Genomic DNA, 115343 nt, shown 5'->3' on the forward strand with positions numbered 1-115343 from the left:
TGCGACAGTCGGAGCGCCGCGACAACAGCCACATCTCGGGCCGCAGTGTCAGCGTGTACGAGCGCACGCCGCGGGTGACCATCGGCCCCTCGTCGAGATCGGTGACCAGCGCGTTGAACGGCCGGCGCAGCTTGGAATCCTCGCCGCCGCCACCGCCGAAGCCGCCGCCCTCCTCGCCGGCGCCCTGCTGGATCTCCACCAGCACGTCGATCCGCCGCCCGATCAGTTCGGCCGGCTCCACCGCCTCGCGCTTGGCCCTGACCACCAGCTCGATGGAGAACAGCTCGTTGACGCCTTCGACGATCGTCGCGCGCTCCGGCAGAAGCACGTCCTCGCCCAACGGCGAGATCACCTTCAGAACACGCCCCGCCTGGATGAAGTCGGCAGCCGATCCGCTCTCGATCCCGTCCGTCAGATCGTCCATCGCGCTCTCCAATTCCATGTCTGGTCGGCCGGCCGAGCCGGCCGATCAGCCGACCAAGGCCTCTTTGTTACCGAAGCGGCGCAGAAAATCCGGCAGCAGGCGCGCCCTCCTGGGGCTCTCGATCACCTCGAAGCGGCGCGAGTGCGTGTTGTAGTAGGCGGCGGCGATCGGCGGCAGCTCGCCGCGCTGGACGAACGGCACCATGGGGTTGCCGTAGAGCACCTTCTCGGGCGCCGGATCGTCGCCGATCAGGTCGATGAAAGGCGTGGCGATGTCGACGAGCTTCTTTTGCATGGCAATAGCCACGACGACATTCTTCTTGCCCGTGTAGGCGTGCAGCACCGAATAGTTGCCGTTCGGGCGACTGGTAATCTGCTCGCCGGGCTTCAGCCATTCGGTGACGAATTCGCGAATGCCCGGCATGTGGTCGAGCCGGCGGCCTTCGAAATAGACGTCCTCGGCTTCGACCAGCGTGTAGACGTAGCGCATGATCTGCAGATGCTGCGTCTTGGCGACGGTGATGCCGCGGGTTTTGACGCTGGGCCCGACCATGTTGGCCAGGCTTTCTGTCGAGGTGTATTCGACGATGAGGTGCTGCGCGGTCGCCGACACCTTCTGGATATCATCAAGCGCCATGGCGAATGGCCTCCCTGCGAAGAACGGGACAGTGTCCGCGGGCGCTCCGCCCGCGGGCAGACGGCGCCGGCCACCGGGCGCATGCCGGCGGCCGGCCGATGGGTCTCGGCTGGCGCTAGGCCGCCTTCGTCGTTGCGAGGTCGTAGGACGCGATCATCGGCGACAGCGGCGTCTGATTCTCGTCGTACGGCGTGTACTTCACTTCCATCTTGGTGAAGTTCAGCTTCAGGGTCTCCACCGGACGGTCGCCGGACGAATCGATCGAATAGCTGGCGAGGAGCGTGTTGGTCAGCGTGTATTCGATGTAGGTGTTGCCGGGATTGCCGGTGGTCACCATGTGGATCGTCGCCCGCTTGCCGGTGGAGCCCGAGCAGGCCTCCTGGAACAGCTTGGTGGCGGACGAGTCGCTCACCTTGGTCAGAACGACTTCCGATACCGTCGGCTCGGAGGCCTCACGGTTCGCAGCGGAACCGGCGGCCGTATTCATGTTGCGCGACACGTTCCAGTGAATGGCTTCGATGTCCATCCACTTGCGGTGCTGCTCATGGGTGGCATCGCCCTGGATACCGTCGATCTGGAGATAGATGGGCATGACGTCGTACTCTCCTGTTGTCCTCGTTGGCACGATGAAACCTGTCAGGGCGCGGAGGCCTGACGGCGTTTCGCGGCGTCCGGTCCGCCCAAAGCGGCGTCGGTCATCACGCGATCCGTCGGTTCGTCCTTCGAACCGACGAATTCCTCCTCTGGCTCGGCATACGTCGCCTCGACGCCGAATCCTGAATTCTCTTCGTATCCGACGGTCACGCGGCGAACCCGGCGACCTTCGAGCATCGATTGCAGAAAGAGGCTCGAAATCCGGGGCAGCAGATCCCGGCCGATCATCGCCTCGATCACGCGCGCTCCCATTTCGCTGGCGCGCGCGGCCGAAACCAGCCGATCGCGAGCCGCATCGCTCAGCACGAGTTCGGCTCCATAGCGCCCGTCCACGCGTTCGCGGATCCTGTCGAGCTGCAGCGCCACGATCTTGGAAAGCGCCGCCTGATCCAGCGGCCTGTAAGGCAAAATGGTGGTGCGCCCGAGAAACGCCGGCTTGAAGTGCTTCTTCAATTCCTCGGTGATGAGGGTTTCGAGCGCGTCGCCGCTCGGCATCGTGTCCGGATCCTCGGCGAGTTGCGCCAAGAGCTCGGCGCCGCTGTTGGCCGTCATCAGGATGGTGGTGTGCTTGAAATCGACGTCGCGGCCTTCGCCGTCGCGCAGCATGCCCTTGTCGAAGACCTGGAAGAAGATGTCCTGAACCCCGGGGTGGGCCTTGTCGATCTCATCCAGCAGGAGGACCCCGTAGGGACGCCGGCGCACGGCCTCCGTCAGCACGCCGCCTTCGCCGTAGCCAACATAGCCGGGCGGCGAGCCGAGCAGCATCGAGACCTTATGCTCCTCCTTGAACTCCGACATGTTGATCGTCGTCATGTGCTGCGGACCGCCGTAAAGGAGATCGGCCAGCGCCAGCGCCGTCTCGGTCTTGCCGGTGCCCGACAGGCCGACCAGGAGAAAGACTGCGGGCGGCCGCCGCGGATCGGACAATCCGGCACGCGCGGAGCGCATCGAGGCCGCGATGCGCTCCAGCGCGTCGTTCTGGCCGATGATGCGCTCCTTCAGGCGCTCGTCCAGGGAACGGACCGTGGCGATCTCGTCGACCAACAGCTTGCCGACCGGAATACCGGTCCAGCGGGCTACGACCGCGGCGACGGTATCGCCATCGACGACGCGCGGGACCAGCGGATCGGAACCGGCCTCCTCCTTGAGCCGCCGCTCGGCATCGGCAAGCGCGGCCTGAAGCGCGCCGCGATCCTGTTCGCCGTGTGACGCCGCATCCGCATCGCCGTTCATCAAGGCGTCGGAAGGCCGATGTCCGTCCAGGCGCGGGCCCGCCGTGTTTTGCTCGGGCTGAGCCAGAAGCGCTTCCAAACGATCGGCGTCGTCGGCCAGTTGACGCTGAGCCTCATAGCGCCGATCGATCTCGGCGATCGTCTCCTCGAGCTCGCCCTGCCGGGCAAGGATGGCCGCGAGCCGTTCGCTCGCTTCGATGCTGGCGGGTTCGCGCGACAGCCACCGATGTTCGGCATCGAGGCGCTCTTTCTCCGCCTGCGCGGCGCGGATCGGATCCGGCAGGCCGTGCCGGCTGAGCGCAACGCTCGCTGCCGCCGTGTCGACAAGGCTGATCGCCTTGTCCGGCAATTGGCGGTCGGGAATGTAGCGCGCCGACAGCGAGACGGCTGCCGCCAGCGCGCTGTGGCGGATGACTACCCCGTGATGATCCTCGAACCGGTCGGCGATCCCGCGCAGCATCGCAACGGCACGCGCCTCGTCGGGTTCGTCCACCTTCACCGCCTGGAAGCGGCGGGTAAGGGCGGCATCCTTTTCGATGTAGCGCTTATATTCGGAGAAGGTGGTCGCCGCGAGCGTGCGCAGCTCGCCGCGCGCCAATGCCGGCTTCAGGAGGTTGGCCGCATCACCCTGGCCCGGCTGAGCGCCGGCTCCCATCAGCATATGCGCTTCGTCGATGAACAGGATGATCGGCTCGGCGCTGGCCTTCACGGCGTCGATCACGCCACGTAGACGCCGCTCGAACTCGCCCTTGATGCCTGCGCCGGCCTGCAGCAGACCGAGGTCGAGAGACAGGAGACGTACGTCGGCCAGGCGCTCCGGCAGGGCGCCGGCGACGATCTCCAGCGCCAGAGCCTCGGCGATGGCCGTCTTGCCGACGCCCGCCTCGCCGACCAGGATCGGATTGTTCTGGCGCCGCCGCATGAGGACGTCGACCACTTGCCGCAGTTCGCGCTCGCGTCCGATCACCGGGTCGATCTGTCCTGCGCGAGCTGCCGCCGTCAGATCCTGGGTGTAGAGGGCGAGAAAATCGTCGCCACTCTTGCCGGCCCCGACGACGGGCGACGGTAGCGCGCTCGGCCCGTCGCCCTCCTCTCGCGCCTGCGAAAGCTCGGCCTCCAACGCCTCGCTCGACAGCGATCTGAGGGACGGCGCCGCTCCCCGCAGGATCGCGCGCAATGTCGGCTCGTCCAAAAGAGCCGCAAACAGATCGCCCGGCGATATGCGAGACCGGCCATGTTGCAAATTGGCCAGCGTGAACGCTTCCCGCGCCCACAGGATGAGATTGGGAGAGAGCGTCAGCGACCCGCCTTCGCCGCGCGGCAGATCGTCCAGAGCAGCGGCCAGCTCCCGGCGGGCCGATTCAACTGACACGCGACAGCGCTCCAAAAGCTCAGTAACTTCCTTATTTTCAAGGAGCGCGGCGAGCCAATGGGCAATATCTACCGTTACGTTAGATGAACGCGCAGCAATGGCAGCAGCGCTTTCCAGACTTGTTCGGGAAACCGAGTCTAGTTTCTCTATAAGTTTATCGATACTGATCCGCGACATGGAAAAAATCGCTCGCCTGCCAGTCGGGGCACCACTTTTGGCGCCCGCCTATTTCAAGAATGTGGCAAGATCGAAAATTTCCAAGATATTTTTTTTGGCGAACTTATCTTTACCCCAGCGATCTCAGCGATAAAACAAGCGGACCGGGGTTTTTGACGATACAAAATTTTGTCGAAAAAAGCCCGCCCGTCGGGAAAGATCGCCCTTTCACGACGTCTTGATCGACCGATGCCGTAATCCGAGGTTGCACTTTGCATTTGGATGTCCCCACCGTCACAGCCGCATTCGGGCACGAGTTGCCCTGCGGTGGGAATCCGCGCAGCGCGCCAGAGACGCGGGAGCTCTACTACCGGATCAAGGACAGCCGGAATGCCGCTCGCAGCGAGGAGCGTTCGATCGCGCCCGGCGAGCCGATCCGCCTCTCGGCGAAATGGCGCGAGGTCTACGATCTCGCGACCGACATTCTGCTGCACCACGCCAAGGACCTTGAAATCCTCGCCTGGCTCGCAGAAGCCCAGTTGCGGCTGGAAGGCTTTGCCGGGTTGCGCGACGTTTTCGCGGCGATGGAAGCGCTCACCGCCGGCCATTGGGACGACCTGCACTCGGTCGGTGACGGCGAACTGGAGGACAAAGTGGCGCCGCTGGCCGGCCTGAATGGCATCGGTGGCGAAGGCACCCTCATTCAGCCCGTCCGCCTCACCCCGCTGGTTCCGGGCGCGCGCTACGGCGAACACAGCCTGTGGGACTATCAGCTGGCGCAGCGGGGCGACAATTCGGATCGGAAAGAGGCGCTGGACGAAGCGGTGATCGAAGCCGGAACCGACGCGATGGCTGGCCGGCATCAGGAGGCGATGGAATGCCTGGCGGCGTTCGATCGTCTGGTGGCGGTGATCGACGAGCGATGCGGCGCCGATGCGCCACCGAGTTCCAACACCCGCACGGTCCTGGCTGAGTCGGCCGCCGCCATTCGCGTGCTCGCCCATCTCGAGGAAGGGGGGGCCGCGCCGGCCGACACCGCCAAGTTGGCCGCAGCGCCCCAACCGGTGGAAGGAACGCCGTCGCCGAAGCCGGGCAACGGCGCAGACCACACCGGGGGCGCGGTCGAGATGTCGTCGCCCAAGATCGGATCACTCGTCATCGGCTCGCGCGACGATGCCTTCGAAGCGCTTCTGTTGATCGCGCGGTATTTTCGCCGGAGCGAGCCGCATTCGCCGATCGCGGCTTCGATCGAAACGCTGGTGCGCCGCGGTCGGATGGATTTCGCCGATTTGCTCGGCGAACTGCTGCCCGATCCGGCGACCCGCAAGCAGGTGCTGACGGCCGCCGGCATCCAGCCGCCGAAAGGCGAGGCCGAAAGCAGCGAGGCGGCATCGTGACCATGGCGGACAGAACGGCGTGGCCGTCCGTCGAACCCGGCCGGAAGCGCCGGCTTCGATCAATCGTTTGAAGGAGCGAACCAATGGAAAGCGTTCACCAGAAGCTGGAGAGGGTCCGCAAGCCGAGGGTCCACATCAAGTACGAGGTGGAGACCGAAGGCGCGATGGTGGTCAAGGAACTGCCCTTCGTGGTGGGCGTGCTCGGGGACTTCTCCGGCGACCCGACCGAGCCTTTGAAACCGTTCGGCGAACGCAAGTTCGTGCAGATCGACCGCGACAATTTCGACGAGGTGATGCGCCGCATGACGCCCGGCCTCAACCTGGCCGTCGAGAATACGCTGGCAGACGACGGCACCGACATGCAGGTGTCGCTGCGCTTCGACAGCCTCAGCGATTTCGAGCCCGGTGCGGTGGTCAATCAAGTGCCCGCGCTGAAGGCGCTGCTCGATGCCCGCAACGAATTGCGCGACCTGATGAGCAAGGCCGATCGCTCCGAAGACCTGGAACGGCTTCTGGAGGACGTTCTGCAGAACAAGGGTGACCTCGACAAGCTTGTCGGCGAGCTTTCGGCCCGCCGCCAGGCCGAGGCGGCCAGCAAGCCGGAATAGCGGCGAAGGAGACCTGACATGAGCCAGGAAACGCAACTGGAGCCGAAGGCCGAGGTCGTTGTCGAGGATGAAAATCTTCTCGCCAAGGTCGTCTCCGCCACCCGGCAGACAACGCCCGACCGCGCCGAGAACCTCTTGCGCACCCTGACGGATCAGGCGCTCAAGGGAACGGTCGTCTACGACCGCAATCTCACGGTCACACTGAACAAGGCGATCGCCGAGATCGACCGCGTCATTTCGCGCCAGCTCGCGGCCATCATGCATACGCCGGAGTTCACCAAACTCGAAGGCACCTGGCGTGGCCTGCACTATCTGGTGAAGAATTCGGAGACGAGCGCCAATCTCAAGATCCGGGTTCTCAACGCGACCAAGCGGGATCTGACGCGCGATCTCGACAAGGCGGTGGAATTCGACCAGTCGCTCCTGTTCAAGTCGATCTACGAGGACGAGTTCGGTACCCCCGGCGGCGAGCCGATGGGCGCTCTCGTCGGCGACTACGAATTCGACAATTCCTTCGAGGACGTGCAGCTCCTGCAGGGCATTTCGGCGATCTCGGCGGCCTCTTTCGCGCCGTTCATCGCGGGTGCCAGCCCGCAGATGATGGGCTTCAACGACTTTCGCGACCTGGCTCGGCCGCGCGACCTCGAAAAGATCTTCGAGACCGTCGAATACACCAAATGGCGCTCGTTCCGCGAAAGCGACGATTCCCGCTTCGTGGCGCTCGCCATGCCGCGGGTCCTCGCGCGCATGCCCTATAGCCCGGAGACGGTGCGCATCGACGAATTCGCCTTCGACGAGACCGATGGTTCGAAGGGCGCCGAACTGCCGCACGAGCACTATTGCTGGATGAACGCGTCTTACGTCATGGGCACGAAGCTGACCGACGCCTTTGCCAGAAGCGGCTGGTGCACGGCGATCCGCGGCGCCGAAAACGGCGGCAAGGTGGAAAACCTGCCGACCCACGTCTTCGCCAGCGACGACGGCGACATGGACCTGAAATGCCCGACCGAAGTCGGGATTACCGACCGTCGCGAGGCGGAACTCGGCAAGCTCGGTTTCCTGCCGCTCTCGCACTACAAGAACACCGATTACGCGGTCTTCTTCGGAGCCCAGACGGCCCACAAGCCGAAGATCTACGACCTGCCCAGCGCCACGGCCAACGCGGCGATCTCGGCACGGCTTCCCTACATGATGGCGACGTCACGTTTTGCCCATTATCTGAAGGTGATGGGGCGCGACAAGATCGGCTCCTTCATGGAAGCCGACGACGTCGAGAACTGGCTCAATCGGTGGATCTCCAACTACGTCAACGCCAACGAGGACGCCGGCGAGGAGTCTCGCGCGAGCTATCCGTTGCGCGAAGCGCGCGTGGAGGTTCGCGAGGTGCCGGGGCGGCCGGGCTCTTACAACGCCATCGCCCATCTTCGACCGTGGCTGCAGCTCGAAGAGCTGACGACGTCGCTGCGCATGGTCGCGCGCATTCCCTCGAAGAGCTAGGGGTTTCGCTCGGCGCCGAGCGCCCCAGGGCGGCACGGCCCAGCGCAGGGAGAGCGGCATGGACAGGACCTGCGTCTCTGAATGGCGAAGCGAGGTCGCCCGGCTGATCGCGCGCATCGATGCTGCGCTCGAACGCCAGGTGAACGCCATTCTCCATCACCCGCGGGTGATGGAGATGGAAGCGCGCTGGCGCGGCCTGGCGCTGGTCGTGCGCACGGCGGCGCGCAGCGAGGAGGTCAAGGTCCGCATCATCTCGGCCAGCCGCCGCGAGTTGGAACGCAGTCTGGAACGAGCGGGCGAGTTCGATCAGAGCCACCTGTTCGAACTCGTCTACAGCCGGGAATTCGGTACGCCGGGCGGCGAGCCGTTCGGCCTTCTGGTCGCGGACTACATGGTCTCTCCGGATGGCGAAAACGGCGAAGGCGACACGGTGGGGATGCTGACCGCCGTTGCCACCGTCGCCGCCGCCGCATTCTGCCCGGTCGTGGCCGGAGCCTCGGCGCGAACCGCGGGCCTCGGCAGCTTTCGCGACCTCAACCGCGTGCAGAATCTGGCGCAGGCGCAGGGCGATCCTTCGATGATCCGGTGGACCGCGTTGCGATCCCACGACGACGCGCGCTTTCTGGGGCTGGTGGCGCCGCGCGTCCTTCTGCGTCCGCCGCATCGCGCCTACGACCGGCGCCGCGACGACGGGTTTCCGTTTCGCGAGACGATCGCCGCCGACGCCTCGACGCTTCTCTGGGGCAATGGCGCCTTCGCTTTTGCGGTGGTCGTGATCCGAACCTTCATCGAGACCGGCTGGTTCGCCGACCTGCGCGGTGTCAGCCAGGACCGGGTCGACGGCGGGATGCTCGGAGCGAACGACCTTTCGCCCTACGACTTCGGAACGGAAAGCGGGGGCCTGTCCGCCCAGCCGCCGGTCGAGGCCCGCCTGACCATCCGGCAGGCGCAGCAATTGTCCGATCTCGGCATCGTGCCGATCGAGACGACCTACCTGTCGTCCGGCGTCGTGTTCAATTCCAACCAGTCGCTGCACGCGCCGCCGCACCATTCCAGCGAGAGCGCCAGGCAGAACGCACGGCTGGCCGCGATGCTGCAATACGTGCTCTGCGCGTCGCGCTTCTCGCATTATCTCAAGGTGATCCTGCGCGACGAGATCGGACGCCTTTCCGACGCCGCGACCATCCAGCGCCGGCTGGCGGACTGGCTGGCGGGCTATACGCTCGGCAACGACGACGCCAGTAGCGAACTGCGCACGCGCTTTCCTCTGCGTTCGGCCGGCATCGAGGTCGGCGACATCCCCGGAAAGCCGGGCAGCTACATGTGTACCGTGCGCCTGCAACCGCATTTCCAGCTCGATGACGTCACGACGAGCTTCCACCTCGTCGCGGAGACCGAGGCCGGTCGGCCTCAACCCAGCGAGGCGGCTTCCCAGGAAAGGATCTTCGCATGACGATTGCCGGCGCGATCGCGGACTATCTTGACGAAAATGCTCTCGCGGCAGCGATCGAGCATGCCGGCGCCGCAGTGCGCGAAGCCCCGCAGGACCGCACGGCGCGCGGCCTCTTCATCGATCTTCTCGTGCTCGCCGGTGCTTATGAGCGCGCCGACAAGCAATGTGCCGTGGCGACGTCGCTCGATCCCGAGGAGGCGGTCGGTCTGGCCCGCCTCAGGGCCGAGCTGCGCGCCATGGCGGCGCGCGACGCCTTTTTCGAAACCGGCGCCGTGCCGGATTTTCCGGGCGGCCCGAGCGAGCGTGATCAGCTCGCGCTGAAGCTATCGATCGCCCATCGCGACGCGAACGCGAAGGCCGCATTCGCCGCGCTGGAGGCTCTGGAGGCGGCGCGCGGCGTCCGGCCGATGACGGTGAACGGCGCCTTGGTCGAGGACTTTCGCGACTGCGACGACCGCATTCCTCACGCTCTGGAAGCGCTCAGTTCCGGTGGCGCCTATCTGTGGATCGACTTCGAGCGCATCCAGACGCTCACCATCGCGCCGATGACTCGGCCGCGCGATCTCGCCTTCCGGCCGGCCGAACTCGGCCTCACGGACGGCAGCGTCGGACCGGTTCTCCTGCCGATGATCTATCATGGCACCGGCGACGAGCCCGCGCTGCGGCTCGGGCGCGAGACGGTATGGGACGAATGCCCGAGCGGGATCACCGCCGGACGCGGTCAGCGCTGCTTCCTTTCGGGCGACGCCCTGATGGCTGCGCACGAACTCGAAACCCTCGCCTCGGCCACGGTCGGCAACAGCGCGGCGGAGGCACGCCGTGGCTGATCCTCTCGACCGTTTCATGCCCGGTCGCAGCAGCGTCTCGCAGCCTCTGCTCGACCGTCTGCTCGATGCCGAACCCGACCGCGTCGAGGACCCGCCGCTACGCCCGGTGGACGAGTTGCGCCGCCTGCGCGAAGCGATCCGCCGCGACCTGGAAGCGCTGCTCAACACGCGTCAGCCGCCGGTCTCGCCACCGTCCGACCGGCCGCATCTCGACAGTGCGCTCACCGCCTTCGGCATCGAAGGGTTCGTCGGCGCCAGCCTGGGCTCGCCGGCCGCCAAGACGCGTTTCGCGCGGGCGATCGAACGGCGCATCGAACTGTTCGAGACCCGGCTCACCAGCGTCCAGGTGACCGTCCTCAAGAGCCGCAACGACAGCGATCGCGCCTTGCGTATGCGCATTCAGGCAAGCTTCCGGGTGAACGAGGCGATGCCGCCGATCCGGCTCGAATCGATGGTCGACCCTTCCACCAACCGCATCGAGCTCGAGGCGCCCGGTGACTGACGGTTTCTTCGCACGCTACAACGAGGAACTGGACGCGCTTCGCCAGCGGGCCTCCCGCTTTGCCGCCGCCTTTCCGAAGGTGGCCGGACGTCTGCGATTGACAGGCGAGGTGGCTGACGATCCCCATGTGGAGCGGCTGGTGCAGAGCTTCGCCTATTCGGCGGCCCGCGTGCGCCAGAAGCTCGACGACGAGTTTCCCGAACTCACCGACGGTCTGCTCGAAACGCTTTACCCGCACTATCTGGCGCCGATTCCGTCCATGTCCGTGGTGCATTTCGAGCCGGACGCCAATCTTGCGAATGTGCGCCTGATCCCGCGCCATTCCGAGATCCGTGCCGAGCCGGTGGGCGGGGAGAGCTGCCGATTCCGCACCACGCAGGACGTTCCTGTGGCTCCGATCACGCTGACGGCCGCGACGCTCGCGGGCCAGCCGCTGGATGCACCGGCAAGCCCGCACCGCGGCGCCGCCTCCTGTCTTCGCCTGTCGCTGCGCGCCCGCAGTGGCCAAGGCGGCATCGCCGGTCTCGGCCTCGACCGGCTCCGGCTGTTCCTGGCCGCGCCCTGGCGCCAGGCGAGCGCGCTTGCCGAGCTGTTGATGAACCATACGCTGGGCATCGCCCTGGCGCGGCACTCGGGCGACACCGAGCCGGTGCTTCTGCCGGCGTCGAAGCTCAGACCGATCGGCTTTGCCGAGGACGAAGCGATGCTGCCCTATCCCGCTTCGAGTTTCATCGGATACCGGCTTCTCACCGAGTTTTTCGCGCTGCCGCAGAAGTTTCTGTTCCTCGACGTTCTCGGCCTCGACGCGTGGAGCGGAGAAGCCGTCGAGGTCTTCATCTATCTCGACCAGGCCGACAGTGCGCTGGAACAGTCCGTCTCGGCCCGTGACTTCGTTCTCAACGCCTGTCCCGTCGTCAATCTGTTTCGCCAGAACTGCGAGCCGATTACCGTGGACGGAACCCGCACCGAGTATCGCCTGCTACCGGACTCGCGCCGTCAGAAGACGCGCGAGATCCATTCCATCGACAGCGTGACGATCAACGAGCGGAGCGGCGCCAGCCATCGATGCCAGCCCTTCTTCGGGCGTATGCGCGCCTCCGGTCCGCCCGTCTTCTGGCAGATCGCCCGCCGGTTCGACGAGGAGGACCGCACCAGCGACGTCGATATCGCCTTCGTCGACGAAGCGCGGCGGACGACCGGTCCTCTCGACGCGGTGGCGAGTGTCGAGACGCTCTGCCTCAACCGCGACCTGCCCGAGCACCTGCCGTTCGGTGGCGGCCATCCGCGGCTCGAGATGGTGGACAGCACCGACGGGATCGGCGCGGTGGAGGCGCTGTTGCCGCCGACACCGTCCGTTCGCCTCGCCGATACCAACGGCCGCAACTGGCGGCTCGCATCGCATCTGCTTCTGAATCATCTGTCTCTGGCCGATCGCGGCGGCGGCGCGTTGAAGGACGTCCTGAAGCTCTATGCCTTCCGCGACACGCCGGAGACCCGCCAGATCGTGGACGCGATCTCCGGGATCGAGGTGAGGAGCGCGACGGCGCGGATTGCCGGCGGCGGCATGGTTCCGGGCACCGAGATCGAGCTGACCTTCGATCCCGCGATCATCGACCGGCCGTCGGCCTATCTGTTCGGCGCGGTGCTCGATCGTTTCTTCGGTCTCTATACGGCGATCAACAGCTATAGCCGGCTTACCGTTCACCTGCGCGGCCAGTCGCGCCCGGTCGCCCGGTTCCCGGCTCGCGCCGCCGAAAGGCCGCTCCTGTGAGTGCGCTGCGCGACGATAGCATCGTAATGCCGGCCCGAACGGAGCCGGTGGACGATCTGTCGCGCCTGCGCCGGCGCCTGATCGAGGAGCCGGGCCTTTTCGAACCCTCGACGGCCTTCCGCCTGGCGGTCGAAGACGAGGGCGTTCGCGTCACCTCGCCCTTCGGCGTGGCTCCGGCCCCGGTTGCCGTAGCGCTGGAAGAAGGCCGCAGTGGCACGATTGTCGCGACCACGCCGGTTTCTGGTCTGGTCGGGCCGCTCGGCGTCTTGCCGCCATCCTACGATGAAGCGGTGATGCGCGAAGAGCGCAACCGCTCGCATGCGCTGCTGGCCTTCTTCGATGTCTTCGGCGCCCGGCTGGCGGAGCTGTTCTTTGCGTCGGCGGAGAAGTACCGGCTCGCGCGGCGGCTGCGCTGGAGCGGGCGTGACGCGGGCAACGCCTTTCTGACGGCCCTGTTCTCGCTGACCGGCTTCGGCACGCGCCGGCTCAAGGAAACCAGCGGTGTCGAGACCGACGTGATCCTTCGATTCGCCGGCTTCTTCGCGCAGCGCACCCGCAATGCCTCGAATCTGAGGGCGATGCTCGCCGAGTTCACCGGAGTGCCGGTCAAGGTCGAGCAGTTTCGTCCGCGTTGGCTGACGGTCGCCGAGCATGACCGTACCAGCCTCGGTCCGAATGCCCGGCTCGGCGTCAACACGATGGCCGGCGCGGCGGTGAAGGACCGGTCCAGCGGCTTTCGGATCGTCCTCGGGCCGCTGGACTATCGCGACTACTGCGCCTTTGCCCCCGGCGGAGCGCCCGCGGCCGAACTGGTCGCGCTGACGCGGCTGTTCGTCGGGATCGGTCTGAGTTTCGACGTCCAGGTGATCCTCAAGAAGGAGCAGGTTCCGTTCTGCCAATTGGGCGGTGCGGGCACCGCCCAGCCGCGGCTCGGCTGGAACAGCTGGGCGCGCGTGGCTCCGGCGGAGCGCGACAGCGACGAGGCTTTCTACACGGCGGAAGCCGGTCAGAAAGGAGCCTCCCATGCGGCTTGAGCTACGGCAGACGGCGGGACTGGCCGCCCGGGCACCGCGCCGGCCCTGGACGTTCGATCGCGGGCGCCGGAGCCTCGGCGGCAGTCCGGACTGCGATTGGGTGATCGAGGACCAGGACGGAACCCTTTCCGATTTTCACTGCATCATCAGCCGTGAGCGCGAGTCCTTCGTCGTCGAGGATCGCAGCGCCCACGGCATCCGCGTCGACGACACGCTGCTGCGCCAGGGCGAGACGACGCGCCTGGGCTCGGGCTCCGTCATCGCGTTCGGTGCGCTCGCCTTCGAGGTCGTGCTCTACGGAGAAGCCGAGCCCGATCTCGACGATCCCGATGCCGATCTGCGTCTCAGCGACGAAGCGCCGACCATCTCCTCGATCCTGGCCGACGTGGCGCCGGGACGCCAGCGAGGCAGCGGACTTGGGGGCACGGCGTCCTGGGACGAGGACAGATTGCCGACCCACGAACGCCAAGGTTCGTCCACGCGGCGGGACGACTTCGCCGCGCCGTCCTCCCGCGAGGTCGAGATCGGCTGGAGCGGACCGCCGGAGACGGGCTCCATGCAACCGCTCTTGCCCAACGACTGGAATGTCGATACGGGCGGCGACTACGCCAGCAATATCGAGCATCGGCCCGCTCTGAGCACGGCGGTGCCCCGCATGGGGGCGCGCCGCCGCGCACGCGCCCCCGACCCCATCCCCGATATTCCCGACGATGCTTTCGACGCGCTGGCGCCCTCCCAGCCCGAGGCTGATGCGAATTTCGTGTCGAAGCTTGCCGAACCGAGAGACACGCCTGCTTCGAGTCCTGAGGAGAGCCGGTCGCCATCGATACCGGACCAAGACATCGACCCGCGCGCACTATCGAACGAAGACGAGCCCGCCGCGACCGAACCCGACCGCGAGCCGAGTGGATCGCCTTTGGTCGTGGACGAAAGCCCCGCTCCCGGCGACACCACGGAACAGGCCATTGCCGATATTCTGGGGCCGCCGCGTAGAACCGGATCAGCCCAGGCCGAACGACCCGATCGCCCCGTGCGGCCGCGAGACGAGCGGCGACCCGCCGAACCGTCCCGTCCTTCAGGAGACTTTGGCGGCGGCGGCGCCGGTCCGCATCTGTCCGCCCTGCTGCGCGACTGCGAGGATTCGCTCGACGAGGTCTGCCGCCTGTTCGGCATGGAGGATATGGACGCCGGGATCGGATCGTTTCCGCCGCAGGCCGACATCGGTGCCCGCCTCGCGGCGCTGACACGGCGCCAGACTGCGTTGCGCGAGACGCTGGATCGTCTCCTGCGCGAGCTCGGACCGAGGCTCGAACCCCGCGCGCTCGAAGCCCGCGTGGATGCCGGCACGGGCACGGTCCTGCCGTGGCCGCGCCGCGACTATTGGCGAGCCTATCGCGCGCAGTTCCGGCACGACGGCCGCGATCTTTCGGTTCAGGAATTTCTGCAGTCTCTCGTCGCGGTCGACGAGGGCATCGATGCAGCGAGTGGCGTTGAAGGTGGGTTGAAGCGAAGACGATGAAGGACGAAAACCGCGTCGCGTGGAGCGAGGGCATGTTCCTTCGCGTGCAACACTTCCAGCAGGCGGACCGCTGGACGGAGCGCCTCGTGCGCACCTCGGTCCAGGAGACCGTGGCCTATCCCTGGGGCGTCTCCGAGATCGCGATCGACCACGGCGCGCTTGCCGTCGGCCAATTCTCCCTGTCCGGCATCCGGGGAATCCTGCCCGACGGTACGCCTTTCGAGGCACCAGGCGATACCGATCTGCCTCCACCGATCGCGCTCGAGGAGACGGCGAAGAACGAAATCGTCTATCTGGCGCTGCCTGGCCGGCGCCCCGGCCGCGCCTATTCCGTCATGGAAGCCGGCGAGGCGCAGTCCGGCGCCAGGCTCGCCGCTTCCAACTTCGAGGCATCCGACGCCAATCTCGACACGGACTTCATCGCGCCGATCGATGTCTCCCGGCTGAATCTGCGTTTCCTGAAAACCGGTGACGAGCTGGCCGGCTACGATCTCATCGGACTAGCGCGGGTCGTCGAGGTTCGCTCCGACCGGGCCGTCATCCTCGATCCCGACTATCTGGCGCCGAGCCTCAACTGCGGGGCCGAGCCGCGTCTCGGCGAGCTGATCCGCGAGCTTCTCGGCATCGTGCGCCACCGCGCCGAGGCGATTGCCGACCGCATCGGCGACCCGACGATCCGCGGCACGGCCGAAGTCGGCGACTTCTTCCTCCTGCAGATTCTCAACCGCGCCGATCCGATGCTGGCCCACATCGCGGCGAACGCGACGCGGCTGCATCCGCTCGCCTTCTATGAATTCTGCATCGGGTTGGCCGGCGAACTCGCCACCTTCACCACCGAGGACAAGCGCGCCGCCGAGTTCCCGCCCTATCGGCACGACGACCTGAAGACGACCTTCGCCGCCGTCTTCGACGATCTGCGCACGTCCCTTTCGGCCGTCCTCGAGCAGACCGCCGTCGCCATCGATCTGGTCGAACGTCGCCATGGCGTCCGCGTGGGAACGATCCCGGATCGCTCGCTTCTGGCCAGTGCAGGCTTCGTCCTGGTGGTCGGCGCCGACATGCCGGGCGAGGAGATCCGCCGCAAGCTGCCGGCGCAGATCAAGGTCGGGCCGGTCGAGCGCATCGTCGAGCTCGTCAACGTGGCCCTGCCGGGCATCCCCGTGCGTCCGCTGCCGGTACTGCCCCGACAGCTCCCCTACCGCTCCGGCCGCGTCTATTTCGAGCTCGACACCGGATCGCCACTCTGGCGCCAGCTCGACACCTCGGCCGCCATCGCGCTGCATCTGGCGGGCGACTTCCCCAACCTTGAAATGGAACTGTGGGCGCTGCGAGAATGAGCGACCTTCCCTCCCCGCGCGATCCGAATGCTTCGAACGCCGGCGGTGAGCCGAACGGCGCCGCTGCACCGAACGATATGGGTTTCGACGACGTTTTGGCGCCTGGCCAAGAGGCGGGGGCACAGTCCGAGCCGCGTCTGGCGGCGACGGGCTGGTCGGCCGCCGCCATCATGCGCGATTTCCGTTTCGGCGGCGAAGAGGTGCCCGTCCTCGTCGCGTCCGCCGCGCCGCTCCTCAATCTGGCCCACGAGCTGCGCCAGCGCACGAACGCGCCCAATATGGAGGAGATGCGTCCGGCCGTCGTCGATGCCGTGCGGCGCTACGAGCGCGATCTGGCCAGCGCCCGCATCAGCCCGGAGAGAACACGCGCGGCCCACTACGTCGTCTGCGCCACGATCGACGACGTGATCCTGTCCAAGCCCTGGAGCGAACGGATGGGCTGGGCCCGGTCCGGCCTCGTTTCCACCTTTCACATGGACGTCACCGGCGGCGACCGGGTCTTCGACCTGCTCGACTATTTCCATCAGAGCCCGGGCGCCAACAAGGATCTGCTTCTCCTCATCTATCTCTGCCTGTCGCTCGCCTTCGAAGGGCGCACGCGGGTGTCGCCGCGCGGCACGCTGGAGCTGGAGCGTATCCGCGAAAGCCTCTACCGCACCCTGCTCGGCCAGTACGGCGTCTTCGAGCGCGAGCTCTCGCCGCATTGGCGGGGCGTCGTGGCGCGCCACAAGCCGCTGCGCACCGCCACGGTTCTGTGGACGCTGCTGGCCTGTCTCGTGCTGGCGCTGGGGCTCGGCTATCTCCTGTTCACGCTCTGGCTGAACCAGGACTCCGATGCGACGGCGCGCCGGCTGGCGGATCTGCCGCCGAACGAAGCGCCGAGCCTCGCTGCCGTTGCCTATCCGGCCGAACCCGAGGAGCCGCAGGAGGAAGCAGCGGCAGGCGAAGAGCCCGAGGCTCCTCCCGCCGTGGTCGAACAGCCCGAGGCCCCGAAAGAGCCCAGCCATCTCGACAATCTGCTGGCCTTTCTCCAGCCGGAGGTCGATGCCGGCCTCGTGACGCTCTCGGACGCCAACGGCCGCCTGCGGGTTCGCATCGCCAATTCCGGCCTGTTCGAGACCGGCAGCGCCGAAGTGAACCCGGACTTCCGCGGCCTTCTTCAACGCATCGGCGGCGCGCTGTCGTCCGAGGGCTTCAAGGCGGTCGTCGTCGGCTACACCGACAACGTGCCGATCCGGACGGTCCAGTTTCCGTCGAACTGGGATTTGTCGGAGGCCCGCGCGAAAGCCGTCGGCGACATTCTGACCCTCTATACGGGACCGGACGCGATCACCACGGAAGGGCGGGCCGACAGCGATCCGCTCGCCAGCAACGATACGCCCGAGGGTCGGGAAATGAACCGACGCACCGAGATTCTCGTCCTCACCGATGCCGCAGCCCGGCTCAACCAGACGGCGTCGGGCACGCCCGCGCCGGATCAAGAACCGCAAGCCGCTCCCCTCGATCAACCGGACGCGTCAGCTCCGCCCGCCCTTGAAGGCGGAGGCGAGACCCAATGAACCCGCTCAGCTACTTCTATACGATCCGATCGTACGTCGACGCCTATTCCGGCTTCATCGGCCGCCGGTTCCTGTCGCTCATCTGGGTGGTGGCGATCGGTTTCGTCATCTGGTTCTACGGCTATCTCCTCAAGTTCGGCGATTTCCAGCCGCTGGCGAGCGTCCGCAACCGCCTCATCGCGATCGGCGTCGTCGTTGCCCTCTGGCTGATCTACCTGATCGTTTCCTTCTTCCGGTCGCGCAAGCGCGACAAGGACCTGGTCGAAGGCATCGAACAGGATGCCGAGGCGCTGGCCGAGGGCGAGCGGTCGGCCGAGGTCGAGGAAATCCGCAGCCAATTGCGGCAGGCTCTGGCCCTGTTGCGCCGGGTGACGCGCAAGCGCCTGGGCTATATCTACGAACTGCCCTGGTATGTGCTCTTCGGCGCGCCGGGGTCCGGCAAGACGACCGCCATCACCCATTCCGGCCTGACCTTCCCGCTCGGCATGGCGGAAGGCGAAGGGGCCCGCGGCATGGCGGGTACGCGAAGCTGCAATTGGTGGTTCTGCGAGGAGGCGATCCTGGTCGACACCGCCGGGCGCTACACCACCCAGGACGATCTTTCCGGCGCGGCCAAGGCCGGTTGGGACGGCTTCCTCAATCTCCTGCGGAAATATCGCCGCTCGCAGCCGGTCAACGGGGTATTGATCACCCTGTCGATCGCCGATCTCGTCGGCCGCAACCCCGATGCGCGGCTGGAGGAGGTGCGTGCCATCCGCAAGCGCCTCAACGAGATGGACGAGGTGCTGAAGGCCCGCATTCCGGCCTATCTGGTTCTGACCAAGGCCGACCTGCTGACCGGCTTCATCGAGTTCTTCGACGGGTTCAACCGGTCCGACCGCGAGCAGGTCTGGGGCATGACCTTCGACCTGGCCGACTGCGACAAGGCCAAGGACCTGCCCGAGCGCTTTCTCGAGGAATTCTCTCTCCTACAGGAGCGCATCGGCTCGATGCTCATCGAGCGCCTGCAGCAGGAGCCGGACGTCGCGGTGCGCGGCCGCATCTTCCGTTTTCCCGCCGAGCTGTCCGCACTCAAGGATACGGTGCACGAGATCCTGGTCGAGCTCTGCTCGGGCTCGAAGCTGGTGGAGGCGCCGCTGGTGCGCGGCGTCTATCTCGCGTCCGGAACCCAGATGACGGAGAGCGAGCGCGCCCTGTCCGCCCAGCCGATCCCGCGAATGCGCCGCAGCTACTTTCTCACCCGATTGTTCAAGGACGTCGTCTTCGGCGAGGCGGCGCTCGTCAATCGCGATCGGCGGCTGTCGTCGCGCCAGCGCATGGTGCGCCGGATCGCCTATGGCGCGGCCGCCGTCCTCCTGGCGTTCGTGCTCACGAGCTGGACCCTCACCTATTTTCGCAACACCGCGGCACTGGCCCAGGCCGAGGAGCGGATCGACGCCTATCAGGACGCGGTCAAGGGCATCCCGATCCAGGATGTCGACGATGCCGACTTCCTGCGCGTTCTGCCCGCCCTCAACAGCCTGTCCGCCGTCGACGACGGCTTCGAGGAGGCCCGCGTGTGGCCGGCCAGCTTCGGGCTCGACCAGCGGCCGAAGATCGAAAGCCGTCAACGCGCCGCCTACCAGCGCGCGCTCAACGCGCTCCTGTTGCCGCGGCTGCTGGTGCAGCTCCAGACCACGATGCGCGACAGCGAGGATCCCAACGCCCTGTTCGATGCGTTGAAGCTCTACGGGATGCTGGGCGGCCTCGGCGACCTCGATCCCGACTATGTCGCCTCGCAGTCGGAACGGCTGTTTGCCGAGCTCTATCCCGAGGAGGGGCGCGCCGCCGTACGCGATGCGCTGGTCGCCCATACGCGGGCCATGGTGGCGGGAACTCTGCCGCCGCTCACCCTGGATACCCAGTTGATCGCCGAGGTGCGCGCCAAGATCGCCGATCGCAGCTATGCCCAGCGCGCCTTCGACATTCTCGCGGCCGATCCCGTGGCGCGATCGCTCAGTCCCTTCGTGCCGGCCGATGCCTTGGGCCCCGTCGGCGAACGCGCCTTCGAACGGGCGTCCGACGCGGGTCTGCGCGAGGGTATCGACGGGCTCTATACCGGCGACGGCTACCGCATGGCCGTCCTGCCGCTCATCGGCGATGCCGCCAGCGAGGCCCTGAAGGAAACCTGGGTCCGCGGCTCCTCTTCCGCGGTGCAGCCGACGACCATCGATGCGGTCTCGAGTGCGGCGCTCGACATCTACTTCGACACGTTTCGGCAGCGCTGGTCGGGACTTCTCAGCGACATGAGAGTGCGTCCCGGACAGACCTTGGCGGAAGAGACCGAGACGGCGCGGCTTTTGGCGAGCGATCCGAGCCCGGTCGAGTCCCTCGCCCAAGCCGTTGCCAAGGCCACCGACCTTCGGCCCGTCGCGGCAGATGGCGATGCCGTCGAGGTTGCCGATGCGGCCGGAGCGGTCGCAGCCGCGGGTGCCACCTCGCCGCTGGCCCTCGCCAATGCGCCCGATCCCTATGGTCCGTTGCGCGAGGCGTTGGCGGGGCCGGACCAGACCGGGCAGGAGGGTGACGCGGCTTTGCCCGATGCCGACGGCGCCGGTCCGTCGCAGATCGCTGCGCTCCAGCCGCTCCTCGATACGATCTATCAGCAGCTCTCCCGCGCCTCGACCTCCACGGCGGCCGTGGCCGAGGTCTTCAACGCGGACGGCGAACTCACCAAGGCGAACCAGGACCTGCTGCAGACCGCTCGCCGCCTGCCCGAGCCGGTCGCCACGTGGATGGCGGGGCTCTCCGCCGATGTCAGCGCGCTGGCGGTGAAGACCGCCCGCACGAGCGCGCGCGAGGCGTGGGCGAGCGGCGGAGCGGATCTGTGCTCTGCCGCCGTCACCAACCGCTATCCGTTCACGCGCGATTCGCCGGACGATGTCTCGCTCGCCGACTTCACTCGCCTGTTCGGGCCACAAGGGCTTTTCGCGACGTTCTTCGAGGAGCGGCTCGCTCCCTTCGTCGATACCACCGCGAGCCCTTGGACATGGCGCGGGACCTTCGGCACCGACGGCCTCGAAGCGCAGGCGATCGCCGAATTCGAACGCGCCGACGAGATCCGCCGCGCCTTCTTTCCGCCGAACAGCGACGAACCGTCGGTGGCGATCAACGTCGAGCCGGTGTCGTTGTCGGAAAATGCCAATGCGGTCCTCTTGGAGATCGAGGACGAGCGGGTCGTCTATTATCACGGCCCAAAGGTCGGCAAGACGATCCGCTGGCCGTCGAGCGAGACCGACAACCAGTCGCGCATCGCCTTCCAGCCGGGCGATATCAGCCAGGCGATGACACGCAACGGCGACTGGTCACCCTTCCGCATCTTCGACGAAGCGACGATCGTTTCGCGTCGCGACGACTTGATGCGCGCGCGTTTCGACGATGGCGGACGCCAGGCCGTTTTCGACGTGCAGTTCGGCTCCGTCCTCAATCCTTTCGAGCTGCCGGCTCTGAGCGAGTTCCAATGTCCGTCGCAGTTCTAGAGGATCGGGTACATACGCGCTGCTGGTTCGCCGGCCACTCGCCGGCGGGAGGCGGAGGATGATCGGCCGTCGCGCCCGCAAGGCGGAAGACCAGGTGGAAGCCGGTCATCCGGGATTCTTCGGCAAGGTGCCGACGCATGGCGACTTCGTTTCCGCCGACCTCGACCCGCGTTTTCTCGGCGCGTTCGACGACTGGCTGCGGCAAGGCATGGCAGCCAGCCGCCAAGCGCTCGGCGAGGCCTGGCGGGACAGCTTTCTCGCCGCGCCGCCCTGGCGCTTCACGTTGGCCGCCGGGCTTTGCGGGCCGCATGGCATGGCCGGTGTGCTGCTGCCGAGCCAAGATCGTATCGGCCGCTGCTTTCCGCTCGTCGCCGCGGCCCGGCTCGACGCCGCCATCGATCCTCAGCGTGTCGCCGACGACGGCACGTGGTTCACCGCCTTGGAGGCAATGGCCGAAACGGCGTTGTGGCCGGATTTCGATCTCATCGTCTTCCGCGACAAGCTGCGCCGCCTGCGCCCGCCGCGCGCCGCCGGCCGTGGGTCACGTCCGTCCGCCGCGGTATCGGCATGGTGGACCGAACGCGGTCCGCGTGGCTGGCCGACCGGCTTCACCACCCAGGGACTGCCGGCACCAGGCGCGTTCCTCGACCTTCTGTCCTCCGGCCACACGCCAAACCGGTCTACACCGGAACGGCATCGGCCATTGCAGAACGGCGCGCCAGCACCCTCCGGCAACGGCGCCTCGACCAGCACAGGCCAACCGGACGAGGGCTTCGGGCAGCCGACAACGGGCGGTTCAGGATCCGCGCCGACATACCCTGCCGCGACCGAGGCGACCGGTCCTCCGCTTCGATTGGTGTCGGCGCTCGGTGAGCATCCGGGACTGCGCTCGTCTCTTCATGCCGATGTCGCCGTGCAGCGCGGCCGCCCGACGATCATGGCCGTGGTCGACGGCATTGGCGGCGATCGCGCCGCGCTACGGGCCGCGCAGGCGGTCGCGGCCGCCGTGGACGAGATCGCGCCGCATGAAGTGCTCGAACAACTCGTCGCGGACATCAAAGGCAAGTTCGGGCGGGTGCACACGCTGATCCGGGCGGCGCAATCGCGCGACGGCATCGCGGCAGCGCCCGACGCCCCGTCCGGCGGCGCGAGCGTGGTCCTGCTCGCCCAGACCGCGAACCAGTTCACGGTTCTCTGGGCCGGCGATGCGCGCTGCTATCTCTTGAGGGACGGCATGATGCGCGGCCTGACGCGCGATCATGTGGCGGTCGGCATGCGGCGGCGCCTGTCGCGTTCGGTCGGCGGCCCGGAAACTTCGGTTCTCCTGGATGCGTTCGGCGACGATCTGCGCCCGCACGACCGCTTTCTGCTCTGTTCCGCTCCTCTGGTGCGGGCGTTGCCGGAACGGTCCATCGCCGAGATCCTGATCAACCAGGATCGTGAGCGCGCGGTGGAACTCCTGGTGCAGGACGCTCTCATCGCCCAGGTGCCGGACAACGTAACGGCGCTGGTGGTCGACGCCGAGCCGGCCTAAGGGCGAACGCCGCCGTCGGCTGTTTGACTCTCGGCGCCGCCGCTGGTCAGTGCCTGCAGCCTTCAGGAAGAACCGCCCGGCGCGGGTGCGGCCGGTAACTGGGGCGGCTGCTTGAGGACATTCAGATATTTCGCCCAGTCCACCGATTTGGCATTGGTGGCATAGAGGATGTCGCCGTCGAGCATCTTGAAGCTCTGCATCTGGATGAAACTCGCCGGATCCTTCATGTTCACCCTGACGATGATCGGCTGCAGCGCGACCGGCACCGGTTCTCCCGGGCTCTTGCCGGCACTCGCCGCCGTGGCGACGGCGGGCACCTTCTGGGTGCGGAAGAGATAGACGTTAAGAGGATCGGCCTGGTCGTCGCGCAGTCCGCCGGCGCGGCCGATCGCCTTGTCGAGTGTCAACTCGCCGGGCTCGAAAGAGAACTCTCCGGCGCTCTTGAACGCGCCGTAGGTGGTATAGGACGCCTTCTCCCCGGCTTCCTCCTCGCCCGGTGCGCCGAGGAAGATACGATCTCCGGGCGCGAGCGAAATGTTCTGCGAGGTCGACGCGAGCACCTGGTCCAGCGCTGCCGACGCGCGGCGTCCGGCCCGTTCGACCGTGACCGTGGTTTCCTCCGGCTTGGATTGCGCACCGCCGGCCAGAGCGATGGCGTCGAGCACGGCTACGCCCCCCGAAATGGGAAAGCGACCCGGTGAGCGCACCGCGCCATCGACCGTGACGACCGCTCCGGGCTTGTCGACGACGTTGACCACGGCTTGAGGATTGACCGCCGATCCACGCAGGCCGTTGACGATCTGGTCCTGCAAAGCGGCGGGCGAGGAATCGACCACCCGCTGGCGACCGACGAAGGGCAGCGTCACGAATCCGGAGGGGTCGACGGTGAAGCGGCCAAGGGCCAGCGATCGGCTCGCCGTCGAGGCAAACAGGCCTTCTTCGCCGGTGTCGAAGATGGTCACTTCGATGACGTCGCCCGGGCGCAGGCGCGTCGCGTTGTAGCCGGCCCGGCCAAGTCGCGAGAGGTCGCCCCGCGGCGCGTGCCGGCGTTCCTCAGCGCTCGCGTCCATCTCGGGCGGCAGCGGCACCATGTAGTAGGAGGCGACGGAAAGATCGACCACCGGAACCGGATGGCCGGACGGCGCAAGCGTCGTGTTGCGAATTGCCCCGGCCTTCGGTCCGCCGGATGGGACATAAGAAGATGCGCATCCCGCCAGCGACAGCAAGACAATCAAAGCGACGGCACTGCGGTTCATTCGATCGCCCCCTCAGCAACCCTAAGAGAGGCATAGCGATGGCTCCTGGTGAAGACAACGCTATTCTCCGCATCGAACGGTCGCAGAAGCGCGAAACGGCAATTAAAAGCTCACTGAAAATCGTACAAATTATTGAATTATATCACCTTTTTTCTCTATTTCAGCTCATCTATCAGAACTATGACAGCGGGCAAGTGTTGCATGATCATCACGGCCTTTGCGGCGGCGCAACCACCGGCAAGGCCCTCCCGTGACGATAGAATCACGAGAATCGGCTTCCATCCGAGGCTGTGTGTCGAATCGAGACCGTCCGCCCTTTTCGGCATTATCGGAAAGCTCCCGCCGAGTGCATAGCCGTCACGCAAGGCGCCTCCGCTAGTCGAAGAAGCCGGCGTCCTCGTCGCCCAGATAGCGCTTCGCCGCCTCGGGAATGAGATCGACGCCCATGCCCGGCCGCTCCAGCACCGAAACGAAGCCGTTTTCGACGATCGGCGAGGGCAATCCCTCGACGATTTCGGCCCACCAGGGCGGCGTGGCGATCGGGTATTCGAAGGCGACGAAATTCTCCGGCAAGGTGGCGCAGACCTGGACCAGCGCCGCCAATCCCAGCAGACCGTTCGCCGTGCCGTGCGGTGCCATCAGGATGCCGTGCAGATCGGCATATTCGGCGATCCATTTGAGCTCGGCGATACCGCCGACATCGCAGGGATCGGGCCCGACCACATCGACCGCCCGCATCCCGATCAACGGCTTGAAGTTCTGGCGCAGGTAGATCTGCTCGCCGGTGTGGATCGGCGCGGACGTCGCCGTCGTCAGGTCGCGATACATCTCGGCATGGACGTAGGGCGAATAATCGCCGGTCAGCAGGTCTTCCAGCCAGAGCAGATCGTGCGGCTCCATCGCGCGGGCGAATTTCAGCGCGTCCTTGAAGGTCCAGCCCGGACCGCAGTCGAGCGCCAGACCGATCGCGTCGCCGGCCGCCTCCTTCATCGCCTCGACGCAGGCGACGATGTGGCGGAAGCCGCGCTCGGTGATCAGGCCGCGCTCCAGCATGCCGTGCGAGCCCTCGCGTTGCGCTTCCCCGTAATGGAAGCCCGGCACGCGGGACTTCATGGCGCTGTGAAAGCCGATCGGTTGCTTGATCATGGTGAAGCCCTCGGGCGAGGCCTTCATGCGCCGGATGTCCTCGGCATAGTCTTCCGGGTCGTAGCCCCGGAATGGGAAGCGCACCCCGCCATTGTAGACGCGGACGCGGTCGCGCACCTTGCCGCCCAACAGCTTGTAGACCGGCACGCCCGCCGCCTTGCCGGCAATGTCCCAGAGCGCGGTCTCGATCACGCTGACTGCGCTGCCGAACGGCTTGAAGGCGCCGCGCTGGCGGATGCGCAGCATCACCCGCTCGACGTCGGTGGGGTCCTCGCCGAGGATGAACTCGCGCAGGCCGAGGATCTGCGGCTTCAGGAACGGCTTCCAGAATTCGGCCTGGCCGAAGCCGTCGATACCTTCGTCCGTCGCGATCCGCACCACCGGATGTTCGCCGATGACGGCGCATTTCAAATCGGTGATCTTCACCTTTTTCTCCGCCTGCGGTGATCCCGGCGCGACACGGCAGCGAGGGGCTCAGCCGACGCGCCGGCCGCTTTCGACATCGAACAGATGAGCCCGCGAGAGATCGGGACGGACCGAAATCGTCTCTCCCGGACGTGCCGTGATACGCTCGCGGAACGAGCCTGTGAACAGGTCACCGCCGGCACGCATGAGGAGATGGAACTCCGCCCCGGTCGGCTCCACCACCTCGACCGTGAAGGGGATGCCGGCCGGATCGATGATCAGGTGTTCGGGGCGGATGCCATAGATCAGCGGGCGATCGGCCTCCATGCCGGCCCCTTCGGGCAGCGGCAGTTCGCCGCCGGCGTCGGTTTCGAACATGCCGGGGCGTTGCGCGCTCACCCGGCCGCGCAGCATGTTCATTCCCGGCGAGCCGATGAAGCCTGCGACGAAGAGGTTGCTCGGCCGATCGTAGAGATCGAGCGGAGCGCCGATCTGCTCGATCTTGCCGGCGTTCATCACCACGATCCGATCGGCCATGGTCATCGCCTCGATCTGGTCGTGGGTGACGTAGATCGTGGTCGTCGTCAGGCGTTGGTGCAACTGGCGGATTTCGGTGCGCATCTGGACGCGCAGCTTGGCATCGAGGTTCGACAGCGGCTCGTCGAAGAGAAACACCGCCGGCTTGCGCACGATCGCGCGGCCCATGGCGACGCGCTGGCGCTGGCCGCCCGACAGCTGCCGGGGATAGCGGTCGAGATACGGCGTCAGGCCGAGGATCTCGGCAGCCTGCCGCACGCGCTCGTCGATCACGCCGGCCTGCTCCTTCCGGAGCCGCAGCGAAAAGCCCATGTTCTGGGCGACGCTCATGTGCGGATAAAGCGCGTAGTTCTGAAACACCATCGAGACGTCGCGCTCCTTCGGGGCGATCTCGTTGACCACCCGATCGCCGATGGTGAGCTCGCCGCCGGTGATCGTTTCCAGCCCCGCGATCATGCGCAGCAGGGTCGACTTGCCGCAGCCGGACGGGCCGACGAGGACGACGAACTCGCCATCGGCGATGGCGATCGAGACGCCGTGCAGAACCTCGACGCTTCCATACGACTTGCGCAGGTTGTTGATGATGACCTTTGCCACTTTCGTCTCCCCCGGCCCCGACGGGCCCGTGCCGTGTCGTCCAGATCGCCTTCGCTATTCGTCCCAGAGTGGCGCCTTGTCCGGATCGACGATGCGCGATCCCCGGTCGAGCCGGTCGATGTCGGCCATTTCCGCATCGGACAGCCTGACCGTCCGCGCCATGAGGTTGGAAGCCAGATGCGTCTCGCGGCTCGTTGCCGGAATTGCCGCGAACCCGTTCTGCAGAAGCCATGCCAGCGCGATCGTTCCCGGCTCCACCTCGTGCCGTTCCGCCATCGAACGGAGCACCGGATCGTCGGCCGCGCGACCCTGGGCGAGCGGCATGTAGGCGGTCAGCAGCAGACCCTTGGTGCGGGCATAGGCGGCGAGCGTCCGGTTCTGCAGATAGGGATGCAGTTCGACCTGATTGGTCGCGAGCGCGCCCCGCCCCACGATCGTTTCGCTGCGCTCCAACAGTGCGATGGTGAAGTTCGAGACCCCGATATGGCGCGTCCAGCCCTTGGCCTGCGTCTCGGCCAGCGCCTCCATGTAGGAGGCGAGCGGCACCTCCTCCTCGCGCCGCGGCCAATGGATCAGCAACAGGTCGATCCACTCGGTGCCGAGCGCGCGCAGGCTGGCTTCCACGCTCGGCAGGAAGTCCGCCGGCGCGAGGTTGACGTCGGCCACCTTGGTGGTGACGAACACCGCCTCGCGCGCCAGTCCCGAGCGCCGGATCGCCTCGCGCACGCTCGCCTCCGTGCCGTAGGACTGGGCGGTGTCGATATGGCGGTAGCCCAGCTCCAGCGCGCGCTGGATCGCGGCAATTCCCACTTCGCCCGTCCGCCCGAAGGTTCCGAGGCCGAGGCGCGGAATGTCGGTGACGACATGGTTCATCGGCAGCACCTCAGCCCTTGGTCGCGCCAGCCATCAGGCCGCCCACGAAGAGGCGCTGCATGGCGAGGAACAGGACGGCGATGGGAAGCGTCATCACCACGGACGCGGCCATCACCGCCCCCCAGTCGGTGGTGAATTCGGTGGTGAACTCCGACAGGCCGATGGGCAGCGTCTTGACGTTCTTGTCGAGCGCGAAGCTCAAGGCGAAGATGAACTCGTTCCACGTCGTCACGAACGAGTAGACCACCACGGCGACGATGCCCGGCAAGGCCAGCGGCAGCGTGATCTTGAACAGGATCTCGACACGCGAGGCGCCGTCGATGATCGCCGCCTCTTCCAGCTCCACCGGGATCGAGCGGAAATAGCCGACGAGCATCCACACCGAGAGCGGCAGCGTCACGATCATGTAGACGAGGATCAGGCCGAGATAGGTGTTGATGAGCCCGAACGAGCGCAGAATGATGAACAGCGGCACGATGATCGCCGCCGTCGGCAGCAGCTGTGCACCCAGCACGGCCGCCTGCAGCGCCGCGCGGCCGCGGAAGCGGAACCGCGAGAAGCCGTTGGCCGCGAAGACCGCCAGAGCGAGCGACAACACCGTCGATCCGAAGGATATGACGACGGAATTGAGGAAGTATCGCGGGATGTTGGAGTCGAACAGCACCTTGCGATAGTTGTCGAAGGTCGGCGCCTCCGGGATCCAGTGCGGCGGGATGGTATAGAGTTCGGTCAGTTGCTTGACGGACGACGACAGCATCCACAGGAACGGCACGATCGAGATCGCCATCAGCAACAGCACGAAGGCATAGATGCCGATCATCAGCAGAGGGCTGTGTCGTCTCATCAATCGAGCTCCCCACGCTGCGTCAGATAGATGTAGAGACCGGCCAGCATCGAAACGAAGATGAAGAACGCCACGGAGAGCGCCGCCGCATCGTTCAGACGGAAGGTCTCGAACGCCGTCTGATAGATCTGGATCGGGGTGATCAGCGAACGGTTGGCCGGCCCGCCCTGGGTGATGGAATAGATGATGGTGATGCCATTGAGCCCCCAGATCACCAGGAGAAGCGTAACGGCGGCCAGCACCGGCCGGAGCTGCGGGATCATGATGAAGCGCACTTCGTCGGCAAAGCTCGCGCCGTCGACGCGGGCCGCCTCGTAGAGCGACTTGTCGACCGACTGCAGGCCGGCCAGCACCATGATCGCCACGAAGGGAAACATCTTCCAGACGTTGATGGCGATCAGCGCGGGCAGCACCGTGTCGATGTTGCTCAGCCAGTTGACCGGCTGGTCGATGATGCCGAATTCAACCAGCATGTAGTTGATGATCCCGAACTCGCTGTGGAACATCCAGGCCCAGGTCGTGGCTGCGACGATGCCGGGAATGACCCAGGGAATGAGCAGGACCGAGCGCGCGGTTGCGCGGCCGGCGAACCTCTGGTCGAGCAGGATGCCGGCGGCGGTGCCGATGCCGACCTGGAAGACGATCGACCAGAACACGTAGACGAACGTGTTCTTCAGCGCGATCAGCGTGACCCGCGCGGGCAGGATGCGTTCGTAGTTCGCCAGCCCCGCCCAGCCGCCGGTGCGGGTCTGAAAACTCATGATGATGGTGTAGATCAGCGGGTAGACGATCAGCAGCGCCAGCACGACGAGTGCGGGAAGCGCGAAGGCCACGCCCGGATTGAGCCTGAGCTTCTTCATCGAACCTGTCTCGGCTTCGGGATGGCGGCCCGCCCCTAAGAGCGGGGCGGGCTCTGAGGACTGCAAGGCGCGCTTATTGGCCTTCGGTCAGCGGCTCGATTTCCTCGGCCGCCGCGTCCATCGCCTCCTGCGGTTCCATCGAACCGACCAGCACCTCCTGGACATAGGTGAAGTAGGTCTGCGTCATCTGAGTCCAGTTCGGAACCGGCCACGGGGCGCGGGCATAGGGCAGCATGTCGCGGAAGGCCTTCAGCTCCGGGTCCTGGAAGCGAGGCTGCGACATCGCGCTGTCGCGGGCCGGGAAGGTATCGGTATAGACGCCCATCACCTCGGGCCGCGCCAGATAGGCGAGCAGCGTCGCCGCATCCTCCTTGTTCGGCGCGTCCGCCGGCACGATCCAGTTCCAGCCGCCGAGCAGCGCCGTGGTGTCCTTGCCCTCGGGATGCGGCAGCATGATCGAGCCCGTCTCGATGTCCGGGTTCTCCTTGTGGATCGTCGCCAGATCGTATTGGCCCGACTGGTACATGGCCACGGCGCCGGCGGAAAACAGCTGGCGGTTGGCGATGCCGTCGTTCTCCAGCGTCGAGGGCGGCGACGTCTTCAGGTCGGTGTAGAAGTCGGTGTAGAACTTCAGCCCCGCCACGGATTCCGACGTGTTCACGACAACCTTGCCGTCGGCGTCGAGAATGCCGCCGCCGTTCATGCGCAGGAACGGCACCGAGCGATAGACGGTGTTGCCGAACTCGCCGCCGCCGGTGATGGCGAAGCCGTATTGTTCGGTCCCGTCTTCCCGCGTCTTGGTCAGCGCCTTCGCCGCTTCGGCGAACTCGTCCCAGGTCTGGGGCGGATTGTCGGGATCGAGCCCAGCATCGCGGAACATGCCGCGATTGATGATCACCGCATGCGATTCGATCCGGTAGGGCAGCCCGTAGACCGCGCCGTCGTATTTCGTGGTGGCCAGACCCGAGTCGAGGAAGTCGCTCCAGTCCAGGTCCTTGTCGGCCATCAGCTCGTCGATCGGGGAAAGAAGCCCCTGCGCCGCGAACGGAATGTTCCAGCCGTTCTGCGAGTCGATGACGTCGGGCGGACTGCCCGACTGCAGAGCCACCAGGATCTTGTTCTGCAGGCCTTCGGCCACCGTGGTTTCGAGATTGACCTTGATGTCGGGATATTCGGCCTGGAAATCCTCGATGATCTGATTGACGCGCGGCTGCTCCCAGTTCGGTGCCCACCACGTCACCTCCCCGGCGGTCGCGGCAACCGGCAGGCAGAACCCGCCCATCGCCAGCGCCGCAGTGGCGGAGAGCCTGCGATGCATCCTGTTCATGTCTTCCTCCTCTTCAGCGGCAGCATGCCGCGGATCAACCGACGCTCCCGACGTCGGCCGATCGGTTCGTGGTGGCCGTGGATCCTCCCGGCACCGCGGATGGCTTTTATCCTTTCAGATCATTAAGTTCATATTTGAACTTTTTCGTTTCATAATTGATCGTAACGCATGATCATAGGCGCGTCAAATGGCCCACTTCGGCGCAAGCGAGTGGGCTCTGGATGCCTCTCAGCCAGCCGTCGCGTGGTCGCGGCCTGCCGTGGCATCGCGCGGCCACCCCAACGCCGGGGCGGCGATCACATCATGAAGAATGGAAGCGGACGAGACGACCGGGGCCACGGCCGCTTGCGGTCCGATGTCAGGTGGGCGGGCGGCCGCTAGGCCGCCTACCGCCAGCTGGCCCGTCGAGACACCCGAAACCCGCTCATCGTAAGCGTATCCGTGGCGCAATCCGCTCGACTTGGCGGCAAGATGCCGATCAGGGCAGTTCGGATTCCAGTTCACGGGCCGTCCGAAGCAAGGCGGCGATGATCTGATCCTCGTCGCTTCGCCTGTTCTGGGCGAGAAACGGCACGCTCAAGGCCCCGATGGCGCTGCCGCCCGAATCCAGGATCGGCACGGCGAAGGCCTTGATGCCAGCCATGCCTTCGCCGGAATCCGTGGCGTAGCCGCGCGACCGGATGCGCCGCAGGTCGATGCGCAGCTGCTCGGGATCGCAAATGGTCGCCTCGGTCACCCGTTGCAGCGGCCGGCTCAGGATCTTGTCCTGCACATCAGCGGGATAGTAGCTGAGCAGAAGCTTGCCGGACGCGCCGGCATGCAGCGGCAGTCGCTGGCCGACCGAAACGCCGAGCGCATAGTCGCGCCGCCCGCGGGCCGTCGCGACCACCAGCACCTTGTCGTCGTCGGCGACAGAGAGCTTGACGCTTTCGCCGAGCTCCGCCGTCAGCCGATCCATGTACTTCTGGGCGGCGTTGACCAGATCGCGGCCACCCGCGTCGCGCGCCACATGGGAGGCCAAGGACAGCAGGCGATCGCCCAGTTGGTAGCGGCCCTGGCCGTCGCGCCGAACCATATCGTACGTCGCCAGCGTGTTGAGAATCCGGTAGACCGTCGTTTGCGGAACATCCAGCATGGCGACCAAATCGAGGATCGTCGCGCCATTCTCCATCGACTCCAGCGCCGCCAGGATTCCCATCATCCTCTCGATGACCGGAATGCGATGCTTTGCCTGCGCCTCGGCGGAAGGGGTCCGGGCCATCTTCGTCCTCATTGACAACTCGCGTCCCTTGTCCCTAACATCGATAAACTGAATTTGTATAGTTCAAATATGAATTCATATATGCAACGCTTCGTCTGGGAGGAACCATCGATGACGCGTTCATCCGGCGAGATCGCCGACTGCTCATCCCGCCTGAAAAAGCTCTATACGGCGGCCGTCTACGACATTCTGGACGAGATGGGCCTGCCCAACCAGTGCATGGATCTCGGCATCCGGCCGCTCGACCGCGCCATGAAGATCGCCGGGCCGGCCTTTACCGTGGCCACCACCAACGATCCGCGAACCGATGCCGAATACGACTATGACGAGGTCGCCAAGCTGACCTTCTTCCGCCGAATGTACCAAGGCTGCGTCGTGCTCGTCGCCACGGCCGGTGATCGCAAGACCGGCCATTGGGGCGAGTTGATGAGCGCGTCGGCCAAGGCCAAGGGCGCCGCCGGCGTGGTTATCGACGGCGGCATCCGCGATGGCGGCCAACTTCTGGAGATGGCCGACTGGAGCGTGTTTTCGCGCTATCTCTCGCCGATCGAGTCGCGACTGCGCACCCGCATCTCTCGGATCGAGGGACCGGTCGTCGTGTCCGGCACCCTGTCTGCCTACATCCGCGTCGAACCGGGCGACTGGATCTTCGGAGACATGGACGGCGTCCTGGTGATCCCCGACGGCCTTCTCGACGAGGTCCTGAGCAAGGCCGAAGAGGTCGAGCGGCTCGAAACCCGCACACGCCAGGAGGTCATGGAGGGCGCCGACGTCGCCGACGTCTTTGCGAAATACGGCCGCCTCTAGGCGACCCTGCGAACGGCTCGCTTCGAGCATCGAACCTGAGAACAGGACTGGGAAATGGTTACCATCGAATCCGTCGGGCATGTGGCGATCCGCGTCAAGGATCTCGACGCCTCCCTCGCCTTCTACGCGGACAAGCTCGGCCTGCCCGAGATGTTCCGCCTCAATCGCGACGACCGCGTCTGGCTGGTCTATCTGCGCATCACCGACGACCAGTATCTCGAGGTCTTTCCGGAGGGCGAAGGCGACGAGGCACCCGGCCCGATGACCGTCGGACAGAATCATTTCTGCCTGACCGTCGCCGATATCGACAAGGCCGAAGCCGAAGTCGTCGCGCTCGGCATTCCGTTTTCCTCACCCAAGAAGCAGGCCGCCGACGGCAATTGGCAATTCTGGATCAAGGATCCGGACGGCAACCGGATCGAATTCATGCAGATGGACCCGGCGTGCAAACAGCTTCAGGCCATTCGCGCCATGGCGGGCGCAGGCTGAGGGGCATGCCCGCCGGATCGTTGCAGCCGTTCGTTGTGTTGAGCGTACCGGCTGCGACGATCTCCCATGGTGGCGTTTGTCCCATGCCCCCGGCGAATATGCCACCAGCGCGCCTTTTTACCGACGTAAGGCGCCGTGAGCCCTGCAGCTGGACTTCACGCGGAGCATGCGAAGCCTCGCGGCGTGGGCCGAAATGCGCAGAATTCAGATTGGCGACCCTTCCGCCGCCACCCCTTCACCGCCAAGCTGTCGCCGACACGACGGGAGGCCCTGAACCATGAAAATCGTCGATCAAAAGCTGTTCGTCGCCAACGTGGCGCGCACCAACCTCGTCTTCGTCAAGCTCTATACCGACGACGGCATCGAGGGGGTCGGCGAAGCGACGCTGGAATGGAAGACCGAAACCGTCGTCGGCGCGTTGGCCGAATTGAAGCGCTATTTGATCGGCAAGGATCCCTTCCAGGTCGACCTGCACATCGAGACCATGCATCGCGACAGCTACTGGCGCGACGGCGCCGTATTCCGCAGCGCGCTGGGAGCCGTCGAAGCGGCGATGCTCGACATCAAGGGCAAGGCCCTGGGCGTGCCGGTCTACGAACTGCTGGGCGGCCGCCAGCGCGATGCCGTGGCCTGCTACGGCAACCACTGGTTCTTCGGCGCGGTCACACCCGAGGATCACGCGCGGCTGGCCCGTGTGGCGGTCGATCAGGGGCTGAAGGCGCTGAAATGGGATCCGCTCGGCAGCGCCAGCCTCGATCTGAGCCGGGCCCAGCGCATGACGGCGGTGGAGATCGTCGAGGCGGTGCGCGCCGAGGTTGGCGAGGACATCGACCTGATGCTCGACTTCCACGGCCGCCTCAACGTGCCGAGTTCGATCGCTATCGCGCGCGACCTGGAGCGCTTCAATCTGCGCTGGATCGAGGAGCCGACACCGCCCGACAGCATCGACGCGCTGGCCGACGTGCGCCGCAACAGCCGGGTGCCGATCGCCGCCGGCGAGCGCTATTACGTGCCGGACCGCTTCATGGAGGCGATCGCCAAGAACGCCGTCGACGTGCTTCAGCCCGACGTCTGCCATTGTGGCGGCATGGCTGCCGCCAAGTGGGTCGCGGGCCTGGCCCACAACCGGATGATCCCGGTGGCGCCGCACAATCCCACCGGACCGGTGATGAACGCCATGACGCTGCACCTGTCGCTGGCGATCCCGAATTTCACGATCTTCGAGATGGTGATGATCGATGCGCCGTGGCGCCGGGAGATCGTGCGGGAATCGATCATTTTCCGGGACGGCACGATCCTGGCGCCGACCGCGCCCGGTCTCGGCGTCGAGATCGATGAGGACGCCTGCGGGCGCTTTCCCTATCAGCCAACGGACGTGCCGCTGTTCGACGGATCGATGAACGTCCGCGGCATCGCCAGCGGCAACGCCGTGCTCGGCGGGGCGTAAAACGGCATGGCCTGCGACGGCCCAGTTGGCGAGCACCGATCCAATGGGCGGACTCGAGTCGGCAGGGACCCAAGGGAGGACCATCGATGATCACGATCGGCATTCTGGGGGCCGCCGGCATCGCGCCGCGCTCCATCATCCAGCCGGCGCGCAGAAATCCTGAGACGCGCGTTCATGCCGTCGCTTCCCTCCGGGCCGAGGCTGGGCGCGCCTATGCGCGAGAGCACGACATTCCCTTGGTCTACGCCAGCTATGACGAACTGATCGCCGATCCGGCGATCGACATCATCTACAACTGCCTGCCGCCCGTCGCCCATGCCGAATGGACAATCAAGGCGCTCGAGGCGGGCAAGCACGTGCTGTGCGAAAAGCCGATCGCGATGACTGCAGAAGAGGCAACCCGCATGGTCGCCGCCGCCGACAGGGCGGGTCGCGTGCTGATGGAAGCTTTTCACGACCGCTATCATCCGGCCTTCCTCCATCTCCTCGACCTCAAGACGAGCGGCCGGCTGGGTGCGATCCGGAGCGCCAGGGCGGAATTCCTGGTCGACGTGCCCTACGATCCCGAGAACATCCGCTACGATCCAGCCCAGGGTGGCGGCGCGATGATGGATCTCGGCTGCTATCCCCTGCATTGGCTGCGCAGCTTTCTCGGCAGCGAACCGACCGTCCTGAGCGCGACGGCGGACCGGACAGAACTGGGTATCGACCGATGCATCGCCGCGGATCTCGGCTTCGCAGGCGGGGTGAACGCGTCATTCCTCGCCGATCTGGCGCGCCCGCCCTATCGCGGCCTCCTGCGCATCGAGGCGGAAAACGGCGTCGTCGAACTGGACAATCCCTGCCTGCCGCACAAAGGACACTCGATCCGCGAATGGCTCGACGGCTCGTTCCGGGAGCACACGGTCGCCGGCGGCACGACCTACGACTACCAGTTGGCGGCGCTGGTCGACGCCGTCGGCAACGGCACGGTTCTGCCGACCGGCGGCGCCGACGCCATCGGCAACATGCGCGCCATCGATGCGATCTACGCGGCAGCCGGATTTTCGCGATAGAGGCTGGCGATCAGGCTCGGCGGTCGGCCCCGATGCCTCCCGCTCAGGAGCCGGGCACGGCCACGGCCTGTCGCTCCGCTTCCGGCACACGGCGCGCATGACCCGTGCTGTCGCGGATCACCAGTTCGGGCTCGACCAGCGTCACGCGCGGTTCGGGCAGGACTCCACGCGCCTTGATGAGCCGCAGCAACCGCTCGATCGCCATGCGCACGAGCACGTCGGTCTCGTAGTTGACGCTGGAGAGAGGTGTTCCCAGAAACTCGCCGATCTCGAGATTGTCGAAACCGATCAGCGCCACGTCTTCGGGGATGCGCAGGCCCCGCTTCTGACACCAGCGGACGGCACCGACGGCGATATAGTCGTTGGCGACGAACACCGCGCTCGGGCGCGCCGTGCTCATCAGCGTATCCATCGCCCAATAGCCGGCCGCGGGCGTGAACCCCGCCGGCTCCACCTGCCAGTCCGGCTCGAACGGAATGTCGGCCTGGCGCAGCGCCTCCAGATAGCCGTCGAACTTCTGCCGGTTGCCTCCGGGATTGCTGCCGTCCAGCGTCCCGATCCGCCGATGCCCCAGGTCGATCAGATGCCGGACCGCCTTGTAGGCGCCGAGGCGCTCGTCGACGCTGACCATATCGACGCCGATGGCCTCGCCGGGAATGAGCATCACCACCGGAAAGTTGGCTTGGCGGAGATCGATCAGATGCCGATAGTCGCGATGACCGCGCGCCGGGTAGACGAGCAGCCCGTCGACCTGCCGCGAGCGGAACATCTCCACCGCGGCGATCTCTTCGCGCAGGGTGTTGTTGGAGGTGGCGAACAGCGTTCCGTAGCCGAGCTTGGCCAGCGCCTTTTCGATGGCCTTCGACGTCTCGGTCAGAATGGGATTGGTGATGTCGGCGAGAATCAGTCCGACGGTCTTGGTCTCGCGGCTCGCCAGCGACTTGGCGATATGGTTCGGCAGGTAGTTGAGCTCGTGCGCCGCCTGGCGGATCAAAAGACGCGTCGCCTCGGGGATGCGCGGACTTTCCCGCAAGGCCAGCGACACGGTGTTCTTGGAATAGCCGGTCCGTTCTGCGATGTCGGCGAGCCGCGCGCCGGGCTTGTTCATCGACGAATACCTCTCGACCTCGGAAGCCGATCCGGAACCGGCCACCGCTTATACGGGACGCGCCGACGCCGGCAAGCTCGTGGCGCACTGCGGCCGGCTCGGTCCGCGGAGCCACTCGCGGCCTCTGAACGTCGGACGCCATCGGCCGGCGACGGACCTGGGACCATTGCAAGAGTGTGAGGCGTCAACGACCTTCGGCATGCAGGCGCTTGATGCCCTCGAACTGCAGGCAGCCCGGTGCCATCTCCATCAGCTCGATGCGATTGCCGTCGGGGTCTTCGAGCCAAGCCTGGCGGTTGCCGTCGAGGCCATCCTTGATCGGCGACAGGAGCGTGATCCCGGTGGCTTCGATGCGCGCGACCGTGGCGTCCAGATCGTCGATGGTGAAGCAGATGTGATTGACGCCATTGGCGTTCCATCCCGGAGCGCGATCGTTTTCGGCACCCGGAAAGATCTCCAGATACTGGTCGTCGGTAATCCTCAGATAGACCAGCCAGGGCGTCCCATCCTCATTGAATAGGCGCAACATCTCGGGAAAGCCGAGACGTTTCTCGTAGTAGTCGAGCGAACGGTCCAGATCGGTGACCTTGATGGCGACATGCCCGACGCCGACAACACCTTGCATCATATCCTCCCCTTTTGCCGGTGGTTCCGGCCTTATCCCGGCTCGCCGGCGCAAGTGTCGCCGACTGATTTTTGTTGTACCGGTAATACGATTGCTTGTGGACCCTCCGAGGGCGGCTTGTCAATCGGCTTCATCAGTCCCAATCCGGCGCCCAGTCGAAATCGATATAGCGCTCGCCGCGATCGAATGTCCTCAGCGATTGCATCTCGTCGTCGCTCAGCGCGATTGCCTGTGCGGCGAAGTTCGTCCGCAGGCGATCGGGATTTCCGGAAGCCGGAATGACGCAGAGGCCGCGCGCCAGGGAATAGGCCAAGGCAAGCTGCTCGATGCTGCATCCCCGGGCATCGGCAAGCGCCTTCAGGCCCTGGTCGCCCGAAAGCCGCCCATGCGCGATCGGCAGATAGCAGGTGACCGAGACACCCCGATCGAGGCAATGGCGCACGAGCCGTTCGTTCTGCAGATAGGGATGCACCTCGAACTGGTTGTTGACGATCGCGGTCTCCCCGAGAAGCGCCTGGGCCTCATCCAGCAGAGCGCGCGTGAAGTTGGACACTCCGATCATGCGGGTCAGCCCGAGGTCCTGAGCTTCCTTGATCTGGTCCACATAGACGGCGAGCGGCACTGTTCCGCGCGGCGACGGCCAGTGCAACAGCGTGAGGTCGACCCGATCGAGGCCCAGCCGGTCGAGGCTTTCGCGCAAGGACGGAACCAGCTTGCCGGCGCCGAAATTCTCCGTCGAGATCTTGGTGGTGAAGAACACCTCGTCCCGGTGCAGGCCGGACCGACGGAACGCCTCGCCGCACTCGCTCTCGTTGCGATAGGTTTGGGCCGTATCGAGATGACGGTAACCGATCTCCAGCGCCGCAAGAATGGCCTCCATGCCTTCCGAACCGGTCCGGCCATAGGTGCCGAGCCCCATCATCGGCATGCCACATCGGTTGGTCTTCATGACGTTCTCCTCCCGCCGTCCGTCCAGAGCGAAGCCTCTCCCGGCGCAAGCACGCGGCCTTGCGCTCGATCTCCAACCGGCCCCCATCCGGTCGTTTGCGCCGCAACATGTTTTCCCTGTTGACGGCGCGCTCAACATAGCCATAGTTTACCGGTAATACAACGCCGGACAACGGCGGACGAGAGGGCCGTTCCGACAGGCGAGGAGCTGCGGGCGGCGGGGAGAGAGATCCATGAACATCCGGTGGAGCCGGTGGTCGCCGCAACTCGCGCTGGCGCCGGCGGTGGTCATCACCTTCGTCGCCTTTATCGGGTCGATGGCCTGGACCATCTATCTCAGCTTCACGCGCAGCCGGCGCTTTCCCGACTATGCGATCGACTGGACCGATTGGGCCCGGCAATACAGCCGGCTGTTCGGCGATCACGGCTGGCTGATCGCACTCAAGAACCTCCTGATCCTCGGCGTCGGCAGCACGCTGGCGATCGTCTTCGGCTTTATCCTCGCCTGTCTGATCGAGCGCGAAAAGCGCGGCGAAGGCCTGTTCCGCACGATCTTTCTCTATCCCCTCGCCGTCTCGCTGATCGTTACGGGCGTGGCCTGGCGCTGGCTGTTCGATCCCAATCTCGGCCTGCAGAACTTCTTTCACTCGATCGGCCTGACCTTCGTGCGCTTCGACTGGCTGTCCTCCGGCGACACGGCGATCTACGGCATCATCCTCGCCTCGGTCTGGCAGGGTTCCGGCTTCTACATGGCGCTGATGCTGGCTGGTCTCAAAGGCATCAATTCGGAGATCTGGAGCGCGGCGCGTCTCGACGGCGTCGGCACGATCCGCTTCTATGTCGAGATCGTCGTGCCGATGATGCGCTTCACCTTTCTCACCTGCGCCATCCTGCTCTCGCTCGGCGTGGTCAAGGCCTACGACATCGTGGTGGCGATGACCAACGGCGGTCCCGGCCAGTCCACCTGGGTGCCGGCCTATTTCACCATCACCGCCTACTGGCAGAAGTCCAATCTCGGCTACGCCTCGGCCGCCGCGGTGATCATGCTCCTGATCACGCTCGCGGTCTTTCTGCCGCTGGTCATGCTGACCGCCTGGCAGCAGCGCCGCAGCGGGGAGAGCGCGGCATGAGCCAGCTGTCGGTCACCCAGGAGGCCGTCGGCGCGGGGGCCAGCGCGGCGCCCCGTGCCGTCTACTTTCCGCGGCCCAAGAAGCGCATCCAGCCGCGCTCGATCGCCATTCTGGCGTTCCTCGGCATGTGCGCGCTGTTCTTTTCCATCCCGCTCTACGTGATCGTGGTCACCTCTTTGAAGACGATGGATCAGATCCGCCAGGGCGATATCTTCTCGCTGCCGCAGATCTGGACGATCGAGCCTTGGATCACCGCCTGGAACTCCGCCTGCTCCGGCATCAATTGCGACGGCTTGAAGGTCGGCTTCGTCAATTCGCTGGCGATCCTGTTTCCCTCGCTGATCCTGTCGATCACGCTGTCCTCGATCACCGGCTATGCGCTCGCCCTGTGGAACGTGCGCTGGGCGGGAACCTTCATGTTCCTGCTGTTCATGTGCGCCTTCGTGCCGTTCCAGATCATCATGATCCCGCTGATCGTCCTGTCGGGCATGCTGAAGGTCTACGGCACCGTCTGGGCCATCGCCATCGTCCACGCCGTGCTGTCGATGCCCCTGCTCACGCTGATCTTCCGCAACTACTACAAGGACATCCCGCCGGAGATCATGCGCGCCGCGATGATGGATTCCGGCTCCTTCTGGCGCACCTTCTTCGAGATCATCGTGCCGATGTCGGGCAACATCCTGATCGTCGTCCTCATCCTGCAGATCACCTCGATCTGGAACGACTTCCTCGTCGGCCTGACCTTCGGCGGGCTTGGCACCCAGCCGATGACGGTGATCCTGGCCAACGTGGTCATCACCACCACCGGCGAGGTGCGCTACAACGAGAACATGGCGGCGGCGCTGCTCACCGCCATTCCGCCTCTCGTCATCTACTTCCTCCTCGGCAAGTTCTTCGTGCAAGGCATCACGGCCGGCGCGATCAAGGGGTGAGCCATGCCAAGCCTGAGCTTCGAACATATCGTCAAGGCCTACGGCGCGATCACCGTGCTCGATGACCTGAACCTTTCGATCGAGGACGGAGACTTCCTCGTCCTGCTCGGGCCGTCCGGCTGCGGCAAGACCACGCTCCTAAACCTGCTGGCGGGGCTTCTCGACGTCACCGACGGGCGCATTTCGATCGGCGAGCGGGACGTCACCGAGCTCGACCCCAAGGATCGGGGTCTGGCCATGGTGTTCCAGTCCTATGCGCTTTATCCGACCAAGACGGTGCGCGGAAACCTGAAGTTCGGTCTCGCCGCCTTCAAGCTGGACAAGGCCGAGGTCGAACGCCGCATCGCCTGGGCCGCCAGGCTCCTGCAGATCGAGCCGCTGCTCGACCGCAAGCCGTCGCAATTGTCGGGCGGTCAGCGCCAGCGCGTCGCCATCGGCCGGGCGCTGGTCAAGCAGGTGGGCGTGTTCCTGTTCGACGAGCCGCTGTCCAATCTCGATGCCAAGCTGCGCACCGAGATGCGGCTCGAGATCAAGAAGCTGCATCAGGAACTGGGATCGACCATCGTCTACGTCACCCACGACCAGATCGAGGCGATGACCATGGCCACCAAGATCGCGGTCATGGATGCTGGCGTCATCCAGCAGTTCGGCACGCCGGACGAGATCTACGAGCGCCCCGCCAATCTCTTCGTCGCCGGCTTCATCGGCTCGATCGCGATGAACATGCTGCCGGCCACATTGTGCGTCGAGGCGGGCCGTGTCCGGGCGGATGTCGCCGGCGCCGCCGCGTCGTTCGATCTCTCCGACTATCCCTTCGCCGAGCCGCCGCGCAACGGGAGCGACGTCGTTCTCGGCCTCAGGCCCGAGCATTTCGGGCCGCTCGGACAGCCTTTGCCGGGCGCGGCCGCCACCTTCGAGTTGCCCGTGCAGTACGGCGAGCGCACCGGATCGGATGCCACCGCCTATTTCGCCAACGGCGCCAAGCTGATGGCGGTGCGCATCGACCCTTCGCAGTTGCCGCTGGCGGTGCCGGGACGTTCCGTTCCCGTCAGCTTCCTGAAGGGAACAGCCAATGTCTTCGACGCCCGCTCGGGGTGCCGGATGTAGGCACGTCATCGCAAAGGGAGGAATGACAATGCTTATCAGGAACAGGCTCATCGGCCTTACGGCGGCGCTGCTCGTGGGCACGGCGTCCATCGCATCGGCCGAAGAGCTCATCGTCTATCACGGCTGGTCGACACCGGCCGAGGTCAGCGCGCTGCAGGTCCTGCGCGACGCTCTCGCCGAAAAGGGCATCAGCTGGAAGGATCTGGCGATCCCGCACAATTCCGGCGTCAACGTCAGCCTGGTGAACATGGTGACCGGCGGCAACCCGCCCAACGCCTTCGTGGAATCCAATCCCGGCGTCTATCGCGACCTCGCCGAGCGCGACCTGTCGCTGGATCTCACCGACCTCTACAAATCGGAAGGCATCGCCGACAACCTCGCTCCGATCGTGCGCGAGCTGTCGATGGTGGACGGCAAGTTCGTCAAGGTGCCGGTGGCGCTCCACATCGACGGCATGGTCTACTACAGCAAGGAGGTCGCCGAGAAGTCGGGCGTCGACCCTGCATCCTGGACCTCCGTCGACGAGATGCTGGCCGATTTCGACAAGGTCCGCGAGGCCGGCTTCGAGCCCGCGGCGGTCGGCAGCCAGGCCTTCCAGGTCGGTTATCTGACGCATGCCATGGTCGCCGCGATCGCCGGGCCCGACATCTACAATCGCATCTACGGGCCGAAGCCCGACATCACGGCTCTCGACACGCCGGAATTCAAGCACGTCGTGGATGTCGTTCGCACTCTGTCCAAGGAAGCCGGGCCCGAAACCCAGAACAGGCCGTGGAACGAAACCACCAACCAGGTGATCACCGGTCACGCGCTGATGCACATCATGGGCGACTGGATGAAGGGTGAGTGGAAGGCCGCGGGCAAGGAGCCCGGCAAGGACTTCGGCTGTATCCCGATCCCCGGCGCCAAGGCCGTCCCGGTGACATCCGACGCCTTCGGTCTGCTGGGCGGGCAGTCCGAGGAGATCACCCAGGCCGAATACACCTTCGCCGAAACGGCGCTCGATCCCGTCGTCTCGGGAAGGTTCGCCCAGAAGAAGGGATCGTCTCCCGCGCGCCTGGATGCTCCGGCGGACTTGCTCGACCAGTGCAACCAGGTCGTCCTCAAGCTGCTGCAGGTGCCGGATGGCACGGTCCAGAATCCGTTCAACATCTCTGACGCCGATTGGCACCACGCCATCTGGGACGTGATGTACGCGTTCTGGAGCGACGACAGCCAGACGGCCGACGACGTCATCGAAGACCTGAAGGACGAGTACGGCGCCATCTTCGGATAGCGCTATCGCCGAACCACAGAAAAGGGCCAGACAATGGACAAACGCCTGCTCGACGAAGATGTCGTGATGCAGCTCTGCTTCGTCACCGACGATCTGGAGAGATCGGTGGCCTGGTTTGCCGATCTTACGGGCAAGGAGCCGGCTCACAGGGGCAAATCCGCCGCCCCGGAGGTCGCCCAGGCGACCTATCAGGGCAAGCCGGCCACCATCACCTTCCGTCTGGCCCTCTTCCGCTTCGCCAACATCGATCTGGAATTCCTGGAGCCCGGACCGGAGCCCAGCACGTGGCGCGACCAGCTGAACGAGAAGGGGCCGGGCTTTCATCACTTCGCCTTCAGGACCCGCGACATGGGCCAGCGGCGCGACTATCTGACGGCCAAGGGCGTGCCGATGATCCAGCACGGGGAATTCGAAGGGCAGGACGGCCGCTACGAATATTTCGACTCCACCCCGCAGATGGGCGCGATCATCGAACTGCTCGAATGGGACAAGGACAAGGAGACCCACGCCTAGAGGTCAGACCTTTCTTGCGGCAGGCGCATCTTGCAAAGGTCCTTATCGCATGTCCACCGGACGGAGATAGCATCATGATCAGGCTCGGCGGACATGGTCTGCCTGTCGGCTCCGACGATCCGGCGGCCTTTGCGGCGGCCCATCGCGAATTCGGCTATCGCGCCGCCTATTGCCCGTCCTGCGCCATCGGCGATACAGACCGGCAAAGGGCGATCTCCACGGCCTTTGCCGAAGCCGACGTGACACTCGCCGAGATCGGCATCTGGCGCAACCTGATCACGCCGGACGAGCGGACGCGCGCGGAGAACGTCGCTTATGCATGCGAGACGCTCGCCCTCGCCGACGCCATCGGCGTCGGCTGCGCGGTCAGCTATATCGGCTCGTTCGCGGCCGGGACCAACTACGCCCCGCATCCGAAAAACCTCGGCGACGAGGCCTTCGATGCCACCGTGGAGACGGCGCGTTACATCATCGACGCGGTCGAGCCGCAACGGACGCGGTTTGCCCTCGAAATGATGCAATATGCCCTGCCCGATAGCGTCGATTGCACTCTCGCCCTGATCAAGGCCGTCGATCGGCCGGCCTTCGCGGCCCATGTCGATCCGGTCAATCTCGTGATGACGCCGCGCACCTATTTCGATACCGCCTCCCTGATCCGCGAGTGCTTCCAGAAGCTCGGCCCCCATATCGTGAGCTGCCACGCCAAGGATATCGTCCTCCATGACCGCGCGGCCCTGCATTTCGACGAAGTCATCATCGGCGACGGCATTCTCGACTATCCGGTGTTTCTGGCGGAGCTCGAGAAGCTCGATGTCGACGTGCCGCTGATGCTCGAGCATCTGGAGGGCAGCGAGTACGCACGGGCGCGCGACCGGCTCGTCGCAATCGCCGCACCGTTCGGCATTCGGTTCAGCTAGGGACCGGGGGCACCCGAGACGCCGATGGTCCAGGTGGGATGGCAGACGGAAGAGGAGATGATCGTGGCCATCCTGGCGCTTTATCCGGACCTCGACCCTTCCGGTTTTTGCTTTCACCGGCAGGGCTGGGACAGTGTGGCCATCGAGGCCGGCGGTCGGTCGATCTTCAAGTTTCCGAAGACCGCTGCGGCTCAGGCGGCGCTCCAGCGCGAAGCCGCGTTGCTGCGGCTGATCCGCCCTCGCGTGTCCCTGCCAGTGCCGGCGATGCGGTTGCACGGCGAGGACGCGGTCTTTTCGGAGCACGCGCTTATTCCGGGCGATCATCTTCTGACGGCCGGGTACGATGCGCTGGGGCCGGCGGACCGTGACACGCTCGCCGCGACGCTCGCGCGGTTCTATCGGGATTTGCATCGGATCGCTCCCGCCGATGCAAAGGCGGCAGGGGTCCAGGCGCTCCCGCCCTGGATGGACGCGGACGGGATCGCCCGTCGCGCCCTCCCCCTGCTCGCCCCCGGCATCCGGGCCAGGGCGACCGTCGCTCTCGACCTCTACCGCGCGCTCGGCCCCGATCCTCTCGGCTCATGTCTCGGCTATTTCGACGGGCATGGCTGGAACATGGCGTTCGACCACAAGAAACGTCGGCTCAACGGGATCTACGATTTCGCGGATGCCGGTATTGGTCCGGTGCATCAGGAGTTCATCTATGCGAGCTTCATCTCTTTCGAGCTGAGCGAGCGGCTGATGGCCGCCTATGAGGCGCTGACGCGGAGTTCGCTCGACCGTCGCAGAATTTGGGTCCTCACCGGGGTGCACCGCCTTTGGGAACTCGCCGAGATGGCCGACGACCCGGACCATGGTCCGACGATGCAGGCGGGCGTCGAAGCCTGGGCGGCAAGCGTCACCGGCGCGCCATAGCTCTGCAGCTCAAGTGCATCGCTCCCGCGCCGCCGAGGCAGCGCCATTCACTGATCACAAATCGCTGCCATCGTCGCCGGGAGCCATCGGCCACGAGGGTCGTCTGGCCGCTATCGAGGGAATCCGAGTTTCGGGGCTGCCCATGTCATGTCGCGTCGCCGCGCTTTGTGTCGTGTTGTCGATCACGATCTATCCCGTGGAAGGTGTTATGGCCGAGCCGACCTTTGTCGCCATCGAAGTCGAAGGCGCGCCGGCGGACGATGCCGGGCTGCGCGAACGCGTTGCACGTATGCGCGGCTATCTCGACGATGAAGACGCCCGATTCGACGCGATCGCGGCCGTTTCGGAACTGACCGAGCTTCGCGCCTATGCCGGCGACCGGTCCGGACTTTTGGCGGAACGGCGCGAAATCCTGTCGATGATCGGCAGCGTCGTGTCCCGCTCGGCGACAATTCCCTTCGAAGACGGGCTGGAGCCCCTGGCCGAAATCATGACGCTGGAGGCGGGAGACGATCGCCCGGTCAAGCGCCGGATGTTCGACCATTATGCCTATGCCGAGTTGGCGAGCGACTACGCCACGCTTCCAGGACACGGTGCGAGCCACGATCTCGCGGCCGAACAATACGGCAAGGCCGCCGCGCTAGCCGACCAACTGGACGGGTTTGACGACAACCAGCGGGCCGGAATGCGTCAGAAGCAGGCCTATGAGTTGCATGAAGCGGGGCGGTACGACGAAGCGCTTTCGCTCAACCAAGGCGTCCTGGAAACCGGCGAGCGGCTTTTCGGGCCGAACGATCCGCAGCTGATCACCGTCCTGACCAACATCGCGCAAAATCTCCATGCGCTCGGCCGCAAGCCGGCCGCCGAGCCGTATCTCGTCCGGGTGCAGACGATCGCAGAGGCAGAGGGCGATCTCGAGACCGTCCAGGACATGCTCTTTCAGCGGGGCGTCCTTTCGTACGAACTGGGCAGGTTCGACGAAGCGCGCAGCTTCATGCGGGATCGGATCGACCGTCTGCGGACGGCGGACGAGACGGAGCTTCTGGCGACCGCCATGGAGGACTACGAGGAATTGGAACGGCGCATCGGTGGCCAGTAGCCCGTCCCGTTGAAGTCGGCGTGTCAGCCCGTGAATGCTGCGTGCCCGGCGTCAGCCGTTTTTCGCGCCGGCTGACGATGGCGACGATCCGATCCCGCTACCGAAGCGGGACCGAACAGGAAAGATCGCCCTCCTGACAGTGGAGATACGTCTCCAGTGCCTCGGCGCGCTGCAGCGTGAGCCGGCGGCGACAGTCCGCGTCGATCATGGGATGCGCGGAACCGCCGACGGTCCCGCTCGTGGCGAAGACGCATTCGGCGTCGCGAAATGCGATCCACGCCCGCTGTGCCTTCCGCAGGCTCTCCAACCTCGGCGCGTCGCCGTCGAGACGTCCGACGATCGACCGATACGTCCGGTTCAGCCGGTCGTCGGCTTCGGCAAACGCCTCGTTGGCGCAGGCCGTGAGCTCCAACTGGTTCGCCTGCGCGCCGCATTCCTGGGCGGCCGCGGTCGCCGGCGCCGTCCATCCGCCACCAGTCAAGACGCAGGCCAGCGTGACGACCCCAAGCGCCCCATGACCAAAGCTTCGCAGCATTTTCGATGGCTCCGCAATGAGCGCGGACGGGCCGCCGCGCCGACGGCGGCCCATTCGTCGCGGGTAGACGTCAGGCGCCTTCGGCCAGCCGCCTGACCGTCTGGCGCGCGCCAACGCGAAGAAGGTCGTCAAGGCTTGCGCGGACGCTGTCGATGAACAGCGGATTGCCGGCCACATCCGACGGGAACACACCGGACTGGCGCACCACGCGCTCGACCTTCTCGTCCACCGTTCCCTCGGCGGCGAGCGCCTTCAGCTTGTCGGCGAGAGGATCGCGCACGTCGATGGCCTCGCCCTTCTCGTCGGTGCCGCCGACATAGCGGATCCAGGCGGCGACGAGCAGCGCCAGGCGCGGGAACGGCGTGCCGTGCTTCAGATGGTGGGCGATGGATTCCAGGGCTCGCTGCGGCAGCTTCTGACTGCCGTCCATGGCGATCTGCCAGGTGCGATGGCGGATCGCCGGGTTGCAGTAGCGCTCGATCAAGGCATCGGCATAGGCGGGCAGATCGACCCCTTCGGGTGCGACGAGGGTCGGTGCCTGCTCCTTCACCATCAGATCGTGGGCCGCCTTCTTGTAGGCGGCGTCGCCCATGGTTTCGGCGATGGTCTCGAAGCCGCCGAGATAGCCGAGATAGGCGAGGAACGAGTGCGAGCCGTTGAGCATGCGCAGCTTCATGTTCTCGTAAGGCGCCACGTCGCGGGTGAAGGTTGCGCCGGCGACGTTCCAGTCGGGCCGGCCGCTGACGAAGTCGTCCTCGATCACCCATTGGCGGAAGGGCTCGCAGATGATGCCGGCCGGATCCTCGGTGCCGAGGCGCGCCGCCAGGTCGCGGTAGCTCTCTTCGGTCATGGCGGGGACGATACGGTCCACCATGGTCGAGGGGAAGCGGGCCTCGGCCTCGATCCACGCCGCCAGCTCGACGTCGCGAGCCTTGGCATAGTCCAGCACGGCGCGTCGCGTCATGACGCCGTTCGACGGGAGATTGTCGCAGGACAGGATGGTGAAGGGCTTCTTGCCCGCCTTGCGGCGCTGATCGAGCGCGGCGACGAGAGTGCCGACGACGGTCGAGGGCTCGTCCGGATTCCCCAGATCGGCGACGATGGCGGGATGGTCGAAGGCGAGGCCGCCTTCCGGCGCCAGCGTATAACCCTTTTCGGTAACGGTGATGGAGACGAGCTCGATGCCGTCCTCGGCGATCGCCGAAACCACGCCTTTCGCACCGTGTTCCGCCCGATGGCGATGGTCGACGACCGAACCCACCAGCCGCGCCTTCCGGCTGTCGGCGGCATTTTCGACGACGCTGTAGAGATAGCCGCGCGAGGCAAGACCGGCCAGCATGTCCGGCGAGCCGAGCAGCTCGATCTCGCGGTAGCCCCAATCGCCGGCTCCGGCGGCCAGCACTTCGTCGGTGTAGACGGCCTGATGGGCCCGGTGAAATGCGCCGAAGCCGATATGGCACATGCGAGGCCGCACCGCGCTGCGATCGTAGGCGGGGCGGCTCACATCGGCCGCCGCGGTGTCGAGAAGAGTTCGTTCGGTCATGACTGCGCTTTCGCGAAGATTGGACAGGGATGGTGGGTTGATCATAGCAAAGGCAGGCCGAAAAGGGCCCGCCTTAAACACTGTCGTCTTGTCGGATCCTGGGCGGGCTCAGGCGAAGGACAGCTGCACCTTGACGGCCTGGCTGCGGTCGCCGGCGAGCCGGAACGCATCCTGCATCCCGTCCAGCCGGCTAGTGTGGGTGATGACCGGCTTGACGTCGATGCCGCCGCCGTCGATCAGCCGCACCGCTTCGGCAAACTCCTCGTGGAAGCGGTGCGTGCCGAGAAGCATGATCTCCTTGCCGACGAGCTGGTTGATGGGCACCGCCAGATTGCCGGTGACGCCGACCTGGATGATCCGGCCCTTGGGCCGCACCGTGGCGATCGCGCTGGCCAGCGCCGGAGCCGCCGCCGAACACTCGAAGGCGACGTCGAAGCTGCCCTTGTCGGCGGCATAGGCGTCCATGGCCGCGCCGTCGGTGGCGACATTGATGGTTCGCGTCGCGCCCATTCGGGCGGCGACTTCGAGCGGCTTGGCTTGAAGATCGGTGACGACGACCTCCCGGGCGCCGCGATGGCGGGCGACGGCGGCGCAGAGCGCGCCGATCGGCCCGGCGCCCGTCACCAGCACGCGGCGGCCAGACAGATCCCCCGCCTGGTTACCCGCATGCAGGCAGACCGCCAGCGGTTCGGCGCAGGCGCCTTCGGCCACGCTGGCGCGCGTCAGCGCCAGGCAGTCCTCGGCCTTCACCACCACCCGGTCGCGGAACAGGCCCTGCTCATGCGGCATCCGCAATGCCGAGCCGAAGAAGCGCATGTTGAGGCAATGGCTGTAGAGCCCCTCGGCGCAGTACTTGCAGTGGCCGCAGGGATGGCTCGGATTGAGCGCCACCTTGGTGCCGACGGACAACCCTGAAACGCCCTCGCCCAGTGCCTCGACGGTTCCGGCCGCCTCGTGGCCGAGAATGATCGGCTCCTGCACCCGTATCGGCCCGAAGCCGCCATCCTGAAAGTAGTGAAGATCCGAGCCGCAGATGCCGCCGGCACCGATGCGGACCAGAACCTCGCCCCTGTCGGGCTCGCCGATGGCCTGCGTTTCAAGCCTGAGATCGCCCGCGCCGTAGAGCCGGCAAACGCGCGTTTCCATGGTTCACCTCTTAGTCGAAAAGCGCCGACGGCAACCACGTCGAGAGCGCCGGCACATAGGAGACGAGCAGCAGAATGATGATGTTCGTCAGCAAGAACGGAACGATCGCCCGCACCACGGGGCCAAGCGGCAGCCGTGCGATATTGGCGCAGACGAACAGGCAGACCCCGACCGGCGGCGTCGTCAGGCCGATCATGAGGTTCAGGACCGCGAAAGTAGCGAAGTGGAGAGGATCCACGCCCACGCCCTGCGCGAGGGTCAGAAGCGGCACGAAGAGCACGATCAACGCGGCGATCGTCTCCATGAACATGCCGATGAACAGGAGGAAAAGGTTGATCAGCAAGATCACGACGAACTTGTTGTCGGTGAGCGACAGGACGCCCTGCGCGATCATCTGCGGGATGCGTTCGGAGACGAGGATCCAGCCGAAGACGTTGGCGAATCCCACCAGGACCAGAATGGCGGCGGCGGAGACCGCCGAATTGATGATGATGGTCGGCACCAGCCGAAGCGGCAGTTCACGATAGACGAAGGCGCCGACGATGAAGGCGTAGAGGCTGGCGACAACAGCCGTCTCGGTCGGCGTCATGGCGCCCGACAGCAGGCCGCCGACGATCAGGCCGGTCATGAAGAGGGCCCAGAACGCCCCCAGGAAAGAGCGCCCCAGCTCGCCGATGCCCTGCCAAGGCTGGCGCGGATATTTCTTGCGCACGGCGATGACGTAAGTGGTGACCATCATCGCGAGGCCGAGCAGGAGACCGGGCACGGCGCCTGCCATGAACATCCGTCCGACCGAAATCCCCGAAAGCGAGCCGACGATGATCATCGGCACCGAAGGCGGAATGATCGGCCCGACCGTGGACGAGGCGGCGGTCACGGCGGCGGAGAAATCGCTCGGATAGCCGGCTTTCTTCATGCCGGGGATCATCACGCCGCCGATCGAGGCCGCGTCGGCGACCGCGGTGCCGGAGATACCGCCGAAGAGCATGGAGGCGGCGACGTTGGACAGGCCGAGGCCGCCGCGCAGCCAGCCGACGAGGGCGTTGGCGAAGCGCACGATCCGCTCGGTGATGCCGCCGTGGTTCATCAGGTTCCCGGCCAGGATGAAGCCGGGGATGGACAACAGCACGAACACGTCCATGCCGGCATACATCTTCTGCGGAATGACGGCGAGCGGCAGGCCGGCGGCGAGAAGATAGGCAAACGAGGCAAGGCCGAGCGTTATGGCCACCGGCAAGCCGATGACGAGGCCGCAGAGAAAGACCCCCAGAAGAATCGCGAGATTCATGACGGATCGGCCTCCATGTGGCCGGCGAGCCCGTCGCCGCGCCCCGAAAGCATGGAGAGCGCCCGCATGAGGGCGAACACCAACAGCAGCGCCAGCAGCGCCAGGATGCTGGCGTGGATGAAATCCATCCGCCAGCCGAGCACGGGCGAGGTCTGACGCACGCCGATCGAGGTGAAGAACCAAGCCGGATAGAGCAAGGCGCCGCAGAGCCCGGCCGTCACCAGAGCCGACGCCAGGCGGAGCAGCCAGGGCATGCGTCCGGGCAGCGCTTCACAGACGATGTCGACATTGACGAGGTCGCCGCTGCGCAGCGACAGGCCAGCGCCGAAGGCAATCATCCAGAGCATCGAATACCGGGTCAGTTCCTCCGTCCAGGGCGGAGAGCTGTGAACGATCGATCGCCCGACAACCTGAACCAGAACGGCGACAATCAGCACTGCGAAGCCCAGCCCGGTTCCGATCCGACACAGCCTGACGATGCCGTTGTGAAGGCGATGCCAATCCATTGTCCCCCCCCCCCATGGAAATTCAGCCAGCCCCGATCGGGCGTCCGATGTGGGCGGCCGATCGGACCCGCGCGGGCCGACCGGCCGACGAAAAGCGACTAGTTCTCGAAAAGCTTCTCCACGGTATCGCGAATCTCGGGGCTGACATTCGCCAGGACCGCGTCGCGGGCCTTCGCCGCGAAGGCGTCCTCGTCGACGTCGACGAATTCCATACCCTTGTCCTTCAACGTCTGCTCGAGAGCCTGTTCGTCGGCCAGAAACAGCTCACGCTCATAGGCCTGCGCGGTCTTGGCGGCTTCCATCACGGCCTGCTGATCCTCTTCCGACATCTGGTTCCAGGTCAGTTCGGAGATCGTCAGATAGATCCAGCTGCGCACATGTTCGGTGAGATTGACGTAGTCCTGCACCTCGGCGAAGTTTGCCGAGTCGATCAGCGCAAGCGGGTTTTCCTGGGCGTCGATCGTGCCGTTCTGAAGCGAGGTGAACACCTCGGAGAAGGCCATTGGCGTCGGGTTCGCGCCGAGCGCGCTCCAGACATCCACGAACAGCGGCACGTTGGGAACGCGCAGCTTCAGACCTTTGAGGTCGTCGGGCGTCTTGATCGGCCGGTTGGACGTCAGATTGCGCGGACCGCGCGCGAAATAGGCGATCGGGCGAATTTGCGCGGTTTCGATGATCTGCTGTTCGATCTCGTCGCCGATCGGGCCGCTGGCGACTTCGTCCATTTCCTCGAGCGAGCCATAGGCATAGGGGATGGCCAGCAGCGCTGCCTTCGGGGCCCAGTTCTGCAGGCTCTCACCGGTGATCGTCATGTCGGCGGTGCCGAGCTGCATGCCGTTGATGAGGTCCATCTCGACGCCCAGCGAGTCGTTGGGATAGACCTCGACCTTGATGCGGCCGTCGGTGAGCTTCTCCAGTTCCTCACCGAATTTCAACGATGCCTTATGCCAAGAGTTCTGCTCATTGGCCAGATGACCGAGCTTCAGGGTCATGTCCTGGGCCAGCGACGTGCCGACCAAGAGGGCCATCGCGGCGCCCGCGATGAGTGTCGTCTGCAGCAGTTTCGTCAGCATTGATACCTCCCTGGTGTTTGCTTGACGGATTGACTAGGCGCGCTCGAAATAGCCGGGATGCGCGGCGGCGATGGCCGGCAGGTCGTCGAGCACCTTTCGCAGATGGTTGCGCATGGCCGCCTCGGCGGCGTCGGCGTCGCCGCTGGCGATCGCCGCGACGATCGCCTCGTGCTGCTCGACGAGCAGGACGCTCGGAAACTCGGCCATGCTGAGATAGCGAACGCGGTCCATCTGCGCCTTGATGTCCTCGAGCAGGCTCCAGACCCGGACCTTGCCGGCGGCCTCGGCGAGCGTGCGGTGGAACGACTCGTCCAGCCGCAGAAAGACGGCTGGTTCCTCGTCGACCGCCGCGCGCTGCCGGGCGATCTGGCGCCGCAGCTCGCCGATCTCGTCCCGGCCGATGTGCTCGGCCAGCAGGCGGACGATGTCGGCTTCGATGGCTTCGCGCACGAAGCGCGAATCCATCACCTCGGCCACCGAAATCTTGCGCACGAAGCTGCCGCGCTGCGGGCGGATCTCCAACAGTCCCTCCTCGGCGAGCTTGATGAAGGCTTCGCGGATCGGCTGCCGGGACAGCCGGTAATGGGCAGCCAGTTCCTGCTCGGTCAGGCGCGTGCCCGGAGCGAGCTCGGCGCGGATGATGCGCTCGCGCAAATCGCGCACGACCTGCGGCCCGACGGGGCTGGCCACATCGATCCCCGTCAGTGCGGCGACGTCCGCAAATGTGTCGGAAACGGCTATCATGTCGCATTCTTCTTACATACAAACATACTAGTCAACAATTAAGTTGTCTGATATTGGATTCTATATTGTCTGATAATTTTGCCGGACAGGCCGCATGACGGCCATTCGGTGAGCTGGGGAGAAAAGCATGCGGCAGACATGGCGCTGGTTCGGTCCGATGGACCGCGTATCGATCGACGATATGAGGCAAGCAGGGGTCGAGGGCGTCGTCTCGGCGCTGCATCACGTCCCGACGGGCGCCGTATGGACGACGGAGGAGATTGAGCGTCGCCAGACGCTCGTCGCCATGGGTAACGGTGGCGAACCTTCAGGCTTGAGCTGGGAAGTGGTGGAGAGCCTGCCTGTCAGCGAGGACATCAAGAAGCAGGCGGGTGACTGGAAGGAGCATATCGCCAACTACAAGGTCAGTCTGAAGAACCTGGCCGAAGCCGGCATCGACGTCGTCTGCTACAACTTCATGCCGGTTCTCGACTGGACGCGGACGAACCTGGCGTTTCGACGGCCGCATGGCGGCACCTGCATGCGCTTCGAGCTTTTCGACTTCGCCGCCTTCGACATCCACATCCTGGCGCGAAAGGGCGCGGCCGAAAGCTTCGATGCCGACGTCCGCGACGAGGCGGAACGACGTTACAAGTCGATGGACGAGGCGGCCCGGACGGCGCTCGCTGAAAATGTCGTCTTCGGCCTGCCCGGCGCAGCCGAGCATTTTACGCTCGAGGACGTGCGCTCCCATCTGGCCGAATATTCCGACATCGGCGAGGAGCGGTTGCGCGGCCATTTCATCGACTTTCTGGAAGAGGTCGCACCCGTCGCCGAAGAGCTCGGCGTGCGGCTCTGCTGCCATCCCGACGATCCGCCGTTTCCGCTGCTCGGCCTGCCACGCATCATGTCGACCGAAGCGCACTACAAGACCATCATGGATGCCGTCGATCTTGCGGCCAACGGCATCACGCTATGCTCGGGTTCGCTCGGCGCCCGCGGCGACAACGACATTCCCGGCATGATGGAGCGCCTCGGCGACCGGGTTCATTTCCTCCACATGCGCAATGTCCGGCGCGAAGCCGAAGCGATCCCCGCCTCCTTCTACGAAGACGAGCATCTGGCGGGCTGCACCGACATGGTGGCGTTCATCGCAGCGGTGTTGCGGGAGGAGGCGCGACGCAAGGCCGCCGGCAGGACAGACTGTTCGATTCCCTTCCGCCCCGACCATGGCCAGGACATCCTCGACGATCTGGGTCGCAAGGCCCAGCCCGGCTATCCGGCAATCGGCCGCCTCAAGGGCCTGGCGGAACTGCGCGGCGTCATGACCGCGCTCGATCACCAAACATTCGGACTGTCCGGCGCCAGCGCATCGCATTGATCGATGGGGAGGCCGGCCCGGCCGATGACCGGATCGGCTTCCGGCCCGGGACGGCATTTCGAAAGGGCACCGTCCGTGCTGCCTGATCGGCGCAGCCGAGGGCGGACCGTTACGCCTCGGCCAAGACCGGACGCGACCTAATCGGCGCTGTCGAGTGTTGCCAGCGGCTTGGCCGGCCCGGGCGCGTCGCTGCGCCCGTAGCGCCCGTCGATGCGCGAGCGGACGCCGGCGATCATCTGCACGCTGATGCGCTTGGCCGTGGCCGGCTTTCTCAATCGGATGGAATCGTAGAGCTGGCGATGCTGGGAGATCGTGATCTCCTTGGTCTCGGCATCGGGAAAATAGGTCACGTCGAAGACTGCCGTCTGAAGCGCCTCGATCGCCTCGCCCAGTTGCTCGACGACGAAGTTCTGCGCCGAGGCGATCAGCGCCTGGTGGAAGCGAATATCGGCGGCGTTGAACGCCTGCTTGTCCTGATAGCAGCGATCCATCTCGTCGACGGCCGCTTCCATCTTGGCGAGATCGCTGGCATCGGCGCGCATGGCCGCCCACTCGGCAATCGCCGGCTCGATGACCGCGCGGGTCTCCAGCAGGGTCTGAATCAGATCGTAGGGATCCTCCGCCGACAGCGCCCAATGGAGCACGTCGGTGTCCAGGTAGTTCCAGCGGCGGCGTGGCTCGATGAACAGCCCGCGATGCTTCTGGATGTCGATCAGCCGCTTGGTGCCGAGAACCTTGATCACCTCGCGCAGCGTGGCGCGCGATACCTCATAGAGGCCGCAGAGTTCCGCCTCGGATGGCAAGGCGCCCTGTCGTCCGTAGCGACCGGACACGATATCGAATCCGAAGCGCGCGATGGTCCGCTCCAGCTTGGTCAAGCCGGCGTCATCGCTGCAGGGAAGTGCTGCTGACATGGTGTCTCCGCGCCGCCGGGAAATCCTCTGCGCCAAGGTGGCTCTGGTGGGCTTGAGGCCGTTGGAGCCTTCCGGCATCCGATATCTCGCGCCGGAGAGGTCCCTTTAAAGCATCATGCCGAAAAGTTGGAGACTTTTCGGCATTCCTTGCCGGCGCATAAACGGCAAGGGGGGGGCCGACGGCGGGGCAAGGCGCAACCGCCGTCGACGGTAGCGGCTATTCGCCCTGACGCAGCGCGTCGATCGCTTCCAGCTCTTTGGCGCCGCCGTATTCGGCGACGAAGGTGTCGCGCACCCCCTTGGTGGCCTCGGCGAACGGCTCCTGATCGATGCTCTCGACCACATCGAGCCCCTCCGCCTTCATGTCTTCGACCTGCTTGGCGATCGCCTCGTTGTTGAGCTGGCGTTGATAGCGGCCGGCTTCGCGCGCCGCGGCAATCAGGGCGTCCTGCTCGTCGGGCGATAGAGCGTCAAACTTCTCCTTGTTCATGGCGACGATCAGCGCGCTGTAGGCGTGATGGGACAGGCTGAGATAGTGCTGCACCTCATAGAGCTTCGCCGACACGAAGACGCCGAGCGGGTGCTCCTGCGCGTCGACCGTGCCCATTTCGAGCGCGGTGTAGAGCTCGCCGAGCGGCATGGGCACAGGATTGGCACCGAGCAGCTCGAACGCCTGGATGTGGACGGGCGCGCCGGTGGTGCGGATCTTCAGGCCCTTGACGTCGTCGGGCGTACGGACGGGATGCTTCGAATTGGTGATCTGCCGCCAGCCGTTGTCCCAGAACGCAAGTCCCTTCAGGCCTACCGTTTCCAGTTGATCGAGCAGCAACTGGCCGACATCGCCGTCCAGCGCGCGATAGGCGTGGTCGGTGTCGGCAAACAGAAACGGAATGTCGAGCATTCCGATCTGCGGCACGAGTCCGATGAAATTGGACGAACCCGAAACCAGAAGATCGATGGTGCTGCCCCGGGTCCCCGAAATGGCAGCCTGGGCGTTGCCGAGCGTGCTGTCGGGGAAGATCTTCAGCTCCAGTGCGCCGTCCGTCTTTTCCTTCAGCAGTTCGTTCATCCGCTGCGCGGCGAGAAACTGGGTGTCGGTGCGCGGCGATTCGGACGCGAACCGCAAGGACGCGGCTTCTGCTCCCCCGATCGTGGCGACCGCCAAGCCCAACCCCATCAGCGATCCGGCGAGGATCTTTGCGAAAGTCATATTGCTTCTCCCTTGGGCTGCCGATCATGGTCGAGGGTGGCGGCCCGCAGCCGAAGGGCCGCCGCCTGGATGTCCCGAAGCCCTCGCAGCATCCAGCGCAGAGGCGCCAGGATCAGGGATGGGAAGACGATGAAGAGGGTGAGCAGGAGCAGCATCACCAGCAGATAGGGAATCACCCCGCGCATGCAGCGCTCGAACGGCAGTTGCGAGACGCTGGCGATGACGTTGAGGACGTTGCCGACCGGAGGCGTGATCAGCCCGATCGACGAGTTGATGATGAACATCACGCCGAAATAGACCGGGTTGATGTGAGCCTCCTGGATCAGCGGCATCAGCACCGGTACGAGGATCAGGACGGTCGGGGTGAGGTCCATCACCATGCCGACGACCATGATGAAGATCATCATCATCGCCATCAGCAGCGTCGGCGAATCGACCAGCGGCTGCATCATGTCGGCGACCATCTGCGGCAGTTCCGCGATGGTGATCAGCCAGGCCGAGACGGCGGAAGCGGCCACCAGCAGCATCACGACCGCCGTGGTCTCCGCCGCCGCGAACATGACGTTGTAGAGGTCCTTCAAGCGAAGTTCGCGGTAGACGAAGAGCGCGATGAAGAGGGCATAGACGGCGGCAACCACGCCGGCCTCGGTCGACGTGAAGATGCCGCTGCGAAAGCCGCCGACGATGATCACCGGCAGGAGCAGCGCCCAGATGCCTTCCCGCACCGAGCGGCCGACTTCGTGGCGGGACGCCTTTTCGAGCAGCGAGATGTCGGCGGTGCGCGATTGCCACCACCAGACGGCGGCCAGCGCCACGCCCATCATCACCCCTGGCGCGATGCCGGCCAGGAACAGCTGGGAGATGGAGACGCCGCTGGCAACGCCGAAGATGATGAAAGGGATCGAAGGCGGGATGATCGGGGCGATGATGCCGCCCGCCGCGATCAATCCGACCGACCGCCCCTCCTCGTAACGGGCGTTCTTCATCATCGGCAGGAGCACCATGGCCAGCGCCGCGGTGTCTGCCGCCGCCGACCCCGACAGAGAGGCCATCAGGACAGCCGCGATGATGGCCACGAAGCCAAGCCCGCCCCTTTTGTGGCCGACGAGCTTCATCGGCAGATCGACGATGCGGCGCGAGATGCCGCCGGCGTTCATCAGTTCGCCGGCCAGAATGAAGAACGGGATCGCCAGAAGGGAAAAGCTGTCGGCGCCGTTGATGAGGTTCTGCGCCATGATCTGGCTGTCGAACAGATCCAGATCGAGCATCAGGGCCATGCCGCACAGGAGTAGCGAAAAGGCGACCGGAACGCCCATGAGAATGCAGCCGATCAGGCTGACGAGGAACACCGCGACGGTCATGACGGGTCTCCGGCAGCCAGATGCCGAACGCCGTTCCACAGCCGCGCCAGCAGCATCACGCCGACACCGAGCGCGAACGGAATGCCGGCGAGATAGAGTGCGCCGACGGGGATGCCGCTCACCGGCAGACAGTTGTAGCGGTTGAGCTCGGCGAACTCCCAGCACCCTTTGAGCACCATGGCGCAGCAGGCCAGCATGGCCAGTTCGCCCAGCATGGTAACCAGGCGCGTCCAGCGCGGCGGCAGCGCCTCGACCACCATCGTGACCTGGACGTGCCGGCGCCGCGCGAAGGCGGTGATCGATCCGAGAAAGGTGAGCCAGACGAAGAGGTAGCGGGCGACCTCTTCCGTCAGGAGGATGTTGGAATTGAAGCCGTAACGCAGGACGACGTTCAGAAAGACGAGGCCGCACATCAGGGTCAGAGACGCCACCATCAGCGCCTTGAGGATGTGCAGCGAGATCGTGCGGAAAAGCACCGTAACCTCCCGTGTGCTGTGCCTGCGGGCGGCTCCGCGCCGCCCGGCGTTATCTCGGTGTCAGGGGGAAAGCCGGCTGACCGGCACCTTGGCGACGACCTTGCGCACCGAGGCGGCGCGGTTCCCCGTCCGGCAGAGCGGAATGTGGATGTCCCAGGGAAAGAACACGGCGAATTCGCCCGCGGCCAGTTCGATGCATGATCGTCCCTCCGGGTCGAGGTCGAAGAAGACGTTGTCGGCTTCGCTCGACCTTTGCATCGCCTGCGTCTCGGTCGTCAGAGGGATCTGGACGATCCCCTCATGGCCCGAAACCACAAAGTGGACGTCGATGTTGGCGACATGCGCCTCCGGCGCATGGTCCAGCGCGTCACCCGTTTGCGCCGTGAACAGCGTTGCCGTCACGCCATCGACGTCCAAGGCCAGGGGGCCATCCGAAAGCGCTGCGAAATCCAGGGCCGACAAGACTTCGAGGACGTCGAGCAGCGGCGCCGGCATCTCGCCTTGCGCCCGTTGCAGGCTCTCGCGGTGCCCGGTGATCATCTCAGCGCTCGCCCCCGGCCAGTGCCACGACCTCGGTCCAGACGCCGTCATCGACCACGATGCCGTTTTCGAGATGATCCTTGCGCACCCGAACCTCGATCTCGCCGGGATAGAGCACCTCCCGGCCGCCTTCGGCGGGCGTCGAGGAGTTGACGTAGTCAACGACACCGTCGGCCACCCGATCGGTGAAGGCCTCGCCGCCGAGCTGGGCCGGATCGATGGCGATGAAGATTTGGGAACAGCCGGTGCAGCTGCCCTTGTCGACCGTGTCGATCTCATGGGTGGCGAGCCCCTCCGACAGAACTGCCGCCAGCGTGTCGAGCAGAATGGCGAAGCCGGAGCCCTTCCAGTAGCCCATCGGCAGTATACGCATCGACTGCTCGATCGGCCCCGGTTCGCTGGTGAGATTGCCGTCCTTGTCGAAGCCGCCCGGAAACGGCAGCTTCTCGCCCTTCAGACGGGTGACCTGAAGCTTGCCATAGGCATATTGCGACATCGCCATGTCGAGGACGATGTGCCCCTTGCTTCGCGGCACCGCCATGACGAAAGGGTTGTTGCCGAGGCGCGGCACCTTCGCGCCCCAGGCCGGCATGCAGGATTCGGTGTTGGTCCAGCTGATCGCGACATGGCCTTTATCGGCGGCATGCCAGCCATAGGCCCCACCGCGCATCCAGTGGGTCGTGTTGCGCAGGGCGACGATGCCGACGCCGTGCTGCCGCGAGATCTCCATGGCGCGGTCGGAGGCGAACAACGCGTTGAGAATGCCCGGACCGCGATGGCCATCGAAGATCTCGATCGCAGAGAGCGCCTTGACGCGTTCCGGCCTGCCTTTGAGGTCAACCCAGCCCTTTCCCACGTAGTCGACGAAACGGGCGACACGGTTGAGACCGTGCGAATAGACCCCGTCACAGCTCGACCGGGTGTGGATGCGCGCGCAGGTCTGCGCATCCTCCGGATTCATGCCGGCCGCAATAAACGCGCGGCCGATCACCTCCTGCATCTGCTCGAACGGAACTCGGGCCACTCTTCATACTCCTTGGCATTGATCAGGGGAGGCAGGTCGGCTCGATGCCGAACGGGCCTCGATGTCTCGTTCGACGGGAAGAGAGGCGAAGCGACAATCCTGCTTCGGCGCCTTGCCCACACGGGCACGACGGACTGTATTGCCCTTCATGAACCCTCCCCACATCGCTCTATTGTCAGTCGATATATTTATTATCGTCTGACAATTAGCAATGGACAAAGCGGTGGGCTGTAAAGGGCCTCGATGGAAATCGGGCGAGGCAATTCGACGCGGCTGCCGACTTGCAGATGCTGCCGCGACGTTTGGACAGGGAGTTTCGAAGAGGCACCCCAACGACGGCCCGGACGCACCGCCTCAGTGTCGCTGTTGGTATCGCGTCGATCAGTTCGCGACGAGCACGGACACCCCTGCCCGCGTCGACCGCCGGGCCGTTTTGTGAATGCGGTGGTTGGAGACGCAGTTTGGGCGCAGGCCCATAGGACTCGGCGCACGGCAGCAGATCGCGCTCCGGCCGATCCGTGGCCGCAAGGAAACCGCTTTCAGCCGGTTTCCGCAGAAACACGCTGCCGCGCCATGCGATCGGCAGCGGGGCCAGTCGACGTTCGCTCGCCGGCGCCGACGGCCGCAACCCGCGCCGACCGAAGCGCTACCCTCTCATTGGAGAGAGCCGGGCGCCGTCACAATCGCCGACCGGTTTCCCGGTCGAAGACATGAACGCGGTCGCGCGTGACCGAGGTCTCCAGCCGATCGCCGACATTCACCTCGAGCATGCTGTCGACGACGGCGACGACCGGCTGATCTTCCATGCGGAACATGACGTGGGTCTGGGCACCGGTCGGCTCCACCAGATCCACGGGCCCGCCGACGACCGAACCGGCTCCCCCCACGACCATCTCTTCCGGACGAATGCCGACCACGAGCTTCTGACCATCCTGGACGGCGCATTCCAACGGCAGTTCGATCCGCGCTCCCGCTTCGAGCTCGGCCACCGGTCCGCCGGCTTCGTTGCGGGCCGTGGCGTTCAGAAGGTTCATGGCGGGCGAACCGATGAAGCCGGCGACGAACAGGTTCTCCGGCCGGCGATAGAGTTCGAGCGGCCGTCCGACCTGCTCGATCCGTCCCCCGTTCAGGACAACAATGCGGTCGGCGAGCGTCATCGCCTCCACCTGGTCGTGCGTCACGTAGATCGACGTGGTTTCGACCCGCCGATGAAGGGTCTTGATCTCGGCGCGCATCTGGACGCGCAGCTTGGCGTCGAGGTTGGACAGCGGTTCGTCGAACAGGAAAATCTGCGGATTGCGCACCACCGCCCGGCCCATCGCGACGCGCTGGCGCTGGCCGCCGGACAGCTGCGAGGGACGGCGTTCGAGCAGGCTTTCGAGATCGAGCATGCGCGCTGCCTCGCCCACGCGCTCCTGGATTTCGGCCTTGGGCTTGCCGGCGAGCTTCAGGTTGAAGGCCATGTTCTGGGCCACCGACATATGCGGATAGAGCGCATAGTTCTGGAACACCATGGCGACGTTGCGCTCGCGCGCGCTCAGATCGTTGACGACCTCGCCGCCGATCGAGATCTCGCCGTCGGTGATCTCTTCGAGGCCCGCCATCATGCGCAACAGCGTCGACTTGCCGCAACCCGACGGGCCGACAAGAGCGACGAACTCACCATCCTCCACGGCAAGGTCTATGCCATGGATGACCTCCACCGCTCCGAAGGACTTTCGCACACCATCCAGAACAACCGTCGCCATGAACTCCTCCTCGTCCGCCGTTTCCGCAGCGGATCCTTCTGGTTTCTTCCCTTGCCACTCCGGCCGAGCGGTCCGGATGAGGCAGGCTCGGCCGCAGCGGATCTTGTCACCGCCGCGACCGAGCGGCTAATTCACTCTGGCGTTGCAGCAACGCCGTGACTTCGATCCACCCACCCGAGCCGCCTTTCCGGAGACCTGCAGGCCTTGCGATCATGAACGACAGACTTGGCGGACGGACGAAGGTGCGGCTTGGCGAGGCGACTGGCCACAATCTCGTTCATGCGGCCGACCACAATCTGCGGATCACGCTCGAACTGATCCGGCGGAAGGGACGCCTGGGCCGGATCGACCTGGCTGCCCTGACAGGGCTGACGCCCGCCGGCGTCGGCAACATTCTGCACCGGCTGACCAGCGAAGGCCTGATCCGGGACGTCGGCGGATCGGGCAAGCGGTCGGTGCAGTACGAGATCGCGCCCGATGGCGCCTACGGGATGGGCATCGACATCGCCGGCGACACGATCGAGGTCGCGCTGGTGAATCTCGCCGGCGAAGTCGTGCATCGAGACCGCTGCGAGGCTGCTTCGAGCGCTCCCGATGCATTTGCCAAGGCAGTTCGGGACACGGCCTTTTCCGTCGCCGCGCGATTGTCCGCGACGGCATCGCCGCGGCTTCTCGGTATCGGGCTCGCCGCGCCGGACACGCTCGGCGCCGATCAGCTCGCGGTTCTGACGCAGTCGCTGGCGCCGTTTGCCGTCCAGGCGGAACGCGATACCACCGCCGCGGTGCTCGCCGAGCGCCGGTTCGGGGCCGGCGGTCATGACGGCAGCTTCGTCCACATTCTGTTGCGCGACCGGATTCGCGCCGGATTTCTGATCAACGACACCGTCTACGAAGGCGTCACGCGCAGTGCCGGACGGATCGGCGACATGCACACCGGCGAGGACGGCCGGCCTCTCGACGAGGTGGCGGCGATCGCCGACCTGTCTCCGGAGCTGGCGCGTGCCGGAGAGAAACCTTCGTCCGGGACTGCCCTTCCGGGCTGTCGCGAGGATGCGATCGAGGCGTGGCTCGCCGCGACCTCCGAGCACCTTCTCGATGCCATCGTCGCACTGGCCGGTCTGATCGCCCCTGGTACCGTTTTCATCGGCGGCGTGCTGTCCGACGATTTGAACCGCCGGCTGGTCGAGCACCTGAACGAAGGCCGTGCGGAACGGATGACCGGGCCGGTGCAGCCGCGCTGGCTGCCGGAGATCGCCGCCAGTTCCGTCGGGATCGACGCGGTGCTCCTGGGCGCGGCGATCCTGCCCTTCCTGCATCGGCTTCTGCCCGATCCGAGGCGGCCGAGCGGGGTTGGCCCAGGCTGAAACGGTCGTGCTCATCGCGCGAGATCTCCCGCGACCGTATGATGACCGGTGTGCGGCAGACGGGTGCGCTGAGCCCGGTCACGGGCTTCCAGCCGCAACACTTCCGCCAGCGGCATGGTCGCGGCACCGAGCGCGGCGGCGTTTTCGGAGCCCGCCGCCCGATAGATCGGCGGCGCCTTTCGCCCGGACTGCGCCAAATGGTCGTGCACGTTGACCAGCAGTTCGTCGATCAGGCGGATCGGCAGACGGCCGCCGGTGAGGATCGCATCCGGATCGATCAGTAGCCCGATCTGAATCGCCGCCTCGGCCAGATGAACGGCTTTGTCGCGGAGCCATTGCGAAACCAGGTCGCGGCCGCGCCGATCGAGTAGCAGAAGCTGGTGCGGATGCGAAATCTCGATACCGTGCTCGGCCAGGAACTCGTAGAGGATGAAGAGCGAGATCACCTGCCCCAGCGGTTCGACGCTGCCGCCGCGGCCCTTGTCGGCGACGAGCGCCGGCATCCATCCGATCTCGCCCGACAGGCCGCCGGTGCCATGATAGCAGACGCCGTCGAGAACCACGCCGCCACCGAGACCCGAACCGATGAAGATGTAGAAGAAGCTGCGGCTTTCGACACCCAGCCCATAGTTCAGTTCGCCGATCGTGGCCGCCGTCGCGTCGTTGTCGATGAAGATCGGCAGCGTCGTGAACTCGGCGAAGCGCTGGCGCACGTCGACCCGGTCCCAGGCGGTGAATTCGGCGGGCATCTTGGGAAATGGGATCTCGCCGAGCCAGTCGGGGATCGCCAAGCCGATGCCGGCCAGCCGATCCGGATCGACCAGCCGGCGATGGCGAAAGGTCGCCAGCGCCTCCTGCGTCAGTTCGAAGAACTGGTCCGGCAGGATGTAATGGATGTCGTAGTGAAGCCGGCCGCGCATGGTGCCGGCCGCGTCGAGAGCGACGAAGGTCACGTGATCGCGGGCCATGCCGATGCCGACCGCGCAGGCCCCGGCCGGATCGATCTCCAGCTCGATCGCCGGCTGGCCGGGCGCGCCGTGACGCCGACCCGCTTCGATGACGAGCCCGTCGGCGATCAGGCGCCCCGCGATGCGGGCCACCGCCTGCTTGGTCAAGCCGGTGCGCTGCGCCAGCTCCGTTCGCGAAAGCGGCTGATACCGTTGAATCGTGCGCAGAATGACGCCGCGATTGTGGTCGGCCGCGAGTTCCGAGTTGGAGCCGGCGAAGCTGTTCATGACCGGCTGGTCGATCGTTGCGCGATGTCCGTCACCGTGGGCAGAGCCTCTTCAAGTCACGCCTTCGTCAATCGGAGGCTGCGCACCTCGAACGGACGGATGTCGTCGCGCTCACCGACGGCAGCCGGCTCTTCCAGCAGCGTCACGTCGCCGGCGACCTGCCAGCCGTCGACTTCGACGGACACCGGACCGCGGCCGCCCGCCGGCTCGAAGAGCCGCAGGATCAGGTCGTCGCTGTCCTCGGCCGCCTTGAATCCGGCGAGCGCCACCGTGTGCCCGTCGACGCGGACCGGAGCCGTCGTGCCGACGGCGAGCCCCGTGGCGGCCGTCGTCAGCAGCGGCTGGTTCAGGTCTTCCGCCTCCTCGCGGACGCCGCCGGCGATCCAGTCGCCTTCATGCGGCATCAGCGAATAGGTGAAGCTCTGCCTGCCCTCGTCGGCGAGCGGGTCCGGATAGATCGGCGAACGCAGGAGGCTCAGGCCCAGCACATTGCCGCGCGCCGAGTGGCCGTATTTGCCGTCGTTGAGCAGCGCCACGCCGAAGCCCGGTTCCGAGAGGTCGGCGAAGCGATGCGCCGGCATCTCGAAGCGCGCCTCGTCCCAGGAGGTGTTGACGTGGGTCGGCCGCCGCACGACGCCGAAGGCGCATTCGAAGGTGGCATAGTCGGAGCGCACGGCCAGCGGGAACAGCGCCCTCAGGAACACACGCCGGTCATGCCAGTCGAGCTCGGTGTGAATGTCGACGCGCGGGCTGTTGGCCCACAGCGCGACCGTCTGCACGATGGTGGAATCGCGAAAACGCTTGGCGATCCGGATGGCGGCGCGATGCGGGCCGCCCTCGATCACCTCGACGCTCTCGACCTCGGCGATCTCGATGCCTTTGGCCTCGTAGTCGTTCTCGACGTCCCAGGCGTCCCAATTGCGCGGCTTGTCCATCGGATAGGCCCAGAGCTGGTTGCCTCTGCCATCGAGCGCCTCGCGGCCGGCCCGCTTGTCGAAGACCGAGGCGAGCGTGCCGTCGGCGCCGATCTCGACCTTGAGGAACTGGTTTTCCAGCGTGGTGCCGGCCGCCTGCACCGCCGGGGCCTGGGGCAGCGCCGCCGGATCGACGACCGCCAGCCCCAATGCCGGAACGGTCAGAGACGAGGCCAGCGGCTTGCCCTGCCACTCGCCCCGCAGCGGCCGCTCCGCAAGGCCCGGATTGACCACCACCAGAGCGTTGGCGACATTGCCGTTCGGCAGCGCGCCCGCCAGCGTGGCGAGTGCCTCGCCCTGGCGCTTCAGGCCGGCATCGCGGGCCTGTGTCAGCTCGCTGACGGCGTCCTCGTAGATCTCGCGAACGCCCGAGCCCGGCAGGATGTCGTGGAACTCGTTCTTCAGCACCGCTCTCCAGGCCGTCTCCAGGCTCTCCGGCTTGGGGGCGCCGAGGAGCGTCGCCAGCGAGGTCAGCGTCTCGGCGGTGATCAACGCGCGCTCGGCCTCGCGATGCCGCTTCTTGGTCAGGCTCTGAGTGGTCAGCGTGCCCCGGTGAAGCTCGAGATAGATCTCGCCCAGCCATACCGGCACTGCCGTCTCTTCTGCCGTCGCGTGCGCCCGTTTGAAGAAGTCCTCGACGCGGGCCGGCTCCAGCGACGGAACGGCGGGGAAGTCGGCGAGCTGCGCTTGGCGCTCCAGCATCTCGGGCGTCACGCCGCCGCCGCCGTCGCCGTACCCGATGGCGAGCAGGCTCTCCGAATGACGGACCTTGCCCCGGAAGTTCTTCCAGGTGGCGATGACCGCCCTCGGCTCGACGACGCCGTTATAGCCGCCCACCGGATTGTCGAAGGTGTGAGCGAGGACGCGGCTTCCGTCGAGACCCTCCCACCAGAACAGGTCGTGCGGGAAACGGTTGGTCTCCGACCAGTTGACCTTGATGGTGAAGAAGCTGTCGATGCCGCCCTGGCGCAGCAATTGCGGCAGCGCGCCGGAGAAGCCGAAACAATCCGGCAGCCAGCAGACGCTGTGGGTGACGCCGAACTTTTCGCGGAAATAGCGCTGACCGTAGAGGATCTGGCGCACGAAGCTTTCGCCGGTCGGCATGTTGGTGTCGGGTTCCACCCACATGCCGCCGATCGTCTCCCACCGGCCTTCCTTGACCCTCTTGGCGATGGCCGCGAAGAGCTCGGGGTCGTCCTCCTCGACCTGAGCGTAATAGGCCGCCGTCGACTGGTTGAAAACGAAGGAGGGAAACCGCTCCATCAGCCCGAGCGCGGTGTGGAAGGTGCGGCGCGCCTTGCGCCGCGTCTCGGCGTAGGGCCACAGCCAGGCGAGATCGATATGAGCATGGCCGGTGATGGCCAGCTTGCCGGTCTGCGGATAGCGCTGATTGAGCTGTTGGAGCTCGGCCACCAGGGCCTTGTGCGCTTCGACCACGGCAGCGCGGTGGTCCTGCCGCAGCCCGTCCGGCGCATCCTTGAGGTCCGGCAACTGCCAGATCTTCTGCTGCATCGGTGCCGGCGCGGTGCGCGCGATGTAGTCGGCGGTGGCCGACGGCCAGTCGAGCGCCACGAACGCTTTTTCGGCCGCCGCGATCAGATGCGGCACCACCTCGTGGCCGCCGAGTTCACGGGCCGCTTCATGAACCTGACGCAACAGCAGATGCAGTTCGTGCACCGGCCGGTCGATCCAGGCGACGTGCGCCTTGGTCAGCCGCGGCTCGCGCACCGGCTCGCCGAAGGGCAGCCGGGCGACGCTGTCGGTTTCGACGCGGAATTGGTGTGCGGGGACCGGAAAGCGCTGATGGAAGGGATCGAGGCCGAAATGCGTCGTTTCGCCCTTGGTGGGCACGAGCGCGATCAGGCTCTCGCCGCCGAGGTCGAGCGCGAGTTCGGTTTCCTCCACGGGCCAGTGCTCCGGCACGGTCACGTCGGCCGCCAGATGCACGACGCCGTCGCGACGCGGCCAGAAACCGCCTTGTCCGAGCGGCTCGCCGTCGAAGGTCCAGCCGTCGACGGCAGCCCTCTCCCTTTCGCGCCAATGCTCCAGTTCGTCCGCGCGAACCCTCAAGCGGACCAACCGCTGCTCCAAGGTGAGCGACATCGAGAATACTCCGGTCTGTTCAGCCCTTCACCGCACCGGCGGTGATGGCCCCGACGATGAGGCGTTGCAGGGCGAGAAAGGCGATGATGGCCGGCACAACCGCCACCAGACACGCCGCAGCCAGAAGCTGGGTCGTGGAGGCGCTGGTGCTGCCGGCATAGTTGAAGATGGCGACGGCGATCGGCTGCAGGCTGTCCTGGCTGAGAAGCAGGAACGGCACCAGGAATTGCGACCAGCCGAGGATCACCGTCAGAATGAAGGCAGAGGCGAGGCCGGGCGACGCGAGGGGCAAGGTCACGCGCCAGAACACGCCGAACGGCGTGCAGCCGTCGATCTCGGCGGCCTCCTCCACGGCCGCCGGAATACCGTCGATGAATGCCTTGAGCAGCCATGTGCACATCGGCACGCTCACGGCGATATAGACCATGGTCGCGCCGAAATGGGAATCGACCAGTCCGATCCGGCTCATATAGCGATAGAGCGGCACCATGATGACGAGCGGCGAGACCATCTGGAAGCCGAGGATTCCCATCAGCATCCAGTTCTTTCCGGCGAAGCGGAAGCGGGAAAAGGCATAGGCCGCGGGCGCGGCGACGATCAGGCAGCCGAGCGCACCCAGCACCGACAGCTTCAGCCCGTTCCACAGATAGATCGGAAACTCGTTGCTCGACAGGATGGTAATGAAATTGTCCAGGGTCGGCTCGTGAGGGATGAAGCGGCTGGCCCCGCGAAACACCTCCTTGCGGGTGCGCAGCGCCAGCGACAACAGCCAGGCGAGCGGCGTGAGAAAGAAGGCGGCGATCACGATCATCGCCACATAGCTCGCCCCGTCGAGCCAACGTTCTTTCGATCGGCGGTTCATGCGGCGGACTCCTGGCGCGGGAGGAACAGGGCGTAGGCCAGAGCAAGCACCAGGCTGATCAGGAGCATCAGCACCGACAGCACGCATCCGCCGGCGAGGTCATAGTTACGGAACACCGTGTTGAAGGTGAACAGCGAGATGACTTCGGTGGCGCGGCCCGGGCCGCCGCCGGTCAGCGAGATGATGGCGTCGAACGTGTTCAGCGTCTGGATGGTGATCAGGATCGAATTGACCAGCAGCGCCGTGCGCAACAGCGGCAGGGTCACGTAGAAAAAGCGCTGCCAGCCCCGCGCGCCGTCGACTTCGGCGGCCTCGAAATAGGTCGGATCGATCGATTTCAGCGCGGCGTAGAGGATGATCATCGAGAACGCCGTGCCGCGCCACACGTTGGAGATGATCACCGAAACCATGGCGATCTGGGGATCCGACAACCAGGCGACGCGCCCGACGCCGATCATGTGCAACGCGCTGTTCAGTGCGCCGTAGGGAGCTTCGGAAAACAGCATCTGCCAGATCAGGCCGTTGGCGATGCCCGGGATCACCCAGGCGACCAACACCGTGGTGCGCAGCGCCATGACGCCGACCAGCCCACGCTTTTCGCCGCGAACGACGAGCAAGGCGATCGCCAGCCCGAAAAACTGCTGACCGACCACCGAAAACAGGGTGAACACCGCCGTGGTCCATAGAACGCCGGGCAGGTTCGGGTTGGTCAGAATGGCCTTCACGCTGGCCAGCGTGAAGTCTTCCTCGGACCCGATCAGAGTGGCGTTGGTGAAGGCCAGACGGAAAACGTCGACAATCGGATAGAGGTAGAACAGGCCGAGCATGATGGCGACCGGAAACAGCCACGGATAGGGGCTGTGTTCGAGCCATAGCGTCAGCCGGCGCGTGCGAGTGGGTCGCCGCCGATGCGAGGCGACATGAGCCGTCACCGTCATGAGAACCTCCCTGCAGCCGGAGCCGCGGCCGACGTGACCGCGGCGCCGGTCGTTTCAGAGATCAGAGCCGCCCGTAAGCGGCCTGGACGGCGGTGTTGGCGTCATCAAGCGCCTGTTCGGTCGTTTTCGTGCCGGACAGGATATCGCCCATGGCGATCTGGAGCTGGTTGGAGATCTCCGGATAGATCGGCACGCCCGGCCGGGCATGGCCGTACTGCAGAAGATCCCGGAATTTCTGGAAGGACTCCGACTTGTAGACATCGTACTTGTCGAAAGCGGCCTTCTGGGTCGGCAGGTTGGTCTGCAAGGCGGTGCCTGGACCGGCGAAGATGTCCTTGGCGATCGCCGCGCACATCTCGGTCTTTTCCTTGTCGTCGCTGAACGAGGCGATGGTCCAGCCGCCGGTTCCGGTCGCCTTTGCGTCGGCAGTCGGTCCGGGGATCTGATCGAACGTCCAGTTTTCGAACTCTTCGGAATCCAGCGTGCTCTTGAGCTGTGCCAATTGCCAGTTGCCGCCGACGAACAAGGCCGTGGTGTCCGCGGCCGCGGCGGCGTTCAGTTCGTCATAGCCGACGATCGTCGACACGCGCTGCGGCGCCGCCCCCGACTCGACCAGATCCTTATAATAATCCAGGGCCTTCAGGATCTTCTCACGGTTCTCCCCGTCCGCGAAGACCGGCTTGCCGCTCTCGTCGACGAGCTGACCGCCCTGCGCCCAGAAATTCGACAGCCAGTCGAAGACCGTGCCTTCATAACGGCCGCCGTTGAACAGGAAGCCTTCCATGCCCTCGTCGACCGACGCAAGCGCCGCCTCTTTCAGCTCCGCCCAGTCCGTCGGGGCATCGGGAACGATCGCGCTGTTGCGATAGAGCACCCGAAGGTCGGTCGAATACCACCAGGCGTAGATCTCCCCATCGTCGCCGGTGATGCCTTCGCGGACGAAGGGGAAGAGATCGTCGATTTCTTCCTTGGTGAAATACGGCGTCAGGGGCTTCAGGACATTGTTCTTCTTGAACAAGGCCAGCTGGAAGCTGTCGACGGACGCGCAGTCGGGTCCGCGCCCGGACTTCACCTGCTCCAGAAGCCGCGCCTGCTCCTGGCCGATATCGTTCGACATCGCCTGAAGGTTGATCCGCCAATCCGGATGCTTCTGAATGAAATCCGCGAAAAGCTCCTTGTAGCCGGCCGCCCAATCGGGATCGCTGCTGTTGGGGCTATCGCCGGCGAGGCGGAGCGTCAGCTCCTTGGGGGCGTCCGCACTGCCCACCCGATCCTTGGTGACGAGGTCCTGGGCGGTCGCGGGAATGGCAAAAAAGCAGGCTGCGCTCGCCATCAAGGCGAACGAGGTACGTAAGGCCATGGGTGACTCCTCTCATTGGGGTTCGGGACGGTTAAGATCCGCCCTCGTTGCGGGGCATCTGGCGTGCCCATGGAGATTAAATCACTTTGTTTTCCTATTTGCAACGTTCTCAATCGCGACTTCGGATGGTGCGGAACATGCGGCAGTACGCGGGCTCCGCAACCGTTCCAGGCGCCCTTCAAAGGCCACGGCAGCCGACCGGGAGCGCCGGCAGGGCGGCGTCAATCCTGAAACGGCCCGCCCGGCATCGGTCCTTGTCGGGACCCGTCCGCCCGTCGGCCTTGGATCAGGAGAAAGCTAAGTCAGCGCGATGACAGTTCGATGGCCATGTTATTGCTGCCGGTGAAAATAACGTCGGCAATAACGGCGCCTGGAAGCTGGCGTTGGCGGAGTTTCGCACTGCAAGATCCGATCCGCTTGCCGAAGACGCCAGGCTTTGCCCCAACAGCCTGTCTTAAGAGACGGATTCGCCGGGCGAGCCGCCCTCGCCGTCCCAGCGCTTCAATCCCGGCAATTCGAGATCGAAGAGATCGAGGACCTTTCCGACCATGTGCCGGACCATGTCGTCGATGGTCTGCGGCCGATGGTAGAAGGTCATGACCGGCGGCATGACGATCGCCCCATAGCTCAATACCAGCTCCAGATTGCGCACATGGACCGGGCTGAGCGGCGTTTCCCGGGCGAGCAGAACGAGCTTGCGCCGCTCCTTCAGCACGACGTCGGCGGCGCGTAGCAGCAGGTTGGTCGAAAGCCCGCCGGCGACTGCGCCGAGCGTGTTCATGCTGCAGGGCGCCACCACCATGCCCTCGGTCTTGAAGGTGCCGCTGGCGATACTCGCGCCGATATCTGCGGGAGCGTGGGACCGATCGGCCAACGCGGCCACCTCCCGCGGACTGTAGGGCGTTTCGTGGACGATCGTCCTGGAGCCGCTCTCCGAGATCACCAGATGCGTCTCCCAGTCGGCGAAGAGCTGCATCGCCTTCAGGATCTCGATGCCGAGGATCGCGCCGCTCGCCCCGCTGATGCCGACAATGAGGCGCTTCTTGGTGCTGTCGGCCACGGTCTCGATCCCCTCATCCTGTGGAATCGCGCTCGCTCGGGCCGCGCGGTACGTCCCATGCTCGACCAAGCGCTCGCTGGAGGCCGCTCTATGAGCCGCGTCTTGCGCGCTTGCAAGGCATGGAGCACCGGACGGGACGATTGCCGAGGACGAGTTGCGGCTCGCCCCCGGTGAAGCGGTTCAGTCGCCTCGGCCGGCGCCGCGTTCGTCGAAGTATCGCCGGGCGTGGGCCAGCGTCCGAGTGTAGACGCTGAGATCGTCCTGCGGCAGCGGCCGACCGCCCTCCGGCCGCAGCACGGCGCCGCCGAGCGTGGCGATGCCGCCGTCGAGCATCAGATTGTCGACCATGCCGTGGTCTTCGATCATCAGGCCGTCGGGACCGCGCAGCTTGCCGCCATCGTCGGCCTTTACCTCCGATCGATAGTGGTCGTCGATGATGCGGCGATCGTAGTCGCGCGGATCGTTGGTATAGGCGAAGCCGGGACGGCCGAGCGCGCACATGAAGCCGAGTTCGTAGACGGTCCCGGTATCGGCACTCGCCCCGCGATAGGGCGACAGGTTGGCGATGATGAAGTCGGCGGCCCGAATGGCCGCCTCGTTCGCGGCGCTGATCGCGACGCCGCGCGCGAACTTGTCCGCCGGCCAGGTCTCTCCTTCCATCGCACTGGGCTCGAAGCCATATTCGCGCGCCAGGGCGTGCTTTTCCGCGATCACGTCGCGCGCATTCGCAAAGAACACCTCTGGGCCGGCAATATAGACCCTCATGACAGCTCGCCGGCTTCGATCGCGGCCATGATGCGATCGCGGAACGAGGTGTCGCGGTCCTCGACAACGTTTTCGACGCGCGAGGCCTCGCGCATGAAATGCTCGTAGCCGCGGCCCATGTCCCAGCCGCGCCGCGTGTGCATGTCGATGGCGAAATCGGGAATCGGCGGCGCCTTGTCGCGCACCTGGTTCTCCAGCCGGGCGAAGTTCACCATGTCGTCGGAGGTGCGGTCCTTCTTGCTGTCGGCGATCATGCGGATGGCATGGGCGGCGAACAGGAAGCGGTCGCCGTCGGGGCGCGGATAGCGCGAATGGGTGCGGTAGAGCGTATCGATCAGCACCGGCAGCATCGGATTGCCCGAGCCCACGTCCTCCACCGCGATCACGCAGAGGCGCGACCACAGGAACTCCTCCATCTCGGCGCTGGTCATGAACATCTCGTAGGCGATCAGCAGCGCGTTCTCCTTCAGCCCGCGCCGCAGGCATTTCTGCAGCGCCGAGATCACCTCGTCGGCCGGCAGGTCGTGCAGCGTCGTAACCTTCTGCCAGGGATCGGGCGGGCGCGTGACCTTCACCATCAAGCTTCGTCCTTCTTCAGTTCGATCTCGACGAACTCCACCGTGGAGTCGGAGAGATTGACGACATCGTGCTCGGCGCCGCAGCGGCGGAAATAGCTCTCGCTGGCCGTCGGCGAATAGCGCGTCTGATTGCCCTCGGCATCGATCATGGTCAGGGTTCCCGAGATCGTGGGGACGACGACGTAGTCGCGCTCGTGGCGGTGCCAGCCGGTGGCAGTGCCCGGTGGGAAATGCCAGCGCACCACCCGCACCAATTCGTTGTCTTCTTGAACAGTCGCCGTTGCCGGCGGATAATCCTGTCTCATCATCATCTCCATCGTTCGTTGACGGCGCGCTCGGCCGACAGGGCGGCGCCGAAGCAGATTACCGAAATCACCGTGGCCACGACGCTGGTGCCGAAGGCTCGCTCGGTGTTGAAGTCGGTCGCGGCGGCTCGGAAAAGATAGCCGAGGCCGCTGGTTCCCATCAGGAATTCCGCCACCATGGCCGAGAGCACGGCGGGCGGCGCGGCCAGGCGCAGCGCGATCATCCAGTTCGGCACCGCCGATGGCAGCACCAGATGGCGAAACCGCGTCCAGCGCCCCGCTCCCATCACCCGGAACAGGTCGTCGCTGCCCGGCGGCAATGAGCGCAGTCCGGCCGAGGTGAACACGAAGGCCGGAAAGAACGAAATGATGACGACGATCGCCAGCACCGTCTTGATGTCGTAGCCGAGCAGCCGGGCGAGCACCGGGATCAGCGCCACCACCGGCACCGAGGAGAAGATCAATCCGAGCGGCACTAGGATGCCGCTGACGATACGCGACGACCAGGCCAGCACCGCGATCAGCGTGCCCAACGCCATGCCGAGGACGAGACCGGCCGCCGACAGGAGCAGCGTCTGGCCGCCATTGGTCAGATACACGCCGGGCTCGGTGACGAGGTCCTTCAGCACGTCCAGCGGCTGCGGCATGACGATGGCGTTGACGCCGGTGATCGATACCCAGGCCTGCCATGCGACGAGCACGGCAGCGACACCCCAATAACGCGACAAGGCGGTCGTGATGATCCGCATCGGCTGCGACCCCGCCCTCCTCATCGGAACCGTCCGTAGACCGCGCGCTCGACCAGGCCGAGCAGGCCGAAGGCGATCAGCGACGCCGTGGCTGCGATGAACACTGCGCTCCACAAAAGCGGGATCTGAAAGTTCTGCATGGCGCTCACCATCAGCAGGCCGAGACCGCGCGACGAGCCGAACCATTCGCCCAGAATGGCGCCGATGAAGGCCGCCGGCACGGCGAACTTGAAGCCCGAGACCATCGCCGGCAATGCCGCCGGCAGGTCGAGACGCCAGAATCGCGTCAGCGCGGTCGCGCCCAGCGAGCGGAACAGGTCGCGATGGACGGCCGAGGACGCCGCCAGACCGGAGGTCGTCGAGACATAGACGATGAAGAAGACGTTGAGCGTGGCGATCGCCATGCCGGTGAACTCGCGGCTGAGCAGCACGATGAACAGCGGCGCCAGTGCGATCGCCGGAATCGAATGGATCACGCTCGCCAGCCGATCGACGCCGGGACGCAGCGTCGTCACCACGTGAACGAGTGCCGCAAGCACGATCCCGATCAGCGCACCCAGCGCATAGCCGGCGCCCACCATGGAAAAGCTGGCGCCCATGGCGCGCAGGAACAGGCCCTGACGCGACGGCGTGAACAGATAGACCATCACCGTCGAAAAGGGCGGCCAGGTCAGTCCGGCCCAACGATTGACGCCGATCAGTTCCCAAAGGCCGAGAAAGAGCACGACGCCGAGAGCGCCGAGGACGATGGTGCCGGTACGCTCCCTGGCCTCGCCCGTCACGATGCGGCCTCGCTGCCCTGGTCCTCCGGCTCCAGCGCCAAGGTCAGTTCGTCGGCCAGCGCGTGAAACTCCGGCAGGCGCTGTACCTCTGGCCGGCGCGGTCGCTCGAACGGCACGTCGATGGTCTTGATCACGCGGCCTGGCCGGCCGCTCATAACGACGACCCGGTCGGCCAGGAACAGCGCCTCGTCGACCGAATGGGTGACCAGCAGCGTGGTGATCCTCTGTTCGCTCCAGATGCGCTGCAACTCCACGTTCATGTGGCGGCGGGTCACCGCATCGAGCGCGCCGAACGGCTCGTCGAGCAGCAGCACGTCGGGATTGAGCGCCAGGGCCCGAGCGATCGAGACGCGCTGGCGCATACCGCCGGACAACTGACGAGGCCGGGCATCGCGGAATTTCTCAAGGCCCACCAACGCCAGCAACGCATCGATGCGAGCCATGTCAGGCGCCTCGCCCGCCACCTTGAAGGGCAGCGCGACATTAGCCCGGACCGTGAGCCAGGGCAGCAGCGCGTGGTCCTGAAAGGCGACGCCCAGGCGATGCGCCTTCGACAGCGACACCGGATCGGCGCCTTCGATGGCGACGCGGCCGCTGGTCGCCTCCTCCAGGGCCGCCACGAGCCGCAGGATCGTGCTCTTGCCGCAACCCGACGGACCGAGCAGGGCCACGAACTCGCCCTTGGCGATCTTGAGTTCGACCTCCTCGACGGCGATCAGTTCGCTGCCGTCGTCGAGCCGGAAGGTCTTGCCGGCGTGATCGACGTTGATCGCCCAGCGCGCGGTGCCAACGGGGTCGGTGGAAGGCGGCAAGTTTCTCTCCGAGCTAATAGGGCGTGCCGCCGGCATCGGCATTGACGGCTTGGCCGCGGATCATCATGGCATCGTCGGTCAGCAGGAAGGAACCGTGCGGGCCACCTCCCGCGGCTCGGTATGGCGTCCCAGCACCGCGTCCTTCATGAACGCGAAGATTTCGTCCGCCGGCTCCGAGGTGACCGCGGAATAGGCCCGCGCGACTTCCTGGAGCATCGGCGTCGCCATGCCGCCGGGGCACACACAATTGACGTTGATATCGTAGGGTCCCAACGCTTGCGACAGCATGCGCGTCAGGTTGATGACGCCGGCCTTGCTGGCGCTATAGGCCATCGATTCGACATGGCCGACCTTGCCGGCCTCGGAGGCGATGTTGACGATCGCTCCCGCGACCCCGGCCTCGATCATCCAGGACGCCGCCACCCGCACCATGTCGTAGGCGGCGAACAGATTGACCTCGAACTGGCGCTGCCAGTCGCGGCGGCTGATCTGGAGAGGGTCGGCGTGGAGCACGATCGCGGCACAGTTGACCAGGCCGTCGATCCCGCCCATGGCGGCGAGCGTCGCGTCGAGCGCGGCCTGCGGCGAGGCCTCCGCCGCGACGTCGAGCGCCACACCGAATGCGCCCGCCTCGGCGCCGCCGAAGTCCGAGACCGCCTCGTCTACCCGGGCCTGATCGAGATCGACGAACAGCACCGTGGCGCCCTGCGCCAGCAGTAGGGCGACGATGCTTCGGCCCAGGCCGCTGGCGCCGCCCGTCACGATGAACCGCTTGCCGGCGTGCACCGGAAAGACCGTGGGTTCACGGACCGGCAGGGGGCCCTTGCTCTTGACCGTCTGGTACTTGCCCATGGTCAGGCGACCAGCTTCTCGAAGCGCTCGGAGATGCCGGGCAGCCGCTCGTTGAGCTTGGCCTTGATCGCCTCGACGTCGATCGACACCATTTCGCGGTCCTTCATCACCACCTTGCCGTCGACGAGCACGGTGGAGACGTCGCGGCCGACCAGCACGTTGGCGGCGACGAAGAGCGGATCGTAGAGCGGCATGGCATCCATCGCGCTAGTGTCGCACAGCGTGATGTCGGCCTTCTTGCCTGCTTCCAGACTGCCCACTTCGTCGAAGATGCCGAGCGCCCGGGCGCCGCCATTGGTGCCGACACGCAGAAGCTCTTCGGCCGAGATCGGCTCGCGCTGATGGAAGCCGGCGCTGTTGAGCGCCTGCTGGCCGACGCGCGCCACATGGGCCACCTGAAAAATGTCGAGCGTGCCGGCCGCGCCGGGTCCGTCGGTGCCGAGCCCGATGTCGATGCCGCGCCGCCACATCTCGACCAGGCGATGGAAGCCGATCGAATAATTGTTGAACCCGCAATGGCAGGCCGACGGCCCGTGCTCCACGTAGAGGTCGACCTCGTCCGGCGTCAGCAGCACCGAATGGGCGCAATGCAGCCGGCTGGACAGAACGCCGATGCTTTCCAGCCACGGCGCCGGCCGCATGCCGAACTTTTCATTGGTGTAGTCGATCTCGTAGGTGCCCTCGCACAGATGCGTGTGGATCTTGACGTCGAGATCCTTGGAGGCCTGTCCGATATCGCGGATGAGCTCGGGCGAACAGACGATCACCTGGCGCAATGCCAGCCACGCCTTCACCCGGTCGTTGCTTTTCCAGCGCTCGACGAGTTGGATGTTGCGCTCCAGCGCCTCGTCATGCGTCATCAGCATGTTGTCGGGCACGTCGGCCCCGATATTCTCGCTCTGATCGACGGTCGACAGCGCGACGAAGCCGCGAATACCGACATCCATCGCCGCCCGACCCATCTCGTCCGGGTGCGGGCCGCCGGCCTCGGCGAAGCAGGTCGTGCCCACCTGGATCATGTTGGTGTAGGCGACGAGGCCGGACAGATAGACGTCCTCGGGCTCCAGGCAGCTCTCGAAGGGAATGAGGTAGTTCTTCCAGACCGGCTGCTTGAGCGGCCGCTTGCGCGCGATCGACTGCAGCTTGCCGCGCAGCAATTGCTGGCCGGTGTGGAAATGCGCGTCGATCATCCCCGGCAAGGCGATCTTGCCGCGACCGTCGATCGTGGTCCCGGCCTTGAAGGCAGAGGCTTCCGTGGTCGGCCCCGTCCACACGATCCTGTTGCCTTCGACCGCGATGGCGCCGTCGCTGATGACGGTGTTCGCCGCGTCGAGGGCGACGACTTCGCAGCCCTTGATCAGAACGTCGACCGGACGCGGCTGGTTTTCCTGTGACATGAACTTTCAGACTTCTCGTTGGGTCGATCAGAGAGAGGCGCGCGCATCCTCGACGATGCTGGTGTCGACGATCTGGTCGACGGGCGGAAGGTCGGTGCGGCCGGTCGCCTTGGCGGCGTCGTACATCTTGCCGGCGATCTTCTCCGGGTCGAGCGAATAGACGGGATAATCGGCATCGCCGCCCGGCCGGATATTGGCCTCCTGCAGCTCGTTCTGGCGCATCTGCTGGTCCAGATCGAGGCCGTAGTCGGCCCCATACTTCTCGACCATCAGGTGCGGCGCATAAGTCATGTCGGCCTCGCTGATGGCGTTGGCTTCCATCAGCGCCGCGACGTAGCTCACCAAGGCGTCGCGGTTCTTTTCCAGGAAGTCGCGCGAGACGAAGGCGAGATCGGCATAGGAGGGAAAGCCGAGCTCGTCGAAGGAGCGGAAGAAGAAGTCCTTGTCGCGCTCCAGGCCCATCTGCTCCAGCGTGATGGTCTGGTTGGTGCCGAAGGCGGTGTAGCCGTCGCCGTCGCCCGCCACTAACGGCTCGGGCGAAAAGCCGGCGGGCACCATGGTCCAGTCGCCCGACAGGCCCGCCAAGGCCAGGGTGGCGTCGATCGCCGTCTGCTCGGCGGGGCCCTGGGCCAGAATCCTGGAGCCGATGATGTCCTTCGGCTCGAGAATGGGCTTCTTGGCCAGCGAGATGATGCCGAGCGGGCTGGTCTGGGCGCGCGCCGAGATCAGCACGTAGTCGTTGCCCTTGGCCACGGCATCCAGGAAAGGCAGCCAGCTCGTATAGCCGATCTCGGCATTGCCGGCGGCGACCAAGACGAGAGGATCGGGCGCGTTCGGCCCGCCGGGCGCGACATCGACGCTCAGGCCGCGCTTCTGGAACAGGCCCTTTTCGACGGCGATCCAGACGTCGGCATATTCGACATTGGCGATCCAGCCGCATTGAACCCGCAGCTTGGTCGTGTCCTGCGCGAAGGCCCAGCGCGGCAGCATCGCGGCGCCAAGACCGGCCGCCGCGGATTTCAACAGAGTGCGTCTATGCATGGGAGACCTCCGAAATCGAGCGTCGACGACCAGGCGCGAGACGCGTCCGAACAGCGTGGGAAGAAAGGGGAAGGCGCGCGGTGGAGCGAGGCGGCTGCCTAGAGGGAGGCCAGCGCGTCCTTGAGCGGGCCGAGGTCGACCAGCTTGTCGAGCGGCGGCACGGTGCGGTCGGCGGCCTTGGCCGCGTCGGTCATGTCGCCTTCGATGATCGCGGGATCGAACATCAGCAGCGATTGGCCATCCTCCGGCTCGATCAGCGGAATCTGCAGCTCCATCTGCCGCTTCTGCTGATCGGGATCGAGACCGAGGTCGGCGCCGTATGTGTCGACGACGATCTGCGGCGCGTAGGCCGGATTGTCGATGGCGTATCGCCAGCCCTTCACCAGGGCGCGCAGATAGCCGACCACGGCGTCGCGATGCTCGTCGAGGAAGGAGCGCTTGGCGACGTAGAGTCCCTGCTTGACGTTATAGCCGAGGTCCTCGAACAGCGTGACATAGAAGTCCTCGCCCTGCTTGAGGCCCATTTGCTCCAGGGTGATCGGCTGGTTGGTGGCGAAGGCGAAGTAGGCGTCGCCGTCACCGGCCAGCAGCGGCTCGGGCGAAAAGCCGGTCGGCACGATTTCGTAGTCGAGCGGCAGGCCGGCCTTGCCGAGGACGGAATCGATGATGACACGGTCCGACGCGTTCTGCGCCAGGATCTTCATGCCCACCAGATCTTCCGGCTTCTGCACCGGCTTGGCGGCGAGCGAAATCAGCGCCGAAGGGCTCTTCTGCCACTGGGCGCCGAGAATGACGAAGTCGTTGCCCTTGGCGGCGGCATCGAGGATCGGCAGCCAATTGGCGCCACTCACCTGCGACCGGTCGGCGGCCAGCGACACCAGCGTGTCGGGCGCCTGCGGACCGCCGGTGATATAGTCGGCCTCGATGTTTTCCTCGGCGAAATAGCCCTGCTCGAGAGCCGTCCAGAAGCCACCATACTCGACATTGGAGATCCAGCCGAACGCCGTGGTGATCTTGGTCGTCTCCTGGGCGAAAACGGCTTTGGGCAGCACCCCGGCCAACAACCCGGCCGCCCCTCCGGCAAGAACCGAGCGACGGCTGAGATGAACGATATTCCGCTTCATGAAGGATCCCCGAAAGAGCTGGACACAGACCGTCCTCCCGGCGGGCGAGCCGCTTGATGCGGCATCTGTAATTTTCTGTTACAGCTACGCTATCAGACGTAATTCCAATTACAAGCTACTTTTGAGGCGTTTTATGCGTCTGCACAAAATTGCGGCAAACGACTATCTCCCCGCCGACTCGGTGGTCGCCGAACGGATCGCGGCTATCTACCCGGACCTCTCCGAAGCGCTTCGTCGATTTGCCGATTTCGTCCTGAACGAGCCGATGCAGGTCGCGCAGATGAGTATCAACGAGACGGTCAGCGCTTCGGGTGTTTCCGTGGCGACGGCCAACCGCTTCGCCCGCAAGCTCAGTTTCGAGGGCTATGCCCAGTTCCGCGCCGAGGTGATCCAAAGTTTCGAGTCGGTGTTTGCGCCGGTGGAACGCCTGAGAACCAAGCTCTCGGAGGGCTCGTCCACCCATCAAGTCGTGACCGCCTCGATGGACGAGGACCTGGAAAACCTGCGTGACACCATGCGCAATCTCGATGCCGCGCGCTGCGAACAGGCCTGCAGCATGATCGCCCAGGCCGAGCGCATGTTCATCGTCGCCTTCGATTCCGGCGCGGCGCTGGCGACCATCTTCGCCCACCATCTGCGTCTTGCCGGCCGATCCGCGGCGATCGTCGACAATGGCGGCGGCGCGTTGACGGCGGCGCGCCATCTGGCGACGTTCGGCAAAAGCGATCTGGTCGTCGCCATCGCCTTTCCCCGCTACATCCGCGAGACCGTGGAATTGACGCGGGCTGCCGTCAAGCATGCCATTCCGGTGCTGTCGATCACCGATACCCAGGCCTCGCCTCTGGCGAGCCTCGGCACGCTGACCCTCTACGTCCACGCCCGGCGCAGCTTCAGCTCAACCTCCAACACGGCAATCCTGGCGCTGTTGGAAGCGCTGGCGGCCGGGGTCGCATCCCAGACGGACGGCGCGGCCGAAACCGCCGAGCGGTTCGCCGACTTCGCCTATCCCTGGCTGATCTCGCCGGGCCGGGGACCCGGTCGAAGCTGACCGCCATCACACGGCCGGTATGCGCCTTCCCGGTCAGCCGATCATCGCCTCGAAGAATAGGGACTGGAAACGCCCGGCATCGACATCCATGGCAATGCCGGCATTGGGCACCGTCGTGCCGGTCTTGCGCCGATCGGGGATGACCTGGCCGCGGGTCAATTCACCGGCGCACTCGATATCGACCTGCATCGGCTCGATGGTGACGAGCGTCGGGTCCTCGGCCACCGCCACGGCCAGCGGATCGTGCAGCGCGCAATAGTCGATCTCGGGATACTGGGCCTGATAGGCTGCGAGATAGAAGCGGGCGGCCTGCATGGCGATCCGCACCGCCGCGTCGCCGCGCTCGGAGAGCTCGCCGATCATCGCCGATGTCAGCTTGGTGCGCATCGTCACGTCCATGCCCACCAGAGTGATCGGCGCACCCGATTGCAGCACGATCCGCGCCGCTTCCGGATCGTTGAAGAAATTGGCATCGGCGACGGGGCTCGCAATCCCTGGCACGCCGGGATGCCACAGCGTGCCGCCCATCAGCACCATGCCCTTGAGCTTTTCGGCAATGTCCGGCGCCTTCATCAACGCCTGGGCGACGTTGGTCATCGGTCCGACCGGCACGAGGATCAGCTCACCCGGATTGGCACGCACCCGTTCGATGATGAGATCCGGCCCCCAGATGTCGCGCGCCTCGGTGGCGGGCAGCGGCAGATCGACGTCACCCAGGCCGTTCGAGCCGTGAATGCGGCTGCCGCGCTTGGTGAAGGGCCGCGTCAGGGCGCGCTTGCAGCCGGCGGCCACCGGGACGTCGGTGCGGCCCGCCGCTTCCAGAAGCTGCAGGGTGTTGCGGGTGGCCGACGCGACGTCGATATTGCCGTAGGTGGTGGTGATCGCCTCCAGCTCGATCCCCGGACGCTTCAGCGCCAGGAGGATCGCCATGGCATCGTCGATCCCGGTGTCGACGTCGAGAAGTGTCCTGCACTGTCCAGCCACAACCCTGTCCTTTCGTCCGGTTCCCGACGAGATGGCGTTATGCCCGCCTTAGCGTTGCCGAACGCGCCGACTGCCTACCATTTCACCGCGCCGCAGATATAGGCACATTCCCTCGGCCGCAATCCTCAGGACAGTAGCCCGGCAATGCCGCGCAGGCCGGTGACGAGCGCCATCACGGCCAGCACCGCCAGCGCGATCCGGCGATAAAGGTCCTGGCTCGCCCGGGCGAACAGCCAGGCGCCCAGCGCCGTTCCTCCCACCATGATCGGCAAGCCGACCAAGGCCAGAAGCACTGCAGGCCCGTCGATGAGCCGGGCGTAGGCCTGCCCCGGCAAAGCGATGATCGCGGTGAAGAAAAAGAATGCCAGCAGGGAGGCCCGCGTCATGGCCGGTGCTGCCGGGGCGGACAGGTAGTAGGCGATCACCGGCGGGCCGGGCATGGCCGCTGCGCCAGAAAATACGCCGGCAAAGAAACCGGCGGGGATCGCCAGTTTCGGCCCGCCGATGGCGGCGAGCACAGGCTTCCGCGCCAGGACCAGCAGCGCCACGCCGACAATGCCCGCGATCAGCACGCGCATCACGGACGCGTCGAACCGAGCCAGCGCATAGAGCCCCAAAGGGGTGCCGAACAGGGCACCCAAGGCGAGCCAGCGGAGCGAGGGGCGATGCATCACGGCGCGCATCCGCACCAAATCGTAGACGCCGACGATCGCCTGCATCAGCGTCACGGCGACCACCGCCTGGGTCGGAGACCACAGGAGGCTCAGCAGGGGAACGGCGGCCAGCGCAAAGCCGAAGCCGGTGAAGCCGCGCAGCACCGCCGCCACGAGCACCGCAAAGCACGCAACGCCGAAGCCGGCGGGAGACAGCAGCGAAATCGCCATCGTCAGCGGGCCTCGTAAGCGCCGAGGGATTTCGGGACGGGGGCTGCTGCCATAAGGACCATTGTCTCCGGGGAGGCGCCGATCGGAGGGCGAAAGCCGGCAGCCGCAAGAGGGATGTGCGCCGGCAAGGCCCGGCGCAGGGCTCATCCGACTTCGCCCACGCGGGCGAAATCTCGATGTCGGATGAAAGCGCAGGCGGATCGGTCGGCGATGCGAAGGCCTCTTTCCTTGGCATGCCCGGCCAACGCTGTCCAGCACTCCACAGCAGGCAGGCGACGGCGTTGCCAGACGAAATCGCTCGCGCCGGATAAAACCTTGCTAAAAAACTCAAGTTTACAGTAGGAGGGTTGCAGCGAGGCGAGCAGCGCATGGACGGTCGCCCGACGACCATCTTGCCTCGCCGGCATCGAAACGAAAGGGTTCGCATGACTCGTCTGGTCGCCACAGCCACCGTTTCCGTCGCCGATCCCGATCCGGTGATCGCCGCCGTCTGCGACCATCTGGCCGAGCACGATGCCAAGATCGCCCGGGACGGCGCGGCGCATATCGTCGACTTGCCATTCGGCACGGGCACCCTGCGCGCCACCCCAGGCCGGATCGAACTGGGAGCCGAGGCGGCCGACATCACGGGTCTCTATCACATGCGCATGGCGCTTGCCGGCCATGTGAAGTACTTCGCAAAACAGGCCACCCCCGAGGTTGTCTGGACGGGCGACGGCAGCGATCTGGTCACGCCGCCCAATTACCGGGTCGCACGGGTCCGCGACGTCAGGGACATTACGCCGCATATGCGTCGGATCACCTTTGTCGGTGCCGATCTCGACCGCTTCGCAACCAACGACAGCCTGCATCTCGGCCTGGCCATTCCGCCCGAAGGCGGCGACCTGATCCCGCCGACCGTCGGCCGAGACGGCCTGTTGACCTGGGGCGAGGCCGACGGCGCTCCCGATATCCGCCGCTACACCACGCGTCGCTGCGATCCGGTTGCGGGCGAACTCGACATCGATTTCGTTCTGCATGAGGACGCGGGCCCCGGCGCGGCCTTCGCGGCGCGGGCCAAGTCGGGAGACCGGGTCGGCTTGGCCGGCCCGATGGGCGGCGCGATCCGCGACGACCGCGATTGGTATCTAATCGGCGGCGACGAGACGGCGCTGCCGGCCATCGCACGCAGCCTGGAGACCTTTCCGGCGTCCAAGCGCGGCCTGGCCCTGATCGAGATTGCCGGACCGGACGAGGCGCAGGCGATCGACAACCGCACCAGCATCGAAATCCGCTGGCTCTACCGAAATGGCGCCGGGCCGGGAGCCAGGCTAGCCGATGCCGTGCGAGAGACGGCCCTGCCGGACGACGGCACGCCCTTCTTCATCTGGACCGCCTGCGAGTTTGCCGCCTTCAAGGTGATCCGGAACCATTTGCGCAAGGAGCGCGGCCTGACGCGCGATCAGCATCTCGCCGTTGCCTATTGGCGGAGAGAACCCGCCGCCCGCGAAGGTGACGGCCGCTGATTGTCGGCGGCATTCGTCGATCCGTTCGATCGGCAAGTGTCGCTCCGGCGGCCGCAGCCGTCGAAGCAACGATGCTGCCGGGCGCCGCGTGATGGCCCCCGGAAGGGTGTCAGACCAGTTCGGCCAGGGTAGCCGGATCGAACGCCTTCAGTCCGGCATGGTCGTTGGCCTTGACCTTGGCCACCCATTGCGGATCGCTGATCAGGGCGCGGCCGACAGCGATCAGATCGAATTCGTCGCGATCCATGCGCTCAATCAGCCGGCCCAGTCCTGCCGTCGGCGAGGCTTCGCCGGCGAAGGCGCCCATGAAGTCGCTCGACAGGCCGACCGAGCCGACGCTGATCGTCGCCGCGCCCGTCAACTTCTTGGCCCAGCCTGCGAAGTTGAGGCCGTTCTCGCCGTCGATCTCGGGAAACTCCGGCACCCAGAAGCGGCGCTGCGAGCAGTGGAAAATGTCGACGCCGGCATCGGCCAGCGGCTGCAGCCAATCCGCCATCGCATCCGGCGTCTCAGCCAGCCGCACGGCGAAGTCCTGCTGTTTCCACTGGCTGAGGCGCAGGATGATGGGAAACTCCGGCCCCACCGCCTCGCGAATCGCGGCCACCACCTCGCCGGCGAAGCGCGAGCGCTCCTTGAGCGTGGCGCCGCCGTAGCGATCGGTGCGCTGGTTGGTGCCCGACCAGAAGAACTGGTCGATCAGATAGCCGTGGGCGCCATGGATCTCCACGACGTCGAAGCCGAGGCGCTTGGCATCGGCCGCCGCCCGCGCAAAGGTGGCGACCGTATCGGCGATCGCTGCCTCGCTCATCGCCTCGCCGCGCGGCGTGTCGGGTGCGAGCAGGCCCGAGGGGCTCTCCACCGGCGCCTCCGGCACCCAGTCGGTGAAGGGATTGACCGTCGAACCGGTGTGCCAGAGCTGCGGCCCCATGCGCCCGCCCGCCCGATGCACGGCGTCGACGACGCCCAGCCAGCCGGCAAGCGCGGCCTCGCCATGGAAAAACGGGATACCGGGATCGTTGCGCGATGCCGGGCGGTCGACGACCGTCCCCTCCGAGAGGATCAGGCCGACGTCGCCCTCGGCGCGGCGACGGTAATAGGCGGCGTTGGCTTCGCCCGGCACGCCGTTCGGCGCGAAGGAACGCGTCATCGGCGCCATGACGATCCGGTTCTTCAGCTCCAGGGACTTGAGGCGAAAGGGACGGAACAAACTATCGGTTTGGGAGGACGACATGAAGGAAAAGGGCTCCGTTGCTGAAACGGTCCTTTAGGTATACATCGTAGACCTAGCGTCAATGACGCACCTGAAAGCGCCTAGGTATCTCCAAGGAAACCGCCCATGCCGACCTGCGAACACTTCGCGGTGGACTGCCCGAGCCGCCTGCTGCTCGACCAGATTGCCGACAAATGGTCGATGATGGTGCTCACCGTGCTCGATGACGGGCCGCAGCGCTTCAACGCCATCAAGCGGTGTCTGGAAGGCGTTTCGCAAAAGGCCCTGACGCAATGCCTGCGCCGGCTCGAACGCAACGGGCTGATCGCCCGCCATGTGCTGCCGGTCTCGCCGATCGGCGTGGAATACGAACTCACGCCGCTCGGCCGCACGCTTCTGCCGCCGTTCAGGGCTCTCTATGGCTGGACCCTCGCCAATATGGACGAAGTCGAGAAAGCCCGCCAAGCCTTCGACACACGGCAGGCGGCCTGATCAGGCCGCCACCAGGCTCGGATCCGCACAGCCCGCCGCGCGAAACTGCTGCAGCGTATGCTTGTGCAAACCGAGCTCCGCGAGATCGGCGCGCAGTCGCTCGATGTCCGCCTCGCTCAGCAGGCGCGGATGCACCGTGGTGCGCAATTGGAAGGCGACGCTGCTTTCGACGAGATGACGCAAGCTTTGCCGGGCTTTCTCTCCTCCGCCCGGCGCACCGGTGATCCGATCGTAATCGGCAAAAGGCGCCTTGATGTCGAACCCGACCCAGTCGACCAGCGGAAGCACCTCCCGCAGCCGTGCCGGATAGGCACCGCCGGTGTGAAGGCCGATCTTGAAGCCCATATCGCGAACCGTATGCATAGCCTCGGGCAAGCCCTTCTGCAGGGTCGGCTCGCCGCCGGAAAACACCACGCCGTCGAGCAGATTCCGCCGGCTTCGCAGGAAGGCGCCAATATCCGGCCATGCCAGTTCCCTATCCCCGCGGGCGGCCAGAAGATGAGGATTGTGACAATAGGGGCAGCGCCAGGGACAACCCTGGCAGAAGATCGTCGCCACGAGCTGGCCGGGCCAGTCGCAGGTGGAAAGGGGGGCGAGCCCCCCGACCCTGAGCTCAGTCATCGGCTCGTGCCGGCTCCCGGAACGAAACGCGTTCGGCGAACTCGCCCTTCTTGCCGCGATTGAAGGAGCCGACGGGACGGTGATAGCCCATGACGCGTGTCCAGATCTCGCAGGGCTGGCGCTCCTCCGGCGCCAGTTCGAGGGCTTCGGCGGGTTCGGCGGTCAGGCTCATATCGTTCATGATGGTCTCCTTTGGATCGGGGTCAGGCGGCGGCGCGCTTCTTGGCGATCGCCTCGGCATCGCATTTCGGGCAGAACTCGTGCTCGCCGGCGAGATAGCCGTGTTTCGGACAGATCGAGAAGGTGGGCGTCACGGTAACGTAGGGCAGGCGGAAGTTTTCCAGCGCCCGGCGCACCAGCTTGCGGCAGGCCTCGGCCGAGGAGATGCGTTCGCCCATGTAGAGGTGCAGCACCGTGCCGCCGGTGTATTTGCGCTGCAGCTCCTCCTGTCGGGCCAGCGCCTCGAAGGGATCATCGGTGAAGCCGACCGGCAGCTGGCTCGAATTGGTGTAATAGGGCTCGTCTTCCGTGCCGGCCTGGAGAATGGCCGGATAGCGCTTCCTGTCCTCCCGGGCGAAGCGGTAGGTCGTGCCCTCGGCGGGCGTGGCCTCCAGATTGTAGAGATGTCCGGTCTCCTCCTGATACTCCACCATGCGGGCGCGCACGTGGTCGAGCAGGCGGACGGCAAAGGCATGGCCCCATTCGGTGGTGACATCCTCCGCGTCGCCGGTGAAGTTGCGGATCATCTCGTTGATGCCGTTCACGCCGACGGTGGAGAAGTGGTTGCGGAGCGTGCCGAGATAGCGCTTGGTGTAGGGAAAGAGCCCTTCGTCCATCAGCCGCTGCACGGTCTTGCGCTTGATCTCGAGGCTGGTGCGGGCGATGTCGAGCAACGTGTCGAGGCGGGCGAAGAGGCCGTTTTCGTCGCCGGCGAAGACATGGCCGAGCCGGGCGCAGTTGATGGTGACCACGCCCACCGATCCGGTCTGTTCGGCAGAACCGAACAGGCCGTTGCCGCGCTTCAGCAGCTCGCGCAGATCGAGCTGCAGCCGACAGCACATGGAGCGCACCATGTTGGGCGAAAGCTCGGAATTGACGAAGTTCTGGAAATAGGGAAGCCCGTATTTCGCCGTCATCTCGAACAGCCGTTCGGCGTTCTCGCTCTCCCAGGGAAAGTCCGGCGTGATGTTGTAGGTCGGGATCGGAAAGGTGAAGACGCGCCCCTTGGCGTCGCCCGCCGTCATCACCTCGATATAGGCCCGGTTGATCAGGTCCATCTCGGCCTGGAGATCGCCATAGGCAAAGTCCATCTCCCGGCCGCCGATCACCGGCACCTGGTCTTTCAGATCGTCCGGGCAGGTCCAGTCGAAGGTGAGGTTGGTGAAGGGCGTCTGCGTGCCCCAGCGCGATGGGACGTTGAGGTTGTAGATCAGCTCCTGGACGCCCTGGCGCACCTCCTCGTAGGTCATGGCGTCCTTGCGCACGAAGGCGGCCATGTAGGTGTCGAAGGACGAGAAGGCCTGGGCGCCGGCCCATTCGTTTTGCAACGTGCCCAGAAAATTGACGATCTGACCGACCGCGCTGCCGAAATGCTTGGGCGGCGCGGCCTCGACCTTGCCAGGCACGCCGTTCAGCCCCTCGAAGAGCAGCGTGCGCAGCGACCAGCCGGCGCAATAGCCGGCCAGCATGTCGAGGTCGTGGATGTGGATGTCGCCCTCGCGGTGCGCGGCGCCCACCTCGGGCGGATAGACGTGGGAGAGCCAGTAGTTGGCGACCACCTTTCCGGAAACGTTGAGGATCAGTCCGCCCAGCGAATAGCCCTGGTTCGCGTTGGCGTTCACCCGCCAGTCGGCGCGGTCGAGATATTCGTTGATCGAACGCTCGACGTCGACCAGCGTCGCCCGGTCGCCGCGCTGGCGCGAGCGCTGCTCGCGATAGACGATATAGGCTCGCGCCGTGGCGAAGTGGTTGGCCGAAATCAGCGCCTGCTCCACCACGTCCTGGATTTCCTCGATGCGCGGCGCGCGGCTGGAGAAGCGGTGCGCCAGCACCTTCACTGCCTGGATCGCCAGAAGCTCGGCTTCCGCCGCGCCGAACTCGCCGGTCGCCGCACCGGCGCGCGCGATGGCCGAGCGAATCTTGCCGGTGTCGAAGGCGACCACCTCGCCGCTGCGCTTGACCACCGTCGTCGGATTGGCCGCTGCCCTAACCTGCCCCATGAATACCCTCGTATGATTCGGAACGGGGGACGAGGACAGACGACGCAATACGACCCCGAATCGCACCGCGAATCGAGAGACGCCGCGTCCTGCCGGGCCACCCCGCACCGAGGACGTTTCAAATCGGTGTCACGGCAGGTCTCCTGGCTCGCGCGTCATTGCCTGCCCCTCGCCTTCCCGGTGCTGCGTCGCGCCAGTGACGGAATCCAAGGGCAGGCTCTTCGCCTACAGTTGCGGGGGCAGCGCCGGCATGACCATCCTGGCGGACGGCGCACCGGCTTCCCTCTTAGCCCACATCTTGAATGACGCGGGAACCAATGACGCTAGATATGGTACCGAGACCGGATCGAGCGTCAACCGATTCCCGCGTCAACGGGACATCGTGACGCGGCTTCGTCGAGCCGCATCGGTCAGGATCGGGGATAAGTCCGGCGCAACTGCCGGGCCGCCTCGACCATGGCGACGAGGGCCGGCCGCGTCTCGTCCCAGCCCCGCGTCTTCAACCCGCAATCCGGATTGACCCAGATCTGATCGGGAGCCAGGCGCTCGGCTGCCTTTGTAAGAAGCTCGACCATCTCGGCGGCGTCCGGCACGCGCGGTGAATGGATATCGTAGACGCCTGGGCCGATCTCGTTCGGATAGTGATAGGCGACGAAGGCGTCGAGCAGCTCCATCTTGGAGCGCGAGGTCTCGATGGAGATCACGTCGGCATCCATCGCGGCGATCGACTCGATGATGTCGTTGAACTCCGAGTAGCACATGTGCGTGTGGATCTGCGTCTCGTCGGCAACGCCGGAGGAACAGAGCCGGAAGCACTCCACCGCCCAGTCGAGATAGGTCGTCCATTCGGCGCGCTTGAGCGGCAGGCCTTCGCGCAGCGCCGCCTCGTCGATCTGGATCATCCTGGCGCCGGCCGATTCGAGGTCGGACACCTCGTCGCGAATCGCCAATGCGATTTGCCGGCAAACATCCGCGCGGGGCAGGTCGTCGCGCACGAAGGACCAGTTGAGGATGGTGACCGGACCGGTGAGCATGCCCTTCATCGGCTTGCCCGTCAGGCTCTGGGCATAGCGCCACCAGGCGACGGTCATCGGCGCCGGCCGTGAGACGTCGCCGAAGATCACCGGCGGACGCACGCAGCGCGATCCGTAGCTCTGCACCCAGGCATGCTTGGTGAAGGCGAAGCCGGAGAGCTGCTCGCCGAAGTACTGGACCATGTCGTTGCGCTCGAACTCGCCATGGACCAGCACGTCGAGCCCGATCTCCTCCTGCCAGGCGACCACCTCGGCGGTCTTCTGCCTGAGGAACGCCTCGTAACCGACCGCATCGAGCTTGCCCTTGCCAAAGTCGGAGCGCGCCTGACGCACCTCTGCCGTCTGCGGAAACGAGCCGATCGTCGTGGTCGGGAAGGTCGGCAGGTCCAGCGCGGCATGCTGGAGAGGCCGGCGCGTGGCGAACGAGCCTTGGCGCCGCATCAGCTCCGGCGTCACGTCGGCCGCTCGCGCGGACACCGCCGCATCATGCACCTTGGCCGAGACGGCGCGTGCCGCGATCGCCCGGCTGGCGGCGGCCAATTCGGCTGCCACGGCATCGCGGCCTTCGGCAAGCGCCGTAGCGAGGAGGCGCAGTTCGCCCATCTTCTGGGCCGCGAAGGCCAGCCAGGACTTCAGGTCCGCATCGAGATCGTCTTCCAGTTCGAGGTCGATCGGCACGTGCAGGAGCGAACAGGAGGGCGCGATCTCGATCGGGCCGGAGCGATCCGCCAGCGCCGGCTCCAGGCGATCGAGGATCCGCGCCAGGTCGGCCCGCCAGATATTGCGGCCATCGATGACGCCAAGCGACAGCGTCTGATCGGCCCTGGCTCCGGACAGCACCAGCTCCAGTTGATCGGGAGCGCGCACGAGATCGACGTGCAGCCCGGCGACGGGCAGCGACAGGGCCGTTTCCAGGTTGTCGCCGAGGCCGCCGAAATAGCTCGTCAGCATGATCTTGAGCTGCGGCACCGCCTCGGCGAAGCGCGCGTAGGCGATCCGCAGGGCCTCCTGAACGGTCGGCTCGGCATCGAGCACCAGACAGGGCTCGTCGAGCTGGACCCACTGGGCGCCGGCTTCGCCGAGGCGCTTCAGCACCTCGACATAGACGGGAAGCAAGCGATCCAGGAGCGACAGGGGATGGTGGCCGGGCGCCGTGCTCTTGGCGAGCGCCAGGAAGGTCACGGGCCCGAGCACGACGGGCCGCGTCTCGACGCCGATCGCCCTGGCCTTCAGATACTCCTTCACCGGCTTGACCGTCGCCAGGCGGAAGCTCTGGTCGGGATCGAGCTCCGGCACGAGATAGTGGTAGTTGGTGTCGAACCACTTGGTCATTTCCATCGCCGGCACCGAAGCGGTGCCGCGCGCCATGGCGAAGAGGATGTCGAGCGGCACGAAATCTCCGGACCACCCATAGCGGGCGGGCACCGCGCCGACCATGCAGGCGGTGTCGAGCACGTGATCGTAGAAGGAAAAATCGTTGGAGGGGATCGCGTCGATCCCGGCCTGCCGTTGCGACTTCCAGTTGGCTTCGCGCAGCCCATCGGCGGTCTCGTGGAGACTGTCGACAGAAATCTTGCCCGACCAGTATCGTTCGACGGCGAATTTCAGCTCGCGTCGCGGGCCGATCCGCGGCGTACCGAGCGTGGCTGTGGTGACTTGACGATTGGACATCGGCTTCAAACCCCTGATGATGGGGGGCAAAGGCCGAGCGGATACGCCTCGACGGCGGCGGGGCCGGAGACGGCCCACCGCTTTTCGAGCGTTCCACCGGGACACCCCGCCCGAGGACGTTCTAGGCGCGTGGCAGGTCTCCTGGCTCACGGGTCGTCGCCTTTCGTCACGCCTTCCCGAAGCTGAACGCCTCAGTGGCCTGTCGGACGAAAGGCTCGCCGCTCACAGTTGCGGGGGCAGCGCCGGTGTTTCACCGGCTTCCCTCTTCGCTCCGATCCCGGGGGGATCGGAGAACCACGACAGCATCCTCCATGAACCCTCGCGCGGAGCGCGTCAAGCAGGATATAACGATATCTTTATGTGAATTGCGAGACCTGGGGCCGTGCGGCAGTGTGCGCGATCGGATAATTTCGCGCTGCGGTCGATTGACAGAATCGGCGCGGATTGATCAACATATAGATGTCATGGTCTCCCAGAACCACAAGAACTGGGAGCTAAGAGGGAATTCGGTGCGCCGTCCGATTCGGGCGTCAAGGCCGAAGCTGCCCCCGCAACTGTGAGCGGCGAGCCCTGCGTCCCATCGGTGTCACTGGAGCATGAGGCTCCGGGAAGGCCGGACGCGAGGCCGTGACCCGCGAGCCAGGAGACCTGCCGTGACGTGACCGAACCTTTTCCCTGGGCGGGGTGTCCCGGTGGATCGTGCTTGCGACGTGCGGCCGTGTCTGTCGCCTTCGCTGCCTTGGCATGACTCCGCTCGGCCTTTGCCTCCAAGCACCTGTGGAGCAGCCGATGTCTCTTTCTCCCTCTCCCGCGTCGAACGGCGGCCATCCTGCGGTGTCCGCACGGCCGCCGCGGGACCCGGCCGAACACGTCGCCGACGGCCTCAAGGTGATCCGTCGCAACGGCACCGTCTCGCCCTTCGACGCCTCGAAGATCGCGGTCGCCATGACCAAGGCGTTTCTGGCGGTCGAAGGCCGGACTGCGGCGGCCTCCTCCCGAGTGCACGAAACCGTCGAAGAGCTGACCGCCGAGGTGGTCGGCGCATTGACCCGGCGCAGCGACGGCGAGCGCCTGCTCCATATCGAAGACATCCAGGATCAGGTCGAGCTCGCCTTGATGCGCGCCGAGCACCAGAAGGTGGCGCGCGCCTATGTGCTCTACCGCGAAGAGCATGCCCGCGCCCGCCAGGCCGAGGCGGTCCAGGAGACCGCGCCCGCCATCCAGGTGACCCAGCGCGACGGCACGCGCCGTCCGCTCGACGATGGCCGGCTGGAACAGGTGGTCGCGGAAGCCGTCTGCGATCTCGACGGGCTCGATGCGGCCGCGATCCTCGCCGAAGCCCGACGCAACCTGTATGACGGCGTGCGCGAGACCGAGCTGTCCGATGCGCTGATCCTAGCCGCGCGCACCCTGATCGAGACCGAGCCCGACTATGCCTTCGCCAGCGCCCGGCTGCTCCTCGACAAACTGCGCGGCGAGGCCCTGACGCATGTCTTCGGCGCCCCGCGACGGGCAACCCAGGCCGAGATGGCGCACGTCTATGGCGAATACTTTCCGGCCTACCTGAAGACCGGCATCGACGCCGATCTGATCGATCCGGAGCTCGCCCGCTTCGACGTCGCCCGGCTTGCCGCCGCGCTGAAGCCCGAGCGCGACCACGCCTTCCAGCTTCTCGGCCTGCAGACGCTCTACGATCGCTATTTCCTGCAGGACGGCGGCATCCGTTTCGAACTGCCGCAGTCCTTCTTCATGCGCGTCGCCATGGGTCTCGCCTTGCGCGAGGTCGACCGCGAGGCGCGCGCCATCGAGTTCTACGAGTTGCTCTCGTCCTTCGACTTCATGGCCTCCACGCCGACTCTGTTCAACTCGGGGACGCGCCACGCGCAGCTCTCGTCCTGCTTCCTCACCACCGTTTCCGACGATCTCGGCGGCATCTTCAAGGCGGTGAAGGACAACGCGCTTCTGGCCAAATATTCCGGCGGTCTCGGCAACGACTGGACCCCGGTGCGCGGGCTGGGCGCCCATATCAAGGGCACCAACGGCAAGAGCCAGGGCGTCGTGCCGTTCCTGAAGGTCGCCAACGACACGGCGATCGCCGTCAACCAGGGGGGCAAGCGCAAGGGCGCCGTCTGCGCCTATCTGGAGACCTGGCACATCGATATCGAGGAGTTCCTGGACCTCAGGAAGAACACCGGCGACGACCGTCGCCGCACCCACGACATGAACACCGCCAACTGGGTGCCGGACCTCTTCATGGAGCGCGTCGAGGTGGGCGGCGCATGGACGCTGTTCTCGCCGGACGAGACGCCGGACCTGCACGACCTGACCGGCAGCGCCTTCCGCGCTGTCTACGAGGCCTATGAAGCGAAGGCCGACGCCGGCGAGATCAAGGTGTTCAAGCGCATGAACGCCGTCGATCTGTGGCGGCGCATGCTGACCATGCTGTTCGAGACCGGCCATCCCTGGATCACCTTCAAGGATCCCTGCAACCTGCGCTCGCCGCAAGGCCATGTCGGCGTCGTGCATTCCTCGAACCTGTGCACCGAGATCACTCTCAACACCGGTCCCGACGAGGTCGCGGTCTGCAATCTCGGCTCGGTCAACCTGGCTGCCCACGTGACGGCCAAGGGGCTCGACCGGGAGAAGCTCGCGGCAACGGTGAAGACCGCGATGCGAATGCTCGACAATGTGGTCGACATCAATTTCTACACGATCCCCGAGGCGCGCCGCTCCAATCTCAAGCATCGTCCGGTCGGACTGGGCCTGATGGGCTTCCAGGACGCGCTCCAGACGCTGCGCCTGCCCTACGCTTCGGACGAAGCCGTCGCCTTCGCCGACGAGAGCATGGAGGCACTGAGCTACGAGGCGATTTCCGCCTCCTGCGATCTGGCCGCCGAACGTGGCCGCTACCCCTCGTTCGAGGGGTCGCTGTGGTCCCAGGGCATCCTGCCGGTCGATTCGATCGAGCGTCTCCAGGCCGCCCGGCCGTCCCTGGAGATGGACCGGACCACCCGGCTCGGCTGGGAGAGCCTGCGCGACCGTGTGAAAACCGTCGGCATGCGCAACTCCAACTGCATGGCGATCGCGCCGACGGCCACGATCTCCAACATCTGCGGCGTGTCGCAATCGATCGAGCCGGCCTACCAGAACCTCTTCGTCAAATCGAACATGTCGGGCGACTTCACCGTGGTGAACGCCGCCTTGGTGCGCGACCTGAAGGAGCGCGGCCTGTGGGACGCGGTGATGGTCTCCGATCTAAAGTACTATGACGGCTCGCTCGGCCCGATCTCGCGCATTCCCGACGATCTGAAACAGCTCTACGCCACGGCGTTCGAGATCGATCCGGCCTGGCTGATCCGGGCGGCGAGCCGCCGCCAGAAATGGCTCGATCAGGCGCAGTCGCTCAACCTCTATCTGGCGAGCCCGAGCGGCAAGGCGCTCGACGCGCTCTACCGCTTCGCCTGGAAGCAGGGCCTGAAGACCACCTACTATCTGCGCACGCGCTCGGCGACGCATGTGGAGAAGTCCACGCTGAAGGGCACCGACGGCAAGCTCAACGCCGTGGCGCTGCACGCCGCGCAGGCCGTCCATGCCGCGCCCGCGCCGATCGATGCGCAGGACAGCGCCTGGGGCAAGGCCTGCGCCATCGACGACCCGGACTGCGAGGCCTGCCAGTAGCCCGACTGCGTTTCCGTCCTACGGCCTCACCTCTACCAAGACGCGGCGGCCGACAACGAATGCCACGACGCGCGACCACTCTCTCGCTTTCGTCATTCTCGGTCGACATCGCGTGACTGGATCCTCGGCACGGTGGCCGAGGATGACGTGATGGAGGTGTCTGCGCCCTTCAATCCGTCCGTGCGATCCCGCCGCCCATGGGACGCGGCAGGGTCGGCCCCCGATCCGACAGCCCATTCGGAGAATACGATGCTCGACTTCAACGACACTCCCGCCGCCCGCAAACCGGCGACCGACGCGGCCGCGGCCGACGCCACCGGCCTTGGCGAAATCGAGCGCGGCGCCGCCCGCGTCTCGGTCGACGACAAGCGCATGATCAACGCGCGCGCCGACGTGAACCAGCTTCTGCCGCTCAAATACGACTGGGCCTGGGAAAAATACCTGTCCGGCTGCAACAACCACTGGATGCCGACCGAGGTCTCCATGCAGGCCGACATCGCGCTGTGGCGCTCGGCCGACGGCTTGACCGAGGACGAGCGGCGCATGGTCAAGCGCAATCTCGGCTTCTTCGCGGCCTCCGAAAGCCTGGTCGCCAACAACATCGTTCTGGCGATCTACCGCCACCTCACCAATCCTGAGTGCCGGCAATACCTGCTGCGTCAGGCCTTCGAGGAGGCGGTCCACACCCACACTTTCCAGTACATCGTGGAAAGCCTCGGACTCGACGAAGGCGAGCTCTTCAACATGTACCGCGAGGTGCCGTCGATCACCGACAAGGCGGCCTGGGCGCTGGAGCGCACCCAGAGCCTCGACGATCCGAGCTTCGCCACCGGCACGCCGGAGACCGACCAGGCGTTCCTGAAGGATCTCGTCGCCTTCTATGTCGTCTTCGAGGGCATGTGGTTCTACACCGGCTTCGCGCAGATCCTGTCACTCGGCCGGCGCGGCAAGATGGTCGGTATCGCCGAGCAGTACCAGTACATCCTGCGCGACGAGTCGATCCATCTGAACTTCGGCATCGACGTGATCAACCAGATCCGCCACGAGAACCCGCATCTGTGGACGCCTGAATTCCAGGACGAGGTGCGGGCGATGCTGCGCGAGGCGGCGGAGCTGGAGACGGCCTATGGCCGCGACACCATGCCCACCGGCTTTCTCGGTCTCAACGCGGCGCTCTGCGAGGAGTATATGCGCTTCATCGCCAACCGGCGCTGTGCGCAACTCGGTCTGGAGCCCGTCTTCGGCCCGGCCGAGAACCCGTTCCCCTGGATGTCCGAAGCGATGGACCTGAAGAAGGAAAAGAACTTCTTCGAGACCCGCGTCATCGAGTACCAGAACGGCGGGGCGCTGAACTGGGATTGAGAGCCGCGCAAGGCGCCGGCGGGCGGGGCCGACGCGCTATCCGAGGTCTTTCAGGCCTCTCAAGAAGTCGGTCGCCGCTGCGAACCGCCGCTTCAGGCGCGCCGTGCGCTCGGCGCGCTCCGGGCGCGGGGCAAACACCGTTCCGCCGCCCACCGCGACGCTCGGTCGTCCGAGTGCGACGAGCGCCAATTGCAGAGCGCCGATGCTGGCGGCCGTGATGGGCTCGGCCGGCACCGAAATCGGCCGGCCGATGACGTCGGCCAGAAGCCGCGGCCAGATCTGGCTCAGCGCGCCGCCTCCCGCCAGGCTGAGATCGCCCGGCTCGGCGACCATCGCCTGAAGGTTGCCGGCGATGGCGAGCGCGACGCCCTCCAGAACCGCGCGATAGAGATCGCCCGGTCGGTCTTCCGCCGAAAGACCGATGAAGCCGGCGCGCAAATCAAGATCGACGAAGGGCGAGCGCTCGCCCTGGAGATAGGGCAGGAACTGGACGTGCGTGGGCGACGTGTCGGCGGCGATCGCCAGGGCGTCGGCCGCCTCGATTTCCAGCCCGAGGATATCGCGGGCCCATTGCGCTGCCGCCCCCGCCGAGAGAACCGGCGCGATCTCGATCAGGCCGTCATGGGCGGGATGGGGCAGCCGGTAATAGGGCCTGGGCGACCCGTCATAGGCCGACGCCACCCGCGCCACCCAGCCGCTCGTTCCGAGATAGAGGCTGACGTCGTTTTCCTTCGCCGCGCCGCTGCCCAAGGTCGTGGCGCCGCCATCGCCGCAACCGTTGATCACCGGCAGTCCGGCCTGAAGACCGAGCGCGGCAGCCGCTGCCGGAAGAAGCGGGCCGACGACGGCGTCCGCCGGCAGGATCGCCGGCAACAGCTCGGGATCGAAGCCGAAGGCGTCGATCAGCATCGGCGACCAGATCCGCGTGGCCATGTCCATCAGGCCGGTGGTGGCAGCGCAGACCGGATCGGTGGCGAAGGCCCCGGTCAGGCGGAAGGCGAGATAGTCCTTCGAGCCCGGCAGGATATGGCGCACCCGAGCAAACGCCTCCGGCCGTTCCTCGCGCAGCCAGTCGAGCTTGAAGGCGGTCATCAGCGGCTCGGGCGCGTTGCCGCAGATCTCGGCCGCGCCAAGGGCCGTCAGTGCCGCGGCGCGTCGCTCCAGCGAGTCCTGGCCGCAGGCGTTGGAATAGACGAGAACCTCGCCGATCGGCGCACCGCGCCCGTCGAGAGCGATCAGGTTCTCCATCGTCCCGGTGAGCGCGATCGCCGTGACCCCGCGGCAATCCAATTGCGCGACCGCCATGGTCGCGGCCTGCCACCAGTCGTCGGCCGAAAAGGTGACCGCACCCGACACTCCGCCGTAGAGCCCCGGAGCCTGCGCTGCGATAACGCCATCCTCGGAAAAGACGGTCGCCTTGAGCGCCGATGTTCCGCAATCGAGAACCAGGATCATTTCAGCCAGCCCGGACGAGGCGGCGCATCAGCACCGCGATGATGATCAGAACGCCGGTCAGGATTCGTTGCACGAAAGGCTCCACGCCGACAATGGTCATGCCATTGACGAGCACGCCGGTGATCGCCACGCCGAGCAGCGTGCCGCCGACGCTCGGACTGCCGGTCGAGGATGCCGTGGTGCCGATGAAGACCGCCGCATAGCCCGGCAGCAGCAGCGGCTCGCCCATGGTGTGCTGGACGCTGCCCAGGCGAGCGGCGAGCAGCAGACCGGCGAGCGCCGACAGACCGCCGGCGGCGGCGAAGGTGACGATGATGTCGCGCGTTACCGGCAGGCCGGCCAGCCTAGCCGCGCGCACATTGCCGCCGATGGCGCGGATGCGGCGGCCGAATTCGCTCTGGGACAGCACGAAGGCCGTGACGCCGAGGACCGCGACGATCCACAGCGCCAAGACCGGAATGCCGAGGATCGAGCCGCGGGCCAGCGCCTTAAAGCCGGCCGGCACCGACTGGAACAGGCTCTGCCCGCCGGACAGGCCGAAGGCGAGGCCAGACAGCACCGTCCCCAAGGCGAGCGTCGCGATGAAGGAGGGCACGCCGAAGCGAGCCACCAGAACGCCGTTGCCGACACCTGCCGCGACGCCGACGAGCAAGGCCGCAGCGACGGCAATGGCCACCGGCTGGCCGGCACCGAAGAGGATGAAGCAGATGACGGCCGCCAGCGACGCGGAATAGCCGACCGACAGGTCGAACTCGTTGATCGTCATGACCAGGGTCGCGGCGGTGGCGACGATGGCGAGCGTCGCCATCTGCTGGACCAGGTTGGCGACGTTGGCGGTCGAGGCGAAGGCCGTCGGCGCGGCGAGCGAAAACCCGGCACAGAGGAGGATGAAGGCCGCCAGCGTTCCGAACCGGCCGATGCTGCTGCTCATTGCCCCGTTCCCCCGGCTTGCGCGGCCGCGGCCAGCGCCTCCGGTATCGCTTCGTTTCGTGAAAGATCGGCCACGGCCTCGCCGCGGAAGAAGACGAGCACGCGGTCGCCCAGCTCGATCGCCTCGTCGCGGTCGGATGTCGACACCAGGACCGCGTTGCCGTCCGCCGCGATGGCCCGGACGATCGATCGGATCGTCGCCTTGGCGACGATGTCGACGCCCTCGGTCGGCTCGTCGAGCAGCATCAGCTTGGAATGGCGGGTCGCCCAGCGCGAAAACAGGAGCTTCTGCTGGTTGCCTCCCGATAGCGTGCGCGCGGGATCCTCGCCTCGGCCATAGACCAGCGAGACATGTCCGGCGGCAACCGAAAAATCCTCACGCTCCGCCGTGCGGCTCGGCAGAGGCAGGCGCTTCGTGCGGCGATATCGGGACAGCAGCGGCAACGTCTTGTTGCTGACGAGGTCCATGTCGGCGAACAGGCCGTTGCGATGCCGATCGGCGGGCACGTAGGAGACGCCGGCGCGCACCGCCTCGCGTGGGCTGCGCGGCGCGTAGGACGCTCCCGTCAACCGCATCCGGCCGGAACGCCGGGACTCGGCACCCCAAAGCGCGTTGAGCAGGCTGGAGCGGCCTGAGCCCGACAGCCCGTAGAGCGCGACGACCTCGCCGGGATGCACCTTGAAGGAGGTGGCGCCGGTCAGCTCACCGGCCCGCAGGTTCTCGACTTCGAGCACCGGTGGCGCATCCGACCGCACGGCGCTTACATGCTCGCTGGCCAGCCGTTCGCCGCCCATGGCCCGCACCAGAGCATCGACGGAGAGATCGCCCGCGTCGAAGCGGGCGCTCACCCGGCCGTCGCGCAACACGACGGCGCGGTCACAGAAATCCGCCATCTCATCCAGCCGATGGGTGACGAGGATGATCGAAGTGCCCGTTTCGCGCGTCCGGTCCAGCATGGCGTAGAACTGCGCGGCGTCCTCGGCCGGCAGTGCCGCGGTCGGCTCGTCGAGGATGAGCAGCCGGCCCTTGTCGGCGAGTGCCCGCAGCAACCGGACGAACTGCCGCTCGGCCGTCGACAGGTGCATCACCGGGACGTCGAGCGGCAGGTCGGGCGCGATCGTCGCCGCGACCGCTGCGATGCTGCTGCGCATGGCGGCCCGGTCGATCCGCCCGAAACGCCGGGGATAGGAGCGGCCCAGCCAGCAATTGTCGATGGTGTCGAAGGCGGGAACCAGCGGCGCGTCCTGATGGATCACGCGAATCCCGGCGGCATAGGCGTCCTGGGCCGAGGCCAAGGGGCCGTCATGTCCCTCCATGCGGATGCTGCCGGCATCCGCATGTTGGGCGCCAGCGACGATCTTGATCAGCGTCGACTTGCCGGCACCGTTGTGGCCGGCCAGACCGACCACCTCTCCCGCCGCCACCGACAGGCTAACGTCGGCCAGGGCCTCGGTCGCCCCGAAGCGCTTGGTGATGCCCTGCAGGTCGAGCAAGGTCAGCAGGTGACGCCGAGGCTCTCGCGCGTGACGAGGTCGACCGGGGCGTACAGTCCCTGTTGGTCCAGTGTCTCGCCGGCGAACAGCTTTTCGAGCTCACCCGCGGCGATCTCCGCCATCTGCGGGAATCCCTGGCGCACCGTAGCGATATAGTTGGTGCAGGCCTTGATCAGCTCGACGGCCTGCGGATTGGCGTCGATGCCGGCGATCACGATGTCGGTCCGCCCGGCCGCCTCGGTCGCGAGCTCGGCGCCGATGCCCGGCTCGTCCCACGCCGCCCAGACCGCATCGATGGCGCCCTTGCCCGGATGCGCGAGCAGCATGGCGTCCATCGCCGCACGGCTGTCATCGATCTGCCCCGGCACCTGGACATAGTGGTTGTCGACTTCCTTGATGCCCGGCGTCTTCGCCAGCGCATCGTCGAGCGCGATCTCGCGCTGGCGCACGCCCGGATGGGCGGAATGGAAGAAGCGCACGATGTTGCCTTCGCCGCCGAGCTGGTCGAACAGGAAGGTCGTCATCGTCTCGCCCAGCACGTAATTGTCCGAAGTGACGTTGAGCACGGTCGCGTCGTTCTTGGCGCCGTCGATCGTGATCACGGGGATGCCGGCGGCCTTGGCCTTGTCCACCTGGTCCTGAATTTGCGCCGGGTCGACCGAGACGAGCACGATGGCGTCGACCCCCGTCGTCGTCGCATCCTCGACGCGGCCGGCAAAGGCTCCCATGTCGCCGGCGGTATCGACCACGTCGACGCTCCACCCCTTCGCAGCGGCCTCGTTCTGAAACGCTTCGACCATCTCGGCGGTGGTGACGGCGGAGAGATAGGGCGTGACGACGGCGATCCGCTCGTCCGCCGCCCGGGCAGCCAGCGCGGTGGACAGGACGATGGCGGACGCGAGACTGATCGCCAGGGATACTCGTTGCACGGTTGGGCCTCCAGTTTTGAAGCGACCTTAGCCGCAGAGCCCCGGCCTTCCAAGTGCACACCGATGAAAACCGGCGCCGCCCGAGGTCCGAAACGGCGCTTCGACGGCGCCCGATCGGAGACATGCGATCGAAGGCTTGCTCTTCGATCGGTCCTTCGGCCATAAGCCGTTGGCCTCAGCCCCGTTGAAGGAGACCTGCCTTGCAGCGCAACCGCCTCATTCTCGACACCGACGGCGGAGTCGACGACGCGCAGGCGCTCCTGCTGCTGATCGCAGGCGGCCGGGCGCCGGATGCGATCACTACGGTGTTCGGCAATGTCGGGCTGCAGACGGCTACGGCCAACATCCTGGCCACCTTGGCGGTCGCGCAGGCGGCTATCCCGGTCTACGCCGGTGCGGCGCAGCCGCTGGTGCAGCCGATCGTCGACGCCACCCACATCCATGGCGAGGACGGCCTCGGCGGCGCCCCCCGGCCGGCGAGCCAGGCCGAGCCGCACGGCGACGACGCCGTCCAGTTTCTGCGCGCCGCCCTGCTCGATGCCGCGCGCCGCAACGAAAAGGTCGATATCCTGACCATCGGCCCGCTCACCAACCTGGCGCTCGCGCTTCATCTGGAGCCGAGCATCATCGCCGGCATGGGCCAGCTGATCATCATGGGCGGCACGCTGATCGGGCGCGGCAACACCACGCCGGCCGCCGAGTTCAATATCTACGCCGATCCGGAAGCGGCCAGTATCGTCTTCGGCAGCGAGATCGAAACCGTCGTCGTGCCGTGGGAGACCTGCTACTCGCACCAGATCGGCGGCGAGGCGCTCGACGCGCTGTTCGCGGGGATCGCCGACAGCCCCTACAAGGCCTTCACCCAGGCGCTCGCCAATCAGAGCCGGGAGATCGTCAAGTCGTATACGGGGCGCGACGTCATGCGCTTCGTCGACCCCCTGGCCGCCGCCGTGGCGATCGAGCCGTCGATCGTCACGCGATCTCTCACAGCCTCGGTGCGGGTGGCACTGGCACCCGGCATCACTCGTGGCATGACGGTGGTCGACCCCAGCCGACGACTCGGCACTCCGGCGGTCACGCTGGTCGAGGAGGCCGATCTCGGCCGTTTGGTGGAACTTTACGCAGCATCGGCGGGACAGCGCTCTTAAGCGATACGACCGACTGAGGAAAACGCAGCTCGCTCTTCTCGTCTTCCGCTGGGGCGGCGTCTGGAATCATCCCAACAATATTGTATTTTCGCCACAGACCCGCCCCAAAGGCGGCAGTTCATAAAACATGATCTTTCGATTCATATTTTGATGTCCTAAGCGGCGCACTCCATTCGTCATGATCGGAGGCCGCCATGACCGTGTCTTCTCATCTTCGCATCCTGCTGTCGTCCGCCGGCTTCCTCGGGCTGGCGGCGCCGGTCTTCGCCCAGGACGTCATCCAGCTCGACCGCGTCGTCGTGGAAGGAGACGTAGAGACCAAAGGCGGCGTCGCCGACCCCACGGCGGTCGACGGATACGTCGCCGAGGATGCGACGGCCGGCTCGAAAATTGCGACCCCGATCAACGAGATTCCGCAGGCCGTCTCAGTGATTGGCCGCGAAGAGCTCGACGACCGCGGCGTCGAAAAGGTGGACGAGGCGCTTCGCTATACCGCCGGCGTATTCGCGCAGCCCTTCGGGTACGATTCCGACACCGACTGGATCTATATTCGCGGTTTCGACGCGACGCAGTCGGGCGCCTATCTCGACGGGCTGCAGCTCTATCAGTACGCCTTCGCCGGCATCATCGTCGATCCGTTCCTGGTCGACCGTATCGAAGTGCTGCGCGGCCCCGCCTCGGTGCTTTACGGCGGCTCGAATGCGGGCGGCCTGGTCAATTCCGTGTCCAAGCGCGCCAACGGCGAACGCATCCGCTACGTCGAGACGGGAATCACCGACGATCCGAATGGCTACGTGGCACTAGACCTCGGCGACCGCTTCAGCGAGGACAGTCCGTGGAGCTGGCGCGTCGTCGGACGGGTGAAGGGCGGAGACACCCAGACAGAATATGCCGACAACCTGCGCGGCGTGGTCGCGCCGAGCCTTCTGTTCGAACCCGATGCCGACACCCATCTGGAGCTCTACGGCAGCTACGAATATGACGACCAGCGCCATGTCGGCGGCTTCCTGCCGTATGTCGGCAGCGTCGTAGCGGCGCCCTACGGCTACGTCCCACGCGATCTCTATTATAGTGAACCGGACCTCGATAAGTTCGAGCAAAAGCAGGCGAGCCTCGGCTACGACTTCCAGCACAGCCTCAACGACACCGTGACGCTGCGCTCGAACACGCGCTGGATCCATGTCGAGCGTGAGGAGTACGGTCCCTACACGTACGATTACGACACCACCGACGACACGCTGTACCGGCTGAACTTCCAGCACGATACGTCAGCCGATCTGATCGAAACGGACAATCAGGCGGTCCTGAACTTCGACACCGGCGCAATTTCGCACGAGCTCCTGGCGGGCACCGACTATAAATTCTACCATTTCGACCAGGTTGCAGCCACCGGCGCGATCTCTGAGCTCGATCCGATCAATCCGGTCTACACGAACACGGAAGGCGCCTGGTACGATCCCTACGCCGATGAAACGATCGACATGAATCAACTCGGCGTCTATGCGCAGGACCAGATGAAGTTTGGCGGCGGCTGGATCGTTACGCTGAACGGTCGCTACGACGAAGTGTGGATCGACCGCGACGATCGTACCGCGACCGACGACGACTACGACGGCAACTATGGCGCCTTCAGCGGACGCGCGGGACTGGCCTACGAGTTCGCCAACGGGTTCACGCCCTATGCCAGCGTATCGCGCTTCTTCAACCCTCAGATCGGGACCGATGCGAGCGGTGAGCCCGTCGAACCGTTGGAAGGCGAGCAGTACGAAGTCGGATTCAAGTATTCTCCAACATTCCTGAATGCGACCTTCACGGCGTCGCTATTCGATCTGACACGCCGCAACAACCTGCAATCCGTATGGGATGGCTCGGGCTATACCTATTCGACGATCGGCGAGATTCGCTCACGCGGCATCGAGCTAGAGGCTAATGCGAATGTGACCGAAAGCCTGAAGCTGACCGCGGCCTTCACCACCTACGATCTCGAAATCACCGACGATATCGATGAGTCGATCATCGGCAACCAGCCCTATCTGATTCCCGAAACCCTGGCGTCCGTTTGGGCCGATTATACCATCCACGGCGGTGTCGCCGACGGACTGGGCTTCGGCGGTGGGATCCGGTACCAGGGCGAATCCTATGCCGATAACGAGAACACGTTGAAGGTGCCGGACGCGACGGTGTTCGATGCGGCCATCCACTACGACCGCGACAATTGGGGCGTCTCCCTCAACGTCAAGAACGTCTTCGACAAGAAATACGTCTCCGGCTGCCAGGGCGCTTACAGCTGCAACTACGGCGAAGGCCGCACGGGATTGCTGAAGGCCCACTTTAGCTTTTAGGAGGCCGAGGCCTATCGTGGAAGAAAAGCTTCGCTTCGATTGTCGCGGCCACGGCAATGTCGGTGGCGCGGTTGCGCCATGACTGCATCGACGCCGCCCCTGTTCGAACTCTCCGGCGTGAGCTTCGCGCCGGAGAGCCGCCGCATTGTCGGGCCGCTGAGCCTGAGCTTCGCGCACGGCCGCATCGTCGGGCTGATCGGTCCCAACGGCTCGGGCAAGTCGACGCTGGTGAAGATGCTGGCACGCCAGCAGAAGCCGAGCGAGGGTACGATCCGCTTTCTCGGTCAGGATATCGACCACGGCTCCGATCGCCAGTTCGCCCGCAGGCTCGCCTATCTGCCGCAGTTCATGCCGTCGACGGACGGCATGAACGTGGAGGAGTTCGTGGCACTCGGGCGCTTTCCCTGGCACGGCACGTTCGGCCGCTTCACGGTGAGCGACCGCGAGAAGGTCGACGATGCGATCGTCCAGACGAGCCTGGCAACCCTGCGCACCCGGCTGGTCGACAGCCTGTCCGGCGGCGAGCGCCAGCGCGTCTGGCTCGCCATGCTGCTCGCCCAGGATACCGAGTGCCTGGTGCTGGACGAGCCGACATCGGCTCTCGACATCGCGCATCAGGCCGACATGCTGGCACTCGTCGGCGATCTGGCGCGCCGACGCAGCCTATCCGTCGTCATCGTCCTGCACGACATCAACATGGCGGCGCGGCTCTGCGACCGGCTGGTGGCGCTCGGCGGCGGCCAGGTGGTCGCCGACGGGATGCCGGATGACATCATGCGGCCGGAGACCTTGCGCAAGATCTACGCGATCGACATGGGCATCTTCACCCATCCGGCGACCGGCGCGCCCATCGGCTACGTGCTGTGACACACGTCGCCCGCAATCCATCGCGCCGGCGCGTCCTGGCGATGCTGTCCGGCGCGGTATTGGCTACCGCGCGACCCGCGCTCGCGGCCGGGCGGCGCGTCGCGGTCCTCGACTGGGCGCTGCTGGAAACCGCTCTCGCGCTGGACCTCGTGCCGGTCGCGGGTCCCGAACTGAGGCAATTCCGCCGCATCGCGGTGGAACCGGATCTGCCGGCGACGATCGTCGATCTGGGCCTGCGCGGTTCGCCGAACTTCGAGCTCCTGGCCAGCTTGGCGCCCGACGTGATCTACGGCTCGAACTTCAGCGCCTGGGCGCACGACCTGGTCGCGCCGATCGCCCCGGTGCGCACCCTGTCGATCTATCTTCCCGGCGAGCCACCCTACCCCAAGGCCGAGGCCGTGATGCGCGCAATGGCCGAGGATACGGGGATCGGCAGGCATGCCGAGCCCGTAATCGCCGGGTTTGCCCGCCGCATCGACGAACGACGTCGTCTTTTGACCAGCCGCGCACAACGGCCCGTCTTTCTGGTGAGCATCGGCGATCCGCGCCATGTCCGCGTGTTCGGCGACGACGCGATGTTTGGCGACGTGCTGACGCGCCTCGGCTTCACCAACGCCTGGGGCAGGCAGACCAGCTACAGCGCGACGGCGCCGGTGGAGATCGAGGCGCTGGCGAAGGTGCCGGATGCGATCATCTGCATCATCGGGCCGGTTCCGCCGGATGCCACGCGCGTTTTGCCGCAAAGCGCGCTGTGGCGGGCCTTGCCGGCCGTGCGCGAAGGCCGCGTGCTGACGCTCGATCCGATCGATCCCTTCGGCGGCTTGCCGGCGGCCCAGCGCTTCGCCCGGTTGTTCGCAGCCGCACTCAGCGATCGGCCGGGTGGCGGATGAGACTGCCGTGGAGCAAACCGGCCACCGTCGGCTGGATCTTGGCCGCCGGTCTCGCCGCGTTGCTGTTCGTGCGGCAGGCCTGGCTCGCCTGGCCGCTGCCCGCAGATGCGATGCAGCGCGCCATCCTCGTCCACTCCGTGCTGCCCCGCGCCGCCGTCGCCATCGTCGCGGGCGCCGCCCTGGCGCTCTCCGGTGCGCTGCTGCAGCGCGTGCTGCGCAATCCGATCGCCGATCCTTCGACGCTCGGCGTCGCGGCGGGCGCGCAGCTGGCGATGACCGCCGCGACGATCTACGCGCCCGGCCTGATGGCGGTGTCGCGCGAACCCATCGCCTTTGCCGGCGGTGCCGCGGCGCTCGCCGTCATCCTCGCGCTCTCCTGGCGGCGCGGTCTCGATCCGGTGACAGTGATCATCTCGGGTATGCTGATCTCTCTCGTCGCGGCCTCGCTGAGCGCAACCCTGGTGCTGGCCCATGGCGAGTACATGATGTCGTTGTTCATCTGGGGCGGCGGTTCGCTGACCCAGCAGAGCTGGGGACCGAGCCTGTCGCTCGTCCTGCGGCTGGCGATCGCCGGCATCGCGACCGCCGCGCTCGCCCGCCCTCTGCTGTTGCTGACCCTCGACGACACCAGCGCCAAGGCGCTCGGCCTCGGGGTCGACACGACCCGACTTCTGACGCTCGCTGTCGCGGTCGGGCTGGCGACCAGCGTCACGGCCTCGGTCGGGGTGATCGGCTTTGTCGGCCTTGCCGCCCCCAATCTCGCGCGCCTTGCCGGTGCCAGGACGCTGAAGCAGATCCTCTGCACGGCACCGCTGGTCGGCGCGGCGCTGCTCTGGCTGACGGACAGTCTCGTGCAGCTCGTCCGGGTCGGCGGAACCGAGCTGGTGCCGACAGGGGCGGTGACGGCGCTGCTGGGCGGCCCGCTGCTGCTGTGGCTGTTGCCGCGCCTGCGCCGCACGCCGGCGCGCTCGTCCGGAATGGACCGCACGGCGTCGATCCGTCATCCCCGCCGAATGCTGCTGGCGCTGCTGGCGATCACCGCTCTCCTGGCCGTGCTGGCGCTGTTTCTCGGCAAGGGGCCAGAAGGCTGGCTCTGGGCGACGGGCTCGACCTTTGACGTCGTGGCGCCCTGGCGCTGGCCGCGCATCCTGGCCGCCGGCGCAGCCGGAGCCATGCTGGCGGCCGCAGGCTTCGTGATGCAGCGCGTCACCGGCAATCCGATGGCAAGCCCGGAAGTACTGGGCATCAGTTCCGGAGCCGGCGTCGGTCTCGCCACCGTTCTGATTCTCGCCGGCAGCGTTTCGCGTGATCTGGAGTTCATCGGATGCCTCGCCGGTTCGCTGGCCGCTCTCGCCGCGGTCCTCGTGATCGCGGTCCGCCACCAGTTCGGTGCCGAGCGCCTCCTCCTGTCCGGCCTTGCCGTAGGCGCCCTGGCGGGCGCGGTCATCACCGCCGTCATCGCGCGCGGTGGACCCGAGTCGATGCGGCTGCTGACCTGGCTGAGCGGCTCGACACAGCGCGTGGCGCCCACCGAGGCGATCATCCTGGCGGTCTTCGCCGTGGCGATGATCGCGCCTTTGCCGTTCCTGCGGCGATGGCTGACGATCCTGCCGCTCGGCAACGCGCTGGCTCGTTCGATCGGCCTGTCGCCCCGCCTCGCCGGCGGCGGGCTGGTGCTCCTCGCCGCCGTCCTGTCGGCCACCGCAACCCTGTTCGTCGGGCCGCTGTCCTTCGTCGGGTTGATGGCGCCGCATCTGGCGCGGCTGGCCGGCGGACCACGGCCGGGCCCGCAGCTGGCGCTGTCCGTGGCGATCGGAACGGCCCTGATGGTCCTGGCCGACTGGCTGGCGCGAACGCTGACCTTTCCCTATCAGCTGCCGCTCGGGCTTTTCGCCTCGCTGATCGGGGCGCCCTACCTGATCTGGCTCATCAATCGACGGCCACAGGGTGCCACACGCTGACCGATGCCCGGTCAGGAATGCAGTTTGGCGCCCTTGGTCGCCTTGTCGACGTCCTTGCGGGGGCCGCGCAGCGCGATTCCGACGAGATCCGGCGCATCGGCCGGCTCGGCCTTGAAGACTTCCCGATTGGCCGCGTCGTGGCCGGTCGCGAACATCGCCCGGACATAGACGGCCCTCGCCAGGCCCCGGTCGATGGCTTGGCGGTAGGCGCGCTGCAGCGTCTCGCCCGACGCGGCAAAGATCAGCATCGGCTGGCCCAGCAGGCGGGCATGCTGGCGCCCCGCGGCGTCCTCATAGGGCTCGCCCATGGCTTCGGGCGCCTCGTGGGCGATGCCGGTCGCCAGGAAGGCCGTGACGTTCAGCTTCTGCCAGGTTTCCAGATCCTCGAGCACGAGGATCGCCACCTTCGTATCGAACATGCCTTTATCCGCTGCGTCGTTCGTCGTCGGCGCAGCGTTACCCCGTCGCGGGTGATACGTCTGGAACGTTCGTGCGCCCCCTGCGATAGGCCGCGGGCGTCATGCCGTAGGCGCGGCGAAACCAGCGCCCCAGATGGCTCTGATCGGCGAAGCCGGCGGCAAAGGCGGCGTCGGCCGGCGCCACGTTCTCCTTCAGGAGGCGACGCGCCTCGGCCAGCCTGAGCTGCACCAGATAGGCGTGGGGCGAGGTGCCGTAGGCCGTGCGGAAGGCGCGCGCGAGCTGGAAACGGTCGCTCGCGCCGGCTGCTTCCGCCAACGCGTCCAGACCGACATCCTGGCGCAGGCAATCATGCAGCCGGTCGCGGGCACGCCGCGCCACCCACGACCCGGCATCTTTGGCGCCGTCGTCCTGCAGCGGCAGACCGAGATGCGTGCGCAGATGCAGGACCACCGCGTCGAGCGCCGCATCGATCATCAGCCGAGGACCGGTCTTGTCGACAAGGCGGCAGGCCCAGGCGATCGCCGCGCCGAGGCGCCGGTCATCGGCGAGCGTCGAACGAAAGCCGACGGCCTGGGCCGGGCCGGCGAGACGCGCATCGAGCCAGGACTGCGGCAGATAGAGCATGCTGTAGGCGAAGCCGCCGCCGGTCACCGCCTGGCCATCATGCATCTCGCCCGGCTCGATCAGAATGACCCGGCCGCGCGTGCTCTGCCGCCGCTCTCCGCGACAGAAGAAATCCTGGACTCCGCGTTCGGTTACGCCGACGAGCCATTCCTCATGATGGTGCAGGTCGTAGGCATGGCCGAAGAAGCATGCCGAAATCGCCTCGATTCCGGTCCCGGCATCCCGCGCCAGACGAAGGCGGTCAGAGCGACGCAAAGAGCAACCTGTCGTGTTTTGCCGTATCGGGCAGAGGCCCACGACCGGTGTCGAGCTTGAGGTCTTCGTTCGATACCGGCCTCACGCACTATGGCGCGAGGCGCCGCCATCGCGCAACCGGTACGGCCATTCAGTTCGCCTGCACAGGATACGCGCCGCTACCGGATCTGATAGGCGACCGGCACCGTGAAGCTCATGCTGCTGCGGCCCGCGGCGGCCGGAATCGGGGGAAACGGCGCGGCACGGCGGATCAGATCGACCACCGCGTTGTCGAGGATGGTGTGCCCCGACGATCGCACCAGCCGGACGCCGGAGACACCGCCGCCGCTCGACACGGTGAAGGCGACGGTCGCGGTGCCTTCGGCGCGCTCGCGCCTGGCCTGCGAAGGATAGCGCTGTGCCCGCCGAATACGGCGCAGGATCTCGCCCGAATAGTTCGAACGCGCAGCGGTGGCCTCGACGCGGCTCACGCCACCGCCGGCCGTCCGGGCGGCATTGCCCTGATTGCGCGAGCCGCGCTGCGCGGTGGCCGCCTGCTTGCCGTTATCACCAGCGCGAGGCTTGGCCCTGGTCGTGATGCGCTTCGGCGTTTCCCGTCGCGGGGTCGGGTCTGCCTGCGCCACCCGTCGGGGCGGCGTCGGCCGAGCCGTGGGACGGGGAACGTTGTCGGGTTGAGGATCTTCCGCCTCGACCACTTCGGCGGTGGTCGCGACCATCGTTTCGGCAGGAACGGCCTGCTCGGTCTCGGCTTCGGCAGTCTGGACCGTTTCGGCCGGAGCGACCTCGGTGGGCTCCGGCTTGGCGGTCTCGGGTTCGACCGCCGCAACGGTCGCCGACGTCGTCGGCGGGGTGATCTCGGGTTTGGCCGTTTCAGGCACGGCGGCGAGAGCTGTCGGCGTTTCGGCCGGTGGAGGTGGCGTCGCTTCGGCAGGCTCGACGGTTTCCGGCTGCCGGGTCTCGGCAGGAGCCTGATCGGTGGGCGTCATGGCTTCCGACGGAACCGGTTCAGCGGTCTCGGTCGGCATCGCCTCGACCGGCGTTTCGGGCGTCTCGGCCACGTCGACCGGCTCGGCGACCTCGGCGTCCACCACTTCGCTGGGTGCGATGTCGGCCGGCGGCGTATCGGTTTCGCCCGAATCGCCGGCTGCGACCGCGTCGAAGGGATCGCCGGCAACGGCGATCGAGACGCCGGGGCTGCCTTCGATCATCGGCGGCTCGTCCTCGTGCTGCCCGACGATCCACCAGGCGAGCGCGCCGTGCAGGGCGAGCGACAGGAAGACGGCGAGCGTCCAATGACCGGCCGTGAACCGCATCACGAGGCCCCTGCCATGCGCGTGACGATGCGGGCCGAATAGCCCTGGGCTTGCAGCATCCGGATCAGGTCGATCAAGTCGCGCGCCGAGAGCGACCGGTCGGCGAGGACCTCGATGCCGTCGGCATCCGCGTTTCCCGTCGCAGGCCGGGCCTGGCGGAGACGCTCGACCAGCCCATCGCGCGACACGGGCTTGCCGCCATAGCGGATTTCACCGTCGGCGGTCACCGAGATCGGCTCGACCGGCGGCTTTTCCCGCTCGGCGTCGCTGGTTCGAATGAGATCGATGTCGCGATCGGTTCCCGGTGCCAGGGTTCCGGCGAGAAGGAAGAAAATGAGCATCAGAAAGACGATGTTAATCAACGCGATCGTCGGATCCTGCGGCGGTTTCTTGGCGGGTCGCTCCAGGCGCATCGATCCGGTCCTAGTCCGTCACGGAGACCGCGGTGAAGCCCGCACGCCGGCTCGTCTCCACCGCCGTCACCAGGCTCTGGCTGTCGCCGCCGTCGAGGGCGGTGATCACGAGCGACTCCGCGCCGATGCCGCGCAAGGTCTCGAGGCGCGCGGCCAGCGCCTCTGCCGGCAGCACCTCGCCGTTGACCTCGAAGCTCGCGTTCGGCCCGACCCGCAACAGGACGTCCGGCGCGCCCCCGCCGGCTCCACTGACCGACGGCGCGATGTCGACCCGCTGATGGCGGGTGAAGGTCGATGACAGCATGAAAAACAGCAGCAAGAGGAAGATGACGTCGATCAGCGACGTCATCGACAAGGCGGCGCGCCGCTTGCGGGGAGCAGCGATACGCATGGGCTATTCCCCGGGGACGGCACCGACGGCCATGCCCCTCTTCGCCACCGCCGCCGGCAGCTCGGGACGACGATCGGTCGCGCGCCGGGTGAAGACGGCCGTCAGCAAGGTTTCGATGGCGATCCGTTCATTGTCGATGCGGCCATCGAACCAGGTGGTGATGAGCGACACCGGCATGGCGATCGCAAGGCCGACGGCCGTCGTCAGCAGCGCCACCCAGATGCCGCCGGCGAGCTGCGAGGGATCGATATTGGCGCCGGCCTCCTGCATCGCCTGAAAGGCCTGGATCATGCCGAGCACGGTTCCGAACAGGCCGAGCAGCGGCGCGATCTGCGCCACCGCCTCGAGCAGCCGCAGGCCGCGCGACAGGGAGTGCAACCGCTCCTGCGCGATCCGCGCGGCGTCTTCCTCGACGATCTGGCGATCAAGGCCGCCGAAGATCAGCCCGCGCAGGGCTGCGGCCACCGTGCCGGCAACAGGCCCCCTTCCCGCTTCGGCGGCCTGCAGGGCGACATGATCCTGGCCGTGGATCCAGGCGTCGACGGCGCGCTTGGCCGAACGGCGGCGTCCGACGCCCTCGGCCGCGAACTGCCACAATTTGAGGATGATCACGGCGAGCGCGACGACCGACAGGACGACGAGGATCACGACGACGGAGCCGCCGAGTTCGAAAAGAGCCGTTATGGGCGCCAGCAGAGTGTCGAGAACCATCGCCCGCTCCTACAGGCCGAAGCCGACTTGCGCGCGCGAGGAGACCTGGAGCGCCGCCATGCAGCCTCCGTCCGCCTCGTCCGCGCCTTCGCAGGCCGCGACGTCGTTGAGCAGGACGCGAGACAACGTGCCGCAATCGGTGTCCTTGAGGTCGAACTCGCGAACTTTCGTCTTGTCCTGCGCCAGCGCTCCGAAATCGAGGACGAGAAGGCGGTCGATCAGCCCGTCCTTGTTGAACAGGACAACCTCGAAGGCTGCCCGCTCCAGCGCGCCGGGAAGGCCGTTGTGAACGACGAAGCCGAGCCGGCAGCCCGTCTGGCTCGGCCGCACCGCGTTGAGCTCCAGCGACAGGCTCGGCTTCGACGCGGGCGCATCCTGCGCTTCGGCAGTGAGACAGAACGCCGGCAGGATCGTCAGTCCCAGCACCAGCATCACCAGTTTTCGCAGCACGTTCCTATTCCTCATGACTCGAAGTTTCACAGCGGGAGACGAAGCCGGCCGTTCCGGCCTTGCTCGAAGGGCACGGCACGCCACACCGCCCATATGCCAGCGGCGAACCATGCCTCGCACGTCTCGGCGACGAGCCCAGGTCATCGAAAACGACAGAATCGGACCCGGGCGGGTCATACGGGGCGCCACGAGCACACTCGTCTATTTTTCGGGCACCGGCGAGGTGCCGTCCAGACACTTCTATTTCGACGGTGGGCGCAAACGGAGACAAGGACGGCAAGACGCTCAGTTACTGGGACGGTCACCGAGAGGCCTCGATGCGACATACGGCCGACATAAACATGAATTCAACGTTCAAGTAAACGCCTGTGGCGCGACGGATCGAAGATATCCAACCCCGTTGTCGAGGACGCCGGCGCCGGCTCGGCCGATGTCGCGAGTTTCGATCCTGCGATCGTCAATTCCCAAGAATCGCCGGCAGGCGAAGGCCATGGCTTTCGGCGCATTCGACGGCGTCGTCGTATCCGGCATCGGCATGACGCATGACGCCGGTCGCCGGGTCGTTCCAGAGGACGCGGGCGATGCGCGCATCCGCCTCGGCGCTGCCGTCGCAGCAGATCACCATGCCGGAATGCTGGGAAAAGCCCATGCCGACGCCGCCGCCGTGATGCAGAGAGACCCAGGTCGCGCCCGAGGCGCAGTTCAGCAGCGCGTTGAGCAGCGGCCAGTCGGACACGGCATCCGAGCCGTCCTTCATCGCTTCCGTCTCGCGGTTGGGCGAGGCGACGGAGCCGGAATCGAGGTGATCGCGGCCGATGACCACTGGCGCCGACAGCTCGCCGTTCCTGACCATCTCGTTGAAGGCGAGGCCGAGCTTGTGGCGCACGCCCAGCCCGACCCAGCAGATGCGCGCCGGCAGGCCCTGAAAGGCGATGCGCTCGCGCGCCATGTCGAGCCAATTGTGCAGGTTCGGGTCGTCGACCAGTTCCTTAACCTTGGCGTCGGTCTTGTAGATGTCCTCAGGGTCGCCCGACAGCGCGCACCAGCGGAACGGGCCGATGCCTCGGCAGAACAGCGGCCGGATATAGGCCGGCACGAAGCCCGGAAACGCGAAGGCGTTTTCCAGGCCTTCCTCTTTCGCCACCTGGCGGATGTTGTTGCCGTAGTCGAGCGTTGGCACGCCGGCGTTCCAGAAATCGACCATCGCCTGGACGTGCACCCTCATCGATGCGCGCGCCGCCTTTTCGACCGCTTTCGGGTCGCTCTCCTGTCTCTCGCGCCACTCGGCGACCGTCCAGCCTTGCGGCAGATAGCCGTGCACAGGATCGTGCGCCGAGGTCTGGTCGGTGACGATGTCGGGGCGGATGCCACCCGCCTTCATGCGTTCGACCAGCGCCGGAAAGACATCGGCGGCGTTGGCGATGAGGCCGACCGACTTGGCCTCGCCGGCCTTCGTCCAGGCCTCGATCATCGCCAGCGCCTCGTCGAGCGTGTCGGCCTTCTCGTCGAGATAGCGGGTGCGCAGGCGGAAATCGGCACGGGTCTCGTCGCATTCGACGGCGAGGCAGCAGGCGCCGGCCATCACCGCTGCGAGCGGCTGAGCGCCGCCCATGCCGCCGAGGCCGGCGGTCAGGATCCATTTGCCCTTCAGGCTGCCGTCATAATGCTGGCGGCCGGCCTCGGCGAAGGTTTCGTAGGTGCCCTGAACGATGCCCTGGGTGCCGATATAGATCCACGAGCCGGCCGTCATCTGGCCGTACATGGCCAGC

The 115343-nt window shown here is 66.0% G+C and carries 102 protein-coding genes and 3 riboswitches (1 of these 105 running past the window's edge); of the genes, 38 read left to right on the plus strand and 64 right to left on the minus strand.

Translation table 11 applies throughout. The features are described from left to right. The 4 genes from SMD10_RS00005 to tssH all read right to left on the minus strand — a co-directional run. Positions 1 to 424: contractile injection system protein, VgrG/Pvc8 family (locus SMD10_RS00005; RefSeq protein ID WP_331683571.1), on the minus strand; the 424-nt coding region annotated here is incomplete at its 3' end. A 45-nt stretch (positions 425 to 469) separates the two neighbouring features. Further along, positions 470 to 1060: a hypothetical protein gene (locus SMD10_RS00010; protein ID WP_331683572.1), complete on the minus strand. Its 591-nt coding sequence runs from the start codon at positions 1058 to 1060 to the stop codon at positions 470 to 472. Between the two features lie 115 nt (positions 1061 to 1175). Further along, on the minus strand, positions 1176 to 1652 hold the full coding sequence (locus SMD10_RS00015) for an Hcp family type VI secretion system effector (RefSeq protein WP_331683573.1): 477 nt from the start codon (positions 1650 to 1652) through the stop codon (positions 1176 to 1178). 44 nt (positions 1653 to 1696) lie between these two features. After that, positions 1697 to 4495, minus strand: a complete 2799-nt coding sequence (gene tssH / locus SMD10_RS00020) for a type VI secretion system ATPase TssH (protein WP_331683574.1) — start codon at positions 4493 to 4495, stop codon at positions 1697 to 1699. Between the two features lie 257 nt (positions 4496 to 4752). On the opposite strand from tssH, the gene tssA reads away from it, so the two are divergent. The 13 genes from tssA to tagF all read left to right on the plus strand — a co-directional run bounded on the left by tssA (position 4753) and on the right by tagF (position 23030). Further along, positions 4753 to 5871 carry a type VI secretion system protein TssA gene (tssA, locus tag SMD10_RS00025; protein ID WP_432757148.1) on the plus strand — a complete coding sequence of 373 codons (1119 nt, stop codon included), beginning with the start codon at positions 4753 to 4755 and terminating at the stop codon, positions 5869 to 5871. 83 nt (positions 5872 to 5954) lie between these two features. Continuing rightward, positions 5955 to 6479 (plus strand): type VI secretion system contractile sheath small subunit, encoded by a 525-nt coding sequence (gene tssB / locus SMD10_RS00030; protein ID WP_331683576.1) that lies wholly within the window; start codon positions 5955 to 5957, stop codon positions 6477 to 6479. An 18-nt stretch (positions 6480 to 6497) separates the two neighbouring features. Then, entirely contained in the window at positions 6498 to 7976 is a 1479-nt protein-coding gene (gene tssC, locus SMD10_RS00035; RefSeq protein ID WP_331683577.1) for a type VI secretion system contractile sheath large subunit, read from the plus strand. 58 nt (positions 7977 to 8034) lie between these two features. Beyond that, complete coding sequence (gene tssC / locus SMD10_RS00040) at positions 8035 to 9429, plus strand: type VI secretion system contractile sheath large subunit (RefSeq protein WP_331683578.1); 1395 nt, start codon at positions 8035 to 8037, stop codon at positions 9427 to 9429. Next, positions 9426 to 10256: a type VI secretion system accessory protein TagJ gene (locus SMD10_RS00045; RefSeq protein ID WP_331683579.1), complete on the plus strand. Its 831-nt coding sequence runs from the start codon at positions 9426 to 9428 to the stop codon at positions 10254 to 10256. Before tssC (SMD10_RS00040) ends, SMD10_RS00045 begins: the two co-directional genes overlap by 4 nt. Further along, the gene (gene tssE, locus SMD10_RS00050; protein WP_331683580.1) at positions 10249 to 10758 is read left to right on the plus strand and encodes a type VI secretion system baseplate subunit TssE; all 510 of its coding nucleotides are present in this window, start codon (positions 10249 to 10251) and stop codon (positions 10756 to 10758) included. Before SMD10_RS00045 ends, tssE begins: the two co-directional genes overlap by 8 nt. After that, complete coding sequence (gene tssF / locus SMD10_RS00055) at positions 10751 to 12529, plus strand: type VI secretion system baseplate subunit TssF (RefSeq protein ID WP_331683581.1); 1779 nt, start codon at positions 10751 to 10753, stop codon at positions 12527 to 12529. Before tssE ends, tssF begins: the two co-directional genes overlap by 8 nt. Before the next feature lie 26 nt (positions 12530 to 12555). Then, the gene (gene tssG / locus SMD10_RS00060; protein ID WP_331683582.1) at positions 12556 to 13563 is read left to right on the plus strand and encodes a type VI secretion system baseplate subunit TssG; all 1008 of its coding nucleotides are present in this window, start codon (positions 12556 to 12558) and stop codon (positions 13561 to 13563) included. Beyond that, positions 13553 to 15082, plus strand: a complete 1530-nt coding sequence (locus tag SMD10_RS00065; protein ID WP_331683583.1) for an FHA domain-containing protein — start codon at positions 13553 to 13555, stop codon at positions 15080 to 15082. The genes tssG and SMD10_RS00065 overlap by 11 nt, the downstream gene beginning before the upstream one ends. After that, positions 15079 to 16419, plus strand: a complete 1341-nt coding sequence (gene tssK, locus SMD10_RS00070; RefSeq protein WP_331683584.1) for a type VI secretion system baseplate subunit TssK — start codon at positions 15079 to 15081, stop codon at positions 16417 to 16419. The genes SMD10_RS00065 and tssK overlap by 4 nt, the downstream gene beginning before the upstream one ends. A 77-nt stretch (positions 16420 to 16496) precedes the next feature. Further along, positions 16497 to 17978, plus strand: a complete 1482-nt coding sequence (gene tssL, locus SMD10_RS00075; protein WP_432757149.1) for a type VI secretion system protein TssL, long form — start codon at positions 16497 to 16499, stop codon at positions 17976 to 17978. Continuing rightward, positions 17975 to 21496, plus strand: a complete 3522-nt coding sequence (gene tssM, locus SMD10_RS00080) for a type VI secretion system membrane subunit TssM (RefSeq protein WP_331683586.1) — start codon at positions 17975 to 17977, stop codon at positions 21494 to 21496. Before tssL ends, tssM begins: the two co-directional genes overlap by 4 nt. Positions 21497 to 21554: 58 nt before the next feature. After that, positions 21555 to 23030 carry a type VI secretion system-associated protein TagF gene (gene tagF / locus SMD10_RS00085; protein WP_331683587.1) on the plus strand — a complete coding sequence of 492 codons (1476 nt, stop codon included), beginning with the start codon at positions 21555 to 21557 and terminating at the stop codon, positions 23028 to 23030. A gap of 62 nt (positions 23031 to 23092) precedes the next feature. Here tagF and SMD10_RS00090 read toward each other — a convergent pair whose 3' ends face one another. Next, positions 23093 to 24286 carry a polysaccharide biosynthesis/export family protein gene (locus SMD10_RS00090; RefSeq protein ID WP_331683588.1) on the minus strand — a complete coding sequence of 398 codons (1194 nt, stop codon included), beginning with the start codon at positions 24284 to 24286 and terminating at the stop codon, positions 23093 to 23095. A 38-nt stretch (positions 24287 to 24324) separates the two neighbouring features. Here SMD10_RS00090 and SMD10_RS00095 point away from each other — a divergent pair, with 38 nt between their 5' ends. Then, on the plus strand, positions 24325 to 24540 hold the full coding sequence (locus tag SMD10_RS00095; RefSeq protein ID WP_331683589.1) for a hypothetical protein: 216 nt from the start codon (positions 24325 to 24327) through the stop codon (positions 24538 to 24540). A gap of 121 nt (positions 24541 to 24661) precedes the next feature. Here the strand turns inward: SMD10_RS00095 and SMD10_RS00100 are convergent, their stop codons facing one another. From SMD10_RS00100 to SMD10_RS00130, 7 genes are all read right to left on the minus strand, one after another. Then, positions 24662 to 25858 (minus strand): mandelate racemase/muconate lactonizing enzyme family protein, encoded by a 1197-nt coding sequence (locus SMD10_RS00100; RefSeq protein ID WP_331683590.1) that lies wholly within the window; start codon positions 25856 to 25858, stop codon positions 24662 to 24664. Between the two features lie 48 nt (positions 25859 to 25906). Continuing rightward, entirely contained in the window at positions 25907 to 26971 is a 1065-nt protein-coding gene (locus SMD10_RS00105; RefSeq protein ID WP_331683591.1) for an ABC transporter ATP-binding protein, read from the minus strand. A gap of 54 nt (positions 26972 to 27025) precedes the next feature. Continuing rightward, the gene (locus SMD10_RS00110; protein WP_331683592.1) at positions 27026 to 27844 is read right to left on the minus strand and encodes an aldo/keto reductase; all 819 of its coding nucleotides are present in this window, start codon (positions 27842 to 27844) and stop codon (positions 27026 to 27028) included. A 10-nt stretch (positions 27845 to 27854) separates the two neighbouring features. Next, on the minus strand, positions 27855 to 28688 hold the full coding sequence (locus SMD10_RS00115) for a carbohydrate ABC transporter permease (RefSeq protein WP_331683593.1): 834 nt from the start codon (positions 28686 to 28688) through the stop codon (positions 27855 to 27857). After that, entirely contained in the window at positions 28688 to 29548 is an 861-nt protein-coding gene (locus tag SMD10_RS00120) for a carbohydrate ABC transporter permease (RefSeq protein WP_331683594.1), read from the minus strand. The genes SMD10_RS00115 and SMD10_RS00120 overlap by 1 nt, the downstream gene beginning before the upstream one ends. Positions 29549 to 29621: 73 nt before the next feature. Then, the gene (locus SMD10_RS00125) at positions 29622 to 30875 is read right to left on the minus strand and encodes an ABC transporter substrate-binding protein (protein WP_331683595.1); all 1254 of its coding nucleotides are present in this window, start codon (positions 30873 to 30875) and stop codon (positions 29622 to 29624) included. Positions 30876 to 31353: 478 nt separating this feature from the next. After that, positions 31354 to 32136, minus strand: coding sequence for an IclR family transcriptional regulator (locus SMD10_RS00130; protein WP_331683596.1), 783 nt, complete (start codon positions 32134 to 32136; stop codon positions 31354 to 31356). A 111-nt stretch (positions 32137 to 32247) separates the two neighbouring features. Here SMD10_RS00130 and SMD10_RS00135 point away from each other — a divergent pair, with 111 nt between their 5' ends. The 4 genes from SMD10_RS00135 to SMD10_RS00150 all read left to right on the plus strand — a co-directional run bounded on the left by SMD10_RS00135 (position 32248) and on the right by SMD10_RS00150 (position 35934). Continuing rightward, positions 32248 to 32943, plus strand: coding sequence for an RraA family protein (locus tag SMD10_RS00135; protein WP_331683597.1), 696 nt, complete (start codon positions 32248 to 32250; stop codon positions 32941 to 32943). A gap of 54 nt (positions 32944 to 32997) precedes the next feature. Continuing rightward, positions 32998 to 33432, plus strand: coding sequence for a VOC family protein (locus SMD10_RS00140; protein ID WP_331683598.1), 435 nt, complete (start codon positions 32998 to 33000; stop codon positions 33430 to 33432). A gap of 277 nt (positions 33433 to 33709) precedes the next feature. After that, the gene (locus SMD10_RS00145; protein ID WP_331683599.1) at positions 33710 to 34879 is read left to right on the plus strand and encodes a mandelate racemase/muconate lactonizing enzyme family protein; all 1170 of its coding nucleotides are present in this window, start codon (positions 33710 to 33712) and stop codon (positions 34877 to 34879) included. Positions 34880 to 34965: 86 nt separating this feature from the next. Next, the gene (locus SMD10_RS00150; RefSeq protein ID WP_331683600.1) at positions 34966 to 35934 is read left to right on the plus strand and encodes a Gfo/Idh/MocA family protein; all 969 of its coding nucleotides are present in this window, start codon (positions 34966 to 34968) and stop codon (positions 35932 to 35934) included. A 43-nt stretch (positions 35935 to 35977) separates the two neighbouring features. On the opposite strand, the gene SMD10_RS00155 is transcribed toward SMD10_RS00150, so the two are convergent. The 3 genes from SMD10_RS00155 to SMD10_RS00165 form a co-directional block, all read right to left on the minus strand. Next, complete coding sequence (locus tag SMD10_RS00155) at positions 35978 to 37042, minus strand: LacI family DNA-binding transcriptional regulator (RefSeq protein WP_331683601.1); 1065 nt, start codon at positions 37040 to 37042, stop codon at positions 35978 to 35980. A 184-nt stretch (positions 37043 to 37226) separates the two neighbouring features. Further along, positions 37227 to 37670, minus strand: coding sequence for a VOC family protein (locus tag SMD10_RS00160; RefSeq protein WP_432757143.1), 444 nt, complete (start codon positions 37668 to 37670; stop codon positions 37227 to 37229). 130 nt (positions 37671 to 37800) lie between these two features. Then, positions 37801 to 38616: an aldo/keto reductase gene (locus tag SMD10_RS00165; RefSeq protein ID WP_331683602.1), complete on the minus strand. Its 816-nt coding sequence runs from the start codon at positions 38614 to 38616 to the stop codon at positions 37801 to 37803. Between the two features lie 232 nt (positions 38617 to 38848). On the opposite strand from SMD10_RS00165, the gene SMD10_RS00170 reads away from it, so the two are divergent. The 8 genes from SMD10_RS00170 to SMD10_RS00205 all read left to right on the plus strand — a co-directional run bounded on the left by SMD10_RS00170 (position 38849) and on the right by SMD10_RS00205 (position 46504). Continuing rightward, positions 38849 to 39745, plus strand: coding sequence for a carbohydrate ABC transporter permease (locus SMD10_RS00170; RefSeq protein ID WP_331683603.1), 897 nt, complete (start codon positions 38849 to 38851; stop codon positions 39743 to 39745). Then, complete coding sequence (locus tag SMD10_RS00175; RefSeq protein ID WP_331683604.1) at positions 39742 to 40677, plus strand: carbohydrate ABC transporter permease; 936 nt, start codon at positions 39742 to 39744, stop codon at positions 40675 to 40677. The genes SMD10_RS00170 and SMD10_RS00175 overlap by 4 nt, the downstream gene beginning before the upstream one ends. 3 nt (positions 40678 to 40680) lie before the next feature. Further along, positions 40681 to 41784 (plus strand): ABC transporter ATP-binding protein, encoded by a 1104-nt coding sequence (locus tag SMD10_RS00180; RefSeq protein ID WP_331683605.1) that lies wholly within the window; start codon positions 40681 to 40683, stop codon positions 41782 to 41784. A gap of 28 nt (positions 41785 to 41812) precedes the next feature. Next, the gene (locus SMD10_RS00185) at positions 41813 to 43060 is read left to right on the plus strand and encodes an ABC transporter substrate-binding protein (RefSeq protein ID WP_331683606.1); all 1248 of its coding nucleotides are present in this window, start codon (positions 41813 to 41815) and stop codon (positions 43058 to 43060) included. A 33-nt stretch (positions 43061 to 43093) separates the two neighbouring features. Continuing rightward, positions 43094 to 43573, plus strand: a complete 480-nt coding sequence (locus SMD10_RS00190) for a VOC family protein (protein ID WP_331683607.1) — start codon at positions 43094 to 43096, stop codon at positions 43571 to 43573. Between the two features lie 74 nt (positions 43574 to 43647). Continuing rightward, entirely contained in the window at positions 43648 to 44490 is an 843-nt protein-coding gene (locus SMD10_RS00195) for a sugar phosphate isomerase/epimerase family protein (RefSeq protein ID WP_331683608.1), read from the plus strand. Positions 44491 to 44514: 24 nt separating this feature from the next. Further along, positions 44515 to 45405 carry a phosphotransferase family protein gene (locus tag SMD10_RS00200; protein ID WP_331683609.1) on the plus strand — a complete coding sequence of 297 codons (891 nt, stop codon included), beginning with the start codon at positions 44515 to 44517 and terminating at the stop codon, positions 45403 to 45405. A 142-nt stretch (positions 45406 to 45547) separates the two neighbouring features. After that, a complete protein-coding gene (locus SMD10_RS00205) occupies positions 45548 to 46504 on the plus strand; it encodes a tetratricopeptide repeat protein (RefSeq protein WP_331683610.1) in 957 nt (318 codons plus the stop codon). Positions 46505 to 46601: 97 nt separating this feature from the next. Here the strand turns inward: SMD10_RS00205 and SMD10_RS00210 are convergent, their stop codons facing one another. From SMD10_RS00210 to SMD10_RS00240, 7 genes are all read right to left on the minus strand, one after another. Next, on the minus strand, positions 46602 to 47039 hold the full coding sequence (locus SMD10_RS00210) for a lysozyme inhibitor LprI family protein (RefSeq protein WP_331683611.1): 438 nt from the start codon (positions 47037 to 47039) through the stop codon (positions 46602 to 46604). Between the two features lie 70 nt (positions 47040 to 47109). Next, positions 47110 to 48582 carry a mannitol dehydrogenase family protein gene (locus SMD10_RS00215; protein WP_331683612.1) on the minus strand — a complete coding sequence of 491 codons (1473 nt, stop codon included), beginning with the start codon at positions 48580 to 48582 and terminating at the stop codon, positions 47110 to 47112. A 108-nt stretch (positions 48583 to 48690) separates the two neighbouring features. Continuing rightward, the gene (locus SMD10_RS00220; RefSeq protein ID WP_331683613.1) at positions 48691 to 49728 is read right to left on the minus strand and encodes an L-idonate 5-dehydrogenase; all 1038 of its coding nucleotides are present in this window, start codon (positions 49726 to 49728) and stop codon (positions 48691 to 48693) included. Positions 49729 to 49738: 10 nt separating this feature from the next. After that, complete coding sequence (locus tag SMD10_RS00225) at positions 49739 to 51016, minus strand: TRAP transporter large permease (protein ID WP_331683614.1); 1278 nt, start codon at positions 51014 to 51016, stop codon at positions 49739 to 49741. Next, the gene (locus tag SMD10_RS00230) at positions 51013 to 51522 is read right to left on the minus strand and encodes a TRAP transporter small permease (RefSeq protein ID WP_331683615.1); all 510 of its coding nucleotides are present in this window, start codon (positions 51520 to 51522) and stop codon (positions 51013 to 51015) included. Before SMD10_RS00230 ends, SMD10_RS00225 begins: the two co-directional genes overlap by 4 nt. A gap of 98 nt (positions 51523 to 51620) precedes the next feature. Continuing rightward, complete coding sequence (locus SMD10_RS00235; RefSeq protein ID WP_331683616.1) at positions 51621 to 52595, minus strand: TRAP transporter substrate-binding protein; 975 nt, start codon at positions 52593 to 52595, stop codon at positions 51621 to 51623. A 33-nt stretch (positions 52596 to 52628) separates the two neighbouring features. Further along, positions 52629 to 53339, minus strand: coding sequence for a GntR family transcriptional regulator (locus SMD10_RS00240; RefSeq protein WP_331683617.1), 711 nt, complete (start codon positions 53337 to 53339; stop codon positions 52629 to 52631). 127 nt (positions 53340 to 53466) lie between these two features. Here SMD10_RS00240 and uxuA point away from each other — a divergent pair, with 127 nt between their 5' ends. Next, on the plus strand, positions 53467 to 54699 hold the full coding sequence (gene uxuA / locus SMD10_RS00245; RefSeq protein ID WP_331683618.1) for a mannonate dehydratase: 1233 nt from the start codon (positions 53467 to 53469) through the stop codon (positions 54697 to 54699). Between the two features lie 137 nt (positions 54700 to 54836). Here the strand turns inward: uxuA and SMD10_RS00250 are convergent, their stop codons facing one another. The 7 genes from SMD10_RS00250 to SMD10_RS00280 form a co-directional block, all read right to left on the minus strand. Next, on the minus strand, positions 54837 to 55613 hold the full coding sequence (locus SMD10_RS00250; RefSeq protein WP_331683619.1) for a FadR/GntR family transcriptional regulator: 777 nt from the start codon (positions 55611 to 55613) through the stop codon (positions 54837 to 54839). Positions 55614 to 55830: 217 nt separating this feature from the next. After that, on the minus strand, positions 55831 to 56823 hold the full coding sequence (locus tag SMD10_RS00255) for a TRAP transporter substrate-binding protein (RefSeq protein ID WP_331683620.1): 993 nt from the start codon (positions 56821 to 56823) through the stop codon (positions 55831 to 55833). Further along, positions 56820 to 58184 carry a TRAP transporter large permease subunit gene (locus SMD10_RS00260; RefSeq protein WP_331683621.1) on the minus strand — a complete coding sequence of 455 codons (1365 nt, stop codon included), beginning with the start codon at positions 58182 to 58184 and terminating at the stop codon, positions 56820 to 56822. Before SMD10_RS00260 ends, SMD10_RS00255 begins: the two co-directional genes overlap by 4 nt. Continuing rightward, the gene (locus SMD10_RS00265; RefSeq protein WP_331683622.1) at positions 58181 to 58660 is read right to left on the minus strand and encodes a TRAP transporter small permease subunit; all 480 of its coding nucleotides are present in this window, start codon (positions 58658 to 58660) and stop codon (positions 58181 to 58183) included. Before SMD10_RS00265 ends, SMD10_RS00260 begins: the two co-directional genes overlap by 4 nt. A 60-nt stretch (positions 58661 to 58720) precedes the next feature. Then, positions 58721 to 59200 (minus strand): NanQ anomerase/TabA/YiaL family protein, encoded by a 480-nt coding sequence (locus SMD10_RS00270; RefSeq protein WP_331683623.1) that lies wholly within the window; start codon positions 59198 to 59200, stop codon positions 58721 to 58723. A gap of 1 nt (position 59201) precedes the next feature. Next, on the minus strand, positions 59202 to 60224 hold the full coding sequence (gene yiaK, locus SMD10_RS00275) for a 3-dehydro-L-gulonate 2-dehydrogenase (protein ID WP_331683624.1): 1023 nt from the start codon (positions 60222 to 60224) through the stop codon (positions 59202 to 59204). 677 nt (positions 60225 to 60901) lie between these two features. Beyond that, entirely contained in the window at positions 60902 to 61972 is a 1071-nt protein-coding gene (locus SMD10_RS00280) for an ABC transporter ATP-binding protein (RefSeq protein ID WP_331683625.1), read from the minus strand. A gap of 212 nt (positions 61973 to 62184) precedes the next feature. Between SMD10_RS00280 and SMD10_RS00285 the strand changes: the two genes are divergently transcribed. Beyond that, on the plus strand, positions 62185 to 63336 hold the full coding sequence (locus SMD10_RS00285; protein ID WP_331683626.1) for an ROK family transcriptional regulator: 1152 nt from the start codon (positions 62185 to 62187) through the stop codon (positions 63334 to 63336). A gap of 11 nt (positions 63337 to 63347) precedes the next feature. Here the strand turns inward: SMD10_RS00285 and SMD10_RS00290 are convergent, their stop codons facing one another. From SMD10_RS00290 to SMD10_RS00365, 16 genes are all read right to left on the minus strand, one after another. After that, positions 63348 to 64571 carry an ROK family transcriptional regulator gene (locus SMD10_RS00290; RefSeq protein ID WP_331683627.1) on the minus strand — a complete coding sequence of 408 codons (1224 nt, stop codon included), beginning with the start codon at positions 64569 to 64571 and terminating at the stop codon, positions 63348 to 63350. A 56-nt stretch (positions 64572 to 64627) separates the two neighbouring features. Further along, positions 64628 to 67648, minus strand: coding sequence for an alpha-mannosidase (locus SMD10_RS00295; RefSeq protein ID WP_331683628.1), 3021 nt, complete (start codon positions 67646 to 67648; stop codon positions 64628 to 64630). A gap of 19 nt (positions 67649 to 67667) precedes the next feature. Continuing rightward, positions 67668 to 68510, minus strand: coding sequence for a carbohydrate ABC transporter permease (locus tag SMD10_RS00300; RefSeq protein WP_331683629.1), 843 nt, complete (start codon positions 68508 to 68510; stop codon positions 67668 to 67670). After that, on the minus strand, positions 68507 to 69337 hold the full coding sequence (locus tag SMD10_RS00305; protein WP_331683876.1) for a carbohydrate ABC transporter permease: 831 nt from the start codon (positions 69335 to 69337) through the stop codon (positions 68507 to 68509). The genes SMD10_RS00300 and SMD10_RS00305 overlap by 4 nt, the downstream gene beginning before the upstream one ends. A 172-nt stretch (positions 69338 to 69509) precedes the next feature. Beyond that, positions 69510 to 70781 (minus strand): type 2 periplasmic-binding domain-containing protein, encoded by a 1272-nt coding sequence (locus SMD10_RS00310; RefSeq protein ID WP_432757150.1) that lies wholly within the window; start codon positions 70779 to 70781, stop codon positions 69510 to 69512. A 481-nt stretch (positions 70782 to 71262) separates the two neighbouring features. Beyond that, entirely contained in the window at positions 71263 to 71868 is a 606-nt protein-coding gene (locus tag SMD10_RS00315) for a UbiX family flavin prenyltransferase (protein WP_331683631.1), read from the minus strand. 180 nt (positions 71869 to 72048) lie between these two features. Continuing rightward, entirely contained in the window at positions 72049 to 72633 is a 585-nt protein-coding gene (locus tag SMD10_RS00320; protein ID WP_331683632.1) for a nucleoside 2-deoxyribosyltransferase, read from the minus strand. Next, the gene (locus tag SMD10_RS00325; protein ID WP_331683633.1) at positions 72630 to 73211 is read right to left on the minus strand and encodes an AAA family ATPase; all 582 of its coding nucleotides are present in this window, start codon (positions 73209 to 73211) and stop codon (positions 72630 to 72632) included. Before SMD10_RS00325 ends, SMD10_RS00320 begins: the two co-directional genes overlap by 4 nt. Beyond that, complete coding sequence (locus SMD10_RS00330) at positions 73211 to 73516, minus strand: cupin domain-containing protein (protein ID WP_331683634.1); 306 nt, start codon at positions 73514 to 73516, stop codon at positions 73211 to 73213. The genes SMD10_RS00325 and SMD10_RS00330 overlap by 1 nt, the downstream gene beginning before the upstream one ends. 2 nt (positions 73517 to 73518) lie before the next feature. Next, a complete protein-coding gene (locus tag SMD10_RS00335) occupies positions 73519 to 74265 on the minus strand; it encodes an ABC transporter permease (RefSeq protein ID WP_331683635.1) in 747 nt (248 codons plus the stop codon). 20 nt (positions 74266 to 74285) lie between these two features. Next, positions 74286 to 75047 (minus strand): ABC transporter permease, encoded by a 762-nt coding sequence (locus SMD10_RS00340; protein ID WP_331683636.1) that lies wholly within the window; start codon positions 75045 to 75047, stop codon positions 74286 to 74288. Then, a complete protein-coding gene (locus SMD10_RS00345; protein WP_331683637.1) occupies positions 75044 to 75859 on the minus strand; it encodes an ABC transporter ATP-binding protein in 816 nt (271 codons plus the stop codon). The genes SMD10_RS00340 and SMD10_RS00345 overlap by 4 nt, the downstream gene beginning before the upstream one ends. 78 nt (positions 75860 to 75937) lie before the next feature. After that, positions 75938 to 76711 (minus strand): SDR family NAD(P)-dependent oxidoreductase, encoded by a 774-nt coding sequence (locus SMD10_RS00350; RefSeq protein ID WP_331683638.1) that lies wholly within the window; start codon positions 76709 to 76711, stop codon positions 75938 to 75940. Between the two features lie 2 nt (positions 76712 to 76713). After that, a complete protein-coding gene (locus tag SMD10_RS00355; protein ID WP_331683639.1) occupies positions 76714 to 78108 on the minus strand; it encodes an amidohydrolase family protein in 1395 nt (464 codons plus the stop codon). A 27-nt stretch (positions 78109 to 78135) separates the two neighbouring features. After that, on the minus strand, positions 78136 to 79149 hold the full coding sequence (locus SMD10_RS00360) for an ABC transporter substrate-binding protein (RefSeq protein ID WP_331683640.1): 1014 nt from the start codon (positions 79147 to 79149) through the stop codon (positions 78136 to 78138). 98 nt (positions 79150 to 79247) lie between these two features. Continuing rightward, a complete protein-coding gene (locus SMD10_RS00365) occupies positions 79248 to 80273 on the minus strand; it encodes an ABC transporter substrate-binding protein (RefSeq protein ID WP_331683641.1) in 1026 nt (341 codons plus the stop codon). A 133-nt stretch (positions 80274 to 80406) separates the two neighbouring features. Between SMD10_RS00365 and SMD10_RS00370 the strand changes: the two genes are divergently transcribed. After that, positions 80407 to 81321, plus strand: coding sequence for a MurR/RpiR family transcriptional regulator (locus tag SMD10_RS00370; RefSeq protein WP_331683642.1), 915 nt, complete (start codon positions 80407 to 80409; stop codon positions 81319 to 81321). A 33-nt stretch (positions 81322 to 81354) separates the two neighbouring features. Here SMD10_RS00370 and SMD10_RS00375 read toward each other — a convergent pair whose 3' ends face one another. Together SMD10_RS00375 and SMD10_RS00380 are read right to left on the minus strand one after the other, a co-directional pair. Continuing rightward, on the minus strand, positions 81355 to 82305 hold the full coding sequence (locus SMD10_RS00375) for a nucleoside hydrolase (protein ID WP_331683643.1): 951 nt from the start codon (positions 82303 to 82305) through the stop codon (positions 81355 to 81357). Positions 82306 to 82430: 125 nt separating this feature from the next. Then, the gene (locus SMD10_RS00380) at positions 82431 to 83189 is read right to left on the minus strand and encodes a sulfite exporter TauE/SafE family protein (RefSeq protein WP_331683644.1); all 759 of its coding nucleotides are present in this window, start codon (positions 83187 to 83189) and stop codon (positions 82431 to 82433) included. A gap of 425 nt (positions 83190 to 83614) precedes the next feature. Here SMD10_RS00380 and SMD10_RS00385 point away from each other — a divergent pair, with 425 nt between their 5' ends. Then, complete coding sequence (locus tag SMD10_RS00385) at positions 83615 to 84694, plus strand: siderophore-interacting protein (protein ID WP_331683645.1); 1080 nt, start codon at positions 83615 to 83617, stop codon at positions 84692 to 84694. A gap of 109 nt (positions 84695 to 84803) precedes the next feature. Here the strand turns inward: SMD10_RS00385 and SMD10_RS00390 are convergent, their stop codons facing one another. Continuing rightward, the gene (locus tag SMD10_RS00390; protein WP_331683646.1) at positions 84804 to 85925 is read right to left on the minus strand and encodes an NADH:flavin oxidoreductase; all 1122 of its coding nucleotides are present in this window, start codon (positions 85923 to 85925) and stop codon (positions 84804 to 84806) included. A 105-nt stretch (positions 85926 to 86030) separates the two neighbouring features. Here SMD10_RS00390 and SMD10_RS00395 point away from each other — a divergent pair, with 105 nt between their 5' ends. Beyond that, positions 86031 to 86396, plus strand: coding sequence for a winged helix-turn-helix transcriptional regulator (locus tag SMD10_RS00395; RefSeq protein WP_331683647.1), 366 nt, complete (start codon positions 86031 to 86033; stop codon positions 86394 to 86396). On the opposite strand, the gene SMD10_RS00400 is transcribed toward SMD10_RS00395, so the two are convergent. The 4 genes from SMD10_RS00400 to metE form a co-directional block, all read right to left on the minus strand. Next, positions 86397 to 87017, minus strand: a complete 621-nt coding sequence (locus SMD10_RS00400) for an anaerobic ribonucleoside-triphosphate reductase activating protein (protein WP_331683648.1) — start codon at positions 87015 to 87017, stop codon at positions 86397 to 86399. Further along, positions 87010 to 87198, minus strand: coding sequence for an anaerobic ribonucleoside-triphosphate reductase (nrdD, locus tag SMD10_RS00405; protein ID WP_331683649.1), 189 nt, complete (start codon positions 87196 to 87198; stop codon positions 87010 to 87012). Before nrdD ends, SMD10_RS00400 begins: the two co-directional genes overlap by 8 nt. A 22-nt stretch (positions 87199 to 87220) precedes the next feature. Further along, positions 87221 to 89236: a ribonucleoside triphosphate reductase gene (locus SMD10_RS00410; protein WP_331683650.1), complete on the minus strand. Its 2016-nt coding sequence runs from the start codon at positions 89234 to 89236 to the stop codon at positions 87221 to 87223. Positions 89237 to 89352: 116 nt separating this feature from the next. Then, positions 89353 to 89571: riboswitch (cobalamin riboswitch) on the minus strand. Between the two features lie 75 nt (positions 89572 to 89646). Next, positions 89647 to 91941, minus strand: coding sequence for a 5-methyltetrahydropteroyltriglutamate--homocysteine S-methyltransferase (gene metE, locus SMD10_RS00415; RefSeq protein ID WP_331683651.1), 2295 nt, complete (start codon positions 91939 to 91941; stop codon positions 89647 to 89649). Between the two features lie 114 nt (positions 91942 to 92055). Further along, positions 92056 to 92255: riboswitch (cobalamin riboswitch) on the minus strand. A gap of 134 nt (positions 92256 to 92389) precedes the next feature. Further along, positions 92390 to 92611: riboswitch (cobalamin riboswitch) on the plus strand. 119 nt (positions 92612 to 92730) lie between these two features. Here metE and SMD10_RS00420 point away from each other — a divergent pair. Together SMD10_RS00420 and SMD10_RS00425 are read left to right on the plus strand one after the other, a co-directional pair. Next, entirely contained in the window at positions 92731 to 95619 is a 2889-nt protein-coding gene (locus SMD10_RS00420; protein WP_331683652.1) for a ribonucleoside-diphosphate reductase subunit alpha, read from the plus strand. Between the two features lie 249 nt (positions 95620 to 95868). Then, complete coding sequence (locus SMD10_RS00425) at positions 95869 to 96981, plus strand: ribonucleotide-diphosphate reductase subunit beta (protein ID WP_331683653.1); 1113 nt, start codon at positions 95869 to 95871, stop codon at positions 96979 to 96981. 36 nt (positions 96982 to 97017) lie between these two features. On the opposite strand, the gene SMD10_RS00430 is transcribed toward SMD10_RS00425, so the two are convergent. Genes SMD10_RS00430 through SMD10_RS00445 form a run of 4 tightly spaced genes read right to left on the minus strand, consistent with a single transcriptional unit; the run spans position 97018 to position 101789 of the window. Further along, positions 97018 to 98436: an FGGY family carbohydrate kinase gene (locus SMD10_RS00430; protein WP_331683654.1), complete on the minus strand. Its 1419-nt coding sequence runs from the start codon at positions 98434 to 98436 to the stop codon at positions 97018 to 97020. Position 98437: 1 nt separating this feature from the next. Then, positions 98438 to 99367 carry an ABC transporter permease gene (locus SMD10_RS00435; protein ID WP_331683655.1) on the minus strand — a complete coding sequence of 310 codons (930 nt, stop codon included), beginning with the start codon at positions 99365 to 99367 and terminating at the stop codon, positions 98438 to 98440. Continuing rightward, positions 99364 to 100860 (minus strand): sugar ABC transporter ATP-binding protein, encoded by a 1497-nt coding sequence (locus tag SMD10_RS00440; protein ID WP_331683656.1) that lies wholly within the window; start codon positions 100858 to 100860, stop codon positions 99364 to 99366. Before SMD10_RS00440 ends, SMD10_RS00435 begins: the two co-directional genes overlap by 4 nt. A 2-nt stretch (positions 100861 to 100862) precedes the next feature. Further along, on the minus strand, positions 100863 to 101789 hold the full coding sequence (locus SMD10_RS00445) for a substrate-binding domain-containing protein (RefSeq protein ID WP_331683657.1): 927 nt from the start codon (positions 101787 to 101789) through the stop codon (positions 100863 to 100865). 200 nt (positions 101790 to 101989) lie between these two features. Here SMD10_RS00445 and SMD10_RS00450 point away from each other — a divergent pair, with 200 nt between their 5' ends. The 5 genes from SMD10_RS00450 (at position 101990) to fhuB (ending at position 108997) form a co-directional block, all read left to right on the plus strand. Beyond that, positions 101990 to 102937, plus strand: a complete 948-nt coding sequence (locus tag SMD10_RS00450; protein ID WP_331683658.1) for a nucleoside hydrolase — start codon at positions 101990 to 101992, stop codon at positions 102935 to 102937. A gap of 194 nt (positions 102938 to 103131) precedes the next feature. Next, on the plus strand, positions 103132 to 105279 hold the full coding sequence (locus SMD10_RS00455) for a TonB-dependent siderophore receptor (protein WP_331683659.1): 2148 nt from the start codon (positions 103132 to 103134) through the stop codon (positions 105277 to 105279). Between the two features lie 78 nt (positions 105280 to 105357). Then, positions 105358 to 106146, plus strand: a complete 789-nt coding sequence (locus SMD10_RS00460; RefSeq protein WP_331683660.1) for an ATP-binding cassette domain-containing protein — start codon at positions 105358 to 105360, stop codon at positions 106144 to 106146. Further along, the gene (locus SMD10_RS00465) at positions 106143 to 107036 is read left to right on the plus strand and encodes an iron-siderophore ABC transporter substrate-binding protein (RefSeq protein WP_331683661.1); all 894 of its coding nucleotides are present in this window, start codon (positions 106143 to 106145) and stop codon (positions 107034 to 107036) included. Before SMD10_RS00460 ends, SMD10_RS00465 begins: the two co-directional genes overlap by 4 nt. Further along, positions 107033 to 108997, plus strand: a complete 1965-nt coding sequence (gene fhuB, locus SMD10_RS00470) for a Fe(3+)-hydroxamate ABC transporter permease FhuB (protein ID WP_331683662.1) — start codon at positions 107033 to 107035, stop codon at positions 108995 to 108997. Before SMD10_RS00465 ends, fhuB begins: the two co-directional genes overlap by 4 nt. Positions 108998 to 109008: 11 nt before the next feature. On the opposite strand, the gene SMD10_RS00475 is transcribed toward fhuB, so the two are convergent. From SMD10_RS00475 to hutU, 8 genes are all read right to left on the minus strand, one after another. Next, a complete protein-coding gene (locus SMD10_RS00475; protein ID WP_331683663.1) occupies positions 109009 to 109416 on the minus strand; it encodes a DUF2000 domain-containing protein in 408 nt (135 codons plus the stop codon). Positions 109417 to 109453: 37 nt separating this feature from the next. Then, positions 109454 to 110296, minus strand: a complete 843-nt coding sequence (locus SMD10_RS00480) for an AraC family transcriptional regulator (protein WP_331683664.1) — start codon at positions 110294 to 110296, stop codon at positions 109454 to 109456. 158 nt (positions 110297 to 110454) lie between these two features. Beyond that, a complete protein-coding gene (locus tag SMD10_RS00485; protein ID WP_331683665.1) occupies positions 110455 to 111609 on the minus strand; it encodes a TonB family protein in 1155 nt (384 codons plus the stop codon). Beyond that, positions 111609 to 112022: an ExbD/TolR family protein gene (locus tag SMD10_RS00490; RefSeq protein ID WP_331683666.1), complete on the minus strand. Its 414-nt coding sequence runs from the start codon at positions 112020 to 112022 to the stop codon at positions 111609 to 111611. The genes SMD10_RS00485 and SMD10_RS00490 overlap by 1 nt, the downstream gene beginning before the upstream one ends. Positions 112023 to 112032: 10 nt before the next feature. Beyond that, positions 112033 to 112413 (minus strand): biopolymer transporter ExbD, encoded by a 381-nt coding sequence (locus tag SMD10_RS00495; RefSeq protein WP_331683667.1) that lies wholly within the window; start codon positions 112411 to 112413, stop codon positions 112033 to 112035. A 3-nt stretch (positions 112414 to 112416) separates the two neighbouring features. Further along, entirely contained in the window at positions 112417 to 113124 is a 708-nt protein-coding gene (locus SMD10_RS00500; protein ID WP_331683668.1) for a MotA/TolQ/ExbB proton channel family protein, read from the minus strand. A gap of 9 nt (positions 113125 to 113133) precedes the next feature. After that, positions 113134 to 113574, minus strand: a complete 441-nt coding sequence (locus SMD10_RS00505; RefSeq protein ID WP_331683669.1) for a hypothetical protein — start codon at positions 113572 to 113574, stop codon at positions 113134 to 113136. 457 nt (positions 113575 to 114031) lie between these two features. After that, positions 114032 to 115343, minus strand: the 3' portion of a protein-coding gene (gene hutU, locus SMD10_RS00510) for a urocanate hydratase (RefSeq protein ID WP_331683670.1). It continues 371 nt past the right edge of the window; only the last 1312 of its 1683 coding nucleotides appear in the window; its start codon lies beyond the right edge, outside the window; its stop codon occupies positions 114032 to 114034.

Origin of the sequence: Consotaella aegiceratis (assembly GCF_036541425.1) — a bacterium.
Taxonomy (GTDB): domain Bacteria; phylum Pseudomonadota; class Alphaproteobacteria; order Rhizobiales; family Rhizobiaceae; genus Consotaella; species Consotaella aegiceratis.

Excerpts from the sequence above, each read along its gene's own strand:
- SMD10_RS00475 (WP_331683663.1), bottom strand. The coding sequence starts at position 109,416 with ATGTTCGATACGAAGGTGGCGATCCTCGTGCTCGAGGATCTGGAAACC.
- tssK (WP_331683584.1), top strand. The coding sequence starts at position 15,079 with ATGAAGGACGAAAACCGCGTCGCGTGGAGCGAGGGCATGTTCCTTCGC.
- SMD10_RS00420 (WP_331683652.1), top strand. The coding sequence starts at position 92,731 with ATGTCTCTTTCTCCCTCTCCCGCGTCGAACGGCGGCCATCCTGCGGTG.
- SMD10_RS00455 (WP_331683659.1), top strand. The coding sequence starts at position 103,132 with ATGACCGTGTCTTCTCATCTTCGCATCCTGCTGTCGTCCGCCGGCTTC.
- SMD10_RS00335 (WP_331683635.1), bottom strand. The coding sequence starts at position 74,265 with ATGCGGATCATCACGACCGCCTTGTCGCGTTATTGGGGTGTCGCTGCC.
- SMD10_RS00090 (WP_331683588.1), bottom strand. The coding sequence starts at position 24,286 with ATGAACCGCAGTGCCGTCGCTTTGATTGTCTTGCTGTCGCTGGCGGGA.
- tagF (WP_331683587.1), top strand. The coding sequence starts at position 21,555 with ATGATCGGCCGTCGCGCCCGCAAGGCGGAAGACCAGGTGGAAGCCGGT.
- SMD10_RS00010 (WP_331683572.1), bottom strand. The coding sequence starts at position 1,060 with ATGGCGCTTGATGATATCCAGAAGGTGTCGGCGACCGCGCAGCACCTC.
- SMD10_RS00150 (WP_331683600.1), top strand. The coding sequence starts at position 34,966 with ATGATCACGATCGGCATTCTGGGGGCCGCCGGCATCGCGCCGCGCTCC.
- SMD10_RS00015 (WP_331683573.1), bottom strand. The coding sequence starts at position 1,652 with ATGCCCATCTATCTCCAGATCGACGGTATCCAGGGCGATGCCACCCAT.
- SMD10_RS00395 (WP_331683647.1), top strand. The coding sequence starts at position 86,031 with ATGCCGACCTGCGAACACTTCGCGGTGGACTGCCCGAGCCGCCTGCTG.
- SMD10_RS00400 (WP_331683648.1), bottom strand. The coding sequence starts at position 87,017 with ATGACTGAGCTCAGGGTCGGGGGGCTCGCCCCCCTTTCCACCTGCGAC.
- SMD10_RS00425 (WP_331683653.1), top strand. The coding sequence starts at position 95,869 with ATGCTCGACTTCAACGACACTCCCGCCGCCCGCAAACCGGCGACCGAC.
- SMD10_RS00240 (WP_331683617.1), bottom strand. The coding sequence starts at position 53,339 with ATGATAGCCGTTTCCGACACATTTGCGGACGTCGCCGCACTGACGGGG.
- SMD10_RS00460 (WP_331683660.1), top strand. The coding sequence starts at position 105,358 with ATGACTGCATCGACGCCGCCCCTGTTCGAACTCTCCGGCGTGAGCTTC.
- SMD10_RS00185 (WP_331683606.1), top strand. The coding sequence starts at position 41,813 with ATGCTTATCAGGAACAGGCTCATCGGCCTTACGGCGGCGCTGCTCGTG.
- SMD10_RS00165 (WP_331683602.1), bottom strand. The coding sequence starts at position 38,616 with ATGAAGACCAACCGATGTGGCATGCCGATGATGGGGCTCGGCACCTAT.
- SMD10_RS00215 (WP_331683612.1), bottom strand. The coding sequence starts at position 48,582 with ATGACCGAACGAACTCTTCTCGACACCGCGGCGGCCGATGTGAGCCGC.
- SMD10_RS00175 (WP_331683604.1), top strand. The coding sequence starts at position 39,742 with ATGAGCCAGCTGTCGGTCACCCAGGAGGCCGTCGGCGCGGGGGCCAGC.
- SMD10_RS00350 (WP_331683638.1), bottom strand. The coding sequence starts at position 76,711 with ATGGGCAAGTACCAGACGGTCAAGAGCAAGGGCCCCCTGCCGGTCCGT.
- SMD10_RS00130 (WP_331683596.1), bottom strand. The coding sequence starts at position 32,136 with ATGGCCCGGACCCCTTCCGCCGAGGCGCAGGCAAAGCATCGCATTCCG.
- SMD10_RS00120 (WP_331683594.1), bottom strand. The coding sequence starts at position 29,548 with ATGAAGAAGCTCAGGCTCAATCCGGGCGTGGCCTTCGCGCTTCCCGCA.
- SMD10_RS00125 (WP_331683595.1), bottom strand. The coding sequence starts at position 30,875 with ATGAACAGGATGCATCGCAGGCTCTCCGCCACTGCGGCGCTGGCGATG.
- SMD10_RS00290 (WP_331683627.1), bottom strand. The coding sequence starts at position 64,571 with ATGAACAGCTTCGCCGGCTCCAACTCGGAACTCGCGGCCGACCACAAT.
- SMD10_RS00485 (WP_331683665.1), bottom strand. The coding sequence starts at position 111,609 with ATGCGGTTCACGGCCGGTCATTGGACGCTCGCCGTCTTCCTGTCGCTC.
- SMD10_RS00095 (WP_331683589.1), top strand. The coding sequence starts at position 24,325 with ATGGCTCCTGGTGAAGACAACGCTATTCTCCGCATCGAACGGTCGCAG.
- SMD10_RS00110 (WP_331683592.1), bottom strand. The coding sequence starts at position 27,844 with ATGAACCATGTCGTCACCGACATTCCGCGCCTCGGCCTCGGAACCTTC.
- SMD10_RS00500 (WP_331683668.1), bottom strand. The coding sequence starts at position 113,124 with ATGGTTCTCGACACTCTGCTGGCGCCCATAACGGCTCTTTTCGAACTC.
- SMD10_RS00230 (WP_331683615.1), bottom strand. The coding sequence starts at position 51,522 with ATGGATTGGCATCGCCTTCACAACGGCATCGTCAGGCTGTGTCGGATC.
- SMD10_RS00360 (WP_331683640.1), bottom strand. The coding sequence starts at position 79,149 with ATGCATAGACGCACTCTGTTGAAATCCGCGGCGGCCGGTCTTGGCGCC.
- SMD10_RS00255 (WP_331683620.1), bottom strand. The coding sequence starts at position 56,823 with ATGACTTTCGCAAAGATCCTCGCCGGATCGCTGATGGGGTTGGGCTTG.
- SMD10_RS00300 (WP_331683629.1), bottom strand. The coding sequence starts at position 68,510 with ATGAACCGCCGATCGAAAGAACGTTGGCTCGACGGGGCGAGCTATGTG.
- SMD10_RS00210 (WP_331683611.1), bottom strand. The coding sequence starts at position 47,039 with ATGCTGCGAAGCTTTGGTCATGGGGCGCTTGGGGTCGTCACGCTGGCC.
- SMD10_RS00435 (WP_331683655.1), bottom strand. The coding sequence starts at position 99,367 with ATGAGCAGCAGCATCGGCCGGTTCGGAACGCTGGCGGCCTTCATCCTC.
- SMD10_RS00195 (WP_331683608.1), top strand. The coding sequence starts at position 43,648 with ATGATCAGGCTCGGCGGACATGGTCTGCCTGTCGGCTCCGACGATCCG.
- SMD10_RS00305 (WP_331683876.1), bottom strand. The coding sequence starts at position 69,337 with ATGCTCGGCCTGTTCTACCTCTATCCGATTGTCGACGTTTTCCGTCTG.
- fhuB (WP_331683662.1), top strand. The coding sequence starts at position 107,033 with ATGAGACTGCCGTGGAGCAAACCGGCCACCGTCGGCTGGATCTTGGCC.
- SMD10_RS00310 (WP_432757150.1), bottom strand. The coding sequence starts at position 70,781 with ATGGCGAGCGCAGCCTGCTTTTTTGCCATTCCCGCGACCGCCCAGGAC.
- SMD10_RS00490 (WP_331683666.1), bottom strand. The coding sequence starts at position 112,022 with ATGCGCCTGGAGCGACCCGCCAAGAAACCGCCGCAGGATCCGACGATC.
- SMD10_RS00140 (WP_331683598.1), top strand. The coding sequence starts at position 32,998 with ATGGTTACCATCGAATCCGTCGGGCATGTGGCGATCCGCGTCAAGGAT.
- tssM (WP_331683586.1), top strand. The coding sequence starts at position 17,975 with ATGAACCCGCTCAGCTACTTCTATACGATCCGATCGTACGTCGACGCC.
- SMD10_RS00160 (WP_432757143.1), bottom strand. The coding sequence starts at position 37,670 with ATGATGCAAGGTGTTGTCGGCGTCGGGCATGTCGCCATCAAGGTCACC.
- SMD10_RS00495 (WP_331683667.1), bottom strand. The coding sequence starts at position 112,413 with ATGCGTATCGCTGCTCCCCGCAAGCGGCGCGCCGCCTTGTCGATGACG.
- SMD10_RS00390 (WP_331683646.1), bottom strand. The coding sequence starts at position 85,925 with ATGTCGTCCTCCCAAACCGATAGTTTGTTCCGTCCCTTTCGCCTCAAG.
- SMD10_RS00170 (WP_331683603.1), top strand. The coding sequence starts at position 38,849 with ATGAACATCCGGTGGAGCCGGTGGTCGCCGCAACTCGCGCTGGCGCCG.
- SMD10_RS00250 (WP_331683619.1), bottom strand. The coding sequence starts at position 55,613 with ATGTCAGCAGCACTTCCCTGCAGCGATGACGCCGGCTTGACCAAGCTG.
- metE (WP_331683651.1), bottom strand. The coding sequence starts at position 91,941 with ATGTCCAATCGTCAAGTCACCACAGCCACGCTCGGTACGCCGCGGATC.
- SMD10_RS00365 (WP_331683641.1), bottom strand. The coding sequence starts at position 80,273 with ATGAAGCGGAATATCGTTCATCTCAGCCGTCGCTCGGTTCTTGCCGGA.
- SMD10_RS00145 (WP_331683599.1), top strand. The coding sequence starts at position 33,710 with ATGAAAATCGTCGATCAAAAGCTGTTCGTCGCCAACGTGGCGCGCACC.
- SMD10_RS00225 (WP_331683614.1), bottom strand. The coding sequence starts at position 51,016 with ATGAATCTCGCGATTCTTCTGGGGGTCTTTCTCTGCGGCCTCGTCATC.
- tssB (WP_331683576.1), top strand. The coding sequence starts at position 5,955 with ATGGAAAGCGTTCACCAGAAGCTGGAGAGGGTCCGCAAGCCGAGGGTC.
- SMD10_RS00295 (WP_331683628.1), bottom strand. The coding sequence starts at position 67,648 with ATGTCGCTCACCTTGGAGCAGCGGTTGGTCCGCTTGAGGGTTCGCGCG.
- SMD10_RS00325 (WP_331683633.1), bottom strand. The coding sequence starts at position 73,211 with ATGGTGAAGGTCACGCGCCCGCCCGATCCCTGGCAGAAGGTTACGACG.
- SMD10_RS00330 (WP_331683634.1), bottom strand. The coding sequence starts at position 73,516 with ATGAGACAGGATTATCCGCCGGCAACGGCGACTGTTCAAGAAGACAAC.
- SMD10_RS00135 (WP_331683597.1), top strand. The coding sequence starts at position 32,248 with ATGACGCGTTCATCCGGCGAGATCGCCGACTGCTCATCCCGCCTGAAA.
- uxuA (WP_331683618.1), top strand. The coding sequence starts at position 53,467 with ATGCGGCAGACATGGCGCTGGTTCGGTCCGATGGACCGCGTATCGATC.
- nrdD (WP_331683649.1), bottom strand. The coding sequence starts at position 87,198 with ATGAACGATATGAGCCTGACCGCCGAACCCGCCGAAGCCCTCGAACTG.
- tssL (WP_432757149.1), top strand. The coding sequence starts at position 16,497 with ATGGGTTTCGACGACGTTTTGGCGCCTGGCCAAGAGGCGGGGGCACAG.
- SMD10_RS00410 (WP_331683650.1), bottom strand. The coding sequence starts at position 89,236 with ATGGGGCAGGTTAGGGCAGCGGCCAATCCGACGACGGTGGTCAAGCGC.
- SMD10_RS00385 (WP_331683645.1), top strand. The coding sequence starts at position 83,615 with ATGACTCGTCTGGTCGCCACAGCCACCGTTTCCGTCGCCGATCCCGAT.
- SMD10_RS00370 (WP_331683642.1), top strand. The coding sequence starts at position 80,407 with ATGCGTCTGCACAAAATTGCGGCAAACGACTATCTCCCCGCCGACTCG.
- SMD10_RS00355 (WP_331683639.1), bottom strand. The coding sequence starts at position 78,108 with ATGTCACAGGAAAACCAGCCGCGTCCGGTCGACGTTCTGATCAAGGGC.
- SMD10_RS00205 (WP_331683610.1), top strand. The coding sequence starts at position 45,548 with ATGTCATGTCGCGTCGCCGCGCTTTGTGTCGTGTTGTCGATCACGATC.
- SMD10_RS00220 (WP_331683613.1), bottom strand. The coding sequence starts at position 49,728 with ATGGAAACGCGCGTTTGCCGGCTCTACGGCGCGGGCGATCTCAGGCTT.
- SMD10_RS00115 (WP_331683593.1), bottom strand. The coding sequence starts at position 28,688 with ATGAGACGACACAGCCCTCTGCTGATGATCGGCATCTATGCCTTCGTG.
- SMD10_RS00045 (WP_331683579.1), top strand. The coding sequence starts at position 9,426 with ATGACGATTGCCGGCGCGATCGCGGACTATCTTGACGAAAATGCTCTC.
- SMD10_RS00155 (WP_331683601.1), bottom strand. The coding sequence starts at position 37,042 with ATGAACAAGCCCGGCGCGCGGCTCGCCGACATCGCAGAACGGACCGGC.
- SMD10_RS00285 (WP_331683626.1), top strand. The coding sequence starts at position 62,185 with ATGAACGACAGACTTGGCGGACGGACGAAGGTGCGGCTTGGCGAGGCG.
- SMD10_RS00190 (WP_331683607.1), top strand. The coding sequence starts at position 43,094 with ATGGACAAACGCCTGCTCGACGAAGATGTCGTGATGCAGCTCTGCTTC.
- tssH (WP_331683574.1), bottom strand. The coding sequence starts at position 4,495 with ATGTCGCGGATCAGTATCGATAAACTTATAGAGAAACTAGACTCGGTT.
- SMD10_RS00065 (WP_331683583.1), top strand. The coding sequence starts at position 13,553 with ATGCGGCTTGAGCTACGGCAGACGGCGGGACTGGCCGCCCGGGCACCG.
- SMD10_RS00430 (WP_331683654.1), bottom strand. The coding sequence starts at position 98,436 with ATGATCCTGGTTCTCGATTGCGGAACATCGGCGCTCAAGGCGACCGTC.
- tssC (WP_331683578.1), top strand. The coding sequence starts at position 8,035 with ATGGACAGGACCTGCGTCTCTGAATGGCGAAGCGAGGTCGCCCGGCTG.
- SMD10_RS00200 (WP_331683609.1), top strand. The coding sequence starts at position 44,515 with ATGGTCCAGGTGGGATGGCAGACGGAAGAGGAGATGATCGTGGCCATC.
- SMD10_RS00280 (WP_331683625.1), bottom strand. The coding sequence starts at position 61,972 with ATGGCGACGGTTGTTCTGGATGGTGTGCGAAAGTCCTTCGGAGCGGTG.
- SMD10_RS00320 (WP_331683632.1), bottom strand. The coding sequence starts at position 72,633 with ATGAGGGTCTATATTGCCGGCCCAGAGGTGTTCTTTGCGAATGCGCGC.
- SMD10_RS00270 (WP_331683623.1), bottom strand. The coding sequence starts at position 59,200 with ATGATCACCGGGCACCGCGAGAGCCTGCAACGGGCGCAAGGCGAGATG.
- SMD10_RS00180 (WP_331683605.1), top strand. The coding sequence starts at position 40,681 with ATGCCAAGCCTGAGCTTCGAACATATCGTCAAGGCCTACGGCGCGATC.
- tssC (WP_331683577.1), top strand. The coding sequence starts at position 6,498 with ATGAGCCAGGAAACGCAACTGGAGCCGAAGGCCGAGGTCGTTGTCGAG.
- SMD10_RS00260 (WP_331683621.1), bottom strand. The coding sequence starts at position 58,184 with ATGACCGTCGCGGTGTTCCTCGTCAGCCTGATCGGCTGCATTCTCATG.
- SMD10_RS00235 (WP_331683616.1), bottom strand. The coding sequence starts at position 52,595 with ATGCTGACGAAACTGCTGCAGACGACACTCATCGCGGGCGCCGCGATG.
- tssG (WP_331683582.1), top strand. The coding sequence starts at position 12,556 with ATGCCGGCCCGAACGGAGCCGGTGGACGATCTGTCGCGCCTGCGCCGG.
- SMD10_RS00380 (WP_331683644.1), bottom strand. The coding sequence starts at position 83,189 with ATGGCGATTTCGCTGCTGTCTCCCGCCGGCTTCGGCGTTGCGTGCTTT.